This window comes from Pseudomonas sp. efr-133-TYG-5 (assembly GCF_030209175.1).
GTDB lineage: Bacteria > Pseudomonadota > Gammaproteobacteria > Pseudomonadales > Pseudomonadaceae > Aquipseudomonas.
The window spans coordinates 1-115,343 of sequence record NZ_JARVSM010000003.1; the positions used below are offsets into that span (position 1 = coordinate 1).

At 63.7% G+C, this 115,343-nt stretch carries 87 protein-coding genes and 2 pseudogenes (1 of these 89 running past the window's edge); 36 read left to right on the forward strand and 53 right to left on the reverse strand.

Annotated features, from left to right (window positions below):
* Nucleotides 1-171 precede the first annotated feature (171 nt).
* From QRN70_RS13840 to leuC, 16 genes are all read right to left on the reverse strand, one after another.
* Nucleotides 172-948 carry an SDR family oxidoreductase gene (locus QRN70_RS13840; protein WP_285418564.1) on the reverse strand — a complete coding sequence of 259 codons (777 nt, stop codon included), beginning with the start codon at nt 946-948 and terminating at the stop codon, nt 172-174.
* Nucleotides 945-2,156: an O-succinylhomoserine sulfhydrylase gene (locus tag QRN70_RS13845; protein WP_285418565.1), complete on the reverse strand. Its 1,212-nt coding sequence runs from the start codon at nt 2,154-2,156 to the stop codon at nt 945-947. The genes QRN70_RS13840 and QRN70_RS13845 overlap by 4 nt, the downstream gene beginning before the upstream one ends.
* Nucleotides 2,157-2,236: 80 nt before the next feature.
* Nucleotides 2,237-3,742, reverse strand: coding sequence for an amidophosphoribosyltransferase (gene purF, locus QRN70_RS13850; RefSeq protein WP_016773943.1), 1,506 nt, complete (start codon nt 3,740-3,742; stop codon nt 2,237-2,239).
* Nucleotides 3,743-3,783: 41 nt separating this feature from the next.
* Nucleotides 3,784-4,344 (reverse strand): CvpA family protein, encoded by a 561-nt coding sequence (locus tag QRN70_RS13855; RefSeq protein WP_285418566.1) that lies wholly within the window; start codon nt 4,342-4,344, stop codon nt 3,784-3,786.
* A gap of 98 nt (nt 4,345-4,442) precedes the next feature.
* Nucleotides 4,443-5,117 (reverse strand): SPOR domain-containing protein, encoded by a 675-nt coding sequence (locus QRN70_RS13860; protein ID WP_285418567.1) that lies wholly within the window; start codon nt 5,115-5,117, stop codon nt 4,443-4,445.
* Nucleotides 5,101-6,408 carry a bifunctional tetrahydrofolate synthase/dihydrofolate synthase gene (gene folC / locus QRN70_RS13865; RefSeq protein ID WP_285418568.1) on the reverse strand — a complete coding sequence of 436 codons (1,308 nt, stop codon included), beginning with the start codon at nt 6,406-6,408 and terminating at the stop codon, nt 5,101-5,103. Before folC ends, QRN70_RS13860 begins: the two co-directional genes overlap by 17 nt.
* The gene (accD, locus tag QRN70_RS13870) at nt 6,405-7,325 is read right to left on the reverse strand and encodes an acetyl-CoA carboxylase, carboxyltransferase subunit beta (RefSeq protein WP_285418569.1); all 921 of its coding nucleotides are present in this window, start codon (nt 7,323-7,325) and stop codon (nt 6,405-6,407) included. The genes folC and accD overlap by 4 nt, the downstream gene beginning before the upstream one ends.
* A gap of 199 nt (nt 7,326-7,524) precedes the next feature.
* Nucleotides 7,525-8,169 carry a phosphoribosylanthranilate isomerase gene (locus QRN70_RS13875; RefSeq protein ID WP_285418570.1) on the reverse strand — a complete coding sequence of 215 codons (645 nt, stop codon included), beginning with the start codon at nt 8,167-8,169 and terminating at the stop codon, nt 7,525-7,527.
* A gap of 64 nt (nt 8,170-8,233) precedes the next feature.
* Nucleotides 8,234-9,058 (reverse strand): tRNA pseudouridine(38-40) synthase TruA, encoded by an 825-nt coding sequence (gene truA / locus QRN70_RS13880; protein WP_285418734.1) that lies wholly within the window; start codon nt 9,056-9,058, stop codon nt 8,234-8,236.
* A gap of 243 nt (nt 9,059-9,301) precedes the next feature.
* Complete coding sequence (locus QRN70_RS13885; protein ID WP_285418571.1) at nt 9,302-11,926, reverse strand: motility hub landmark protein FimV; 2,625 nt, start codon at nt 11,924-11,926, stop codon at nt 9,302-9,304.
* 209 nt (nt 11,927-12,135) lie between these two features.
* Nucleotides 12,136-13,146: an aspartate-semialdehyde dehydrogenase gene (locus QRN70_RS13890; RefSeq protein ID WP_285418572.1), complete on the reverse strand. Its 1,011-nt coding sequence runs from the start codon at nt 13,144-13,146 to the stop codon at nt 12,136-12,138.
* 247 nt (nt 13,147-13,393) lie between these two features.
* Nucleotides 13,394-14,506 (reverse strand): aspartate-semialdehyde dehydrogenase, encoded by a 1,113-nt coding sequence (asd, locus tag QRN70_RS13895; RefSeq protein ID WP_003226428.1) that lies wholly within the window; start codon nt 14,504-14,506, stop codon nt 13,394-13,396.
* Nucleotides 14,507-14,572: 66 nt separating this feature from the next.
* The gene (gene leuB, locus QRN70_RS13900; RefSeq protein WP_285418573.1) at nt 14,573-15,655 is read right to left on the reverse strand and encodes a 3-isopropylmalate dehydrogenase; all 1,083 of its coding nucleotides are present in this window, start codon (nt 15,653-15,655) and stop codon (nt 14,573-14,575) included.
* 54 nt (nt 15,656-15,709) lie between these two features.
* Nucleotides 15,710-16,477: a class I SAM-dependent methyltransferase gene (locus QRN70_RS13905; protein WP_285418574.1), complete on the reverse strand. Its 768-nt coding sequence runs from the start codon at nt 16,475-16,477 to the stop codon at nt 15,710-15,712.
* 144 nt (nt 16,478-16,621) lie between these two features.
* On the reverse strand, nt 16,622-17,266 hold the full coding sequence (gene leuD / locus QRN70_RS13910; RefSeq protein ID WP_285418575.1) for a 3-isopropylmalate dehydratase small subunit: 645 nt from the start codon (nt 17,264-17,266) through the stop codon (nt 16,622-16,624).
* Between the two features lie 11 nt (nt 17,267-17,277).
* Nucleotides 17,278-18,696, reverse strand: a complete 1,419-nt coding sequence (gene leuC / locus QRN70_RS13915; RefSeq protein WP_285418576.1) for a 3-isopropylmalate dehydratase large subunit — start codon at nt 18,694-18,696, stop codon at nt 17,278-17,280.
* 148 nt (nt 18,697-18,844) lie between these two features.
* Between leuC and QRN70_RS13920 the strand changes: the two genes are divergently transcribed.
* From QRN70_RS13920 to QRN70_RS13930, 3 genes are all read left to right on the forward strand, one after another.
* Nucleotides 18,845-19,735, forward strand: a complete 891-nt coding sequence (locus QRN70_RS13920) for a LysR family transcriptional regulator (protein ID WP_285418577.1) — start codon at nt 18,845-18,847, stop codon at nt 19,733-19,735.
* A gap of 68 nt (nt 19,736-19,803) precedes the next feature.
* Nucleotides 19,804-23,082, forward strand: a complete 3,279-nt coding sequence (locus QRN70_RS13925; protein ID WP_285418578.1) for a PAS domain S-box protein — start codon at nt 19,804-19,806, stop codon at nt 23,080-23,082.
* A 108-nt stretch (nt 23,083-23,190) separates the two neighbouring features.
* Nucleotides 23,191-24,882, forward strand: coding sequence for a molecular chaperone HscC (locus QRN70_RS13930; RefSeq protein WP_285418579.1), 1,692 nt, complete (start codon nt 23,191-23,193; stop codon nt 24,880-24,882).
* Here QRN70_RS13930 and QRN70_RS13935 read toward each other — a convergent pair.
* From QRN70_RS13935 to QRN70_RS13955, 5 genes are all read right to left on the reverse strand, one after another.
* Nucleotides 24,879-27,566, reverse strand: coding sequence for a DUF805 domain-containing protein (locus QRN70_RS13935; protein WP_285418580.1), 2,688 nt, complete (start codon nt 27,564-27,566; stop codon nt 24,879-24,881). The genes QRN70_RS13930 and QRN70_RS13935 overlap by 4 nt on opposite strands.
* Nucleotides 27,563-28,261 (reverse strand): DUF1266 domain-containing protein, encoded by a 699-nt coding sequence (locus tag QRN70_RS13940; protein WP_285418581.1) that lies wholly within the window; start codon nt 28,259-28,261, stop codon nt 27,563-27,565. The genes QRN70_RS13935 and QRN70_RS13940 overlap by 4 nt, the downstream gene beginning before the upstream one ends.
* A gap of 169 nt (nt 28,262-28,430) precedes the next feature.
* Nucleotides 28,431-28,661, reverse strand: a complete 231-nt coding sequence (locus tag QRN70_RS13945) for a hypothetical protein (protein WP_285418582.1) — start codon at nt 28,659-28,661, stop codon at nt 28,431-28,433.
* A 111-nt stretch (nt 28,662-28,772) separates the two neighbouring features.
* Nucleotides 28,773-29,441, reverse strand: a complete 669-nt coding sequence (locus QRN70_RS13950; RefSeq protein WP_285418583.1) for a hypothetical protein — start codon at nt 29,439-29,441, stop codon at nt 28,773-28,775.
* Nucleotides 29,441-30,157, reverse strand: coding sequence for a FadR/GntR family transcriptional regulator (locus tag QRN70_RS13955; RefSeq protein WP_285418584.1), 717 nt, complete (start codon nt 30,155-30,157; stop codon nt 29,441-29,443). The genes QRN70_RS13950 and QRN70_RS13955 overlap by 1 nt, the downstream gene beginning before the upstream one ends.
* 355 nt (nt 30,158-30,512) lie before the next feature.
* On the opposite strand from QRN70_RS13955, the gene QRN70_RS13960 reads away from it, so the two are divergent.
* Both QRN70_RS13960 and gudD read left to right on the forward strand, forming a co-directional pair.
* On the forward strand, nt 30,513-31,859 hold the full coding sequence (locus QRN70_RS13960; RefSeq protein ID WP_285418585.1) for an MFS transporter: 1,347 nt from the start codon (nt 30,513-30,515) through the stop codon (nt 31,857-31,859).
* Between the two features lie 24 nt (nt 31,860-31,883).
* Nucleotides 31,884-33,227, forward strand: a complete 1,344-nt coding sequence (gene gudD, locus QRN70_RS13965) for a glucarate dehydratase (RefSeq protein ID WP_285418586.1) — start codon at nt 31,884-31,886, stop codon at nt 33,225-33,227.
* A gap of 34 nt (nt 33,228-33,261) precedes the next feature.
* On the opposite strand, the pseudogene QRN70_RS13970 reads toward gudD, so the two are convergent.
* A pseudogene (locus QRN70_RS13970) lies at nt 33,262-34,151 on the reverse strand (LysR family transcriptional regulator); the annotation flags it as partial.
* 160 nt (nt 34,152-34,311) lie between these two features.
* On the opposite strand from QRN70_RS13970, the gene ampC reads away from it, so the two are divergent.
* Complete coding sequence (gene ampC, locus QRN70_RS13975; RefSeq protein ID WP_285418588.1) at nt 34,312-35,478, forward strand: class C beta-lactamase; 1,167 nt, start codon at nt 34,312-34,314, stop codon at nt 35,476-35,478.
* Between the two features lie 100 nt (nt 35,479-35,578).
* Here ampC and QRN70_RS13980 read toward each other — a convergent pair whose 3' ends face one another.
* Nucleotides 35,579-36,142: a DUF4174 domain-containing protein gene (locus tag QRN70_RS13980; protein ID WP_285418589.1), complete on the reverse strand. Its 564-nt coding sequence runs from the start codon at nt 36,140-36,142 to the stop codon at nt 35,579-35,581.
* A 207-nt stretch (nt 36,143-36,349) separates the two neighbouring features.
* Between QRN70_RS13980 and QRN70_RS13985 the strand changes: the two genes are divergently transcribed.
* The gene (locus QRN70_RS13985; RefSeq protein ID WP_285418590.1) at nt 36,350-36,814 is read left to right on the forward strand and encodes a GNAT family N-acetyltransferase; all 465 of its coding nucleotides are present in this window, start codon (nt 36,350-36,352) and stop codon (nt 36,812-36,814) included.
* A 7-nt stretch (nt 36,815-36,821) separates the two neighbouring features.
* On the opposite strand, the gene QRN70_RS13990 is transcribed toward QRN70_RS13985, so the two are convergent.
* The 4 genes from QRN70_RS13990 to QRN70_RS14005 form a co-directional block, all read right to left on the reverse strand.
* A complete protein-coding gene (locus QRN70_RS13990) occupies nt 36,822-37,148 on the reverse strand; it encodes a hypothetical protein (protein ID WP_285418591.1) in 327 nt (108 codons plus the stop codon).
* A 9-nt stretch (nt 37,149-37,157) separates the two neighbouring features.
* Nucleotides 37,158-37,943 (reverse strand): sulfite exporter TauE/SafE family protein, encoded by a 786-nt coding sequence (locus tag QRN70_RS13995; RefSeq protein WP_285418592.1) that lies wholly within the window; start codon nt 37,941-37,943, stop codon nt 37,158-37,160.
* 127 nt (nt 37,944-38,070) lie between these two features.
* On the reverse strand, nt 38,071-39,285 hold the full coding sequence (locus tag QRN70_RS14000; protein WP_285418593.1) for an MFS transporter: 1,215 nt from the start codon (nt 39,283-39,285) through the stop codon (nt 38,071-38,073).
* An 81-nt stretch (nt 39,286-39,366) separates the two neighbouring features.
* Entirely contained in the window at nt 39,367-40,116 is a 750-nt protein-coding gene (locus QRN70_RS14005; RefSeq protein ID WP_285418594.1) for a hypothetical protein, read from the reverse strand.
* Between the two features lie 249 nt (nt 40,117-40,365).
* Here QRN70_RS14005 and QRN70_RS14010 point away from each other — a divergent pair, with 249 nt between their 5' ends.
* The 3 genes from QRN70_RS14010 to QRN70_RS14020 all read left to right on the forward strand — a co-directional run bounded on the left by QRN70_RS14010 (nt 40,366) and on the right by QRN70_RS14020 (nt 42,989).
* Nucleotides 40,366-41,514 carry an aldose epimerase family protein gene (locus QRN70_RS14010; RefSeq protein WP_285418595.1) on the forward strand — a complete coding sequence of 383 codons (1,149 nt, stop codon included), beginning with the start codon at nt 40,366-40,368 and terminating at the stop codon, nt 41,512-41,514.
* A 159-nt stretch (nt 41,515-41,673) separates the two neighbouring features.
* A complete protein-coding gene (locus QRN70_RS14015) occupies nt 41,674-42,492 on the forward strand; it encodes an aldo/keto reductase (RefSeq protein ID WP_285418596.1) in 819 nt (272 codons plus the stop codon).
* A gap of 26 nt (nt 42,493-42,518) precedes the next feature.
* Nucleotides 42,519-42,989: a DUF1810 domain-containing protein gene (locus QRN70_RS14020; protein WP_285418597.1), complete on the forward strand. Its 471-nt coding sequence runs from the start codon at nt 42,519-42,521 to the stop codon at nt 42,987-42,989.
* Here QRN70_RS14020 and QRN70_RS14025 read toward each other — a convergent pair.
* Nucleotides 42,954-45,314 (reverse strand): DNA polymerase II, encoded by a 2,361-nt coding sequence (locus tag QRN70_RS14025; RefSeq protein ID WP_285418598.1) that lies wholly within the window; start codon nt 45,312-45,314, stop codon nt 42,954-42,956. The genes QRN70_RS14020 and QRN70_RS14025 overlap by 36 nt on opposite strands.
* Before the next feature lie 188 nt (nt 45,315-45,502).
* Here QRN70_RS14025 and QRN70_RS14030 point away from each other — a divergent pair, with 188 nt between their 5' ends.
* Entirely contained in the window at nt 45,503-45,943 is a 441-nt protein-coding gene (locus QRN70_RS14030; RefSeq protein WP_285418599.1) for a CBS domain-containing protein, read from the forward strand.
* Between the two features lie 99 nt (nt 45,944-46,042).
* Here the strand turns inward: QRN70_RS14030 and QRN70_RS14035 are convergent, their stop codons facing one another.
* On the reverse strand, nt 46,043-46,666 hold the full coding sequence (locus QRN70_RS14035; RefSeq protein WP_285418600.1) for a glutathione S-transferase N-terminal domain-containing protein: 624 nt from the start codon (nt 46,664-46,666) through the stop codon (nt 46,043-46,045).
* Between the two features lie 328 nt (nt 46,667-46,994).
* Between QRN70_RS14035 and QRN70_RS14040 the strand changes: the two genes are divergently transcribed.
* The 4 genes from QRN70_RS14040 to QRN70_RS14055 all read left to right on the forward strand — a co-directional run bounded on the left by QRN70_RS14040 (nt 46,995) and on the right by QRN70_RS14055 (nt 49,621).
* A complete protein-coding gene (locus QRN70_RS14040) occupies nt 46,995-47,516 on the forward strand; it encodes a DUF3455 domain-containing protein (RefSeq protein ID WP_285418601.1) in 522 nt (173 codons plus the stop codon).
* 78 nt (nt 47,517-47,594) lie between these two features.
* A complete protein-coding gene (locus tag QRN70_RS14045) occupies nt 47,595-48,134 on the forward strand; it encodes a sigma-70 family RNA polymerase sigma factor (protein WP_285418602.1) in 540 nt (179 codons plus the stop codon).
* The gene (locus QRN70_RS14050; RefSeq protein WP_285418603.1) at nt 48,131-48,832 is read left to right on the forward strand and encodes an anti-sigma factor; all 702 of its coding nucleotides are present in this window, start codon (nt 48,131-48,133) and stop codon (nt 48,830-48,832) included. Before QRN70_RS14045 ends, QRN70_RS14050 begins: the two co-directional genes overlap by 4 nt.
* Before the next feature lie 192 nt (nt 48,833-49,024).
* Complete coding sequence (locus QRN70_RS14055) at nt 49,025-49,621, forward strand: hypothetical protein (protein ID WP_285418604.1); 597 nt, start codon at nt 49,025-49,027, stop codon at nt 49,619-49,621.
* Nucleotides 49,622-49,695: 74 nt separating this feature from the next.
* Here the strand turns inward: QRN70_RS14055 and QRN70_RS14060 are convergent, their stop codons facing one another.
* Nucleotides 49,696-50,784, reverse strand: a complete 1,089-nt coding sequence (locus tag QRN70_RS14060; RefSeq protein WP_285418605.1) for a DUF1615 domain-containing protein — start codon at nt 50,782-50,784, stop codon at nt 49,696-49,698.
* 274 nt (nt 50,785-51,058) lie between these two features.
* Here QRN70_RS14060 and QRN70_RS14065 point away from each other — a divergent pair, with 274 nt between their 5' ends.
* Nucleotides 51,059-53,263, forward strand: coding sequence for a TonB-dependent receptor (locus tag QRN70_RS14065; RefSeq protein WP_285418606.1), 2,205 nt, complete (start codon nt 51,059-51,061; stop codon nt 53,261-53,263).
* 207 nt (nt 53,264-53,470) lie between these two features.
* Nucleotides 53,471-55,006: an FAD-dependent oxidoreductase gene (locus tag QRN70_RS14070; protein WP_285418607.1), complete on the forward strand. Its 1,536-nt coding sequence runs from the start codon at nt 53,471-53,473 to the stop codon at nt 55,004-55,006.
* 124 nt (nt 55,007-55,130) lie between these two features.
* Here the strand turns inward: QRN70_RS14070 and hemB are convergent, their stop codons facing one another.
* Nucleotides 55,131-56,105, reverse strand: a complete 975-nt coding sequence (gene hemB / locus QRN70_RS14075; protein WP_285418608.1) for a porphobilinogen synthase — start codon at nt 56,103-56,105, stop codon at nt 55,131-55,133.
* A gap of 241 nt (nt 56,106-56,346) precedes the next feature.
* Nucleotides 56,347-57,045 (reverse strand): glutathione S-transferase family protein, encoded by a 699-nt coding sequence (locus QRN70_RS14080; RefSeq protein ID WP_285418609.1) that lies wholly within the window; start codon nt 57,043-57,045, stop codon nt 56,347-56,349.
* Nucleotides 57,046-57,292: 247 nt separating this feature from the next.
* Between QRN70_RS14080 and QRN70_RS14085 the strand changes: the two genes are divergently transcribed.
* Nucleotides 57,293-57,967 carry a histidine phosphatase family protein gene (locus tag QRN70_RS14085; protein WP_285418610.1) on the forward strand — a complete coding sequence of 225 codons (675 nt, stop codon included), beginning with the start codon at nt 57,293-57,295 and terminating at the stop codon, nt 57,965-57,967.
* A 24-nt stretch (nt 57,968-57,991) separates the two neighbouring features.
* Here QRN70_RS14085 and mnmH read toward each other — a convergent pair whose 3' ends face one another.
* From mnmH to QRN70_RS14100, 3 genes are all read right to left on the reverse strand, one after another.
* The gene (mnmH, locus tag QRN70_RS14090) at nt 57,992-59,095 is read right to left on the reverse strand and encodes a tRNA 2-selenouridine(34) synthase MnmH (protein WP_285418611.1); all 1,104 of its coding nucleotides are present in this window, start codon (nt 59,093-59,095) and stop codon (nt 57,992-57,994) included.
* The gene (gene selD / locus QRN70_RS14095; protein WP_285418612.1) at nt 59,095-60,129 is read right to left on the reverse strand and encodes a selenide, water dikinase SelD; all 1,035 of its coding nucleotides are present in this window, start codon (nt 60,127-60,129) and stop codon (nt 59,095-59,097) included. The genes mnmH and selD overlap by 1 nt, the downstream gene beginning before the upstream one ends.
* A gap of 111 nt (nt 60,130-60,240) precedes the next feature.
* Nucleotides 60,241-60,615: a nuclear transport factor 2 family protein gene (locus QRN70_RS14100; RefSeq protein WP_285418613.1), complete on the reverse strand. Its 375-nt coding sequence runs from the start codon at nt 60,613-60,615 to the stop codon at nt 60,241-60,243.
* A 200-nt stretch (nt 60,616-60,815) separates the two neighbouring features.
* On the opposite strand from QRN70_RS14100, the gene QRN70_RS14105 reads away from it, so the two are divergent.
* Nucleotides 60,816-61,049: a DUF6124 family protein gene (locus QRN70_RS14105; RefSeq protein WP_285418614.1), complete on the forward strand. Its 234-nt coding sequence runs from the start codon at nt 60,816-60,818 to the stop codon at nt 61,047-61,049.
* Between the two features lie 65 nt (nt 61,050-61,114).
* On the opposite strand, the gene QRN70_RS14110 is transcribed toward QRN70_RS14105, so the two are convergent.
* Nucleotides 61,115-71,632 carry an autotransporter-associated beta strand repeat-containing protein gene (locus tag QRN70_RS14110; protein ID WP_285418615.1) on the reverse strand — a complete coding sequence of 3,506 codons (10,518 nt, stop codon included), beginning with the start codon at nt 71,630-71,632 and terminating at the stop codon, nt 61,115-61,117.
* Nucleotides 71,633-72,120: 488 nt separating this feature from the next.
* Between QRN70_RS14110 and QRN70_RS14115 the strand changes: the two genes are divergently transcribed.
* Together QRN70_RS14115 and QRN70_RS14120 are read left to right on the forward strand one after the other, a co-directional pair.
* Entirely contained in the window at nt 72,121-73,080 is a 960-nt protein-coding gene (locus tag QRN70_RS14115; RefSeq protein WP_285418616.1) for a nucleoside-specific channel-forming protein Tsx, read from the forward strand.
* A gap of 16 nt (nt 73,081-73,096) precedes the next feature.
* The gene (locus QRN70_RS14120) at nt 73,097-74,119 is read left to right on the forward strand and encodes a purine-nucleoside phosphorylase (protein ID WP_285418617.1); all 1,023 of its coding nucleotides are present in this window, start codon (nt 73,097-73,099) and stop codon (nt 74,117-74,119) included.
* A 127-nt stretch (nt 74,120-74,246) separates the two neighbouring features.
* On the opposite strand, the gene QRN70_RS14125 is transcribed toward QRN70_RS14120, so the two are convergent.
* From QRN70_RS14125 to QRN70_RS14135, 3 genes are all read right to left on the reverse strand, one after another.
* Nucleotides 74,247-75,203: a quinone oxidoreductase family protein gene (locus QRN70_RS14125; protein WP_285418618.1), complete on the reverse strand. Its 957-nt coding sequence runs from the start codon at nt 75,201-75,203 to the stop codon at nt 74,247-74,249.
* A 31-nt stretch (nt 75,204-75,234) separates the two neighbouring features.
* Nucleotides 75,235-75,408 (reverse strand): DUF1427 family protein, encoded by a 174-nt coding sequence (locus tag QRN70_RS14130; protein WP_007969534.1) that lies wholly within the window; start codon nt 75,406-75,408, stop codon nt 75,235-75,237.
* A 210-nt stretch (nt 75,409-75,618) separates the two neighbouring features.
* Nucleotides 75,619-76,386: an AraC family transcriptional regulator gene (locus QRN70_RS14135; RefSeq protein ID WP_285418619.1), complete on the reverse strand. Its 768-nt coding sequence runs from the start codon at nt 76,384-76,386 to the stop codon at nt 75,619-75,621.
* 145 nt (nt 76,387-76,531) lie between these two features.
* Between QRN70_RS14135 and QRN70_RS14140 the strand changes: the two genes are divergently transcribed.
* Complete coding sequence (locus tag QRN70_RS14140) at nt 76,532-76,759, forward strand: DUF6555 family protein (protein ID WP_285418620.1); 228 nt, start codon at nt 76,532-76,534, stop codon at nt 76,757-76,759.
* A gap of 40 nt (nt 76,760-76,799) precedes the next feature.
* A complete protein-coding gene (locus tag QRN70_RS14145) occupies nt 76,800-77,072 on the forward strand; it encodes a hypothetical protein (protein WP_285418621.1) in 273 nt (90 codons plus the stop codon).
* Nucleotides 77,073-77,096: 24 nt separating this feature from the next.
* On the opposite strand, the gene QRN70_RS14150 is transcribed toward QRN70_RS14145, so the two are convergent.
* From QRN70_RS14150 to QRN70_RS14160, 3 genes are all read right to left on the reverse strand, one after another.
* The gene (locus QRN70_RS14150; RefSeq protein WP_285418622.1) at nt 77,097-77,255 is read right to left on the reverse strand and encodes a metallothionein; all 159 of its coding nucleotides are present in this window, start codon (nt 77,253-77,255) and stop codon (nt 77,097-77,099) included.
* A 171-nt stretch (nt 77,256-77,426) separates the two neighbouring features.
* Nucleotides 77,427-77,882, reverse strand: a complete 456-nt coding sequence (locus QRN70_RS14155; protein WP_285418623.1) for a DMT family transporter — start codon at nt 77,880-77,882, stop codon at nt 77,427-77,429.
* Nucleotides 77,883-77,885: 3 nt separating this feature from the next.
* Nucleotides 77,886-78,371 (reverse strand): DMT family transporter, encoded by a 486-nt coding sequence (locus tag QRN70_RS14160; protein ID WP_285418624.1) that lies wholly within the window; start codon nt 78,369-78,371, stop codon nt 77,886-77,888.
* A gap of 110 nt (nt 78,372-78,481) precedes the next feature.
* On the opposite strand from QRN70_RS14160, the gene QRN70_RS14165 reads away from it, so the two are divergent.
* Nucleotides 78,482-79,417, forward strand: a complete 936-nt coding sequence (locus tag QRN70_RS14165) for a LysR family transcriptional regulator (protein ID WP_285418625.1) — start codon at nt 78,482-78,484, stop codon at nt 79,415-79,417.
* Between the two features lie 138 nt (nt 79,418-79,555).
* On the opposite strand, the gene ctpM is transcribed toward QRN70_RS14165, so the two are convergent.
* The gene (gene ctpM, locus QRN70_RS14170; RefSeq protein WP_285418626.1) at nt 79,556-81,238 is read right to left on the reverse strand and encodes a methyl-accepting chemotaxis protein CtpM; all 1,683 of its coding nucleotides are present in this window, start codon (nt 81,236-81,238) and stop codon (nt 79,556-79,558) included.
* Nucleotides 81,239-81,433: 195 nt separating this feature from the next.
* The gene (locus QRN70_RS14175; RefSeq protein WP_285418627.1) at nt 81,434-82,750 is read right to left on the reverse strand and encodes a Na+/H+ antiporter family protein; all 1,317 of its coding nucleotides are present in this window, start codon (nt 82,748-82,750) and stop codon (nt 81,434-81,436) included.
* 1,400 nt (nt 82,751-84,150) lie between these two features.
* On the opposite strand from QRN70_RS14175, the pseudogene QRN70_RS27790 reads away from it, so the two are divergent.
* Together QRN70_RS27790 and QRN70_RS27795 are read left to right on the forward strand one after the other, a co-directional pair.
* A pseudogene (locus QRN70_RS27790) lies at nt 84,151-84,297 on the forward strand (HAMP domain-containing protein); the annotation flags it as partial.
* 102 nt (nt 84,298-84,399) lie between these two features.
* Nucleotides 84,400-85,155: a methyl-accepting chemotaxis protein gene (locus QRN70_RS27795; protein WP_371807414.1), complete on the forward strand. Its 756-nt coding sequence runs from the start codon at nt 84,400-84,402 to the stop codon at nt 85,153-85,155.
* An 82-nt stretch (nt 85,156-85,237) separates the two neighbouring features.
* Here QRN70_RS27795 and QRN70_RS14185 read toward each other — a convergent pair whose 3' ends face one another.
* Genes QRN70_RS14185 through QRN70_RS14200 form a run of 4 tightly spaced genes read right to left on the reverse strand, consistent with a single transcriptional unit; the run spans nt 85,238 to nt 87,851 of the window.
* Nucleotides 85,238-86,551, reverse strand: a complete 1,314-nt coding sequence (locus tag QRN70_RS14185) for a sensor histidine kinase (protein WP_285418629.1) — start codon at nt 86,549-86,551, stop codon at nt 85,238-85,240.
* Nucleotides 86,548-87,216: a response regulator transcription factor gene (locus QRN70_RS14190; RefSeq protein ID WP_285418630.1), complete on the reverse strand. Its 669-nt coding sequence runs from the start codon at nt 87,214-87,216 to the stop codon at nt 86,548-86,550. The genes QRN70_RS14185 and QRN70_RS14190 overlap by 4 nt, the downstream gene beginning before the upstream one ends.
* A gap of 3 nt (nt 87,217-87,219) precedes the next feature.
* Entirely contained in the window at nt 87,220-87,531 is a 312-nt protein-coding gene (locus QRN70_RS14195) for a PepSY domain-containing protein (RefSeq protein ID WP_285418631.1), read from the reverse strand.
* Nucleotides 87,531-87,851, reverse strand: coding sequence for a PepSY domain-containing protein (locus QRN70_RS14200; protein WP_285418632.1), 321 nt, complete (start codon nt 87,849-87,851; stop codon nt 87,531-87,533). Before QRN70_RS14200 ends, QRN70_RS14195 begins: the two co-directional genes overlap by 1 nt.
* A gap of 258 nt (nt 87,852-88,109) precedes the next feature.
* Here QRN70_RS14200 and QRN70_RS14205 point away from each other — a divergent pair, with 258 nt between their 5' ends.
* The 5 genes from QRN70_RS14205 (at nt 88,110) to codA (ending at nt 93,441) form a co-directional block, all read left to right on the forward strand.
* Nucleotides 88,110-89,189, forward strand: a complete 1,080-nt coding sequence (locus QRN70_RS14205; protein ID WP_285418633.1) for a patatin-like phospholipase family protein — start codon at nt 88,110-88,112, stop codon at nt 89,187-89,189.
* Between the two features lie 95 nt (nt 89,190-89,284).
* The gene (gene queD / locus QRN70_RS14210) at nt 89,285-89,641 is read left to right on the forward strand and encodes a 6-carboxytetrahydropterin synthase QueD (protein ID WP_046042818.1); all 357 of its coding nucleotides are present in this window, start codon (nt 89,285-89,287) and stop codon (nt 89,639-89,641) included.
* A gap of 211 nt (nt 89,642-89,852) precedes the next feature.
* A complete protein-coding gene (locus QRN70_RS14215) occupies nt 89,853-90,665 on the forward strand; it encodes an alpha/beta fold hydrolase (protein WP_285418634.1) in 813 nt (270 codons plus the stop codon).
* 243 nt (nt 90,666-90,908) lie between these two features.
* A complete protein-coding gene (gene codB, locus QRN70_RS14220; protein ID WP_285418635.1) occupies nt 90,909-92,180 on the forward strand; it encodes a cytosine permease in 1,272 nt (423 codons plus the stop codon).
* Nucleotides 92,181-92,193: 13 nt separating this feature from the next.
* Nucleotides 92,194-93,441 carry a cytosine deaminase gene (gene codA / locus QRN70_RS14225; protein WP_285418636.1) on the forward strand — a complete coding sequence of 416 codons (1,248 nt, stop codon included), beginning with the start codon at nt 92,194-92,196 and terminating at the stop codon, nt 93,439-93,441.
* Between the two features lie 128 nt (nt 93,442-93,569).
* Here the strand turns inward: codA and QRN70_RS14230 are convergent, their stop codons facing one another.
* Nucleotides 93,570-94,559 (reverse strand): diaminopimelate epimerase, encoded by a 990-nt coding sequence (locus QRN70_RS14230; RefSeq protein ID WP_285418637.1) that lies wholly within the window; start codon nt 94,557-94,559, stop codon nt 93,570-93,572.
* A gap of 268 nt (nt 94,560-94,827) precedes the next feature.
* Here QRN70_RS14230 and QRN70_RS14235 point away from each other — a divergent pair, with 268 nt between their 5' ends.
* The 4 genes from QRN70_RS14235 (at nt 94,828) to QRN70_RS14250 (ending at nt 102,864) form a co-directional block, all read left to right on the forward strand.
* Nucleotides 94,828-97,245, forward strand: a complete 2,418-nt coding sequence (locus tag QRN70_RS14235) for a type VI secretion system Vgr family protein (protein WP_285418638.1) — start codon at nt 94,828-94,830, stop codon at nt 97,243-97,245.
* A gap of 2 nt (nt 97,246-97,247) precedes the next feature.
* Entirely contained in the window at nt 97,248-100,499 is a 3,252-nt protein-coding gene (locus QRN70_RS14240) for a phospholipase D-like domain-containing protein (RefSeq protein ID WP_285418639.1), read from the forward strand.
* The gene (locus tag QRN70_RS14245; RefSeq protein WP_285418640.1) at nt 100,496-101,602 is read left to right on the forward strand and encodes a hypothetical protein; all 1,107 of its coding nucleotides are present in this window, start codon (nt 100,496-100,498) and stop codon (nt 101,600-101,602) included. Before QRN70_RS14240 ends, QRN70_RS14245 begins: the two co-directional genes overlap by 4 nt.
* A 110-nt stretch (nt 101,603-101,712) precedes the next feature.
* On the forward strand, nt 101,713-102,864 hold the full coding sequence (locus tag QRN70_RS14250) for an MFS transporter (RefSeq protein WP_285418641.1): 1,152 nt from the start codon (nt 101,713-101,715) through the stop codon (nt 102,862-102,864).
* Nucleotides 102,865-102,908: 44 nt separating this feature from the next.
* Here the strand turns inward: QRN70_RS14250 and QRN70_RS14255 are convergent, their stop codons facing one another.
* From QRN70_RS14255 to QRN70_RS14265, 3 genes are all read right to left on the reverse strand, one after another.
* Nucleotides 102,909-105,332: a TonB-dependent siderophore receptor gene (locus QRN70_RS14255; RefSeq protein WP_285418642.1), complete on the reverse strand. Its 2,424-nt coding sequence runs from the start codon at nt 105,330-105,332 to the stop codon at nt 102,909-102,911.
* 96 nt (nt 105,333-105,428) lie between these two features.
* Nucleotides 105,429-106,412 (reverse strand): FecR family protein, encoded by a 984-nt coding sequence (locus tag QRN70_RS14260; RefSeq protein WP_285418643.1) that lies wholly within the window; start codon nt 106,410-106,412, stop codon nt 105,429-105,431.
* A 40-nt stretch (nt 106,413-106,452) separates the two neighbouring features.
* Nucleotides 106,453-106,953, reverse strand: a complete 501-nt coding sequence (locus tag QRN70_RS14265; RefSeq protein ID WP_285418644.1) for a sigma-70 family RNA polymerase sigma factor — start codon at nt 106,951-106,953, stop codon at nt 106,453-106,455.
* A 439-nt stretch (nt 106,954-107,392) separates the two neighbouring features.
* On the opposite strand from QRN70_RS14265, the gene QRN70_RS14270 reads away from it, so the two are divergent.
* Nucleotides 107,393-111,274: a non-ribosomal peptide synthetase gene (locus QRN70_RS14270; protein ID WP_285418645.1), complete on the forward strand. Its 3,882-nt coding sequence runs from the start codon at nt 107,393-107,395 to the stop codon at nt 111,272-111,274.
* An 89-nt stretch (nt 111,275-111,363) separates the two neighbouring features.
* Here the strand turns inward: QRN70_RS14270 and QRN70_RS14275 are convergent, their stop codons facing one another.
* Nucleotides 111,364-115,343 carry the 3' portion of a hemagglutinin repeat-containing protein gene (locus tag QRN70_RS14275; protein WP_285418646.1) on the reverse strand. Its footprint extends 490 nt past the window's final position, so the window shows 3,980 of its 4,470 coding nt (coding positions 491-4,470); its start codon lies off the right edge, out of view — the gene reads right to left on this strand; its stop codon occupies nt 111,364-111,366.

The following is a 115,343-nucleotide window of genomic DNA, read 5'->3' on the forward strand; positions in this document are numbered from 1 at the left end:
AACCGCCGACATTCTGCTTGTAAGGCAGACGCTCTCCCAGCTGAGCTAATCACCCGTTTGCATCTCCGAGGCCGCGAAATTTACGCAGGTAGCGAACCTAAGTCAATAGCAGGATTGAAGTTTTTCTGAAAAAGACAAAATCGTGTCATTCCCCGCGCGAGCGCCAGCCTGTCACTGGCTGTAGATCATCCTCTTGGTCATGCCGCCATCGACCACGAACTCCTGCCCGGTGACGAACCCGGCGTTCCTCGACAGCAGCCAGGCCACCATCGCCGCCACGTCCTCGACCGTCCCCACCCTGCCCGCCGGATGCTGGGCATGATCGACATCGGTCAACGGTTCGGCACGGCGCGCCGAAGGATCACGTGCATCGATCCAGCCCGGACTGACAGCATTGACGCGAATCTCCGGCCCGAGGCTGATTGCCAACGCGTGAGTCAGCGCCAGCAGACCGCCCTTGCTCGCCGCATAAGCCTCGGTGTCCGGCTCGGACTGCGCCGCCCGGGTCGACGCCAGATTGACGATCGCCCCGCTGTGCGCACGCAGATACGGCGCACAGTGCTTGGCCAGCAGCATCGGCCCGGTGAGGTTCACCGCCAGTACCCGGTTCCAGTAAGCCACGTCGAGGCTTTCCAGGGTGGTGTTGTGCGGATCAGCCACGGCGGCGTTGCACACCAACGCGTCGAGACGCCCGAACTGCCCAAGCACCTCGGCAACGCCCAACGCCACCTGACTTTCGTCCGCCACATCCATGGCGATGAACCAGGCGTTTTCACCCAGCACCTTCGCCACTTTCGAGCCACGCACGCGATCCAGGTCGCTCAACACCACCTGCCAGCCTTCACTGATCAGCCAGGCAGCAATGCCCAGGCCGATGCCACGGGCGGCACCGGTGACCAGGGCAACGCGGCCATGGCTGCCTGCGTTCGGAGTAGACAACTCGATCACAACGCCGCCAGACCGCGCGACAGATCGGCTTGCAGGTCAGCAACGTCTTCCAGGCCGACCGCGATACGGATCAGGCTGTCGCGAATCCCCGCCGCCTCACGCTCCTGCGGCGCCAGACGGCCGTGGGAGGTGGTGCTCGGGTGAGTGATGGTGGTCTTGCTGTCGCCCAGGTTGGCGGTGATCGAAATCAGCCGAGTCGCATCGATGAAGCGCCAGGCGCCCTCTTTGCCGCCCTTGACCTCGAAGCTCACCACGGCACCAAAGCCCTTCTGCTGGCGCTGAGCCAGCTCATGCTGCGGATGGCTCTTGAGGCCGGCGTAATGCACCTTCTCGATGCCGTCCTGCTGCTCCAGCCATTCGGCCAGTTGCTGAGCGTTGGCGCAGTGCGCCTTCATGCGCAGGTTGAGCGTCTCCAGCCCCTTGAGGAAGATCCACGCGTTGAACGGGCTCAGGGTCGGGCCGGCGGTACGCAGGAAACCGACGATCTCTTTCATCTGCTCGCTGCGACCGGCGACAACGCCGCCCATGCAACGGCCCTGGCCGTCGATGAACTTGGTCGCCGAGTGCACGACGATGTCCGCGCCAAGCTTGAGCGGTTGCTGCAAGGCCGGCGTGCAGAAGCAGTTGTCGACCACCAGCATCGCGCCTTTGGCGTGGGCAATTTCCGCCAGCGCGGCGATGTCGACCAGCTCGGCCAGCGGATTGGACGGCGACTCGACGAACAGCAGCTTGGTATTGGGCTTGATCGCCGCATCCCAACCCGACAGGTCGGCCAGCGGCACGTAGTCGACTTGCACGCCGAAACGCTTGAAGTACTTCTCGAACAGGCTGATGGTCGAACCGAACACACTGCGCGACACCAGGACGTGGTCGCCGGCGCTGCACAGACTCATCACCACCGCCATGATCGCCGCCATGCCGGTAGCGGTTGCCACGGCTTGCTCGGCGCTTTCCAGCGCGGCAATGCGCTCTTCGAACGCGCGCACGGTGGGGTTGGTGTAGCGCGAGTAAACGTTGCCCGGCACTTCCCCGGCAAACCGCGCAGCCGCGTCGGCGGCGGTACGGAATACATAGCTGGAGGTGAAGAACATCGGATCACCGTGCTCGCCTTCCGGCGTACGGTGCTGACCGGCACGTACGGCCAGGGTATCGAACGCTACGCCTTCGAGGTCGCTGTCCAGCCGACCGGCATCCCATTCCTGACTCATGCTGTCACTCCTTGCCCTGTTCTCGATAAATAAAAGTCTTTTGCCAGATACAGAACCGGCCCCTCAGGGCCGGTGGAAACTCAGTTGTTGTACAAGTCGATGATCGCGCTGACCGCCTGGGTCTTGACCTTCGAGGCATCGTTGCGTGCCTGTTCGATCTTGTTCAGGTAAGCCTCGTCGACGTCGCCGGTGACGTACTTGCCGTCGAACACCGCGCAATCGAAATGCTCGATCTTGATCTTGCCGCCGCCAACCGCCTCGATCAAGTCCGGCAGGTCCTGATAGATCAGCCAGTCGGCGCCGATCAGGTCGGCCACATCCTGGGTCGAGCGATTGTGTGCGATCAGCTCATGGGCGCTCGGCATGTCGATGCCGTACACGTTGGGGAAACGCACGGCCGGCGCGGCCGAGCAGAAGTAGACGTTTTTCGCCCCGGCTTCGCGGGCCATCTGGATGATCTGCTTGCAGGTGGTGCCGCGCACGATCGAGTCGTCGACCAGCATCACGTTCTTGCCGCGGAATTCCAGCTCGATGGCGTTGAGCTTCTGGCGCACCGATTTCTTGCGCGCGGCCTGGCCGGGCATGATGAAGGTACGACCGATGTAACGGTTCTTGACGAAGCCTTCGCGGAATTTCACGCCCAGGTGGTTGGCCAGCTCCAGTGCCGCGGTACGGCTGGTGTCCGGAATCGGGATGACCACGTCGATGTCGTGCTCGGGACGCTCGCGCAGGATCTTCTCGGCGAGCTTCTCACCCATGCGCAGACGCGCCTTGTACACCGACACGCCGTCGATGATCGAATCCGGACGCGCCAGGTAGACGTGTTCGAAGATGCACGGCGTCAGCGACGGGTTGGTCGCGCACTGACGGGTGTGCAGCTTGCCGTCTTCGGTGATGTAGACCGCTTCGCCCGGCGCCAGATCGCGAATCAGGGTGAAACCGAGCACGTCCAGCGAAACGCTTTCGGAGGCGATCATGTATTCCACGCCTTCGTCGGTGTGACGCTGGCCGAACACGATCGGACGGATGCCATGCGGGTCACGGAAACCGACGATACCGTATCCGGTGACCATCGCCACGACTGCGTAACCGCCGACACAACGGTTGTGCACGTCGGTCACGGCGGCAAACACGTCTTCTTCGGTCGGTTGCAGCTTGCCGCGCTGGGCCAGTTCGTGGGCGAACACGTTGAGCAACACTTCCGAGTCGGAACTGGTGTTGACGTGACGCAGATCGGATTCGTAGATCTCCTTGGCCAACTGTTCAACGTTGGTCAGGTTGCCGTTGTGCGCCAGGGTGATGCCGTACGGCGAGTTGACGTAGAACGGCTGCGCTTCGGCCGAAGTCGAGCTGCCGGCAGTCGGATAGCGGACATGGCCGATACCCATGTGGCCGACCAGGCGCTGCATGTGACGCTGCTGGAACACGTCACGCACCAGGCCATTGTCCTTGCGCAGGAACAACCGGCCATCATGGCTGGTCACGATACCGGCAGCGTCCTGGCCGCGGTGCTGGAGCACGGTTAGCGCGTCATACAGCGCCTGATTGACGTTCGACTTACCGACGATACCGACGATGCCACACATGCGACGCAACCCCTACTTAATGGATCTGAACTGAACAACACTCACTGAGGCGTTTTCGCCGACGGCAAGAGCTGCTCCTTGAACGGAATATCAGCGGGTACGCTGATTCCGCTGGCAAGCCACTGACTGCTCCACCCCAGGATCAGGTTTTTGGACCAGTCTGCGACCAATAGAAACTTTGGCACGAGCTGTGATTCTTTCCACCACCCGTCCTGCTGTACCGGCCCCAGGCTCAACAGCCCGACCGCCACGACCACCAGCAATGCGCCACGCGCGGCGCCGAAGGCCATGCCGAGGAATCGATCGGTCCCGGACAACCCGGTGACGCGAACCAATTCGCCGATAAGATAATTGATCATTGCGCCCACGATCAGTGTGGCGACAAACATGATGGCACAGCCCGCGATGACGCGAGCCGACGGCGTTTCGATGTATCCGGCGAGGTATTCGGACAGTGAGCCACCGAACATCCAGGCGACGACTCCTGCGATGATCCAGGTCACCAGCGATAATGCTTCCTTGACGAAGCCGCGGCTCAAACTGATCAAAGCGGAGATGGCGATGATTGCAACGATCGCCCAGTCAACCCAGGTAAATGGCACAGTGCAGCCTACAGACGGATAAGGCGGCGCATTTTAGCAGAGCGCATGCCTCTCGGTAAGCTGCGATTGTCAGTGCATTTCAATCGACGCGATAGTTTTTAGCCGCGCTCAGGCTGGAAACGCACGACAAAACCCTTGAGGTTCTGTTGACGGCTGAGCAGATCACGCAGACGGTCGGCCTCGGCGCGCTCGATCAGCGGACCGACAAACACCCGATTCTTGCCATCGGCAGAACGGATGTAGGCGTTGTAGCCTTGGCTGCGCAGGTTTTTCTGCAGGCTTTCGGCGCTGGCGCGACTCGACAGACTGGCCAGTTGCACCGACCAGCTGACCGACAGGCCGTTGGCATCGACGCGGCTCTGACTGGTATCCGGCTTGGCGGGGGCCGCCGCGATCGGCTGGGCCGGCGCTGGAGTTGGCTTGGCCGCAGGCGCTGGAGCAGGTGCCGGCGCGGCCGGTTTGGCTGCGGGGGCTGGCGCCGGTGCCGCAACCGGTGGCGCGGCCGCGATCGGCATTGACGGCGCGGTCTGTTCGGCCACTTCGTCATCGCTCGGCACCGGTTCCTGCGGCAATTGCTGCGGCTCGGGCACCGCCACCGGCTCCATCTGCACTTGCGCTACGGCAGGCGCTTGCGGAGCTGCCGGCGCCTCGACGGTCACCTGACGCTGCTCGTCCTGACGGGAAAACAGCATCGGCAGGAAGATCACCGCCAGCGCCACCAGTACCAGGGCGCCGACCATGCGCTGCTTGTACGCTTTATCCAGCAAAGCCATTTGCCGCTTCCTCCGTGGAGCGCCGGGCCAGCCATTCAAGGGCCTCGGCGACACAATAAAATGATCCGAACAACAGAATCTCGTCGTCGCTGCTGGCCACTGCACACTGCCCTTCCAGGGCTGCCGCCACGCTGTGGTATGACGTCACCGCGGCGCCAAGGTTCTGCAAGGCCGCGTGCAATTCGGCGACCGGCCGCGCGCGTGGCGAATCCAGCGGTGCCACGGCCCAGTGCTGGACACTGCCGTTCAGCTCGCTGACCACACCTGGCAGATCCTTGTCCGCCAGCAGACCGAACACGGCCAGCCGCTTGCCCAGCGGCGGGCTCGCCGCCAGGCGGCGAGCCAGATACTCCGCCGCATGCGGGTTATGCCCGACGTCCAGGAGCAGGTTCAGGCGCTTGCCGTTCCAGACAAACGAACGCCTATCGAGGCGGCCGACCACCCGCGTCGCCTGCAACGCCGCCGCAATCTGCTCGGGCTGCCACGGCAATCCCAGCAACAGATAGGCCTGCAACGCCAGCGCAGCGTTTTCCATCGGTAGATCGAGCAACGGCAGATCGCGCAGCTCGACCACCTGGCCAGCCACATCCGTGCCGCGCCATTGCCAGTGCTGGTCAGTGAGCGCGAGATCGAAGTCACGCCCGCGCAGGAAAAATGGACAGGCCAGCTCACGCGCCTTGTCGAGCAGGGGCTGCGGGGGATTGAGGTCGCCACACAGCGCAGGCTTGCCCGGACGGAAAATCCCGGCCTTCTCGAAGGCCACGGATTCGCGGGTGTCACCCAGGTAATCGGCGTGATCGACGCCAATGCTGGTGACCAGGGCGATGTCGGCATCCACCACGTTGACCGTGTCCAGACGCCCGCCCAGGCCGACTTCCAGCACCACGGCATCGAGCCCGGCCCGTTGAAACAGCCAGAATGCTGCCAGGGTGCCCATCTCGAAGTACGTCAGGGAGGTGTCGCCGCGCCCCGCCTCGACCGCCGCGAACGCTTCGCACAACTGCGCATCCGTGGCTTCGACGCCATTGAGCTGCACCCGCTCGTTGTAACGCAGCAGGTGCGGAGAATTGTAGACACCGACGTTCAGGCCCTGCGCCCGCAGCAATGAAGCCACGAACGCACAGGTCGACCCTTTGCCGTTGGTGCCGGTGACCGTGATCACCCGAGGCGCCGGCTGGCCCAGCCCCATGCGGGACGCTACCTGCTGCGACCGCTCCAGCCCCATATCGATGGCCGAAGGGTGCAACTGCTCGAGGTAGGCGAGCCATTCGCCAAGGGTGCGCTCGGTCATACGTTGGCTGGAACCGGTGGCACCACGATCGGCTCGACAGGTGCAGCGACGAACTTCGGCGTCGGCTGACCGGTCAGTTGGGCCAGCAGGTTACCCACGCGCGGACGCAGCTCGCGGCGGTCGATGATCAGGTCGATGGCACCGTGCTCCAGGAGGAACTCGCTGCGCTGGAAGCCTTCTGGCAGTTTTTCGCGCACGGTCTGTTCGATCACGCGAGGACCGGCGAAACCGATCAGTGCCTTCGGTTCACCGATGATCACGTCGCCAAGCATCGCCAGACTGGCGGAAACGCCGCCGTAGACCGGGTCGGTCAGCACCGAGATGAACGGAATGCCTTCTTCGCGCAGACGCGCCAGCACCGCCGAGGTCTTGGCCATCTGCATCAGCGAGATCAGCGCTTCCTGCATGCGCGCACCACCGGAGGCGGCGAAGCAGATCATCGGGCAACGGTTTTCCAGCGCGTAGTTGGCGGCGCGCACGAAGCGCTCGCCGACGATGGCGCCCATGGAACCGCCCATGAAGCTGAATTCGAACGCCGAAACCACCACCGGCATGCCCAGCAGGGTGCCGCTCATGGAGATCAGTGCGTCTTTTTCGCCGGTCTGCTTCTGCGCAGCGGTCAGGCGATCCTTGTACTTCTTGCCGTCGCGGAATTTCAGACGGTCAACCGGCTCCAGGTCGGCGCCCAGTTCGCTGCGGCCTTCCGCGTCGAGGAAGATGTCGATGCGTGCACGTGCGCCGATGCGCATGTGGTGGTTGCACTTGGGGCAAACGTCCAGGGTCTTTTCCAGCTCCGGACGATACAGCACGGCCTCGCAGGACGGGCACTTGTGCCACAGACCTTCAGGCACCGAGCTCTTCTTGACCTCCGAACGCATGATCGAAGGGATCAGTTTGTCTACCAACCAGTTGCTCATGCTTTCTTTCTCCAGTACCGGCGGCCCGAACGCTCTGGTTCGCGGCCCCGCGTATGCCCTTCAGCTAAATTCATGTGTGCGGCGATGATTGGCGGGCCGCCACGGTCAGTGCTGGACATGACCTGCGTGCGACCCAAAAACCCTCAGCCACGCCTGCTTTGTGCAAGTGCATTGATGGACGGCGGCAGTCTGCCAGCCGTCACATCAAAGTAGGAGCTTCCTGTGAGCTTCTACGTACGGCGTTGATGAACGCGCGAATCTTTGCGTGATCCTTGATGCCCTTGCTCGCCTCTACCCCGCCACTGACGTCCACGGCGTACGGCCGCACCCGGGCGACCGCCTCGGCGACGTTGTCCGGGGTCAGGCCACCGGCGAGGATCAACGGCTTGCTCAGGCCGTGCGGAATCAATGACCAGTCGAATGCCTCGCCGGTTCCGCCGGGCACGCCCTCGACATATGTGTCCAGCAGTACGCCGCTGGCACTGGGATAGGCATCGCAGGCGGCGGCGATGTCATCGCCAGCCTTGACCCGCAGGGCCTTGATGTACGGTCGATGCCAGTCTTCACAATCGGCGGCGCTTTCGTCGCCATGGAATTGCAGCAGGTCGAGCGGCACGGCATCGAGGATTTCCCCCAGCTCACAGCGGCTGGCGTTGACGAACAGGCCCACCGTGGTGACGAACGGCGGCAACGCCTGGATGATCGCCCGCGCCTGCTGCACGGTGACGGCCCGCGGGCTCCTGGCATAGAACACGAACCCGATGGCATCCGCCCCGGCCTCGACGGCGGCCAACGCATCTTCTATGCGGGTAATCCCGCAAATCTTGCTGCGAACGGCTGACATGTCGATAAAAACCCCAAGGCAAATCCGAGAAAGTCCCGGATGGTAACAAATGCATTCGAGGGCGTCAGCCGTCAAGTTCCGAGAAACCGGTAAGGAAATGTGGCCCGATGAAACGCTCGGGCAACGGGAACTCGTCGTGGTACTCGACCTGCACCAGATACAGGCCGAACGGATGCGCAGTCACCCCGCCGGCACGGCGCTCGCGGCTCTCCAGCACTTCCTTCATCCATTCCACCGGGCGCTCGCCGGCACCGATGGTCATCAGTACGCCGGCAATGTTGCGCACCATGTGATGAAGGAAGGCGTTGGCACGGATGTCGAGCACGATCATCTTGCCGTGCCGGGTCACGCGCAGATGATGCAACTGCTTGATCGGTGACTTGGCCTGGCACTGGCCGGCACGGAAGGCGCTGAAATCGTGGGTACCCACCAGATACTGCGCCGCCTGCGCCATGCGCTCGGCATCCAGCGGACGGTGATTCCAGGTGATTTCTTCGTTCAGGTGCGCCGGGCGGATCTGATCGTTGTAGATCACGTAACGATAGCGCCGGGCGATCGCCTTGAAGCGCGCATGGAAGTGCGCCGGCATGATCCTGGCCCAACTGACGCTGATGTCGTGGGGCAGATTGATATTGGCGCCCATCACCCAGGCTTTCAGCGAACGCTCGACCTGGGTGTCGAAATGCACCACTTGCCCGCAGGCATGCACTCCGGCGTCGGTACGCCCGGCGCACTGGATCGACACCGGGGAATTGGCCACCTTCGACAAGGCCTTTTCCAGGGTTTCCTGGACCGTCAGCACCCCGGTGGACTGGCGCTGCCAGCCGCTGTAGCGCGAGCCCTTGTACTCCACGCCCAACGCGACGCGGAAAAAGCCTTCGGGCGCCATTTCGGCGGCGGGGTTATCTATGTTTGCCAAAGTGGGACAGCCTGCTGATCTACAAAGGCGGGCATTATAAGGCTGTGAGGCGGGGACGCCAGTTTCAACAGAAAAGATCGCAGCCGTCGGCAGTGTCTACTGGAGATCGAACTCCCCTGTTGAGTTGCCGACGACCGCGCCCTGACTGGAAAAAGGCAAACAAAAACGGCAGCCACAATGGGCTGCCGTTGTCGTTGACTGCTGCGCGCCGACTCAAGCCAGGTGCGACAGCATTTCCTTGGCTTCGCCGCGTTGCTTGTCGTCACCTTCGGTGAGCACTTCGTTGAGAATGTCGCGCGCGCCGTCATTGTCGCCCATGTCGATGTAGGCCTGGGCCAGATCGAGCTTGGTCGCGGCTTCGTCGGTGCCGGACAGGAAGTCGAAGTCCTCGTCGTTGAGATCGCCACCCAGCGCCGCATCGGCCTCGGTGAAGGTCGGCTCGGCGATGCTGCCGGACAGACGATCCAGTTCGGCGTTGACGTCGTCCAGTTCAGCGGCGAAGGCGTCCGGCTCGGCCGGGCTGGCATCCATTTCGTCGGCCAGGGACAGGTCGAAATCGGCCGGCAGCTCGAGGTCATCCAGTGGCGCTTCGGCCACCGCTGGCGCTTCGACCGGCGGCAGATCCTTCACGCCCTCGTCCAGATCCAGCAGGAAGTCGTCATCAGCCAGGTTGGCTGGCGACGGCTCGGCGCCGAGGTCCAGATCGAGGTCGAAATCCGACAGGTCGTCGAGGTTGTCCTTGATCTCGGTCTGCTGTTGCAGCACCGATTCGAAGCTCAGGTCGTCATCGGCCGGGAATTCGTCGAGTTCGACCGGCGCTTGCGGCTCGACCGCTGCTGGCGCAGGGGTGACCGGCGTGATGTTGTCGAGGTCGTCGAGGCTCAGGTCGAAAGCGCTGTCCAGATCGTTATCGGCCGCCGCCGGGGCCTGCGGCTCGTCGAGCAGCAGTTCCTTGACGTACTCGGCATCCAGTTCGGCGGCGATGGCCGCAGCGGCCAGACCGCTCGCCGCAACGACTGCCATGGCCGGGAAGCGGCTTTTCAGCTCTTCGACCTTGGCGAAGTTGTCGCCATTGGCCACCAGCTGGCGCTCCTGGCCGACGAACGCATCACGATCACCCTGGCGACCGTAGACTTCCATCAGTTTCAGACGCAGATCGCTGCGCTGCGGCTCGAGGCTGACGCCCTCCTCCAGCAACGCGGCAGCCTGATTCAGGCGCCCGCCGTCAATGTGCGACTGCGCCTTGCTCAGCACGTCGTCGGAGCGCTCGGCGGCCGGGGCCACCAACGGCGCGGCGATCGGCTCGGCCATCACCACCGGAGCCACCACTGGCGCCGGAGCAGGTGCAGGTGCAGGTGCAAGCTTGACGCTGGCCGCCGGCACTTCCAGACCTTCGAAGCTGCTTTCCGGCAGATCGAGTTCCGGGGAGAAGGATTGCTCCTCCAGGGCACGCGCCATGCGCAGATGCTTCTCGGCTTCCTGCTGCGCCTTGCGGCGGCGCGCCAGCAGCAACAGCAAGAGCAGCAACACCACCGCGCCACCGCCGATCAGCCCCAGCAGGATCGGGTTGGTCAACAGCTCGTTGAAGGTTTTGTCGTCATCCGCGACCGGTTTCGGCTCGACCACCGGCTCGACCGGGGCCGGCGCAGCGGCTTCTGGCGCGGGTGCCGCAGGCGCGGCTTCTGCCGGAGTGGCTGGCGGCGTCGTCGCCAGTTCAGCGGTGATGGCCGGCACAGGCGCGACCGGTGCAACCGGGGCCGCCGCGGCCGGCGCCGCGCCCGAACCTTCGGCCTGCATTTTCGCCAGTTGGTTGTTCTTCAGCTCGATCAGGCGTTGCAGCTTGTCGAGCTGGCTCTGCAGATCGGCCATGCGGCTTTTCAGTTCCTCGTTGTCACGCCGGGTCGTGTCGAGGCTTTCCTGGGTCACCGCAAGTTTGTTGCTCAAGGCCGTGGCATCGCCGGCCGGGCCTTTGCCACGGGCCTTGGCGTCGGCGGAGACCAGGCTCAGATTGTCCTTGGTGTTCTGCGCCGCAGTGTTATTGGCGCGACCGCGGTTGGTCGCATCGAGCTGCTGCTGACCGCTGCCCGGCTTGGCCACATAGCGACGGCCCTGACGCCAGGCTTCGTTCTGCGCTGCGACTTCGGCAATGGCCTTGGCCTGCGGCAGCGACGTGCTCTGCACTTCGTCCGGCAGACGCAGCACCTGACCGGTCTTCAGGCGGTTGATGTTGCCGCCGATGAATGCATCCGGGTTCAACGCCTGGATGGCCAGCATGGTCTGCTGCACCGAACCGCCGGTGCGCGCCTTCGCCGCGATCTCCCAGAGGGTATCGCGCGGCGTGGTGGTGTATTGGCCTGGATGGGTGGCGCCGGTGGTCGGCGCAGTAATGGTCTGCGCCGGCGCAGGCTGGGCCGCGGCATCGGCGGTCTGCGGCGAGAACTTCGACGGATCCAGCAGAACGCTGTAGTCACGCAGCAGACGACCGTTGGGCCACATCACCTGCACCAGGAACTTCACCATCGGCTCCGACAGCGGCTTGCTCGAAGTCACGCGCAGCACGCTCTTGCCGCTGGCGTTGAGTACCGGGGTGAAGGTCAGGTCATTGAGGAAGGCCTGGCGGTCGACGCCGGCCTTGGCGAAGTCTTCCGGCGAGGCCAGGCTCGGCACCACTTCGGCGGCGGTGAGATCCTTGACGTCGAGCAACTCGATTTCCGCCACCAGCGGCTGGTTCAGGGTCGACTTCAGGGTCAGCTCCCCGAGCCCGAGGGCATGCGCCATACCGGAGGACAGCGCCGAGGCGGCCGCTATTGCTAACACCAGTTTGCGAACTTGAACCATAGCCTCATCCTTTGTTTGAACGTTCCTCGGCCAGCGAGAAGATATTGATTGCCGCTGCCGTAAGGCATTGCGCGCGACGACGACAGCAGGTCGCGCGCGATCATTTCTTTGATGCCCCGGAAAGTCCCGGAGGGTGACACATTGCCGACCGCTCCGGCCAAGCATAGCGCCCGGCTAGAATCAGTCGACAAATTGTTGCCAAGTATCTTTTACAGCAGGTCTTTTATCAACAACTCGGCCACTTGCACGGCGTTGAGCGCCGCGCCCTTGCGTACGTTATCTGACGTCAGCCACAGATTTAGTTCCGCCGGCTCATCGACCCCGCCCCGCACCCGCCCGACATAGACTACGTCCTGCCCCACCGCGTCACCGACCGCCGTCGGATAATCGCCGGCTTCGACCAGCTCGATGCCCGGCGCGTCTTCAAGGGCGGCGTTGACCTTGGCCAGGTCGATCGCGTGCGCTGACTGCAGGGTCACGCTAAAGCTATCGCCAAAAAACACCGGGGCTTGAACGCAAGTTGCGGAAATCTTTAATAAAGGCCGGTTCAGCACCTGGCGCAACTCGCGTATCAGGCGTTTTTCCAGCAGCGTGTGCCCCTGGGCATCCGGGGTGCCGACCTGGGCCAGCAGGTTGAAGGCCATCTGCCGGTCGAAAAAGGTCGGCTCCAGCGGCCGCATGTTCAGCAGCTCGGCGGTCTGCCGGGCCAGCTCGGTGACCGCCTCGCGGCCCTGGGCGGATACGGCCAGATTAGCGGTGACATGCACGTATTGCAGATCGATCAGCTCGAGCAACGGCGCCAGCACCACGGCCAGCGTGGTCGCCGACGGGCTCGGACTGCTGACCTGGAACGGCGCTTTCAGGCCTGCCAGCAGCGGCGCGTTGGCTTCCGGCACCACCTGCGGTGCCTGGTCTGCCGGCAAGGCGCCAGACAGATCGATCAGCGAGCAACCGGCGGCAGTGGCCCGAGCGGCATAGCTCAGGGTGACGGCTGCGCCGGCGGCAAAGAACACCAGTTTGACCTGGCTGAAATCGAACTGATCGACTTCGCGCACACGCACGTTTTTGTTGCGAAACAACACCGAACTGCCGGCGGACTCACTGCTCGCCAACAGGTGCAGGTGGCCGATCGGGAAATCGCGTTCTTCAAGAATCTGCACGAGGGTTTCGCCGACAGTACCGGTGGCGCCGATCACGGCAATATCAAGGGGCTGGCTCATGGTGCGACCTCTGGTGGAACGGGGGAGCGGCACTTTACCGGGTGAGTCGCACCCAGGCAATTTCTGCCGGGATTTGTAGCGCCTGTACCGGCTCCTTCGCGAGCAAGCTCGCCCGCACAGGGGAATGCATTTCCAATGTGGGAGCGAGCTTGCTCGCGAAGGGGCCAGACCCGGCAACCGAGAACCATCAGGTATAAAAAAACCCGCACCTCTCTCAAGGCGCGGGTTCTTTCATTGCATCAAACGATCAACGCTCGAGCAGGATCCGCAGCATACGGCGCAGCGGTTCGGCCGCGCCCCACAGCAGCTGGTCGCCGACGGTGAAGGCGCCGACGAACTGCGAGCCCATGTTCAGCTTGCGCAGACGACCGACCGGAACATTCAGGGTGCCGGTGACCTTGGTCGGGCTCAGCTCCTGCATGCTGATGTCGCGGTTGTTCGGCACCAGCTTGACCCACGGGTTGTGCTGGCTGATCAGCCCTTCGATGTCGGCGATCGGCACGTCTTTGTTGAGCTTGATGGTCAGCGCCTGGCTGTGGCAACGCATGGCGCCGATGCGCACGCAGATGCCGTCGACCGGGATCGGGCTCTTGAAGCGGCCGAGGATCTTGTTGGTCTCGGCCTGAGCTTTCCACTCTTCGCGGCTCTGGCCGTTCGGCAATTCCTTGTCGATCCACGGGATCAGGCTGCCGGCCAGCGGCACGCCGAAGTTCTCGGTCGGGTAGGCGTCGCTGCGCATGGCTTCGGCCACGCGACGGTCGATGTCGAGGATTGCGCTGGCCGGATCGGCCAGTTGATCGGCGACCGCGGCGTGGGTCGCGCCCATCTGCTTGATCAGTTCACGCATGTTCTGCGCACCGGCACCGGACGCCGCCTGATAGGTCATGGCGCTCATCCACTCGACCAGACCGGCCTCGAACAGACCGCCCAGGCCCATCAGCATCAGGCTGACGGTGCAGTTGCCGCCGATGTAGTTCTTGGTGCCCGCGTCCAGTTGCTGGTCGATGACCTTGCGGTTGACCGGGTCGAGAATGATCACCGCGTCATCGTTCATGCGCAGGCTGGAAGCCGCGTCGATCCAGTAACCCTGCCAGCCGGCTTCGCGCAGCTTGGGGAACACTTCGCTGGTGTAGTCGCCGCCCTGGCAGGTCAGGATCACGTCGAGGGTCTTCAGCTCTTCAATGCTGTAAGCGTCCTTGAGCGGAGCAATGTCCTTGCCCACGGACGGGCCTTGGCCACCGACATTGGAAGTGGTGAAAAACACCGGCTCGATAAGATCGAAATCCTGCTCTTCCAGCATCCGCTGCATGAGCACGGAACCGACCATGCCGCGCCAACCGATCAGACCTACACGTTTCATCGCAACTACACCTTCTTGAAAAGTGGGCCGCTGCTTTGTCTTGAATTTCGCAGCGGGCCCGAGAGATTACAGATTCCGCAGCGCGGCGACTACTGCATCGCCCATTTCCTGCGTACCGACTTTAGTGCAACCGGCCGAATAGATGTCACCGGTGCGCAGGCCCTGATCCAGAACCACGCTGACGGCTTTCTCGATGGCATCGGCGGCGTCCTGCAGATTGAAGCTGTAACGCAGCATCATCGACACCGACAGAATGGTCGCCAGCGGGTTGGCGATGCCTTTGCCGGCGATGTCCGGCGCCGAACCGTGGCAAGGCTCGTACATGCCCTTGTTGTTGGCGTCCAGCGAGGCCGACGGCAGCATGCCGATGGAACCGGTGAGCATCGACGCTTCGTCGGACAGGATGTCGCCGAACATGTTGTCGGTGACGATCACGTCGAACTGCTTCGGTGCACGCACCAGCTGCATGGCGGCGTTGTCGACGTACATATGGCTCAGCTCGACGTCCGGGTAGTCCTTGGCGACCTGCTCGACCACTTCACGCCACAACTGGCTGGAAGCCAGCACGTTGGCCTTGTCCACCGAGCACAGCTTCTTGCCACGCACGCGGGCCATGTCGAAACCGACACGGGCGATGCGCCGGATTTCGCTTTCGCTGTACGGCAGGGTGTCGTAGGACTGCCGCTCGCCGTTTTCCAGGGTGCGGGTGCCGCGTGGCGCGCCGAAGTAGATGCCGCCGGTCAGCTCACGGACGATGAGGATGTCCAGGCCGGCGACGATTTCCGGTTTCAGGCTGGAGGCGTCGGCCAGTTGCGGGTAGAGGATCGCCGGCCGCAGGTTACCGAACAGGCCCAGTTGTGCACGGATCTTCAACAGACCGCGCTCAGGGCGGATATCGCGCTCGATGGTGTCCCATTTCGGCCCGCCCACGGCGCCCAGCAGCACCGCGTCGGCGGCACGGGCGCGGTCGAGGGTTTCGTCGGCCAGCGGCACGCCGTGCTTGTCGATGGCGGCGCCACCGATCACGTCATGGCTCAGCTCGAAGCCCAGGCTGTACTTGTCGTTGGCCAGCTCCAGGACCTTGACCGCTTCGGCCATGATTTCCGGACCAATACCGTCGCCTGGGAGAATCAGAATCTGCTTGCTCATGCTTTCCTCGTGTCTTCAATCGGTGCGTCACTCAGGGCGCGCCCGGAAAAATTCTTATCGCTCAGCCATCAATACGATTACATCTGTACTGAACGAACCATCGGCCTCAATCTGAAAATATTCGCGCACTTCGTTGCCCATCGATTGCTGCAACTGGCGGATCGCGGCGCGCATCACCTCGGGTGTGCGCATGCGCTCGACCCAGCTGCTGTACTCCAGACGCAGGCGCTGACGCGCGGTGCTGCGGGTGTGCAGACCGGCCTCGCTGATCTGGCGCAGCCACTCACTGGCCGAATAATCGCGCACATGACTGGTGTCGCGCAGCACTTCGACGCTTTGCAGGTACGTATCGAACAGCGGACTGCCCGGCGACATCACGTCGATGAACGCCGCCACGCCGCCCGGTTTCAGCACCCGACGTACTTCGCGCAGGGCCACACCGAGGTCGCTCCAATGGTGCGCCGAATAGCGGCTGAAGACGAAGTCGAATTCGCCATCGGCAAACGGCAGGCGCTCGGCGGCGCCGTTGACCGTCGTGATATTGGCAAAACCGCGATCGACGGCAGCGGCGGCGACCACGTCGAGCATCTGCTGCGACAGGTCGTAGGCCACCACTTCTTTCACCAACTGGGCAACGTGAAAACTCACGTGTCCGGCGCCGCAACCCAGATCCAGCACCCGCGCCTCGCCCTGCCCGGCCAGCTCGGCTTGCAGCAGCGCGAATTCGGTACCCTGCGCGTGAACGGCGCTGCTCAGGTAGGCAGCGGCCTGTTCACCGAACTGCTTCTGGACAACCTGAGTGTGCTGGGCGGTGCTGGTCATGGGTACGTCCTTTTCTGGGTCAAGTCTTACGTTGCCTTTGCCGGCCTCATCGCTGGCAAGCCAGCTCCCACAGTCATTGCAGCGTGCACAAGACTTGTGGGAGCGGGCTTGCCCGCGATGGGGCCAGCCCTGACTACAGCAATCTCACGCGTCGCGGAACAACCACGGCTGGCTCGCGCGATGGCTGGCCTCGAACGCGGCAATCGCGTCGCCGTCCTGCAAGGTCAGGCCGATATCGTCCAGGCCATTCAACAGGCAATGCTTGCGGAACGCGTCGATTTCGAAGTGGTACACCTTGCCGTTCGGGCTGGTGACGGTCTGCTCGTGCAGATCGATCTGCAACTGGTAGCCCGGCTCGGCCTCGACCTGCTTGAACAGCTCGTCGACTTCGGCATCGCTCAAGATGATCGGCAGCAAGCCGTTCTTGAAGCTGTTGTTGAAGAAGATGTCGGCGTAGCTCGGCGCGATAATGCTGCGGAAACCGTATTCTTCCAGGGCCCACGGCGCGTGCTCACGGCTGGAGCCGCAACCGAAGTTCTCGCGGGCGAGCAGAACGCTGGCGCCCTGATAACGCTCGGCGTTGAGCACGAAGTCCTTGTTCAGCGGACGCTTGGAGTTGTCCTGATACGGCTGCCCCACGTCGAGGTAGCGCCATTCGTCGAACAGGTTCGGGCCGAAGCCGGTGCGCTTGATCGACTTGAGAAATTGTTTCGGGATGATCTGGTCGGTGTCGACGTTGGCACGATCCAAAGGCGCGACAAGTCCAGTGTGCTGGGTAAAAGCTTTCATGCTGCGCTCCTTTAAATCAATTCACGGACGTCGATGAAACGACCGTTCACCGCCGCTGCAGCGGCCATGGCCGGGCTCACCAGGTGGGTACGGCCACCGGCACCCTGACGGCCTTCGAAGTTACGGTTGGACGTCGAGGCGCAATGCTCGCCGGACTCCAGACGGTCCGGGTTCATCGCCAGGCACATCGAGCAGCCCGGCTCACGCCATTCGAAACCGGCTTCGAGGAAAATCTTGTCCAGCCCTTCGGCTTCGGCTTGCGCCTTGACCAGCCCGGAACCCGGCACCACGATCGCCTGCTTGATGGTCGACGCAACCTTGCGGCCCTTGGCAATCTCGGCCGCTGCGCGCAGGTCTTCGATCCGCGAGTTGGTGCAGGAACCGATGAACACGCGGTCGAGCTGGATGTCGGTGATCGCCTGGTTGGCGGTCAAACCCATGTATTTCAAGGCACGGACGATCGAGTCGCGCTTGACCAGGTCCATTTCCTTGGCCGGATCCGGCACGTTCTGGTCAACCGCCAGGACCATTTCCGGGGAAGTGCCCCAGCTGACCTGCGGCTTGATCTGCGCGGCGTCGAGTTCGACCACGGTGTCGAATTCGGCGTCGGCGTCGGACACCAGGTCTTTCCAGGATTGCACCGCCAGGTCCCACTGCGCGGCGGTCGGGGCGAACGGGCGCCCCTTGACGTAATCGACGGTCTTCTGGTCAGCGGCCACCAGGCCCACACGGGCGCCGGCTTCGATGGACATGTTGCAGATGGTCATGCGGCCTTCGATGGACAGGTCGCGAATGGCGCTGCCGGCGAATTCGATGGCATGGCCGTTGCCGCCGGCGGTGCCGATCTTGCCGATCACCGCGAGGACGATGTCCTTGGCGGTCACGCCGACCGGCAACTGGCCTTCGACGCGCACCAGCATGTTTTTCATTTTCTTGGCGACCAGGCACTGAGTGGCGAGCACGTGCTCGACCTCGGAAGTGCCGATGCCGTGGGCCAATGCGCCAAAGGCGCCGTGGGTCGAGGTGTGCGAGTCGCCGCAGACCACGGTCATGCCCGGCAGGGTCGCGCCCTGCTCCGGGCTGATGACGTGGACGATGCCCTGACGCACGTCGTTCATCTTGAATTCGACAATGCCGTATTCGTCGCAGTTGTCATCGAGGGTCTGTACCTGCAGACGCGAGACCTGGTCGGCAATCGCTGCGATGCCGCCCTTGCGCTCCGGGGTGGTCGGCACGTTGTGGTCCGGGGTGGCGATGTTGGCATCGATGCGCCAAGGCTTGCGCCCGGCCAGACGCAGGCCTTCGAAGGCTTGCGGCGAGGTCACTTCGTGGATGATGTGACGATCGATGTAGATCAGCGCCGAGCCATCGTCGCGCTGCTTGACCAAATGCGAATCCCAGAGCTTGTCGTAGAGCGTTTTGCCGGCCATCAGACGGTTCCTCATCAGCTTGTTTCTATGCCCTGGGTTTTTGAGACATTCAATAACCCTTTGGCTTGTGAGGTCGATCCTATGGGGTTAGATTAAATAACTCAAATTCATATTTTTTATGCTTTGGATAACCAACTGGAATACAAACATGGACCTGGCCAACCTCAACGCTTTTATCGCGATTGCCGAGACCGGCAGCTTCTCCGGCGCCGGTGAACGCCTGCACTTGACGCAACCGGCCATCAGCAAGCGCATTGCCGGCCTGGAGCAGCAATTGAAGGTGCGCCTGTTTGATCGGCTGGGCCGCGAAGTGGGCCTGACCGAGGCCGGCCGCGCCCTGCTGCCGCGGGCCTACCAGATTCTCAACGTGCTGGACGACACCCGGCGCGCCCTGACCAACCTCACCGGCGAAGTCAGCGGGCGCCTGACCCTGGCCACCAGCCACCACATCGGCCTGCACCGCTTGCCGCCCTTGTTAAGGGAGTTCACCCGCCGCTATCCACAGGTTGCGCTGGATATTCAGTTCCTCGATTCGGAAGTGGCCTACGAGGAAATACTCCACGGCCGCGCCGAGCTGGCGGTCATCACCCTGGCGCCGGAGCCCCACACGCTGGTCAAGGCCACGCCGGTGTGGGACGACCCGCTGGATTTCGTTGTCGCCCCCGAGCATTCGTTGCTCACCAACGGCGCGGTCAACCTGGCGGACATTGCCGGTCATCCGGCGGTTTTCCCCGGCGGAAACACCTTCACCCACCATATTGTCCAACGTCTGTTCGAAGCCCAGGGCCTGACGCCGAACATCGCGATGAGCACCAACTACCTGGAAACCATCAAGATGATGGTGTCCATCGGCCTGGCGTGGAGCGTGCTGCCGCGCACCATGCTCGATGAACAGGTGGCGCGCATCCCTTTGCCGGGCATACAGCTCAGTCGCCAGCTAGGCTATATCCTGCACACCGAACGGACGCTGTCGAACGCGGCACGGGCCTTCATGGCCCTGCTGGATGCACAAATCGATCTGCCAGGGACTCACGGCTAACTTGTGCTACTCCTATAGAGCTGCCATCCCTGTGCCTAACGCCAAATTCAGCTCAAGGCCCGTTATCCATGCCGAAATCTGTTGACCGTATTCCGCCGATGCCGCGTATTCAGGCCATTGATCCCCGGCGTTCCGAGCAGAGCTGGGAGAGTGCGCCGCAATTGCTCGCTGCGCTCAACGGCGCTCGGCTTGGCGCCTGGTACTGGGACATCGAGCGCGGGCAGATCAGCTGGTCACGGGGCACGCAGGCCTTGTTCGGCTTCGATCCGCGCCAGCCGCTGCCCGCCGATCTGGAATACCTCGACCTGCTGCCGCCCGAAGACCGGGCGAAAACCGTGCGCGCCTTCCACGCGGTGATTGCCGGTGCCCCGCTGGAACAGGCGATGCACCACCGCATCCGCTGGCCCGACGGCAGCCTGCACTGGCTGGAAATCAACGGCAGCCTGCTCCCGGACAAGAACGGCCGCCCCCGAATGATCGGGGTGATTCGCGAAATCACCCACCAGCGCCAGCGTGAACAGGCCCTCAGCAGCTCGGAGAAACGTTTCGCCACATTGTTTCATCTGTGCCCGAACATGGTCCTGCTGACCCGCCAGGAAGACGGCCTGATTACCGAGGCCAACCAGTATTTCGAAAGCCTGTTCGGCTGGCCGGTGCAAAACGCCATCGGTCGCACCACCCTCGAACTGGGCCTGTGGGTGCACCCCGAGCAACGCGCCGAACTGGTCAGGAAGACCAAGGCCAAGGGCGAACTGATCAGCATGGAAGTGCAGTTCCGCGCCAGCAACGGGCAGATCCACGATGGCATCCTCAGTGCGCAGAAGGTCGAACTCGAAGGCCAGCCATACCTGCTCAGCACGTTTCTCGACACCACCGAGCGCAAAGCCGCCGAACACGCCCTCAAGGACAGCCAGGAACGCCTCGACCTGGCGCTGGATTCGGCCCAGCTCGGCACCTGGGACTGGCACATTCCCAGCGGCATGCTCTACGGCTCGGCACGGGCCGCGCAACTGCACGGCCTGGAGCCGAAACCGTTCCATGAATCGTTCGACGAGTTTTTCGAAGGCGTGCCCGGCGAAGAGCGCGACAGCATGCGCGATGCCTACCGCAGCCTGCGCGAAGGCCCGGCGGGCAACTATCAACTGACCTACCGCGTGCAGCTGTCGGACGGCAGCTCGCGCTACCTGGAAAGCCGCGCCCGCCTCTATCGCGACGACAACGGCGCGCCGCTGCGCATGGCCGGCACGTTGCTCGACATCACCGACCAGGTCGAGCGCGAACAGCGCCTGGTCGCCTCGGAAGAGAAATTCGCCACGCTGTTCCAGGTCAGCCCCGATCCGATCTGCGTGACCCGCCAGGACAGCGGCGAATTCATCGAGATCAACTCCAGCTTCACCCAGACCTTCGGCTGGAGCGCCGCCGACGTGATCGGCCGCACGGCCGAGGAAATCGGCCTGTGGGACGCCTCGGCGAAAAGCCTGCAACGCATCGAACGGGTGATCCGCGAACAGGGCTTGAGCAACGTTGCCATCATCGTCCAGCACAAGGACGGCCAGTCGCTGACCTGCGTGATTTCCAGCCGCCAGATCAGCGTCGGCAATCAACCGTGCATCGTCACCACCCTGCGCGACATCACCCAGCAACAGCGGTCGGAGGCGGCGCTCAAGGCCAGTGAAGAAAAGTTCGCCAAGGCGTTTCACTCCAGTCCCGACGCGATCACCATCACCGAGCGCGATACCGGCCGCTACCTGGAGGTCAACGACGGTTTCTGTCGCCTGACCGGTTATCGCGCCGATGAAGTGGTGGGCAAGACCGTGTACCAGGTCGGGATCTGGGCCGAGGAGAAACAGCGCTCGGCGCTGCTTGCCGAACTGCAGATCAAGGGCCGCGTGCATCATCAGGAAATGCTCGGGCGCAGCAAGCGCGGCGAATTGCTCACGGTGGAAGTGTCGGTCGAGCCGATCACCCTCAACGAAACCGCCTGCCTGCTGCTCACCGCTCGCGACGTCAGCCTGCTGAAGAACGCCGAGGCGCAGATCCGCCACCTGGCCTATCACGACCCGCTGACCAACCTGCCCAACCGCGCCTTGCTGATGGATCGCCTGAGCCAGCAGATCGCCCTGCTCAAGCGCCACAACCTGCGCGGCGCGCTGCTGTTTCTCGACCTCGATCACTTCAAGCACATCAATGACTCGCTCGGCCACCCGGTCGGCGACACCGTGCTGAAAATCATCACCGCGCGCCTCGAGGCCAGCGTGCGCATGGAAGACACCGTTGCGCGCCTGGGGGGTGACGAGTTCGTGGTGTTGCTCAGTGGCCTGGAAGGCACGCGCAACGAAGTCAGCGTGCAGGTGCGCGAACTCGCCGACACCATCCGCGAATTGCTCTCGGAACCGATGTTCCTCGACGGCCAGCGCCTGCAAGTGACGCCGAGCATCGGCGTGGCGCTGATTCCCGACCACGGCTCGACCCCGACCGACCTGCTCAAGCGCGCCGACATCGCCCTGTACCGGGCCAAGGATTCCGGGCGCAACACCACGCAGATGTACCACAACACCATGCAGAAAGCGGCCAGCGAACGGCTGCGCATGGAGACCGACCTGCGCCTGGCGCTGTCGCGTGGCGAATTCGACGTGCATTACCAGCCGCAGGTGGACGCCCAGGACAACCGCATCATCGGCGCCGAAGCGCTGGTGCGCTGGAACCATCCGGAACTCGGCGCGCAATCGCCCAACGAGTTCATCAAGGTGCTGGAGGACAGCGGGCTGATCCTCGAGGTCGGCACGTGGATCCTCGACGAAGCCTGCAACGCGTTCAAGGAGCTGATCGCCCAGGGCCTGGTCGATCCGCTGAATTTCAGCCTGTGCGTCAACATCAGTCCGCGGCAGTTCCGCCAGAACGACTTTGTCGAGCGCATCGAACACAGCATGCGCAGTCACGGCCTGCCCTGCTCGCTGCTGAAACTGGAAATCACCGAAGGCATCGTCATCCAGAACCTGGAAGACACCATCAGCAAAATGCGCCGCCTGAAAAAACTCGGTGTGAGTTTCGCCATGGACGACTTCGGCACCGGTTATTCATCGCTGACCTACCTCAAGCGCCTGCCGGTGGACACCCTGAAGATCGACCAGTCGTTCATCCGCGACGCCACCAGCGACCCCAACGACGCGGAAATCATCCGCGCCATCGTCGCCATGGCGCGCAGCCTTGAACTGGAGGTGATCGCCGAAGGCGTGGAGACCCCGCAGCAACTGGAATTCCTGCAGGGCCTGGGCTGCCATTTGTATCAGGGCTATCTGCACAGCCGGCCGTTGCCGCTGGAGGGCCTCAAAGGCCTGCTAGGGTGAATGCGACCGCCAGCGGTGTTCCGGCGAACGGCCAGCGGGCCAGCGATTGCCAGGGTTTGCGGCAACCTGTAGGGTCGCGTTTTTTGTCGCGTTACCACGAGATCGATCATGCAGGATGCAACCCTTCCCCGCCCGGCCCTGCTGGGCATTGACCTTGGCACCACCAACAGCCTGATCGCCGTCTGGCAGGACGGCCAGGCCCGGCTGATTCCCAATGCCCTCGGCGAGGTCCTCACCCCCTCCGTCGTCAGCCTCGATGAAGACGACAGCATTCTGGTCGGCAAGGCCGCCCGCGCCCGCTTGACCACACACCCCGCGCGCACGGCGGCGGCCTTCAAGCGCTTCATGGGCAGCGACAAGCGCGTCGAACTGGGCAGCCGTTCATTCAGCCCCGAGGAACTCTCGGCACTGGTGATCGGCGCGCTGAAACAGGACGCCGAGGCCTATCTCGGCCACGCGGTGCAGGAAGCGGTGATTTCGGTGCCGGCCTACTTCAGCGATGAACAGCGCAAACGCACCTTGTTCGCCGCGGAACTGGCCGGCCTGAGCGTGACGCGCCTGATCAACGAACCCACCGCCGCCGCCATGGCCTACGGGCTGCACGAACAGAAGTTCGAACGCACGCTGATCTTCGACCTGGGCGGCGGCACGTTCGACGTCACGGTGCTCGAATACGCGCTGCCGCTGATCGAGGTCCACGCCTCGACCGGTGACAACTTCCTCGGCGGCGAAGACTTTACCCACGCGCTGCTGCAGGCCTGTCTCAAGGACTGGCAACTGACCGCGGCGCAGATCGACGTGCAGGGCCTGGCCAGCCTCGGCGATGCCCTGGAGCAGCTCAAGTGCAAACTCGCCGAAGGCACGCAGCAGTTGAGCTGGCGCCATGGCGATCAGGCCTATGAGTGGACGCTGGACGACGCCACCGCGTTGAAGATCTGGGAACCGCTGCTCGCGCGCCTGCGCGCGCCCATCGAACAAGCGCTGCGCGATGCCCGGCTCAAGCCCCGCGATCTCGACAGCCTGGTTCTGGTCGGCGGCGCCACACGGATGCCGGTGGTGCAGCAAATGGTCGCCACGCTGTTCGGGCGCCTGCCCTATCGCCACCTCGACCCCGACACGATTGTCGCCCTCGGCGCGGCCACGCAGGCCGCCTGCAAGGCACGCGACGGCGCCATCGAAGAATTGATCCTGACGGACGTCTGTCCTTACACCCTGGGGATTTCCAGCAAGCGCGGCGACAGCATCAGCGGCGCCTTCTCGCCGATCATCGAGCGCAACACCGTGATCCCGACCTCGCGGGCACAACAGTTCTACACCACGCACCCGCAGCAGAAGGAAATTCGCATTGAGGTGTACCAGGGCGAGCGCCCCTGGGTGCGCGACAACATTTTCATCGATGCCTTCAACGTGCCGTTGAAGCCCAGCGAAGACATCCAGGCCCTGGACGTGCGCTTCAGCTACGACATCAACGGCTTGCTGGAGGTCGATGTGACCCTGCTGGCCAGCGGCGAACGCCACAGCCACAGCATCGACCGCAGCCCCACCGGGCTGGATGCGCCAGCGCGGCAAGCCAGCCACGAGCGCCTGACCACCCTGAAAATCCACCCACGCGACGCCCTGCCCAATCGCACCCTGCTCGCGCGTCTGGAACGCGCGTGGATGCAAAGCCTGGGCGACGAGCGCGCGCTGATTGCCGAGTGGCTGGATACCTTCACCCGCGTACTCGGCGGCCAGCAACCTGCGGAGATTGCCAGCCATCGAACGCAGCTCAACCAGGCCCTGGACGAAATGCGCCTCTAGCCGTTGAGCTGGCGCAACGCCGCCTGCAGACCACCGGACAAGCGCGTTTCGGCGCTGTTGTCCGGCGGCACGCCATAACGATTGGGCAGCTTGTCACCGGCCAGGCCGAACAGTATCAGCGGCAGGAACGGCAAGGCCGGCGCCAGACCGATCATGATCAGCAAGGTCGGCAGGCCGCGCCCCATGTCATGCAGGCGGCGCAGAATCGCTCCGAGCAAGAACACCAAGGCCAGCAACAGCACGGCAAATCCCGCCAGCGGCGTGCCACTGAGGAACAACGCCGTCAGTGGCGCCACCAGCAACGTGCCCAGCACCTGTTTGATAAACGCGCCTCGCTCCAGCCGCGTACCCAGGCGCCAGAACGCCAGGGCCGGCGCCGGCTGACTGTCGCCCCGGGCCAGCAGCAGGCGCTCGGACCAGGACAGCAAGGCACTCAGGGCCATACGCAGGCCGACGCTGTTAGCGGTGTCATCCTTGCCCCGCTGCAACTGGCGCAGGACACGGGTTTTCGGCACGCCGCCAGCGCCGTATTTCGTCAGTGCCTTGAGCGCATCGAGGGTTTCGTAGATCAGCAGCTTGTCCACGCCGAAATCGCTCAGCACCTTGCGCGGCGGCCAGACGGTTTCGCCCTTGATCAGCCCGTCGCGGAATCGCTCGAACCAGTCATCTTCGCAACTGACCGCCGCAATCGACTGCAACAGCGTGCGATGCTGCTCGGCATCCAGGCTCGGGTCGTGATAGAGCACGCCCCAGAACAGCATCAGCCCGAGCAGATCGTCGCCCAAAGCCTCCGGATCGCTCTCGATGCAGGTGTAGAGCTGGGCATTGGCCGGCAGCCGCGTGCTGTCGAGCGCCTGCTGCACATTGAACAGACGTTGCACCAGCAGACCATGCACCGGGTCGCTGCCCTGCAGCCAGCCGAGCAGCCCGCGGCAGTCGCCTTGCTCACGCAGCAGCCGCCGCAGCAACGGCTGCAGGCGGCTGAGTGGGTGCGACGGGTTGAATGCCAGACGTTCCACACACTGCGCATCGATCATCGCCAGCCAGCGTTCCGGCTGCTCGAGCAGCGCCAGCAGGAACACCGTATGGGCGTGCCATTGCCATAGCGCCTCACCGAGACCGGGCGGCGGCAACTGCACACCGCGGCGACTCAACTGCAACAGCACATTGAGCTCTGCAAGGTCGCTGGCGTCTTCGCGGTCATCGAGTCGGAAGGCCTCGGCAATCCGCTCCAGCGCCGCTTCACCATAGGGGCGCCAGCGGCGCAGCCAGACCCGGCAGATCTTGTGCGGCTCGCCCTGGGCCAGCGCCTCGGGCAGACGCGGCCAACCCAGGCCATCGGCGCTGAAGGCTTTCATCGCCAGCGGAATGGGCGCCCTGCGCAGCCAGTGCAAATGCTGTTCGGCCTGATACTTGAAGCCGCTCAGCACCAGGCCTTCGAGGGCATCCGCTGTCAGCGGCTCGTCGAGCAGCTGCTGCAACAGCGCCGCGTCGCCACGGTGCAAGGCCCAGGCATGGCGGTACAGAACGAGCAAGCGAGTATCGCTGTTCTCGCCCAGCAGGTGCGCCAGCAGCGGCAGTTCATCGCCGTGCATGCGCCAGTCGACAAACGCCTGCGCCACCCCGTCGAGTCTGATCCGGCCCATGCCCAGCCAACGGATCAGGGTTTCCGGACGTTGCGACGGACTGCCGTATTCCTGGCTGACATGGCCGAGGTCGGCCGACCAGTCGTGGAAATTTTCCAGCCGATCGAACGCCTGGATCAGCAGAGGCAGGAAATCCGCCTGGCGTTCTGCGCACAGCGCCAGCAGATGACTTTCGGCCTTGGGATGCCGATGCTCCTGCCACAACCGCACCCAGTACGGCAGCGCCTGATCGTCGTGGCCAAGCAACGTGTACTGACACGCCAGCACGTACAGCCAGTCGACGTCATCCGGCGCCTGGCGCTGCTGCTCGGCGCACATCTGCAACAGTCCCGGGCCGGCGATACCGGCCTGGGTGAACTGCACCAGCAAGCGCTTGAGGAACGCCTCATCGGCCGGCAACGGCAGGCACGTGTGCTGACTGGCGAACCCTTCGAACTCGTGCAGCGGCCGCTGGGCGAAGATGAAGTCGAGGCTGCGCGCGTACCACAGGGTTTCAATCTGCGCCGGTTCCGGCCAGGCGTTCATCAGCGCGGTATCGAAGGGATCCGCGTCTTCGATGCGCTTGAGGTAGCTCTCGACATGCCGCGCCTGCTCGAAGTCCAGGTCGAGCAACTGCTGTTCCCAGCCCATGCGCGCCGCCAGCACCCGCGCGCAGCGATAGGACAGCGCCCCAGCGTTGGCCAGGCGCCAGAACAACGGCCAGCGCAGGTCATCGAGCACGCCGAGCGGCAATTGATCCAAATGGTTGACGAACACCTGCCAGGCCGCGGCATCGAAACGGCGCGCCGGGTTACTCAGCAGCGCATCGAATTCGAGGAACGTCTGCGCCGTTTCCGGCTCGTTCGGCGGCGCTTCTTCGGCGTCGTCCTCGTCGTTTTCACGGGCCAGGCGCAAGGCATTTTCGTAGGCCTGGCGCAGCGCCTGGAAGCCCTCGGGATCGCTCTCCGGGTGATGCTCCGGCAGACGCGCGCGGTAGGCATTGCGAATCAGGGTTTCATCGGTGGTGGGCTCGATGCCCAGACGTATCCAGCAACTCATGACCAGTCGAACTCCTCAAGCGACGCCGGACGTTGCGGCAGGTCGAGATCCATATGCCACGGCAGATCCGCGAGCACTTCCGGCAGGTGACGATCGAGCTCCCTGACCAGGCTCAGCGTGCCGGCGTTTTCGCCCTGGCGGTCCAGCTCGTAAGCCAGTTCGTCGTCGCTGTTGTTCTCGCAGCTCCAGAATGCGCGGCCGGCGAGAAAGCCGTTGAAATAGGCCATCCAGCTGCCGTAGTGGTACTGCGCCCTGACTGCCAGCCGACTGTGCAGCCAGTTGCTTTCGTCCTGGTTGATCCACTGGTTGCGTACAGCGCAGCGCAACAGAAAACCCATGCGCCCGTAATCCCACGACAGCACGCCACCCGGCCCGCAACCGCCATAGGTGCGACTGGCGAACTGATGGAGGATGCGTTCCCGGGGTTCGAGGGTATCGAGCAGCGCCTGCCACTCGCTCGGCAGGCAGCGCTGCCAGGCGCGATAGGCATCGTTGAGATGGATCGCATGCCCGTGGTCGGTCATGCGCTCGAGCATGCGCAGCAACTGCGGGCGGTCGTTGATCCCCCAGCTGCAATCGAGGTCGATGAACTGCGTCGAGGCATAGAACGCAGGCTCGGCGTAACCGGCCCGAGGGTTGAGCGCCACCATCGGCGCAGAAAGGCCGCACAGCCAGCGCTGTTGAATCTCGTCCATGAACAAAGGCTCCAGGCCGACCGGTGAGGAATGGGAGTCGGCAAATTGGAGCGGATTGTAGAGAAATCGCCCACAGGCGGCAAAGCGGCTGTGCAGCGTGGGTTGACCGAGACGGCGCCGGCGGCTTCAAGCACTGAAAAAAAGACCCGGCGCCATGGCCGGGTCTGATTCAGCGGCGGTCGTCCGACAGCGGCGTCGGCTCGTCGGCCGGCGGCACGTCATCGTCGGCGGCGGGATCCTTCCAGTCGTCCGGACGGTCGCCATCGCTGAGCGGATCGCGGCCCGGATGCATGCCCGGTGGCGCATCGTGATCGGTCAATGTCGGCTCATCCGTGCCGGGCATGGACCGGGTCGGGTCGGTGGGGGCGGTTCCGCCCTGGAACAGGGAATCGTTGGCCATGGCACACCTCGTTGCTGAGGGCCCGGTGAATCCGGGTCGTACAGCTTGGAAGCCGGTGCGCACGCCAGGTGCTATCGAACAGACCAACGGCCACCCGCCGCTTCCCGCGACCTAACGACGCCCGGACTGCGCCTGACTGACCACGAAGGGCACGGCGAGGAAGAACAGCGTGGTCATCAGCGATTCACCATACGACTTGGGGTAGAACAGCCAGATCGACGACGCGGCAATCGGGATGCAGAACAACAGAAACGCCGAGAGCGTGATTGCCGTCATGATCCGCTCGTTGACTTCCCGATAGGCGTCCACCAACGGCGCCACCAGCCCCGCGAGGACCTGCGCCACGAACAGCAGAGGAAAATACAGCAGCGCCGCCATCAGGAAAAAGGTCAGTTGCAGGTAGCTCTTGCCGATCGGCAGCGGCGGCAGGTACTGGCCGATCACGCGCGCATCGCTGAGCAGGATATCGCCCTGGGTAAACAGGGCCTTGAACAGCGGCGCAATGGTGATCGACAGGTACAGCACACCAAAGCTGCATAGATAAAAGATGAATTTGTAGGCGAACTGATCGGCCTTCTGCCGGTTGGCCAGCCGCCGATCCGCCGAGGCCGCTCGTACGCGCTGCGGCTGTTCGAGCCGAGACTCGTCGCCAGCGCCAGGCTCGACGCGGTGCGCGGAGGACGCCAGCCACCTGCCGCGATTGCCCCACAGCCACATGATTGCCGTGGAAATAAAGGTGGCGACGACGCCGAGGAAGATGTTCCACAGATCACTCGCCATCAGTGTCCTCCCGCCGAAAACCGGTCGCGACTGTTGGTCAGGTGCAGCCACATCGCAGCGCGGGCGGCGTCCGGGTCCTGGCGCTTGATGGCGTTGAGAATCGCCTCGTGCTCCAGATTGGCCAGTTGTCCGAGCTTGCTCAGGTCGGCAGCACCACGCTCGATGGCATTGACCCGCGTGCGCGGAATCATCGCACTGCCCAGGTGCTGCATGATTTCGCTGAAACAGACATTGCCGGTGGCCTCGGCGATCAGCAGATGAAAGCGCCGGTCGGCCTCCACGCAACTGTCGTTATTGGCCAGCAGGCTCTGATAGTCATCCAGCGCCTGGCGCATCTGCAGCAGTTGCTGCTCCGACCGCCGTTGCGCCGCCAGCGCCGCGGCCTGAGTCTCCAGGCCCATGCGCAACTCGAGAATGCTGCGCACGCCGAGCGCAGTGTCGACATTCAGCCGCAGTCCCTGCTCCGGCGCACGCTCGATGACAAACGTACCGATGCCGTGCCGCGTCTCGACCAGCCCGGAAGCCTGCAACTTGGAAATCGCCTCGCGCACCACGGTTCGGCTGACACCGTGTTCCTGCACGATGGTGTTTTCCGAAGGCAGTTTGTCACCGGGCAGCATCTGCCCGAGCAGAATGCTCTGGGTCAGCTTTTCCACCAGATCGTGGGCCAGGTTGTGCGCGCGTTTGCGTGCGGGAGCGTCGAGGTCTTCTTGCATGATCGGTTCCGGTTGGCGGTCCTGTCGATCGTAGCACTGCCGACGTGGAGCGTTGTGCTGAATGGGTCGCGCAAAACCCGTCAACTTGTATGACAACATTCAAATAAAACGCCAATTCGCCACATGCTCAAGGTGACTCATCGCCATTAGCGAAGAATACAACCAGATTATTCGCTCCTTCTCCTCCCACCTAAACCCTAGCAAATAAAGGCTTTAAAACCAAAAAGAGATAAAAAACCGTACCACTCGAACAATTTGATTGAGCCAACCGGCTTGTAGGACAAAAAATTGTAGTTGTATGATGTCTAGCAACAACGCAACAACCCGCATAAAAATAACGAGTGGGAGAAAACCAGTGAAACCATCCATCGCCGGGATGACCGAAGGCACCGATCCGGTGCTCGCTGCGGCCATCGCCAAAGTCAAACGCCACGTCCTGCCGCTGTTCGTGATCATGTTCATCGTCAATTACATTGACCGAGTGAACATCGGCTTCGTCCGTACCCATATGGAGCACGACCTCGGTATCGGTGCCGCCGCCTACGGGCTCGGCGCCGGCCTGTTCTTCATCGGTTACGCGCTGTTCGAAGTCCCCTCCAACATGTTGCTGCAGAAGGTCGGCGCGCGGATCTGGCTGACCCGCATCATGCTCACCTGGGGCCTGGTCGCGGCCGGCATGGCCTTCATCCAGAACGAAACCCACTTCTACATCCTGCGTTTCCTGCTCGGCGTCGCCGAGGCCGGGTTCTTTCCCGGGGTGATCTACTACTTCACCCGCTGGCTGCCCGGCGTCGAACGCGGCAAGGCGATCGCGATCTTCCTCAGCGGTTCGGCCGTGGCCTCGCTGATCTCCGGCCCGCTGTCGGGCCTGCTCCTGCAGATCAACGGCCTGGGCCTGCATGGCTGGCAGTGGATGTACTTCATCGAAGGGATGTTTTCGGTGGGTCTGTGCGTGTTCGTCTGGTTCTGGCTCGACGCCAAGCCCCACGACGCGAAATGGCTGAGCCGCGCCGAACAGGACGCGCTGGTCAGCGCCATCGATGACGAACAACGTGCGCGGGAAGCGGCGACGCCGATCAGGCCGTCGCTGGGCAAACTGCTCAAGGATCGGCAGATCATCCTGTTCTGCCTGATCTATTTCTTCATTCAACTGACGATCTACGCCGCGACGTTCTGGCTGCCGAGCATCATCAAGAAGATGGGTGAGATGAGCGACTTCCAGGTCGGGCTGTTCAACTCGATTCCGTGGCTGCTGTCGATTGTCGGCATGTACGCCTTCGCCTCCTTCTCGGCGAAGTGGAAGCACCAGCAGGCGTGGGTCGCCACGGCCTTGCTGATCGCTGCCGCCGGCATGTTCATGTCGACCACTGGCGGGCCGATCTTCGCCTTCGTGGCCATCTGCTTCGCCGCGCTGGGCTTCAAATCGGCGTCGTCGCTGTTCTGGCCGATTCCTCAGGCCTACCTCGATGCACGCATTGCCGCCGCCGTCATCGCCTTGATCAATTCGGTGGGCAACCTGGGCGGCTTCGTTGCGCCGACCACCTTCGGTCTGCTGGAAGAACACACCGGCTCGATCCAGGGCGGCCTGTATGGGCTGGCCGCGACCTCGATCATTGCCGCGATCATCGTCTTCGCCGCCCGTACCACGCCGAAATCCGCAGCCACCGCCAGCGTGGTCGACGCCACGCCGAAACACGCCTGAATTCCGTCAAACAGGACACTGACCATGACCGTACACGACATCGCCAAAGCCCCGCTCATCACTGACATGCAGGTCATCCCGGTAGCCGGGCACGACGGCATGCTGCTCAACCTGAGCGGCGCCCACGGGCCGTACTTCACCCGCAACATCGTTATTCTCAAGGACAACGCCGGCCACACCGGCGTCGGCGAAGTGCCCGGCGGCGAACGCATCCGCCAGACCCTGGAAGACGCACGCAGCCTGGTGGTCGGCAGCCCGATCGGCAGCTATCAGAAGATCCTCAATCAAGTGCGCCAGACCTTTGCCGACCGTGACGCCGGCGGTCGCGGCCTGCAGACGTTCGACCTGCGCATCACCATTCACGCGGTCACCGGCCTGGAAGCCGCCCTGCTCGACCTGCTCGGCCAACACCTCGACGTGCCGGTAGCGGCACTGCTCGGCGAAGGCCAGCAGCGCGACAAGGTAAAAATGCTCGGCTACCTGTTCTACGTCGGTGACCGCCGCGCCACCGACCTGGCCTACCGCAGCGAGCCGGATGCCGACAACGACTGGTTCCGCGTGCGTCACGAGCAGGCATTGAGCGCCGACGCCGTGGTCAAACTCGCCGAGGCCGCCCAGGCACGCTATGGCTTCCACGACTTCAAGCTCAAGGGCGGCGTGCTCAGCGGCGATGCGGAGATCGAAGCGGTGACGGCGCTGGCCGAACGCTTCCCCGAGGCGCGCATCACCCTCGACCCGAACGGTGCCTGGTCACTCAAGGAAGCCATCCGCCTGTGTCGCGACCAGCACCACGTGCTGGCTTACGCCGAGGACCCGTGCGGCGCGGAAAACGGCTATTCGGGCCGCGAGGTGATGGCTGAATTCCGCCGCGCCACGGGGCTCAAGACCGCCACCAACATGATCGCCACCGACTGGCGCGAAATGGGTCATGCGATCCAGTTGCAGTCCGTCGACATCCCGCTCGCCGACCCGCACTTCTGGACCATGCAGGGCTCGGTGCGTGTGGCGCAGATGTGCCACGAATGGGGGCTGACCTGGGGCTCGCATTCCAACAACCACTTCGATATTTCCCTGGCCATGTTCACCCATGTCGCCGCCGCGGCGCCGGGCGAAATCACCGCCATCGACACTCACTGGATCTGGCAGGACGGCCAGCGCCTGACCAAGGCGCCGCTGCAAATTGTCGACGGCTGCGTACAGGTGCCGGAAAAACCCGGGCTGGGCGTGGAGCTGGACATGGATCAGGTCGCCAAGGCACATGAGCTTTACAAGGGCATGGGCCTGGGCGCGCGCGATGACAGCGTGGCGATGCAGTACCTGCTGCCAGGGTGGAAATTCGATAACAAGAAGCCGTGCCTGCTGCGTTGACTCCCCGGCAGCGCCCTCTCGTGGCAGCACACGTGCTGCCACGGGTGTCTACTCCAGCGTCGCCTGTAACAACCACGCCTTGAACGCGCTCATGGCCGATGTCTGCGGGCGCGACTGCAGACGCGTCAACCAATAACTGCCCGTGGTGATTTCGATGGCGAACGGCTGGCGGATGCTGTCCGCCGCCAGTTGCCGGGCAAACATCAGCGGCGGTGCCAGCGCCACCCCGCCCCCCTGCAACGCCGCTTCCATCATCGCCAGCGACGAGTCGAAGACGATGCTCTGCGGGGGCGCAGCGTGGGTCGCCAAACCGGCGGCGTGAAACCACTCCGGCCACTCATCGGTGCGATAGGAGCGCAGCAGACGCTGTTGCAGCAGGTCTGCCGGGGTGTGCAATTGCCGGGCGATTTCCGGCACGCACAACACCGACAACGGCGCGTCGAGCAACCGCGTCGCTTCGATGCCGTGCCAGGCGCCAGCGCCAAATCGGATCGCGTAATCCAGGCCTTCGGCGGCGACGTCGACGCGATTGTTGTGGGTCGACAGTCGCAAATCTATGAGCGGATGTTTCGCCTGGAAGTCCGCCAGCCGCGGCAACAGCCAGCCCACGGCGAAGGTGCCGACCGCGCCGACCGTGAGCATTTCCCGATAGTGTCCGCCGGCAAGGCGCTCGAGCATCTGCGCGATATGATCGAACGAAGTGCTCAGCACCGGCAGCAGGGTTTCCCCTTCGCTGGTCAGCATCAGCCCGCGGGGCAGGCGTTTGAACAGGGTGACGTTGAGTTGCGCCTCGAGGCTTTTGACTTGATGGCTGACCGCCGCCTGAGTCACGCACAGTTCGACGGCGGCGCGCGTGAAGCTCAGATGCCGCGCGGAGGCTTCGAAGGCACGCAGGGCATTGAGGGGCAGTTGCGGTCGAATCATGGCCAGTCCCAAATTTTTCTAATGGCTCATCCGAGATATCGTCGTTTGTCGTTCGGCGTCGGACTGCCTAGATTTGGCGGCGCTCAACAGCAGCCCGACGGAAAAACGCTCGCAGTGTAGCGGGATAAAACCATCAACACTCATGGAGAGTGGTGCCTACATGTATTCAATCATTTCCACCAGACTCAAGTCCTACAGTGCTTTCGGACTTTTCTTCGGCGCCGCCGCCTGCCTGGCCGCGCCGCCTGCCGACGACCGCTTGCAAGCCCTGGTCGACGCGACAGTCACCCCGGTCATGCAACAACAGAAGATCCCCGGCCTTGCCGTGGCAATCACCGTCAACGGCCAGGCACATTACTTTAACTACGGCGTCGCCGCCCGGGAGAGCGGGCAGAAGGTCAGCGAAAACACCCTGTTCGAAATCGGTTCGGTGAGCAAAACCTACACCGCCACCCTCGCCGCCTATGCCCAGGCCAGCGGCAAACTGGATTTTGCCGACAAGGCCAGCCAACACTGGCCGGCGTTGCGCGGCAGTGCGTTCGACCGGATCAGCCTGTTGCAACTCGGTACCTACAGCGCCGGCGGCCTGCCCCTGCAATTCCCGACGGCCGCAGACGCTGCCGACAAGATGCTCGGCTATTACCAACACTGGCAACCGACCTATGCGCCAGGCAGTCATCGCCTGTATTCCAACCCGAGCATCGGCCTGTTTGGCTACCTGGCAGCGAAAAGCCTCGGCCAGCCATTCGACCAGGCCATGACCGCCACGCTGTTGCCGAAACTCGGGCTCCAACACACCTTCCTCGCGGTGCCCGCGTCCGAAGAGAAGCTGTATGCCCAGGGCTATGACAAACACGAGCGACCGATTCGCGTCAGCCCCGGCGCGCTGGATGCCGAAGCCTATGGGGTGAAAACCAGTGCCTCGGACCTGCTGCGGTATGTCGAAGCCAACCTCGATACAGGCAGCCTCGAAGCGCCACTGCAGAAAGCCATCGCCCTCACCCACACGGGCTACTACACCGTCGGCGACATGACCCAGGGCCTGGGTTGGGAACGCTACCCGTACCCGCTGCACGTCGAGCACTTGCTGGCCGGCAACTCGACGCCGATGGCCATGGAGCCACACAAGGTCAGCTGGCTCAACCCGCCGCAGCCGGAACCGGCGAACGTGCTGTTCAACAAGACCGGCTCCACCTCTGGCTTCGGCGCGTATGTGGCGTTCGTGCCATCCAAGAAGCTTGGCATCGTGATCCTTGCCAACCGCAATTATCCGAACGCGGAGCGAATCAGAATGGCGCACAGCATCCTCAGCAGTCTTGGCGAGTAACGGCGCACCACAATCAACCGCAAAAAAAGGGGCGACCTGGAAACAGGTCGCCCCTTGCGTAGGTCAACGTCGGGATGTGAAACCCGGCGACGCGCCTTGATCAGTCATCCGGCATTTCCGGCGGCTTGGCCGGCTTGCTCGGTTTACTGGCCTTGGCCCCCTTCGCAGGTTTTTCTGCTGCCGGTTCCGCGGCGGCCGGTGCAGCCGCTGCGGCAGCGGCTTCCTTCTCGGCCATGGGCATGGCGTCGATGGTGTCGAAGATTTTCTTCAGGTCGACCGACTTGGCCTCGTCGCCCGACGCCGAGAGTTTGGTTTCGCCGTCCTTGCCCACCAGGAACACTTTCGGGTACGCCCCGGCGCCGAGTTTCAGCGAACGCAGCAGGGCCATGGTGTCCTGCTGGCCGAGGTCTTTGCCATCGAGCTGGCCGGCCATGTTGAGGATGCTGTAGACCTTGATGTTGCGATCGGCGACGCCTTTCTTGTTGGCCGGATCGTCCAGCGATTTCTTCAGGCTCACCCATACAGGGTCAACGGTGCTGGACGCGATCACGATCACCGGGCGGGCCCGGCCAATGTCCGCTGCAAGCGGGGAATCGTTGTCGGCGGCAAACAGGGGGCCGGCAATCGCCAGCAAGGTTGTCAGGGTCAGAGACCTGATGAGCATGCGCATCTCCTTTTGATATCCACGCTCTAATGATTGCGCATCACGGCGATTGTTCCGGGACGCGCCCGGCAAATGTGTTTCGCCTTGTCCAAAGCTTAGGTCAGGCCCGACATTGCGCAACCGGGCGCACAAGCGCAAGGCGCATTTGATTACCTTTTATGAGCGCATTAGGGTGGCTGTTCGAATCACGAAAGGGAGTTCACCCGCATGCACATCGATTACTTGTGCGACCACCCCGAATTGATCGCCGAACTGGCCGCGCTCAACTTTCAGGAGTGGGGCCAGTTCCGCCCTGACGACACCCTGGAGGCGCGCACCGAACGCATGCGCGCAGCCTGCGGCAAAGGCGCGATTCCCAGCGTGGTGGTGGCGCTGGAGGACTCGCAATTGCTCGGCGGCGCCTTGCTGATCGACAGCGACATGCAACTGCGCCCGCAGCTGACACCGTGGCTGGCGGGGGTCTACGTGAAGGCCGAGCACCGCGGGCGCGGGATAGCCTCACAACTGGTCAATCGCATCGTCGCCGAAGCGGCGGCGCTGGGTGTGCAGGAGCTGTACCTGTACACCGACGCGGCCCAGTCGCTGTATGCGCGCTTGGGCTGGGAAGTGGTGGAAGAGCTGATATATGAGGACTTGCCAGTGACCGTGATGAAGCGCAGTACGCGACTCTGAGCGACTGTCAGCGCCACGCCGCGTCGAGCTCGACCCGCAGCTGTGCCGCCGCGACGGGGCGTCCGGCGAGGTTCAGCGTGCCAGCTTCGAGGTCGATGCGCAGGGTCACCGCGGGCCGATCGCCGGGGTATTGGCGCAGCACCAGGTCGATGCCGCCGGGTGTTTCCTCGGTGGTGCCCAGCAGGTCCCACAGGCTGTCGCGCAGATCCAGCAGCGTTTGCTGGTTCTGCCGGTCGACCACCTGCGGCGCATGCAGCCAGTGGCTCATGCGCATCTCGCGCGGTTCGACCGTGATCGCCAGGCGCCCATTGCAGTGCAGCGTGGTTTCGCTCATGGCCGCCGATCAGAACGCCAGTTTGTAGCCGATCAGCAACAGCATGGTTGCCAGGCACGGACGCAGCAGTTCATCGGAGATGCGCCCGGTCAGGTGGCTGCCCAGCCAGATACCCGGCAGCGAACCGAGCAGCAGGAAACCCAGCACGCCCCAGTCCATGTTGCCCATGCTCGCGTGGCCGAGGCCGGCGACCAGGGTCAGCGGCACGGCGTGGGCGATTTCGGTGCCGACCAGGCGCCGCGTCGGCAGCAACGGATAAAGAATGAACAGCGCCACGGTGCCGAGGGCGCCTGCGCCAATCGAGGTCAGGGCGACCATGGTGCCGAGGATCAGCCCGGTGATCACGGTCATCACATTCAGTCGCGCACCGCTGGGGTTGTAGTTGCCACCGGCGCGTTTGTGGGCGAATGCCAATAGACGTTTCTTGAACAGAATCGCCAGGGCCGTGGCGAACAGCACGAAGCCCAGGGCCTGCTTGATGATGGCGTTCATCGCTTCGGGCGCGGTGTGCAGGGTGCTGAGAAACCACAGGGTCATGGCCACCGCTGGCACGCTGCCGAGGGTCAGCCAGCCGGTGATGGCCCAGTCGATGTTGTTGTTCTTGCGGTGCACCAGCACGCCACTGGATTTGGTGATCGCCGCGTACAACAGGTCGGTACCCACCGCAGTGGCCGGGTTGATGCCGAACCACAACAGGATTGGCGTCATCAATGAACCACCGCCGACACCGGTCATGCCGACGATGAACCCTACCACCAGCCCGGCAACCATCAGGCCGAAATTTGCCAATTCCATTAAGACGTCCAGAAAAACGACAGGAAAAATCTGGCCCGCAGCATAGCGATTTTTCTTATAACTACCTATATCGATCCGATCTATCGTTATGCCCTGAAGCAATTACCGGCACCGGCGCCAGTACCGCTCAATGTTGCCGGCGACCCGGTTTGAAACTGTGCTGGCGATTGATCCACACCGTGGCCAACGCGATCAGCGACAGGATCAGCAACGCCCACGGAAACGCCAGTGCACCCGCCCGGTCCAGCAACAGGCCGCCGAACAGACCACCGCCGGCAATCGCCACGTTCCACGAAGTGGTGAGCATCGCCTGCACCACATCGACGTGGTCGCCGGCCGAATCGGCCGCCGCCGTCAGCAGCAGCGTGGCCGAGCCACCGAACGACAGGCCCCACACCGCCATGCAGGCGTAGATCAGCCACGCCGACGGTGCCGCCAGCGCCAGCACCAGCGCGGTCACGGCGAACACCGCGAGGCTGAGCAGGGTCAGCCAGCGCAACCAGCGATCCACCAGCAGGCCGATGATCCAGATGCCCAGCAGCGAACACAGGCCGAATACCAGCAGCACCAGATCGACGCGTTCGGCCAGGCCGGCCTGCATCAGGAACGGCGCGATATAGGTGTAGAGAATGTTGTGCCCGAGCATCCACGTCAGCACCACGAACAGCACCGGACGCACGCCGGGCAAGCGCAGCGATTGCATCAGTGGCAGACGCTCGTCGCCGGCCTGGCCGGGCCGATCCGGCACCGCAACGACAATCCACGCCGCCAGCACCAGCGCCAGCCCGGACATGATCGCGAACGACGCACGCCAGCCGATCATATGGCCCAGCCAGGTCCCGGCCGGCGTGCCCAGCGACAGCGCCACCGGGGTGCCGAGCATGGCAATTGCCAGCGCCCGTCCCTGTTGATGCACCGGCACTAGGCGCCGGGCGTAACCGGCCATGATGCCCCACGACAACCCCGCCGCCATCCCGGCGAGAAACCGTGACGCCAAAGTCAGACCGTAATGACTGGAAAGCGTGGTGATGGTGTTGAACAGCAGAAACCCGCCGACCGTCATCAGCAGCACCCGCCGCCGACGCCAGCCGCGCGTGGCCACCGTCAGCGGAATGGCCGCGACAATCGAGCCGAGTGCATACAGCGTCACCAGTTGCCCGGCGAGCACCTCGCTGACGTCAAGGCCGGCGCCGATCTGCGGCAGCAGGCCGGCCGGCAGTGTTTCGGTGAGGATGGCGATGAAACCGGTCATGGCGAACGCCAGCAACGCGGCGTAGGGCAGTTTTTCGCGCTCGGTGGCGCGCTCCAGACGGCTGTAGTCGGCGCTTGCGGGGTCGGTCATGACGGATGGCGCTCCTTTTGAGTCAATTCAGGCGAAGGATTGTATACAAATATCGCCACCTGCCACTCTACCCGACTGCGCTTACTGCACCGGCAGAAAATTCAGGAACAGCAGGCTCTGCGCGTAATTCAGGCCGATGCGCCGATAGCGCTCGTCGAGCATCTGGGTCAGCAGATCAAGGCGCGCCACGACCTTGCCGAATTCGGTGGCGAAACTGAGGTTGCTGCCCTCCTCCGAAATCTCATTGGAAAACAGCAGCGGCTGGCCTTCCTTGTTCTGCCGCTGGGCCAAAATCCAGGTGGCTTTCTCGATGTTGCGCGCAGCGTTGTTGACGAAGGTCGGGTTGATCGCATCGGTCATGTAGAACTCGAGGCGATTGCCGTGGGCGGTGACCAGCATGCTGCCGATGGCATAGATGAAGGCGCCGACGCGGTCACCGAGAAACTCCGGGCTCATGGAATAACTGAGCGCCGCCAGATCCTTCCTGCCGCCCAGCGTCGGCAACGGTTGCTGCTGCTCGATCGCCAGGCGCACCTGTTTCACCGCCGTGGGCACGTCGAGGAAGCCGGACTTGCGCAGTTCCTCGGGGTTGCGCAGGTACAACTTGCTCATCAGCAGATAGAGGCTGTCGAGGTTGTCGCGCATGGCCAGGGTCGCCATGCGGTCGACGCTGGTCTGGAGAAACTCCTGGGGTTTGGCCTGACGAAACTGGGTGACGAAATCGTTGCCGTCCTGGTGGCTGCAAGCGCCGAGCAACAGCGTCGACAGACACCCCAGCAGCAGGCACGAACGACGCAATAACGCAGTGATCGGGGGAAAAACTCGCAGCATGAATACTCTGACGGACACGTTCGCGTGCGGCGGAAGTCACCGCAACCTGGCCATGGATAGAGCCGGGGATTGCGAAAAAGTGCAGTGACGCGGCGGTTTCCCGACCTTTGGCGCAGCGTGTCACACTAATTTAGTCCGACTTTATTTTTGCAATCGGCGCCAGATCCGCTATAAATTTTCCCTCAATCACAAATTAGACTGACTATTTAAACCGCTTCGCCAAAACAACAACAAAAAGGAAGGTCAACCATGCTTCAATCCCGTCACCTGCTCTCCGGCCTCGGACTGTCCCTGATGATCGCCACTCTTTCCGCTCAGGCCGCCGGCCTGGCCAGCGAACAAAAAGCCTTCGGCAAAACCAATGACGGCACGCCCGTCGAGCAATTCATCCTGCGCAACAGCCATGGCATGCAAGCCACCGTCATCACTTACGGCGCCACCCTGCAAGCGCTGCAGGTGCCGGACAAGCACGGCAAGCTCGACGACGTGGTGCTCGGTTTCGACGATGTCCAGGGCTATCAGAAAGGCACCGCCTACTTCGGCGCGACCATCGGCCGCTTCGGCAATCGCCTCGCCGACGGTGCCTTTGAACTCGACGGCAAGCGCTATCAGGTGCCGCAGAACGACAAGACCAATGCGCTGCACGGCGGCACCCAGGGCTTCGACAAGAAAGTCTGGAAAGCCCGGGCCACCCAGGATCAGGATTCGGTCGGCGTGACCCTGACCTACCTGTCGGCGGACGGCGAAATGGGCTTTCCCGGCAACCTCACCACCGAGGTCAGCTACCGTCTGACCGAGAACAACGAACTGCGCATCGACTACGAGGCCAGCACCGACAAGCCGACCGTGCTCAACCTCACCAACCACAGTTATTTCAACCTGGCCGGCGCCGGCAATGGTGACGTGCTCAAGCAACTCGCCACCCTCTACGCCAGCCATTACACCCCGGTCACCGCCAAGCTGATTCCGACCGGCGAACTGGCGCCGGTGGCCGGCACGCCGATGGACTTCACCCGGCCCACCGCCATCGGCCAGCACATCAAGGCCGATCATCCGCAGCTGAAATTCGCCGAACCGAAACAGGGTGGCTTCGACTTCAACTGGGCACTCGATAGCCGAGGCGATATCGGCAAACTGGCCGCCGAGGTCAGCGATCCGCAGTCCGGCCGCCACTTGCAGTTGTTCACCAGTGAGCCGGGCGTGCAGTTCTACACCAGCAATTTCCTCGATGGCAGCGTCAAGGGCAAGGGAGGCAAGGTCTATCCGCACTGGGGCGCGTTCACCCTCGAGACCCAGCACTATCCGGACTCGCCGAACCAGCCGAACTTCCCCAGCACCCGACTGGATCCGGGGCAGACCTATACCCAGAGCGTGTTGTTGAAGTTTTCCGCGAAATAACCTCGCTGCCGAGCCAGGAGCGCCGCCTGCCTCAGCGCGACAACGGGAAAACGCTATCCCGATGCCGCGCTGAGGCAGGCGGCGATCTTTTTGCTTTTGAACCCCTGGTCTATTCTGCTGCCCACTCTAGGTATCGACCCAGCAGAAAAGGAGGTTTGAATGCGTACCCTCGAACTGGCAGGCGTGCAGGTCCCGGTGATCGGCCAGGGCACCTGGCGCATGGGCGAAGACCGCTCGGCGCACGCCCGTGAAGTGGCGGCCCTGCGCAGCGGCATCGAACTGGGCATGACCCTGATCGACAGCGCCGAAATGTATGCCGAAGGCGGTGCCGAAACCGTCGTCGGCGAAGCCATCTCCGGCCTGCGCGACCAGGTGTTCCTGGTCAGCAAGGTCTACCCGCACAATGCCAGCCGCCAGGGCATTCCACTGGCCTGCGAGCGCAGCCTGCGCCGGCTCGGCACCGACTACATCGACCTGTACCTGCTGCATTGGCGCGGCCAGTATCCGCTGGAAGAAACCGTCGAAGCCTTCGAGCGCCTGCGCGCGGACGGCAAGATCGGCCGCTGGGGCGTGTCGAACTTCGACGTCGATGATCTCGAACTCGCGGCGCCGGCCTGCGCCACCAATCAGGTGCTGTACAACCTGGAAGAACGCGGCATCGAATTCGACCTGTTGCCGTGGAGTCAGCAACGGCGTCTGCCGCTGATGGCCTACTGCCCGATCGGCCAGGGCGGCGCCATGCTGGCCGAACCGGTGCTCAACCGCATTGCCGCTCGTCATGGCGTGACTCCGGCGCAGGTTTCGCTGGCGTGGATTCTGCGTCAGGATGGGGTGATTGCGATTCCCAAGGCGGTGCGCGCGGAACACGTGCAACTCAATGCACAGGCGGCGCAGCTGCAACTCGATGGCGGGGATCTGGCGGCGCTGGACCAGGTGTTTCACGCGCCACAACGCAAGCAGCGGCTGGCCATGGTCTGAGCCGCCGACTGGCAGAGGGCTTCGTCATGAGAAGCACCGATCAGCACGACCCGTTCAACCTGCAACGCTTCGTCCAGGCCCAGGAACCGGTATTCGAGCGCGTGCAGCGCGAGCTCGACGACGGCCGCAAGCGCAGCCACTGGATGTGGTTTGTGTTTCCGCAATTCGCCGGGCTCGGTGGCAGCGAAATGTCTCGGCGCTTCGCCATCACCTGTGCCGAGGAAACCCGCGCCTACCTGGCCCACGATCTGCTCGGCGCACGGCTGCGCACCTGCACGCAACTGGTGCTGAACGTGCGCCAGCGCTCGGTGGCGGAGATCTTCGGCCATCCGGACGACCTGAAATTCCACTCCTCGATCACCCTCTTCGCCCAGTTCAGCGCCGCCGGCAGCCTGTTCCACCAGGCACTGGAGCGCTTCTTCCACGGCATCGAGGACGAGTGGACGCTGCAACTGCTGGACTCAAAACAGGCCCAGTTGCCCCCCGATCAGGGTTGAAAAATCGTCATCGACGAACGGCAGGATCGCATCCGCCACCGGTTGCAGCTGGCGGCTGATGTAGTGGTCGTAATCGATCGCAGCGCGCCGTGCCTCCAACGGCTCGGGGCCGGCCAGGGTAATCACGTAGCTGATCCAGCCGCCGTTCTGGTATTGCCGCGGGCGCCCGTGTTGCGCGTTGTAATCGTCGGCCAGACGCGCCGCACGGACGTGGGGCGGCACGTTGCGCTCGTAGTCGTCGAGGGTACGGCGCAGGCGCTTGCGGTAGACCAGGCGCTCGTCGAACTCGCCGGCGAGGGTCTTGCGCACATAGTCGCGCACGTAATCCTGATACGGCTTGCGCTGGAAGATCCGTTGATACAACTCCTGCTGGAACTGCCGCGCCAGCGGCGACCAGTCGGTGCGCACGGTTTCCAGGCCCTTGTAGACCATCTCCTCACTGCCGTCGGCACGCACCACCAGGCCGGCATAGCGTTTCTTGCTGCCCTCCTCCGCGCCACGAATGGTCGGCATCAGGAAGCGTTTGTAGTGGGTTTCGTATTGCAGCTCGAGGGCGCTCTCCAGGCCGTATTCCTCGCGCACATGTGCGCGCCACCAGTCGTTGACGTGCTGCACCAGCGCGCGGCCGATGTTCGCCGCTTCCTCCTGGCCGTGGGGGCGACGCAGCCAGACGAAGGTCGAGTCGGTGTCGCCGTAGATCACGGCGTGGCCCTGGGCTTCGATCAGTTGCCGGGTGCGCAGCATGATTTCGTGGCCGCGCAGGGTGATCGATGACGCCAGGCGCGTATCGAAAAAGCGACAGCCGCTGGAGCCGAGCACGCCGTAGAAGGCGTTCATGATGATTTTCAGCGCCTGGGACAGCGGCGCATTGTGCTCACGCTTGGCCGTCTCGCGACCCTCGGCGACCCGCGCGACAATGGACGGCAGGCAATGCCGGGTACGCGAGAAGCGCGCGCCGCGAAAGCCCGGTACCGAGTCGGCGTCGTCGGAGTGCTGCAGGCCTTCGATCAGCCCCACCGGATCGATCAGGAAGGTGCGGATGATCGATGGATACAGGCTCTTGTAGTCGAGCACCAGCACCGATTCGTAGAGCCCCGGTTGCGAGTCCATGACAAAACCGCCGGGGCTGGCCTGCGCCGGCTTGCTGCCGAGGTTCGGCGCGACGAAGCCCTGGCGGTGCATCAACGGCATGTACAGGTGCGTGAAGGCCGCCACCGAACCGCCGCTGCGATCCGCCGGCAGGCCGGTGACACTGGCGCGTTCGAGGAGGAATTTCAGCAGTTCGGTCTTGGCGAAAATCCGCGTGACCAGTTCGCAGTCCTTGAGGTTGTATTTGGCCAGCGCCGGTTTGTCCTCGGCGAACATGCGGTTGATCTCGTCCATGCGCTGGTACGGGTTGTCGATCGCCTTGCCCTCGCCGAGCAGCGTTTGCGCGACGTTTTCCAGACTGAACGAGGGAAAGCTCCAGGTCGCCGAGCGCAATGACTCGATGCCGTCGATAATCAGCCGGCCCGCCGCCGCGGCGAAATAGTGCGTGCGGCTGCCGTGTTCGCGCCACTGCATCTCTTCCCCGCCGCGGCCCAGCCGCAGCGGCACGCCGAGGCGCCGTGCGTGTTGATGGAGGATGCGCAGGTCGAACTGCACCAGGTTCCAGCCGATGATCGCGTCGGGGTCGTGGCGGGCGAACCAGTCGTTGAGTTTTTTCAGCAGCAGCGTGCGCGAGTCGCAGTATTCGAGATCGAAGTCGACGATGCTGGCATCGCCGTTCGGGGCGCCGAGCATGTACACCTGGCGCTCGCCACAGCCTTCGAGGGCGATCGAATACAAATCGCCCTGCTCGGTGGTTTCGATGTCCAGCGACACCAGGCGCAGCGCCGGACGATAGTCGGGCGCTGGCTTGAGTTGAGCGTCGAGCAGCGTGCCGTCAGCACCCGCCGTGCCGCTGAACGTGACCGGGGCGGTGATGAAGCGCTCCATCAGGTAGCGCTCCGGTGGGCGCACGTCGGCTTCGTAGACCTCGATCCCGGCGCGATTGAGCGTGCTTTCCAGACGCATCAACTGCCCGTGCTGCTGGCAATACAGGCCGAGCACCGGACGATGCTCGAAATCCTGCAGGGCCAACGGGCGCAGTTCGACGTTCTTCTCATCCGCCAGCAGCCGCTCGGCCGGCTCACGCTGTTCGGCCGGAATGAACGCCACCGACGGCTGGTGCGGCAGGCGCACGCGGCGCGGCCCGGCGTCGGTCGCCAGCCAGAACTCGACTTCGGTGCCGGCCGGGGTGTCGCGCCAATGCCGGGTCAGGACGAAGCCCTGCTGTAAATCCACCGCTGCAACCTCAGGAATTGAATCAGAGCGGCATTCTACGCGCTCGAGCAGGGGCTGAGGGAGCACGCGGCTGCGCGACAATTTCAGCGAATGACGTTTTTTGCGTGATTTCTGCCGCTTTGCGGCCTTGCCCTGCGCGGCGCCGTCTACGATGCTTGGATAACAACGACAACACCTGAGTAACCGCCATGAAAACCGTCGCCCAGCTGCTCAAGCTCAAAGATCAGAAAAATCAGGAAGTGCACCAGATCAAACCCGATCACATGGTGCTCGAAGCGCTGATGAAAATGGCCGAGAAGAACGTCGGCGCCCTGCTGGTGGTGGAGAACGATGAAGTGCTGGGGATCATCAGCGAGCGCGACTACGCGCGCAAACTGGTGCTGCATGGCCGCTCTTCGGTGGGTACGCCAGTGCGCGACATCATGGTGTCGCCGGTGATTACCGTCGACACCCATCAGACGGTCGATACCTGCCTGGGCATCATGTCGGACAAGCGCCTACGCCACTTGCCGGTGGTCGAGAACGGGCGCTTGATCGGTCTGCTGTCGATCGGCGACCTGGTCAAGGAAGCGATTGCCGAACAGGCCGAGCTGATCAAGCAGCTGGAGCAGTACATCCGCGGCGAATGAGCGCGATCTTGACGTTCCCCCTCTGCGTACAGGAATGCAGCCCGGGACGCTCTGCGTCCCCGGGCGCAATGCTGGCGTGCCGGGCGCCATCCGTGCAGATCAGGCCGGCCAGTGCCGGGCAAACACCGGCGCCAGCACCGGATGCCGGTCAATTCTCTGCAACCACGCATAAAACCCTGGCCGTGCCTGGCGCAAATGCTCGCGCGTCCCGGCCCAGCGGGTCACCACCGCCGCCAGCACATCCAGCGCCCCCGGCGTCTCATCATCCAGGTACAGCTCGGCGGAAAACTGGTCGGCGAATACGTCCCAGGCCCAGTGCAGGCGCTCGCGGGCGCCGGTCATCAGGTTCTGCCGCGACGCCTCGTCCGGCATCACCAGCCAGCGCTCGGGATAGTCGATGACGCCGACGGCGGCGTAGCAATTGCTGACGATGTAGACCATGCCGCGAATCGCCTGGTCGCGGTCGGCAGCCTCGGTCGGCAGCAGGCCGGATTGCGGAAAACTCAGGCCGAGGTGAATCAGGATCGCCGCGCTCTCGGTCAGGGCACTGCCGTCGGGCAGTTGCAGGGTCGGGATCTGTTTCAGTGGATTGAGCCGGGCCAGCGCCTCCGCCGCCTCGGCTGACGCCTCGATATCAATGAAGCGATAGGCGATCTGGCACAGTTCCAGCGCCGCTTCGATGGCGGCCGCGCCTGAGTTGCGATGTCCGTAGAGCTGGTACATATCTCCCCCCTTGATTGACTGCCTGGCCCGCGCGGCGCAGCGGGCGCCCGCCGGGCTGCACGCGCCGGTAAAACCGCCACTGCGCTGTATCAGTTGTAGTGCATTTACCGGAAGCGGAGCTGCCGCGCAGCCGGGCGGCCCCACCTGCCTCAGGCAAAAGACCACGGTTTTCACCGGTTTGCACCGCAGCAGCCGTCGATCTGCGCCGAAGGACGGGTGGAGGTTGAAGTTTATTTTTCCGCCGCTGCATCCAAACCGCTGTGCCGCGGGTAGTCCCTGTAACAGCCACACTCGGCTGTCAGCGGATCAGCCTTTTCGGAGAACAGCGATGAACACCAGCCAATTGATTTGCTTCAGTGGTTTGCTTGCAGTCAGCTCGACAGCCTTCGCGCAGACGGCTCTGCCCGACAGTATCAAGGTGCCTGACGGACACAAGATCGCCCTGGAAACCACCGGCGTCGGCGAGATCACCTATGAATGCCGCGACAAGGCCAACGCACCGGGTCAGACCGAGTGGACGTTCGTCGGCCCGAAAGCGCTGCTCAGTGATCGCAGCGGCAAGCAGGTCGGTACTTATTTCGGCCCGCCAGCCACCTGGCAGGCCAGCGACGGCTCGAAAATCACTGGCACGCAACTGGCCGTCGCCCCGTCGAGCCCCGGTAATCTGCCGTATCAACTGGTCAAGGCCAATCCCGCCGAGGGCAAAGGCGCAATGAGCGGCGTCAGCTACATCCAGCGTGTCGCGCTCAAGGGCGGCGTAGCGCCGGGCAGCGCCTGCACGGCGGCGAACAAAGGCCAGCAGGAAGTGGTGAAATATCAGGCCGATTACATCTTCTGGGCGGCGAACTGAAACGTTCGGTTGCACACAATGTCCTGCGGGACGTGGCGTTTTCTGGATGTTTCGCAGCGGTGAACTAGATTGCACGCCATGTCCCTGCCTGAGCCTGTGTTCGACTACGAAGCTCACCTCGCTGCCTGCGCCCGCGGCGAGCGTGCCGCCCTGCACCGTTTGTATGTGCAGGAAAGCCCGCGCCTGCTCGGCGTCGCCAGGCGGCTGGTGCGCGATACGGCGTTGGCCGAGGACATCGTGCATGACGCGTTCCTGAATATCTGGGGCGGCGCGGCCGGGTTTGATCCGGCACGCGGCTCGGCGCGTGGCTGGATGTTCAGCATCACCCGCCATCTGGCGTTGAATGCGCTGCGCAAGCACCAGCGGGACCTGCCGTTGCATGAAGAGACGCAACTGGCTGCACCGGACAACGAGGCCGCGTTCGCCGCACTGGCCCATTCGGCCCGCATCCACCGCTGCCTGGAGCAACTGGAACCGCAGCGCCGCCACTGCCTGCTGCACGCCTACGTCGACGGTTACTCGCACGCGCAGATTTCGGCGCGCCTGGGCACGCCACTGGGCACGGTCAAAGCCTGGATCAAGCGCAGCCTCAACCTGTTGCGGGAGTGCATGGGATGACCACTGAATCGGCGCAGGAACGCGACGAGCTGGCCGGCGAGTACGTGCTCGGTACGCTCTCGGCCGAACAGCGGCTTGCCGTGCAACGGCGCTTGCCCGACGAACCCGACCTGCGCGCCGCGGTGGACGCCTGGGAGCGGCGCCTGCTGGAGCTGACCGCCCTGTCCGCGCCGCAACAGCCGTCGAAGCAACTGTGGCCACGCATCGAGCGCAGCCTCGAGCGCCTCGCACCGACTGCACCGACGGCGCAAAAGACCGCGTGGTGGAACCTGCTAGCGCTGTGGCGCGGTCTGAGCGCCGTCGGGCTGGCGACGAGCCTGGTGCTGGGCGCGCTGCTGCTGACACAGACCACACCGAAACCCAGCTATCTGGTAGTGCTGGTCGCGCCGCAGGACAAGGCGCCGGGCTGGGTGATCCAGGCCAGCAATGCCCGGGAGATTCAGTTGATTCCGCTGGGGGTGGTCGAAGTACCTGCGGACAAGGCCCTGGAGTTCTGGACCAAGGCTGACGGCTGGCAAGGCCCGGTGTCGCTGGGGCTGGTCAAACCGGGACAAGCCTTGTCGGTGCCGCTGGACAAACTGCCGCCGCTGCAGCCCAACCAGTTGTTCGAATTGACCCTCGAAGGCGCCAGCGGCTCGCCGATCGGCAAACCGACGGGGCCGATCCAGGCGATCGGGCGGGCGGTGAAAGTGCTTTGAGGATCGCCACGCACGGCAGCTTCTGCAGCGGCATCGCAGTTTCCGGGTAGGCGTGGCCCAGGTCGCGATCCGTGCCGTCGACCAACCATCACTGCCGTCGATGTTCACAATCACGGCAATGAAGTTCTCATAAAAAATCGCCGGCGTAACATCTGCTCCATACCAACCCATAAAACCCCGGAGCACACCATCATGAAACGCCAGACTCTTCTCAGCATCGCTTTCTCGGTCTTCGCAGTGAACGCTTTCGCCGCGACTCCAGCTCACACCATGATCGCCGCCGACGGCTCGGATCATCTGTACCAGAACGCTGTCGCTGCCGATGGCTCCGATCGTCTGCAAGGCAACACCGTCGCCGCTGATGGCTCCGATCGTCTGCAAGGCAACACCGTCGCCGCCGATGGCTCTGATCGTCTGCAAGGCAACACCGTTGCCGCTGATGGCTCCGATCGTCTGCAAGGCAACACCGTTGCTGCTGATGGCTCCGATCGTCTGCAAGGCAACACCGTCGCCGCTGATGGCTCCGATCGCCTGCAAGGCAACACCGTCGCCGCCGATGGCTCCGATCGTCTGCAAGGTAACACCGTTGCTGCCGACGGCTCCGATCGTCTGCAAGGCAACACCGTTGCCGCCGATGGCTCTGATCGTCTGCAAGGCAACACCGTTGCTGCCGATGGCTCCGATCGTCTGCAAGGCAACACCGTTGCTGCTGATGGCTCCGATCGTCTGCAAGGCAACACCGTCGCCGAAGGTGGTTCGGATCGTCTGATCGAACGCCGCGTTGTCTGAATGAATGGCTGCACCGCAACAACGCAGAAAAAACCCGGCTCCCGTCAGCCGGGTTTTTTTATGGCTTTTTTCCGTCAGCCCTTGGCCATGCAGCGCCGATAGCGTTCGTCGACGCGTTTGGCAAACCAGGCCGTCGTCAATTTGCGGGTGATTTTCGGGCTCTGCAGCACGATGCCCGGCAGGACCGCACGCGGCAGCGCCTTGCCCTCGGCCTGCTCGGCCAGTTCGAACACCCGTTGATACAGCGGTGTTTCCTCGAACTCCAGGCTCTTGCCCTTTTCCAGTTGCTCGCGGAGGGTCGGGTTGCGCATGCCCAACGACTTGCCAAGGGTGCGCACGGCCAGTTCGGTGCTGCCGGGCATGATCGAGTCATAGCGAATCAAGTCGCCGTCCAGCGCCAGCGAAATGCCGGAGGCGCGGCTGACCGCATTCTGGAACGCCGCATTGCGACTGGCGTACCACCCGGCATTGAAATCGGCGAAGCGATACAGCGGCTCGCGGTAACTCACCGGGTAGCCGAGCAAATGCGCGATGCCGAAATACATGCCGCCACGGCGAGTGAACACTTCGTGGCGAATCGTGCCCTGTACCGGGTACGGATAATCCTTGGCGTGCTGTTCGGCGAACTCGATGCTGACCTGCATCGGCCCGCCGGTGTGCACTGGGTTGAAGCCACCGAACAGCGTACGGCCCATCGGCACCATGCCGATGAAGTCATCGAAAATGCCGCTCAACTCCTTCTCGCTGCGCGCGGCGTCGAGGCGTTCGCTGTAGCTCTTGCCGTTGGGCGAGCGCACCTGCAACGCGGCGCTGACCAGCAGGCCGGGGATGTGCACCTTGGCGGCGCGGCGGTCGATTTCGTCGCGGGCGATCTTGCCCAGGCCCGGCACCGGCGGATCGACCTGGAACGTCGACTCCTGCTCGGCCACCGCCAGCACGGCGCACAGGTTCTGGGTAGTCGGGCTGATGTTCTGCGCGGCGAACGCGGCATAGATATCGTTGGCCCAGCCCTGGCGGTCGCTGGCCTTGGCCGGCATCAGCCGGACGATTTGCGCCTTGACCTCGGCGGGTGGCCGCGGCGCCGGCTCGCCACTGCGCTGACCGGCGCAACCGGCCAGCACCAGCAGCGCGGCGAAACTGAGCAGTAATCGAGGGGTGTGCATAACGCTCCATCCAGTCCGTTGAGCCCGGTTCACCATACGTTCAATGGTGTGGCGCAGGCTAGGACTGCGCGGACCCGGCGCTGTTCCCCCGGCATTCCCATGCCGGCAAAGTCCGATCGAACAAGCCGCGACGCACGCGGCAACGGGTAATGACAAACTGATTGCAAAACGTTACTGAGAAAACCTATCATTTGCGCCTGGAGTCGCATTTGCGCAAGGAGTTCCCGCGCCGCCCTAACTTTTCTGACTGGCCGTGCGCCTCCAGGTACGAACCATGCTTGCTCCCGCTCGACTCGGCATCCCCTCTCGCCCGACGCTTATCGCCCTGCTCTGCTCCCTGAGCATCACCGCCCATGCCGCTGAAGAAGCCGGCAAGGAGCTGGTGCTGGACAACGTCAACATCAACGCCCAGGCCCCGACACCCAGCGCCTTGCCGCCGGTGTACAGCGGTGGCCAGGTCGCCCGTGGCGGACAACTGGGGGTGCTGGGCAATCAGGACATGATGGACGTGCCATTCAGCGTCGCGTCCTACACCGAGCAACTGATCCAGGACCAACAGGCCGAAGACGTCGCCGATGTGCTGCTCAACGATTCGTCGGTACGCCAGGCCTCGGGGTTTTCCAACCAGTCGCAGGTCTTCATGATCCGCGGCCTGCCGCTCAACGGTGACGACATTTCCTATAACGGCCTGTACGGGGTCCTGCCGCGGCAGATCATTTCCACCGACGCCCTCGAGCGCGTGGAAGTGTTCAAGGGGCCCAACGCCTTCGTCAACGGCGTGACCCCGACCGGTTCCGGCATCGGTGGCGGCGTCAACCTGCAGCCCAAGCGCGCCGGCGACGAGCCGCTGCGGCGCTTTACCAGCGACATCAACAGCGAAGGTCGCCTCGGCCAGCACCTCGACATCGGCCAGCGTTTCGGCGCGGACAACCGCTTCGGCGCGCGGATCAACCTGGCCCAGCGCGAAGGCGACACCGGCATCGACCACGAAAACCAGCGCTCGAAACTGTTCGCCATCGGCCTCGACTACCGTGGCGATGCGCTGCGCCTGTCCGGCGATTTCGCCTATCAGAAGGAACGCGTCAACGGTGGCCGCAATTCGGTCAACCTCGGCACCGCCACGCACATCCCGGATGCGCCATCGGCCGACACCAACTACGCGCCGAAGTGGGGCTACACCGACATCGAAGACACCTTCGGCATGCTCCGCGCCGAATACGACCTCAACGACAACTGGACCGCCTACGTCGCCGGCGGCGCCAAGCACACCCGCGAAGTCGGCCGTTACAACTCGACCACGCTGGTCGGCAACAACGGCGCGTCGTTCACCACCGGCTCGTTCATCCCCCACGATGAAGACAACACCAGCGTCATGGCCGGCCTCAACGGCAAATTCACCACCGGCGCAGTCAGCCACAAACTCAACTTCGGCCTGACCGGTATCTGGGCCGAACAACGCAGCGCCTATGATTTCGACCTGACCCGCTACGACAACAACATCTATCACCCGCTGCAGACGCCGGCGCCGGTGGGCAACTTTGCCGGCGGCGACCTGAACGACCCGGGAATCGTCGGCAAGACCTTCAATCGCAGTGTCGCGCTCTCCGACACCCTGGGTTTCTTCGACGATCGCCTGCTGGTCACGGCCGGCCTGCGTCGTCAGCAACTGGTGGTGCAGGGCTACAGCTACGCCAGCTACGGCAGCGGTCCGCGCTCGTCGAGCTACGACGAGTCGATCACCACGCCGGTGTACGGCATCGTGTTCAAGCCGTGGGAGCATGTGTCGTTCTACGCCAATCACATCGAAGGCCTGGCCCAGGGCCCGACCTCGCCGACCAGTTCCGGCGGCTTTCGCGTGACCAACGGCAACGAAGTCTACGCACCGGCACGTTCCAAGCAGACCGAAGCCGGGGTCAAAGTCGACATGGGCACTTACGGCGCGAGCCTGGGCGTCTATCGCATCGAGCAGCCGAGCGACGGTTACTGTGAAATCGACAGCGCCACCACCTGCACCTACGTGCGTGAAGGCGAGCAGATCAACAAAGGCGTGGAGCTGAACGTGTTCGGCGAGCCCATCCAGGGCCTGCGCCTGATCAGCGGCCTGACGCTGATGGACACCGAGCTGAAGAACACCCAGAACGGCGCCAACGACGGCAACCGCGCCATCGGCGTACCGAGCTTCCAGTTCAACGCCGGCGCCGACTGGGACGTACCCGGCCTGCAAGGCGTAGCACTCAACGCGCGGATGCTGCGCACCGGTGGCCAGTACGCCGACGCAGCCAACAACCTCAGCCTGCCGAGCTGGAACCGCTTCGACGCCGGCGCGCGTTACGCTTTCAAGGTCGCGGAAAAAGACGTCACCCTGCGTCTGGGCGTGGAGAACCTGGCCAACAAGAAATACTGGGAATCGGCCCAGGGCGGCTACCTGACCCAGGGCGAACCACGGGTGGCGAAGTTGTCGGGGACGATCGATTTCTAAGCGTCATCGCGTCGTACAAAGGCCCCGCAGCTTTACCGTTGCGGGGCCTTTTTTGCGGCGGGTTATAACCCCCCCCTTCGCGAGCAGGCTCGCTCCCACATTGCAGCGCGTTCGACGGTGGCAGCGAGCCTGCTCGCGAAGACAGCCGGGCTGGCCGCCCTGTTTATCTGATCCATACTTGCTGCACAGCCAACGGAGGACAGGCCCATGAACCGCAGCGACGTACTGATCATCGGCGCCGGCCCGACCGGTCTGGTGCTGGCTCTGTGGCTGAGCAAACTGGGCGTGCGCGTGCGCATCATCGACAAGACCTCCGCCCCGGGCACTACTTCGCGGGCACTGGCGGTGCAGGCACGAACGCTGGAGTTGTACCGCCAGTTGGACCTGGCCGACACCGTGGTGCGCAACGGGCACAAGGTCGCGGCGGCGAACTTCTGGGTCAAGGGCAAACCGCTCGCGCAACTGCCGCTGAACCGCATCGGTGAAGGTCTGACGCCCTACGCATTCGTGGAAATCTTCCCCCAGGATCAACACGAACGGCTGCTGATCGAACGCCTCGAAGACTACGACGTGGTGGTCGAGCGCAACACCGAGCTGGAGAGTTTCGAAGAAACCGGCGACGGCCTCAACGCGCATCTGCGCCTGCCCGATGGCCGGCAGGAAATCTGTCAGGCCTGCTACCTGGCCGGCTGCGACGGCGCCCGCTCGGTGGTGCGCAAAGCCCTCGACAGCGGCTTTCCCGGCGGCACCTATCAGCAGATTTTCTACGTCGCGGATGTGCACGCGAGCGGCCCGGCGCTCAATGGCGAACTGCACCTGGACCTGGACGAAGCGGATTTTCTCGCCGTGTTTCCGCTGGCCGGCGCAGGTCGGGCGCGCCTGATCGGCACCGTGCGCGATGAACGTGCGGCGCGCGCCGAAACCCTGCAGTTCGCCGATGTCAGCAGCCGCGCCATCGAGCACCTGAAAGTGCACATCGACGAGGTCAACTGGTTCTCCACCTACCGCGTGCATCATCGCCTGGCCGAGCATTTTCGCAGCGGCCGCGCCTTTCTGCTTGGCGATGCCGCGCACGTGCACAGCCCGGCCGGCGGCCAGGGCATGAACACCGGGATTGGCGATGCGATCAATCTGGCGTGGAAACTCGCCGCGGTGCTCGGCGGCGGTGCCACCGCCAACCTGCTCGACAGCTACGAAACCGAGCGCATGGCCTTCGCCCGGAGGCTGGTGTCGACCACCGACAAGGTATTCAGTTTCGTCACCGCCGAAGGGCGCATGGCCGATCTGCTGCGCACGCGGCTGGCACCGTTCCTGATCCCGAAAATGGCCGCGTTCGAGGCCAGCCGTGAATTCCTGTTTCGCACCGTCTCACAAGTCACCCTCAACTATCGCGGCATGTCGCTGAGCCAGGGCACCGCCGGCCACGTGCACGGCGGTGACCGCCTGCCGTGGGCCCATGATGGTGAGGGCGACAACTATGAGCCGTTGCGCCAGCCCTGCTGGCAGGTGCACGTGTACGGCGACACCAGCGACGAAATAATCTCCTGGTGCAATGAGCATCACCTGCCGCTGCACGTGTTCGACTGGCGCCCGGCATTCGAAACCGCGGGGCTGGGACGCAACGGCTTCTATCTGCTGCGCCCGGACACCTATGTGGCGATCGCCGACAACAGCGCCGATCCGAAGGTGATCGAACGCTATTTCCGCGATCACGGGATACGGCCGTTTTTCGCCTGCCCCTGACACAGCACCAATCGAATGTGGGAGCGAGCCTGCTCGCGAATGCGTCGTGTCAGTCAGCATGGATATCTGCTGAAAGACCGCTTTCGCGAGCAGGCCCGCTCCCACAGGGGCTGAATGTTGGAATTTAGATCCCGGCCAGGGCCAGGTCCATCGCAAAGTAGGTGAAGATCAGATCGGCACCCGCACGCTTGATCGCGCCGAGGCTCTCGCGCACCACGCGGTCTTCATCGATGGCCCCGGCCTGGGCGCCGAACTTGATCATCGCGTACTCGCCGCTGACCTGATACGCCGCCAGCGGCAGGTTCGAGGCCTGGCGAATGTCGCGGATGATATCCAGGTAGGCGCCCGCCGGTTTGACCATCAGCGCATCGGCGCCTTCCTGCTCGTCGAGCAGCGATTCGCGCAAGGCTTCGCGGCGGTTCATCGGGTTCATCTGGTAGCTCTTGCGGTCGCCCTTCAGGGCGCTGCCGCCGGCCTCGCGGAACGGCCCGTAGAGCGCCGAAGCGAACTTGGTCGAATAGGCCATGATCGGCACCTGGGTGAACCCGGCCGCATCGAGGGCCTGGCGAATCGCCCGCACCTGGCCATCCATCGCCGCTGACGGGGCGATCACGTCGGCACCGGCACGCGCGGCGGCCACGGCCTGGCGGCCGAGGTTGATCAGGGTCTGGTCGTTGTCGACTTCATGGTTGTGCATCACGCCGCAGTGACCGTGGTCGGTGTACTCACAGAAGCAAGTGTCGGACATCACGATCATCTCCGGCACGGCATCCTTGGCAATACGCGACATGCGCGACACCAGACCGTTTTCGCGCCAGGTGTCGCTGCCGTTGGCGTCCAGATGGTGGGACACGCCGAAGGTCATCACCGACTTGATCCCGGCACGGGCATAGCGCTCGATTTCACTGGCCAGTTTGCGCTCCGGAATGCGCATCACGCCGGGCATGCTCTTGATCGGCACGAAATCGTCGATCTCTTCCTCGACGAAAATCGGCAGCACCAGATCGTTGAGGCTGAACTCGGTTTCCTGGAACAGGCTGCGCAGGCTCGCATTGCGGCGCAGACGGCGTGGACGTGCTTCGGGGAACTGACTGGACATGGGGCCTTTCCTGAAAAACTGCGGATGAGACGAAAGTCGTAGGGGGCGAAGCTTATGCCCTGCGCGGGGCGGCGTACAAACCTGGATCAATCAAGAGTGCGTTACCCAGGACGCAATAATCATCGTCGCGGTTGAAGAGACTTGTGCAAGCGAGCCTGCTCGCGGAGGCGCCGTATCAGAAACAGAGGGGTTAGCTGACACCACGCAATCGCGAGCAGGCTCGCTCCCGCAGGAGGTAGCGTCAGGAAGGAATGGTCAAGCCGCGCACAACCGCCGGCCGCGCCAGGAAGCGCTCGAGCACCCGCGTGACATTGGGGAAATCCTTGATCCCGACCAGATCGCCGGCCTCGTAGAAACCGATCAGGTTGCGCACCCACGGGAAGGTCGCGATGTCGGCGATGGTATAGCGCTCGCCCATGATCCAGTCGCGACCTTCGAGGCGACCGTTGAGCACCTTGAGCAGGCGCTTGCTTTCATCGACGTAACGGTCGCGCGGACGCTTGTCTTCGTAATCCTTGCCGGCAAATTTGTTGAAGAAGCCGAGTTGGCCGAACATTGGTCCGATTCCGCCCATCTGGAACATCAGCCACTGGATCGTCTCGTAGCGCAGCGCGCCTTCCTGAGCGAGCAACTGGCCGCTCTTGTCGGCGAGGTAGATCAGGATCGCCCCGGACTCGAACAACGGCAGCGGTTGATCCTCCGGGCCATGCGGGTCGAGGATCGCCGGGATCTTGTTGTTCGGGTTCAGCGAGAGAAACTCCGGCGACACCTGGTCGTTGGTGTCGAAGCCCACACGGTGCGGCTCGTAGGGCAGGCCGATCTCCTCGAGCATGATCGAGACCTTGACGCCGTTGGGCGTCGGCAGGGAATAGAGCTGAATCCAGTCAGGGTACTGCGCCGGCCATTTCTGGGTGATCGGGAACGCGGACAGATCGGTCATGGGAAGCATCCAGTCACAAATTTGAACGCTGATCATAATGCAGCCGACGCCGGCGTCTACACGAAACGTAACATCCACGCCGTAACGTCACGCCTTGCCCGGATCGAACCAAACGGGCCTCAGAGGACTCTGAGCTATGCCATTTGCAAAGGAAGCCACATCACGACAGGGAATACACCCGGCGCTGGGAGCGCGCGGTGTCAAGGTTTGTCAGCCTTAACCGAACACGCTGAAGAACTTTTATTCCATGACGAACCTGTCTAGATTCGCCAAACGCTTCAAACATCGCGCTTACGTGGCCCTGCCCTCCCTGCTGGCGACCAGCGCGCTGTTCCTCTCACTCGAGTCCAGCGAAAGCCGCGCGCAACCGGTCGATGGCACGCAGACCCTGGTGTTTCTGCGTCACGCCGAGAAGCCCGAAGGCGGCCTCGGCCAGCTCAACTGCCAGGGCCTGAACCGCGCCATCGACCTGTCGACGCTGTTGCCGGAGAAATTCGGCAAGGCCGACTACGTCTTCGCTGCCAATCCGACGCGCAATGTCGAAGAAGGCGAACTGGACAACTCCTACAGCTATATTCGCCCGCTGATGACCATCAGCCCTGCCGCGATCAAGCTCGGTCTGCCGGTGAACATCGAGTTCTCCGCCAACGACACCAGCGACCTGGCCCGCGAGCTGACTGCCGACAAGTATCACAACTCGACCATCTATACCGCGTGGTCGCACGGCTACCTGCCGGAGCTGATCAACAAGGTCGCGGGCAAGGCCGTTGGCGAGAAACAGACCATCACCGATGACTGGGCGTCCGGCGACTACGACTCGCTGTATGTGCTGACCCTGACCTGGCACAACGGCAAGGCCAGCCTGCAGAGCCACAGCTACAAACAGGGACTGGACAACGGCAAGGCGACCTGCCCGACCTGATGGCCGGTGCGGCCTGAGGCAGCGTCAGCGCGGTTGCCCGGCGCGCTGGCGCAGGTATTCGAGCACCGCCCCCTGCTCCCCGGCGAACTCGATCCGCGCGCCCTTCTTCTCGCGCTGGAATGCATACATCGGATCGTAGTACTCGCGCAGCAGGCCTTCGATCCAGCCGCGGTGCAGGTCCACGGCGCCGCTGCGGCCCTGCTCGGCCAACGCCTGCTCCATCAGCGTCAACAGGCGTCGATGGCGCTCGCCGCCCAGGCGCTTCTGCACATTGTTCAGGCTCGCCAGCAGGCGTGCGCAGAACAGCGCAAAGCCTTGCTCGCCATGCACGGCGGTGAATTCGCCGGCCAGGTCCACCACGTAATCGCGCAGGATGCGCTGCACACGGTGGTCGAAGCTGTCCTCCAGCCAGACCATCGGGTACTGCTGCATGCCCTGATACAGCGGCAACGGCAACGCGCAACTGCCGACCACGCGGCTCTCGTCTTCCAGCACGAACTGCTGGATGCCGGCAGCGCGTTTTTTCAGCACGTCAATGGCCAGACGGTTCTCGAAGTCGATGTTCGACGGCTGGCCGGTGGCGCGTTTGCCGAAGCTGGAGCCCCGGTGATTGGCGTGCCCTTCCAGATCCAGACTGTTGCGCAACTGCACCAGCGCTTCGGTCTTGCCGGTGCCGGTCATGCCGCCGAGCAGCACGAAGTCGCACTGCTGCACCGCCTCGGCGAGGGTCTCGATCAGAAAATTGCGCATCGCCTTGTAGCCGCCGCCGATGCGTGGGTAGTCGATCCCGGCTTCGTCACGCAGCCACTGCTGCGTGATCTGCGAGCGCAGACCGCCACGAAAGCAATAGAGAAAACCGTCAGGATGGGCCCGGGCAAAATCGGCCCAGGCCTGAATGCGCTCGGCCTTGACCGCGCCGGACACCAGTTGATGCCCCAGTTCGATGGCAGCCTGCTGACCATGTTGCTTGTAGCAGGTGCCGATGCGCTGGCGCTCGATGTCGTTCATCAGCGGCAGGTTGACCACCCCGGGGAAGGCGCCCTTGTGAAACTCGACGGGCGCGCGGGCATCCATCAGCGGCCGGTCGTTGAGGAAAATGTCGCGGTAATCGGTGAAATCGGCGGACATCAAATCACCTCGACCGCGTTGCTCTGTCGCTCGACCAGTTCACCGATCGGCGCCAGTTCCAGGCCCAGTTCCGCCGCCACGGCGAGGAATTCGGCGTTGCCCTCGGGCGTCACGGCGATCAGCAGGCCGCCGCTGGTCTGTGGGTCGCACAGCACGCGCTTGTGCAGCTCCTGCAGGCGGCCGAGCTTGCTGGCATAGCTGTCGAAGTTGCGCAGGGTGCCGCCGGGCACGCAGCCTTGTTCGAGGTAATACTCGACGCTTGCCAGGCGCGGCACGCGGTCGTACTCGATGCGCGCGGTGAGGTGGCTGCCGTCTGCCATTTCCACCAGGTGGCCGAGCAGGCCGAAACCGGTGACGTCGGTCATCGCGGTGACGCCGGCGAGTTTGCCGAAGCGGCTGCCGGGCTTGTTCAGCGTGCACATCCAGTCGCGGGCCAGCCCGACATCGGCGGCGCGCAGCTTGCCCTTCTTCTCGGCGGTGGTGAGGATGCCGATGCCCAGCGGTTTGGTCAGGTACAGCAGGCAACCGGCCGTGGCGGTGTCGTTGCGCTTCATGTGGCGTTTTTCCACCAGGCCGGTGACAGCGAGGCCGAAGATCGGCTCCGGAGCATCGATCGAGTGCCCACCGGCCAGCGGGATCCCCGCCGCATCACATACCGCACGCCCGCCCCGAATCACTTCCCGCGCCACCTCCGGCGCCAGCACATTGACCGGCCAGCCAAGGATGGCGATGGCCATCAGCGGGTCGCCGCCCATGGCATAGATGTCGCTGATCGCGTTGGTGGCGGCGATCCGGCCGAAATCGAACGGGTCATCGACAATCGGCATGAAGAAGTCGGTGGTCGAGACCACGCCGCGCTCGGCATCGATCTCGTACACCGCCGCGTCATCGCGCGAGGCATTGCCGACCCACAGTTTCGGATCGAGGTTCTGCGCCCCGCTGCCGGCCAGGATCACTTCCAGTACCTGCGGGGAAATCTTGCAGCCGCAGCCGGCGCCGTGGCTGTATTGGGTCAGACGGATGGGCTCGCTCATGAAGGCAGTCTCTTGGCAGGGAATGGGGCGAATTCTAGCAGAGGGGTAACGCCCTGCGGTTTCAGCAATGACGCCCGTTGAACACACCTGACAGTGCCGGCGATCACTCCGTCAGTCGTCGCCGGCCCGCGCGCAGTAGGTGCCCTGATGAAACACCATGCGCCACTCGCCGTGCTCCAGGCGCCACAGCGAACTGCGCCAACTGTCTGCCGCCACTGGCCGGTCTGCGGCGACGTTGTGACAGTGGTACGTCACCAGCGCCGAATTTTCCGACGACCACTTGAGATTGAACTGACTCACGATGCGCTGTGTAAAAGGCGCTTTCGGCAACGCCTCGAGGATGTCGGACTTGTCCCACACACCACCGCTGGCACCAAACTCGAGAAAATCGTCGGCCAGCAGCCGCGCCAGCTCGGCCGGGGCCTGGCGCACGGCGCGGGACAACAGGCGCTGTTCCAGTTGCAGCAGGTGTTGCGACAGATCCATGGTGCGCTCCCGAGTGAAGCAAAGGCACGAAACCAGCCCCTGAAAACGGCTGCGACAGCGGTCGCCCAGGGCTACATCGCGCAGCGTGATTGCCTACAAAACCACCGGAATCCCCCGGCTTGTGGGCCCGGCGGCCCGTGCTTATGGTGGGGCCCGTCGCTTCCCCCGTTGGCCCCCTCTCCTGCACAAGGGTATCAATCATGTTCAAGCCAGGCCTCAATGCCCCCAGTACCATGTTCATCGTCGCCCCCGGCGTCGACACCGAATCCCTGCTGGCCAACGCCTGCGAATCGCTGGCCTCGGCCAAGGTGATGCTCAGCGACTTCGCCGCGCAACTGGAGGATCCCTACCGCAACACCCTGCTCGGTATCACGCAGATCGTCATGCTCGGCGAACTGGCGGTGCACCGCGCGCTGGACAATGTCGACCCCTGAGCCGGGGCTTTTGCTCCCGGCAAAAAAAACCGCCCTTGCGGGCGGCTAAAGCGCTTCGACCATGATCAGAAGCTCTGGCTGAAGCTGATGGTCATCGCGTGATCGTTGTTGTCGCTGGAGACCTGCCCCGAGTAGCCGATGCCGAACTTGCCGGTCGGGGTGACCTGGAAGTCCACACCGGCCTCGAGCAACGCGCTGTCCTTGGCAATCGGCACGCCCTGGGTACTGAACGAGGCGCCGCCGTCGATGAAGGTCAGGTCGGCGTCGGGTTTGGTATCGCCGTAGGCATGCCGCCAGCCGATGGCCGCGCGCGGCGTGAGCTGGCTGCCGTTGGCCAGGGTCATCAATTTGCCGACGCGCACCCCCAGCGTCGAGTAAGTGATCTCCTGATCGGCATCCGCCTTCAAGCGGCCCACGCCGCCTTTTTCCTTGGCGGTATCGCTGTCGTAGTTGACGTAGGCCAGACCGGCGAACGGTTCCACGGCCACCCCGGCGGCGTTGAAGGTGTAGCCGACTTCACCGAACACCTGCGCGCTGCGGGCGTCGTAATCGGCCTTCAGGCGATCGTTGTAGGCACCGACGCTGACGTCGCGCTTGGTCTCGATGCTGTGCCAGCTGTAGGCCGCGCCGAGGCGTACCGCCAGGGCGTCGAACTGCGAGTTCAGGTATCCGGCCAGATGGTAGCTGTCGACCTTGGCATCCGAGTTGCGGTCGTGCGCATTGAGATTGCTGCGGGTGTAACCGGCGGCCATGCCGACGCGCCATTGATTGTCGAGCTGCTTGTCGGTACCGAGCATGAAGCCACCGAGGCTGCGGTCGATCTTGGCGCTGTTGCTGTCGCCGTCCATGTCGCCCCATGCGCCGAGCGCGCGAGCCCAACCGACCATTTCGCCATGGCAGCCATTGCTGCTCAGCTGGGTGTCGCTCGGTGCCAGGGCCCGGCGCGGATCGTCCGCGGCGCTGCACGATGGCTGACGCATACGGTCGTTCACCGCCTCGCGCACGAAGCGCGAATCCTCGAGGATCGCACTGGCGGTGCTGGCGTGGATTTCCCCGGACAGGCTGTCGAAGGCATTGCGCGCACCGGCAACGCTGAGGTTGACGATTTCGTTCTGCAAAGCCGCCCCGGCCGGGCCGTTGCGGGTCAGGGCCGACGCGGTGCTGGCCTGGTTGCCCGTGGCCGCGACATCGGCGAACGAGTTGTCGTTGCGACTGACCACCAGGTTCACCGCGTTGGCGTCGTACACCAGCGTCGAGTCGAGGAACGCGTACTGCGGCAGATCGGCGGCGCTGAAGGTGCCGGTCACGCCGCCACCGGCGGTAATCAGCGAGTACACGGTGTTACCGGTGAACGGCGCCAGCGAGTTGACCTGCAAGCCGCCGCCCAGGGCCGCCGTGCCGCCGACCATCAGTGGCGTGGCGGTCGGCGAGCTGACTGTCAGGGCCAGGACACCGTCGGCGGCGTTGGTCAGGTTACCGGCGACACTCAGGTTGCCGGCCTCGGCCCCCGATTGCACCACACCATGGTTGACCACCGAGCCGACGCTGCCATTACCGCTCAGCCCGGCGCCGTTGGCCACGGTGACTTGCCCGCCGAGGGAGGCCCGGCCGGCGCGACTGCCGACTTGCAGCACGCCCTGATCGACCGACACGGTGCCGCTGAACGGTTGATCGCCGGTCAACAGCAGCGTCCCCGCGCCACGTTTGGCGGTTGCGCCAAGACCGCGCAGCACACCGTTGAACTGACCATTGACGTTCTGCTGGAACACCAGCGACGCGTTGTTGAGAATGTTGCCTTGCAGGCTGCTGGTGTCACCGATCAACGTGCCGCCGCTGACGGTGGTACCGCCGCTGTAAGTGTTGGCGCCGCTCAGGATCAGCGTGCCGGAATCGAGTTTCTCGATACCGCCGGTGCCCACCAGCGGCGCCGAGATTTCTGCGCTCGCTCCGGCATTGACCCGCACGGGCGCCAGACTGCCATCCGCGCCATTCACCGGGGTCAGCGTTCCGCCAGCCCCTGGAACCAGGCTGTAACCACTCACCAGGAATTGCAGGCCGGTGAAGCGTTGGTTGCCAAGCACGGTGACCGTCCCGCCCTGCCCACCGAATACCGCGAACTGCCCGTTGGCAGCCAGCGCCTGGGTGCCGGTCGGATCGGTCCAGTTGGTGCCTGGCCCCCATACGCCGCTGCCGCCGCCAATGCTGCCGTCCGGATTGGTGGTGCCGCCATTCCAGAACTGCACCTCACCGGGCGTGCCCTGCACCAGCAGGTTGATCTGGTTGGCGATGGCGGTTTGCAGCGTCAGGTTGGCCGCCGACACCGGCAGGCTGCCGTAGACCAGACCGTTGTCGGTCAACGCGCCGCCGTAGCTGAACAACTGGTAGACCCCGGTGCCGAAGCCGCCGGCGTTGCTGATGTTCAGCGTACCGTCGAGTGTCAGGTTGCCGGCGACGTTGACCACCGTAGTGGAGCTGGTCGCGGCGCCGAGGCTGAAGTCCAGGTTGGTTCCCGAGGACAATGCCAGTGCGCCGACCGACAGCGGTGTGGCACCGCTGCCGCCGAGCAGCGTCGCACCATCGGCCAGCTGCACGGCACCGCCGAACTGGCCGCTGCCCGCGATCTTCGCCCCGCTGGCGACCGCGACATTGGCGCTATTGAGCACGCCGTCGACGCGCAAGGTACCGGCCTGCACCGTGGTGTTGCCGGTGAAGCCGTTGTTGCCGGCCAGCAGCAATTGCCCGGTGCCGGTCTTGTCCAGGCTGCCGTTGCCGGTGAGGTTACCGGTGTAGCTGCCGTCGCTGTTCTGCTCGAAGGTCAGCGCCGCGTTGTTGACGATCGCCCCTTGCAGGCTGCTGGTGTCGCCCCGCGTGCTGCCGCCGTTGAGCGTGGTGCCGCCGCTGTAGGTGTTGGCACCGCTGAGCACGAGGTCGCCAGTGCCGTTTTTCACCAGGCTGCCGGTGCCCGTGACGGCGCCGATCAGCGTGGTGTCCTGAGTGCCGGCCAGGGTCAGTTGCGCGCCAAGATTGATCGCGTTGGCCAGTTGCAGCGCCGCGCTGCTGTCCAGGCTGGCGTTGCCGAGCACGCTCAGTGCACCGCTACCGATGGCGCTGTTGTTGCCGAGGACCAGCGCCCCGCCGCTGAGTTGAGTGCCGCCGCTGTAGGTGTTGCTGCCGTTGAGGGTCAGGCTCGCAGCGCCGGTCTTGAGCAGACTGCCGGTGCCGCTGACCACGCCATCGAGCGTCAGGGCTTGGCTGCCGGCAACGTTCAGCGCGCCGTTGAGCAGCACGTCGTTGCCCAGGCTGACGGCCGCGTTGCTGTCCAGCGCGGTGCCGTCGGCGGCGGTCAGTACCCCGGTGCCCAGCGCAGCGTCGTTGCCGACCACGATCTTGCCGCCATTGAGCGCGGTACCGCCGGTGTAACCGTTGGCCGCATTGAGCACCAGGGTGCCGGTGTCGTACTTGCCGAGGGTGCCGGCGCCGTTGAGCGCGACATCCAGCGTCGCGGTGGCGTTCGGATCGACCCGCACCGACGCATTGCCGAGGGCACCGTTGACCAGGTTCAGCGAACCCGCGCTGCCGTTCTGCAGGTTGTAGCCATCGGTGACGAACTGCAGGCCGGTGACCGTCTGCGCACCATTGACCGTGACCGTGCCGGCCGCGCCCTGGAACACCGCGAAGTTGTTGGTCCAGGCCTGATTGGTGGTGCCGTTGACGTCGGTCCAGTTGGTGCTGCCGGTGCCCCAGGTACCGCTGCCGCCCTCCACGGCACCGTTGGCCACCAATTGGTTGCCGTCCCAGAACTGCACGGTGACACCCGGTGCGGTAACCAGCAGATTGACCTGGTTGGCCAGCGCGGTCTGCAGTTGCAGATCGCCCGGGGTGACGCTGCCCGGCACCGCGCCGATCAGCATGCCGTTGTCGGTCAGGCCGCCGGTGTAGTTGATCAGGCGATACACGCCGCTGCCGAAGCCGCCGATGTCGCTGACGTTGAGGGTGCCGTCGAGGGTCAGGTTGCCGCCGACATTGACCAGCGCATTGCCGCCACCGGCGACCGGGGCGCCGAGGCCGACATCGAAGTTAGCGTTGCCGTCGAACACCAGCGAGTCCACAGACAGCGTGCTGCCGGTCACGCCCGCCAGGTGCCCGCCATCGGCCACGGTCACGGCACCGGTCAAGGTGCCGCTGCCACCCAGCGTGCCGCCGTTGTTGACCAGCACATTGGCGCTGGCCAGCGAGCCGTTGACCTGCAGGGTGCCGGCATTGACGTTGGTGTCACCGGTGAGGTCGCTGATGCCGCTGAGGGTCAGCGTGCCGCTGCCGATTTTGCTCAGCCCGCCGGCACCGCTGAGGACGCCGGCGAAGGTGCTGCTGAGGTTGTTGCCACCCAGGCTCAGGGTGTTGCCGGTGCCGATCAGCGCGGTGCCGCTGCCGGTGAGGCTGGCGAGGCTGCCCGAAGCGCCGAGGTTCAGCGCCGCGCCGCCACCGAGATTGACCGTGGCATTGTTGCCCAGCGCCGTGCCGCTGAGGGCGGTCAGGCTGCCCGCCAGCACGTCGAAAGTGCCGCTGAACGTGTTGTTGCCGGACAGCGTGACGTCGGCCAGACCGTTTTTGCTCAGAGTGCCCGCGCCGGCAATGACGCCGCCGAGGGTCAGGTTGTTGTTGCCGGCCAGACTGAGGTTGGCATTGACGTTGACGTCGTTGGCCAGCACCAGCGGCGCGCTGTTGTCGAGGCTGGAAGCGCCCGCCACGGTCAGTGCGCCGCTACCCAGGGCAGAACCGGTGCCGAGGGTCAGCGTACCGGCGTTCAGCGTGGTACCGCCGGTGTAGGTGTTGATGCCGTTGAGGGTCAGGTTCGACGCGCCGTTCTTGATCAGACCGCCGGCGCCGCTGACCACACCGCTGAGCGCGGCGTCACTGTTGCCGGTATTGGTCAGATTGGCGTTGAGCACCACGTTGTTACCCAGCGACACCGAGGTGTTGCTGTCCAGCGCCGAGGCACCGGCCACGGTCAGATTGCCCAGACCGAGTGCGCCGTTGCTGCCGGCGGTCAGGGTGCCGGCGTTGAGGGTGACGCCGCCGAGGAAGTTGTTGGCCCCGCTCAGGATCAGGTTGGCCGCGCCATTCTTGGTCAGGCTGCCGGCGCCATTGATCGCGCCGCTCAGTGTCAGATCGTTGCTGCCGACAACACCAAGGTTGCCCGCCAGATTGATCGCGTTACCCGCCGTGAAGGCGCCGCTGGCATCCAATGTGGTGCCGTTCGCCGCGTTCAGTGTGGCCGAGCCCAGCGCGCTGTTCGACGCCAGAATCAATCCGCCGGCATTCAGCGCCACCGGGCCGAGGAAGGCATTGTTGCCGCCGAGGGTCAGGTTCGCTGCGCCATTCTTGATCAGGCCCCCGGTGCCGCCAATTGTCCCGTTGAGGGTCAGCGCATTGCTGCCGACCACGGTCAGGTTACCGTTGAGCGTCGCGGCGTTGCCGAGAGTCACGGCGGTGTTGCTGTCCAGTTGCGTACCGGCATTGGCGATCAGCGCGCCGCTGCCCAGCGCGGTGTTGCTGCCGACGACGATGGTGCCGCCATCCAGTTGCGTGCCACCGCTGTAGCTGTTGTTGCCGTTGAGTACCAGGGTGCCGGCATCGAGTTTGTTGAGGATGCCGCTGCCGTTAATGTCCACGCCGACCGTGGCAGTCACGCCCGGATCGACCCGCATCGCCGTGGTGCCACCGCTGCCGTTGACGGCAGTCAGCAACCCTGACGAACCGTTGACCACGTTGTAGCCATCGGTGAGAAATTGCATTCCGGTAAACAGTTGCGTGCCGTTGACCGACACCGTGCCGGCCGTGCCCTGGAACACCGCAAAATCGCCGGCCCAAGTCTGGTTCAGCGTGCCGTTGGAATTGGTCCAGTTGGTGCCACCGGCATTCCAGGTGCCGCTGCCACCATCCACCGTGCCGTTCGGGATGGTCTGGCTGCCGTCCCAGAAACGCAGGTTGGTGTTCGGTGCCGACACCACCAGGTTGATCTGATTGCCAAGGCTCTGCACGAGGATGTCGCCGAGGCCGTAACCCACCGGCACGCCGGCCACGGTCAAGCCGTTGTCGGTCAGTGCGCCGGTGTAGTTGAACAAGCGATAGACACCCACGCCGAAGCCGCCGGCATCAGTGACATTGAGGTTGCCGTCGAGGGTCAGGTTGCCGCCGATGTTCATCAGCGAGGTGGTCGATGGCGTCGCGAGGTTCGCGTCGACATTGCTGTTGGCGGCCAGCACCAGTGACCCGGCAGACAGCGTGTTGCCCGACGACAGCGCCAGATGACCGCCGTTGTTGATGTTCACCGTGCCGAGCGCCGAGCCGGTCCCGGTCAGGGTACCGCCGGTGTTGACGTTGACCTGGGCACTGGCCAGCGAACCGCTGAGGTTCAGACTGCCGCCGTTGATCGCCGTGTTGCCGGTGATGCCGTTGATCCCGGTGAGATTCAGCGTCCCGGTGCCGACTTTGGTCAAGCCGCCGCTACCGCCGAGGTCGCCGTCGAAGGTGCTGGTACTGCTGACCCCGCCCACGGTCAATGTGTTGCCGCCGCCGATCTGCACGCTGCCGCTGCCGCTCAGGCCGTTGAGGCTGGCGTTGCTGCCGAGGTTGAGGCTGGCGCCGGCGCTGACATTGGCCCCGGAGGTATTGCCCAGCGCCCCGCTGCTCAGGGTAGTGACGCTGCCGGCGGCGATGTTCAGCGCACCGGTGAAGGTGTTGGTGCCGCTGAGCGCCAAGTCATCCAGACCGGTTTTGGTCAGGCTGCCTGCACCGTCGATCACGCCGCTGAGAGTCAGGCCGTTGTTGCCCGCCAGGGTCAGCCCGGCATCGAGAGTGATGTTGTTACCGAGGGTGAAGGCACTGCTGTTGTCCAACGTTGCGGCGCCACCGACGGTGAGCGTGCCGCTGCCCAAGGCGCCGGGTGCGCCGACGGTCAGGGTGCCGGCGTTGAGGGTGGTGCCGCCGCTGAAGGTGTTGGTGCCGTTGACGGTCAGGTTGGCGCTGCCGTTCTTGACCAGTTGGCCGGTGCCACTGAGCACGCCGCCGAGGGTCAGGTTCTGCGTACCGCCCACGCTCAGCGCTGCGTTCAGCACGACCGCGTTGGCCAGGCTGACCAGCGGCGAACTGCTGTCGAGGGTTGCCGCACCGCCAACGGTCAAGGCGCCGGTGCCGAGCGCCGAACTGTTGCCGACGGTCAGGGTGCCGGCATTCAGGGTGGTGCCGCCGACGTAGGTGTTGCTGCCGTTGAGGCTCAAGTTGGCCGCGCCGTTTTTCACCAGGCTGCCGGCACCGGCGGCGGTTCCGCTGAGGGTCAGATCCGCGCTGCCGCCGACATTGAGCGCCCCGGCGAGGTTAACCTGATTGCCCAGAGTGACGGCGGTATTGGTATCCAGCGTGGTGCCCGCCGCGGCGTTCAAGGCGCCGCTGCCGATCGCGGTATTGCTGCCGACAATCAGCTTGCCGGCGTTCAGCGCGGTGTTGCCGAAGTAGGTGTTGGCGCCGTTGAGGGTCAGGTCGGCGGCGCCGTTCTTGACCAGGCCACCGATGCCGGCGACCACGCCGCCGAGGGTCAGTGCGTTGCTGCCGCCCACAGTCAGAGCGCCGCCGAGGTTGACGTTGTTGGCCAGGCTGACGGCGCTGCTGGCATCCAGCGTGGTGCCGTTCGAAGCGTTCAGTGTGCCCGTGCCGAGGGCGGTGTTGGCGCCGACGATCAGCGAACCGGCGTTCAGTGCCGTAGTGCCGGTGTAGGTGTTATTGCCATTGAGGGTCAGGCTGGAGGCGCCGGTCTTGATCAATCCGTTGGCGCCGCTGATCACACCGCCCAGGGTCAGCGCGTTGGCGCCGCCAGTGGTGAGATTGGCGTTGAGAATCACGTCGTTGTTCAGGGTCACGGCCGAGCTGCTGTTGAGCGTGCTCGCGCCTTCCACCGACAAGGCACCGCTGCCCAACGCCGCGCCGTTGCCGACCGTCAGGCTACCGGCATTCAGCGTGGTGCCACCGCTGTAAGTGTTGCTGCCGTTGAGCGTGAGATTGGCAGCGCCGTTTTTCACCAGTTGGCTGGCGCCACTGATCACGCCGCCGAGGGTCAGTGCGTTGCTGCCGCCGATGCCCAGGCTGTTGTTGAGGATGAGGCTGTTGTTCAGCGTCACCGCCGCGTTGCTGTCGAGGGTCGCCACACCACCGACGGTGATGTTGCCGCTGCCGAGCGCCGCATTGGCGCCGGCGGTGATAGTGCCGGCGTTTAGCGCGACGGGGCCGAGAAAGGTATTGGCGCCGTTGAGAATCAGGTTGGCCGCGCCGTTCTTGGTCAGTCCGCCGCTGCCGCTGACGATGCCACCGAGGGTCAGGTTGGCGCTGCCGCCGATGTTCAGATTACCGCCGAGCGCGACCGCGTTGGTCAGCGCCACGGCGGTACTGGCATCGAGCGTGCTGCCCGCCGCCGTGGTCAACGCGCCAGTGCCCAGCGCGGTGTTGCTGCCGACAATCAGCGTGCCGGCATTGAGCGCGGTACCGCCGGAGAAGGTGTTGTTGCCGCTCAGGCTCAGGTTTGCGGTGCCGTTCTTGATCAGGCTGCCGGCGCCGCTGACCACACCGCTCAGGCCCAGTGCCTGGGTGCCGCCGATAGTCAGCCCGCCTGCCAGTGCGACGGCATTGGCCAGGGTCACCGCGGTGGTCGCATCCAGTGTGGTGCCGGCCGCTGCGTTCAACGCGCCAGTGCCCAGCGCAGTGTTGCTGCCGACGAACAGACTGCCGGCATTGAGCGCCGTGGTGCCGGAATTGGTGTTGTTGCCGGTCAGGGTCAGGCTGGCAGTGCCGGACTTGGTGATGCCGCCGGTGCCGGACAGCACGCCGCCCAGGGTCAGGGCATTGCTGCCGAGCACGTTCAACGCACCGGTGATGCCGACGTTGTTGGCCAGGGTCACGTTGCCAGTGCTGTCGAGGCTGGTGCCGTTGCCGGTGTTGAGTACACCTGTACCCAGTGCGTTGTTGTTGCCGACGCGCAAGGTGCCGGCGCTGAGACTGGTGATCCCGGTGTAGGTGTTGGTGCCGTTGAGGGTCAGGCTGCCGCTGCCGGTTTTGCTCAGGTTGGCGGCGCCGCTGATGACCCCGCCCAGGGTCAACGCCCCGGTGCCGGTTGCAGTCAGGGTGCTGTTGAGCGTGATCGCGTTAGCCAGCGAAATCGGCGTCGCCGCCGAGATGCTCGAAGAGCCGCCAACAGTGATGCCGCCGGAGCTGAACGCCTGGTTGTTGCCCACCTGCACCACACCGCCATTGAGCACGGTGTTGCCGGTGTAAGTGTTGATACCGTTGAGGTTGAGCTGACCGCTGCCGATCTTGGTCAGGCCGCCGCTGCCGGAGATCACGCCGTTCAGGGCCGTGCCGTTGATGCCCTGCAGGGTCAGGCCGCTGGCGCCCAGATTGATCTGGTTGGCCAGCGTCAAACCGGCATTGCTGGCCTGCAGAATCCCGCCGTTGGACGTCAGCACACCGCTGCCGAACGCCGCGTTGTCGTTGAACTGGGCAACACCGCCGTTGAGCGTGGTGGCGCCGCTGACCAATGGCCCCTGCAAGGTCCAGGTGCCGCTGTTGAGGGTCAGGTTGTTGAAGTTGACGTAGGTCGCGCTGGACGCCGTGCCGCTTCCGGAGGTGCCGCCGCCGAGGCCGATCGGGTTTTGCAGGATCAGCGTGTTGGTACCCGCCGCACCGCCATCGATCGTCCCGGTCGGGGCAAAGGTCAGGTTGATGCCGATCAGGCCACCGAGGCCGACGGAGACTTGCACACCGTCGCCGACGTTAACGCTGGAACCGGTGATCGCATAGAACGTGTTGGTGCTGCCCGCCCCCATCGACACACCGCCGGTGATGTTGCCGGCGTTGGTGAACGTGTTGCCCGCCACTGACGTCTCGAACGCAATCCGGCCGTTGATGGTGCCGCTGGCACTGTTGGTCATGTTGACTTGCGAACCGCCATATACCCCGACCACCGGGGTATCGGCCAGCGTGATGCCGCCTACCGACAGCCCGGTGGAGGTGATGATGCCGTCGTTGGTGATGGTCGTGGTGCCCGACACCGAGTTGTTCACCGCAATCCCCAGACCGTCGATGCTGGTCAGATTGAGACCGAGCAACATGCCGGTGCCGCGAATGATCCCGGTGGCGTTGTTGACGACGTTCACCGTGCTGGTCGCGCCGCTGCCGATGAACGCACCGCCACTGAGGATCGAGACCAGGCCCAGCAAGGCCGGGTCGAGGGTGCCGGAGTTGTTCAGGTTGATGTTGGCCCCGGTCAGGTTGAGCACTTTGCCACCCAGGGTCGCGTTCATCTGTGCACCGTTGGTGACGTTGACCGTCAATCCGCTGGTGGCACTGCTGTAGTCATTGAGAAACAGCGGCAGCGTCGGGACGCCCGAACAGGTAATCGTCGAACCGGCCGCCGAGCAGGTGGCGAGCGCCTGCTCGCTGAACCCACCGAACAGCAGTCCGGCAACGCTCAGGTGCACGGCAAGGGAAAGAGGGGAAAAACGCGAGACGAGGGCAATACCAGACCTTGCTTCCACGGGCTACTCCTTGTCGTGGCCAAATTCTTCCTTGAAGGCGTGCAACGCGGCGCGGGTTTCACACGCGGATCAAGACAGCGACGGTCATCACACAACCGTGTCATTGCTGAAACACGCTAGCCGACGCCCCGCGATGGAGCATTGGTCAAATGGCATTAATACTTTGGTGTTAGAGGTTTCTGGAATAAGCGCCGCAGCGGCGCCCGCCCCCGTATTTGCGGGCGCTGGCCGCAAGTGGGCGAGCCAGAGGGGTTCGCTCGCCCAGGACAAAAAAATGTCGGGTGCCATGTAAAGCCACCCTGATCCGCGGTTTTCCGGAGGACATGACCGATCCGTCAGTTAAATCGGCGAAACCGGCGAAATTTCAGTGCATTGCAGAAACTGGTACGGCTTGTGCAAACGTTTGCGTAGCGTCGTTACCGACGTTTTCGTAACAAAACCATACAGGGCCATGATTTGCCGGCCCTGATCCGCAAAAAGGACTTTGAATGCACATCGCTCTGCACCGCCGCGCCCGTGACGCGCGCACGTTTGCTGTTTCCCTGCTACTGGCCGGCGTTACCGGATTTCTCAGCCACAGTGCACTGGCACAAGCCGCGCCCGCCGATGAATCGGCCCAGGGCGAAAGCCTCAGTCCGGACGCCAGCCCGCCCAAAAAAGGCGCATACCTGTCGGACTGGTACAACCAGGACCTGACCCTGATCGGCAGCAAGGACATCAGTTTCGGCCCGCAACCGGCCGACGATATCTACCTGGAATACGAGTACTTCGGCCGCAAGGGGCCGTTCGAACTGTACGGCTACGTCGACATTCCGAAGATCTTCAACATCGGCAACAGCCATGACAAAGGCGTCTGGGATCACGGCTCGCCGGTGTTCATGGAGCACGAACCGCGCATCTCCATCGACTACCTGGCCGGGCGCAGCCTGGCCATCGGTCCGTTCAAGGAATGGTACGTGGCGTTCGACTGGATCTACGACCACGGCAGCCGCAAGGAAAACCGCGCCAACACCCTCTACAGCGGCTTCGGCACCGACATCGACACCCATTCGCGGGTCAACCTGTCGGCCAAACTGTACGGGCGTTACCAATGGGAAAACTATGGCGCCAGCAATGAATATTCCTGGGACGGCTACCGCGCGCAGCTCAAGTACATCGTGCCGATCAGCAGCTTCAGCAACGGCGCCTCGTTGACCTACATCGGCTTCACCAACTTCGACTTCGGCTCCGACATGCACAAGGACAACCCGGCGCGCACCGCCAACGCAACGGTGGCGACCAACGTCCTGCTGTACTCCTTTACCCACCTGCGCTTCACCCTGGTCGGGCGTTACTTCCACAACGGCGGTAACTGGGAGGACGGCAGCGAGCTGAACTTCGGCGACGGCGACTTCCGTGCGCGCTCCAACGGTTGGGGTTACTACGCCGGCATCGGCTACCAGTTCTGATATCAGGAGATTTTCCATGCAAGCAATGACGCGTCTGACCCTGGCCGCTGCGGCCCTGCTCTCTTCCACCACTTGGGCCGCGCAAGCGCCGATCCAGCCGAAAGTGGTGTTGATCACCATGTTCGCGCCCGAAGCGCAGAACTGGATCGAGCGCCTGGACCTCAAGCAGGAAATCCGCGTGCCGGGCCTGTCCGCCGAGTACCCGACGATCCGCTGCAACACGCAACAGGTGTGCCTGCTGACCACCGGCATGGGCCAGACCAACGCCGCCGCTTCGACTCTGGCACTGGCGTTGTCGCCGAAATTCGACCTGCGCAAAAGCTGGTTCCTGATCGCCGGGATCGCCGGCATCAGCCCGAAACACGGGACCATCGGCACCGCCGCGTGGGCGCATTACCTGGTGGAATTCGGTACCCAATGGGAGCTGGATTCGCGCGACGCTCCGGCGAGCTGGCCAACCGGATACCTGGGCATCAACACCAAGGGACCAAACGAAAAACCGCCGCTGGACTACAAGACCGAAGTCTTCGAACTCAACCCGAAACTGCAAGCCAAAGCCTTTGCCCTGAGCCACAAGGTCGAGCTGAGCGAAAGCAAGGAGTCGGCGGCCTGGCGCCGCAAATACCCGGCGGCGCCGGCCAATCAGCCGCCGGTGGTCACCCGCTGCGACACGCTGGCGGGCAACACCTGGTTCTCCGGTACACGCCTGAGCGAACGCGCCGAGGTCTGGACTAAATTGTTGACCGACAACCACGGCGAATACTGCACTACGCAACAGGAAGACAACTCCACTTACGAAGCCCTGTTGCGCGCCAGTCGTGAAGGTCTGGTGGATGTGCAGCGTCTGGCCGTGGTGCGCGCCGGCTCCGACTTCGACCGCCCTGCTCCGGGCGGCAGCGAAGTGGACAATTTGCTGAAATACGCCGATCAGGGCGGCTTCGTGCCGGCGCTGGAAAACCTCTATCGTGCGGGTAACCCGCTGGTGCAGGACATCCTGAAAAACTGGTCGGCGTGGGAAAACGGCGTCCCGCAATCCTGAGACCAACACGAAAAAATGTGGGCGCTGGCTTACCAGCGATGGCATCAGTTCAGTCAACTTCTTCATCGACTGTTCTACCGCTATCGCTGGCAGGCCAGCTGCCACAGGTCATGCGGTGTTTGAAAGATCAGGGAATCAGAATGACTTTGTCGCCACTGCCCTGATTCACCTGCGCGTAGCTGTCCAGCCCATCCGCCAACGGCACCTCCACCAGCCCTTGCGGCAACGGCAACAGATCCTCATCGAAGAACCGCCCGAACTGCTCGAGCATCGCCGCACAGGCCTGCACGCCGTACAGCAGCGAGTTGATTCCGACCACCGAACCGCCCTTGCGGTACAGCGCCAGCGCTGGCAATTGCACGTGACCATCCACCGGTGCGGCGATGATCGCGATGCGGCCGAACGCCGCCAGTGCCGCCACCGAGGCCGGCAGCCAGAAACCGGTGGTGTCAAAGATCACGTCGGCGCCGCCGTTGTACACCGCATTGACCTGCGCGCCGAGGTCTTCAGGTTTATCCAACTGAATGGTCTGGAAGCCCTGCGCCTGCAACGCCTTGACCTGTTCCGGCCGCCGCGCCGCTGCCAGAATCTGCGCCCCGCGCACTTTGGCCAGCGCCAATGCCGCTGTCGCCACCGCACCGCCGCCGATCACCAGCAAGCGGGTTTCAGCGTTCACCAGGCTGCGTTCCAACGCATCCCAAGCGGTGGTGTACGGCACGCCGAGGCTGGCGGCCTGGGCGAAACTCAAGTGCGACGGTTTGGGTGCGACGCCATTGGCCGCCAGTTTGAGGAACTGCGCATGGGCGCCATCGGCAAAGAAGCCCAGCTCGCGCCCGGTGCCCCAGACCTCCTGGCCGATCAATGCCTGCGGCCCCTCGACCACTACACCGGCAAAATCGCGCCCGGGAATTCGCGGCAACGTGGTGTAGGGGAAACGCCCGAGTACGTTCTTCACATCGCTGGGGTTGAGGCCGGCGGCCTTGATCTCGACCAGCACTTCATCAGCACCCGGTACGGGGTTGGCGACATCGACGAAGCGCAGGGAGGACAGGTCGCCGGTTTGATCGAATTGCAGTGCTTTCATGAGGACATCCACCGAAGGGAGAAAAGGAAATTCACGACAACCAGCCGGCCACCAGTTGCCGGCCCATCGGCCACAACTGCTCGCCCGCGAGCATGCCCAGCAGACCGACCAGGGCAATGGCCGGTGGCGCCGGGGAACGGAAATCCAGCGCACCGTAGAGCAGGCCGACGCCCAGACCGATGGCCAGCGAAATCAGGTAGTTCATGGGAAAACTCCGCCGCGTGAAAGGAATGGGCAGAGTCTAGGGAAGCAACACGCTCGGTACCGGCCAAGGACTTCTGAATTTCGGCCAAATCCTCGAGTTCACTGCACTCTCCTGTGGGAGCGAGCTTGCTCGCGAAGGCGGCGGGTCAGTCCCTTCGATCTACACAGACCTACCGCTTTCGCTGGCAAGCCAGCTCCCACAGGATCGGGTTCAGGTCGTGGGGAATTGCGAAGGCGCCACACCCAGCTCGCGGCGGAACATGTCACTGAAACTGCTCGGCGAATACCCCAGCTCCCGAGCGATGGCACTCACCGGCACGCCCTGGATCAACGCCGCCACCGCCGTCGCCAGTTGCACCTGCCGCCGCCATTCGGCAAAGCCCATGCCCAGGCTGTCCTTGAACAACCGCGCCAGCGTGCGCACGCTGGCCCCAGCGTTTTGCGCATGCTGCTCGAACGGAATGTCCAGCGACGGCGCAGCCATCACCGCCTGACACAGGTTCATCAAGCGCCGGTCGGAATCATCCGGCAGCGCAATCTTCAACGATGAACGCCGCGCGCGCCTGAGTTCCAGCAACGCCAGCCCGACCAGCGCCTCGTAGTAGGCCGGTTCGCCGCTGTCGCCCTGCGCCACCAACCCGACGATCAGCTCCCGCAGCAGGCCGCCGACCTCGATCACCTGCACGGTCTCATCGAGGGTCGCCGCGAGCGCCGGGCGCAGGTAGATATTGCGCATCTGCAGGTCCGACACGACACGAATCCCGTGCGGCACCCCCGGCGGCAACCACACCGCCCGTTGTGGCGGCACCACCAGTGCCTCGTGCGGCGTCTCGACCCACATCACGCCGCTCATCGCATAGAGCAACTGGCCCCAGACATGCTCGTGCGGTTCGATGAACAGGCCACGCGGATAGGTCCGTGCCAGCGGCTGCACCGGCACCGCGGTATCACTCAGATCAGGGGGAGCGGCTAGGGCCATGGCGAGCAATCATTGGGGCTGGCGGAGGCGCCATGGTAACCAGTCCCCTGCCCGCCCGCCAACGCCCACTACCGTCGGACAATCCAACTGAATTTTCCACGCGCGCCGCGATCCCTCTAATACCACAGGGAGGAATACGGGCTTTATGAACAACGCAAAACTGTTTGTCATCGAATACACCCTTCACGGCGCCGCCAAGTCGTTCATTATCCGCTCGGACAAAATGGACAATGCCGAGGCCTGGCACTGGGCAAGCTGCGACGCGGGGGTGGGCCGCATCCCGCGCTTCGGCCGGGAAAAGGTGCAAAAGACCAGCAAGCCGATGGCGGAAAAATTCGGCGTGGAAAATGTCACCTGGCGTCCGGCCAGCTAAGCTGTGGCAGCGGCAGGATCACTTCGGGGGGGGAACACACATGACGACCATCAGCAGCCCGGCGCACCTGGACTACGGCCTGGACACCCTGTTCGGCCGGATCACCAAGAGCACCGAATGCCGGGTCGGCCTGGAGCCCGTCGCCGACGACCCCTACCGCTTCGCCCTGCGCGTCCCGGCGCCACTGCCGGAAGACCTCGAACAGGCGAAAACCATCGTCGTTCGCGTCGATGGCCGACGCCTGCATGGCACCGTCCGCCACACCGAACGGCTGGACGACGACAGCCTCAAACTGGAAGTGGAGCCCGACTAGGCTCCACTGTTTTTTGCCCGTACGTCAGCCATGGGCACACTTGCAGCCCTTGGTCGCACACTCCGTACCATTCTCATGATGATGCGCACACGCCTCGCAGCAGAAATGCTTGCCGTGGCGCACGATCGGATGCTCGCCGAGCTTGCAGTTGCATTTCGGACAGTCACAGGTTTTATCAGGCATGGGACAGACTCCTTGGGTGGTGGTTGTCTGAGGCTTGCATGCAAGCCGTCCTCCCAGTGTAGGAGTTGTCGGTGAATGCCGACGGCGAATGGCTACCGCGCGTCGAGCAGACGGCCAAGGCGCGCAGCCCTGGCCAGTGCTACCGCCCGGTCGGCTCGCAGGCAGCCAGGCTCAAGCGCTTTCCCGCACGCTGCTGCGGTACATGAAGACCAGCGCCAATCCCAGGCAGCCCATCGCCAACACGCGCGACGCGGACAACTCGATCGCCGGGTTGCCCAGCCAGCCGAAGTTGTCGATCAGCATGCCCATGCCCAACTGCCCGACAATCACCGCCACCGTCGCCACCGCCGTGCCCACCACCGGCACCGCGCCGACCATGACCATCATGTAGACCACGCCGAACAACGCTCCGCAGAGCTGCCATTTGGGCACATCGAGCAAGCTCATGGCATGCGCCGGCTCGAAAAACACAATCAACAACCCGGTCGTCACCGCCCCGACGAAAAACGTCAGCAGACTGCTGCGCAACACCCCGACCGTTTCCCCCAGCCGCCCGTTAATCGCCGCCTGCACGCTCAGCACGGCCCCGGCCAGCACCACCACCGCCAACAAAATAACCAGACTCATGATTCAACCCCGCGCGATCAGAACAAGTGCTGCCACAATCAGAACCAGCGCCAGCCAGCGCTCGGCGTTGACCTTCTTGCGCCTCGCTCCGAACCAGCCGAAATGGTCGATTAGCACACTCTTGCCGACCTGCCCGGAGAGAATCGCGATCATGGTCATGGCGATGCCGATATGCGGCGTGGCCAGCGTCAGCACGACCACGTACATCGGCCCGAGAAACCCGCCGATCAGCTGCCAGCGCGGCAGGTCCGTCAGCGCCGGACCCTTCTGCGGGCCGGCGAACAGCAGCAGCAAAAACAGAATCGCCGAGCCCACGCCAAAAATGCTCAGGGTCGCCCACAGGTGCCCGACCTGCACACCCAGCGGCCCGAGCAAGCCGGCCTCCACCGACAGGCCCATGCCGGCGAGGATCACCAACGGCAGCAACAACAGGCGCAACCCCGGTTTCGTCACCGGCGCGCTCGCACTCACTTCTTCCAACGTCTGCATAACACCCACTCAAGCGATTAAACGATGGCGCGGATTATCGGCTGGCGCCGCTGTGCGATAAATGGCAGCATCCGGACAACACTTTTGCGCAACTCGCACAGCGGAGCATCATGCACGGGCTCAACGAACTGGGATTCAAGGCACTCAGGCTGTTTGTCGCCGTGCTCGACCACGGCAGTTTTTCCGAAGTTGCGCGCCGTGAGGGCGTGGCGCCGTCATCGATCTCGCGGCAGATCCAGTTGATGGAACAGGCGCTGAACCAGCAATTGCTCTATCGCCATACCCGCGCGGTGACGCCGACCGAGGCCGGGCGCATGCTCGGCCACCATGCGCGGTTGGTGCTGGTGCAACTGGAGGAGGCCGAACAGGCGCTGCAGGAGCAGCAAAGCGAACCGACCGGCCTGGTGCGGATCAACGCCCCGGTGGTGTTCGGCCAGCGCCACCTGACGCCATGGCTCGGCCAGTTGTGTATGCGTTACCCGAAGTTGCAGCTGGATATCCAGCAGACCGACCACTACATCGACCCGCTGCAGGAAGGCGCCGACCTGCTGGTGCGCATCGGCGCGCTGCACGATTCGAGCATGCAGGCGCGAATCCTCGCGCCGCACCGCTTCCAGGTCGCCGCCAGCCCGGCGTATCTCCAGCGCCACGGCGCGCCGCAAGCCCCCGAGGATCTGGCCCGGCACCAGTGCCTGGCGTACAAGGGTGCCGCCGGTCAGCAGCGCTGGTTTTTCCGACGCGACGGCGAGGATTGGACGCCCTACTCGGTCAGCGGCCCGATCACCGGCAACCACGCCGACACCCTGACCCAGGCCGCCGTGCAAGGGTTGGGGCTGGTGATGTTTCCGTCGTGGCTGATCGGCGAAGCGGTACGCGAGGGCACGCTGGTGCCGGTGCTGAGGGACTATCAGGTGTCGAACAGCCTCGAGCCGCAGCAGATTGCCGTGCTGTGGCCGGGGAGCCGGCGGCTGTCGGTGAAGGTGCGCACGGTGATTGATTTTTTCGTCGAGTGCTTCGGCGAAGTGCCGTATTGGGACCGGCCGTGATAGATCAAGCACCACAGTCCCTGTGGGAGCTGGCTTGCCAGCGATGAGGCCGGCACATCCGTCATGGATGTCGACTGACAGGACGCCATCGCTGGCAAGCCAGCTCCCACAGGGTTTTGAGTCGAACGCTCGATGACGTCAGATGCGGAACTGCCCCACCAGTTTGCCCAGCCGCTGGCCGAGGTCGGCCAGGCTGCGCGAGGTCTGTGCGCCCAACTGAGTTTCGTCGGCGACGTTATCCACCGCCACCGCAATCTGGTGCACGCTGCGGTTGATCTCTTCGGCCACGGCCGTCTGCTCCTCGGCAGCGCTGGCAATCTGTGCGTTCATCGAGTTGATGGTGGCGATCAGTTGCGCCATGGTGTCCAACGACGCACCGGCCTGGTTGGCCTGGGCCGAAGTGCCGTCACCGGCCTCGCTGGAACGGCGCATGGCCTCCACCGCCGACTGCGTGCCGGCCTGCAGGCGGTCGATCATGCCCTGGATTTCCTGCGTGCTGATCTGCGTACGACTGGCCAGCGCCCGCACCTCATCGGCGACCACGGCAAAACCGCGCCCGGCCTCCCCCGCCCGCGCCGCTTCAATGGCGGCGTTCAGCGCCAGCAGGTTGGTCTGCTCGGCAATCGAGCGGATCACCCCGAGCACACCGACAATCGATGACACGTCCTGCTGCAGGCTATCGAGCGATACGCCACTGCTGCGAATGTCATCGACCAAGGCATGAATCTGCTGAATGCTGCCGGCCACCACACGCTTGGCGGCCTGGCCTTCTTCGTCGGTCTGCTGGGCGGCGACCGCGGCGTTCTGGGCGCTCTTGGCCACTTCCTGCGCGGCGGCGGACATCTGGTTGATCGCCGTCGCCACCTGATCGGTCTCGTGGCGCTGACGCTCCATGGCCTGGTCGGAACGCTGAGCCTGATCCGACACCTGGGTCACCAGCCCGGTCAGTTGCGTGGTCATCTCGGTGATCTGCCGCACCAGGCCGTGGATCTTGTCGACGAAGCGGTTGAACGAGCCGGCCAGTTCACCGAGTTCATCCTGGCTGGTGAGGGTCAGCCGTCGGGTCAGGTCGCCCTCGCCTGCCGCGATGTCGTCGAGGTTGGCTTTCATCAGGGTCAGCGGCCGCAGGATGGTATTGGCCAGCAGCAGCCCCGCCACGGCAATCAGCAACAGCATCACCACCGCCACGCCGGCGATGCTCAGCACCACGCCTTCCATGCGTTCCTGGACCTGGGCCTGGACCAGCGCCACCTGCGCCTCGATGCCGTCGAGGTTGACCGACGTACCGACCGCCATGTCCCACTTGGGCAGGTATTCGGTGTAGCCGAGCTTCGGCACCAGCACTTGCGCATTGCCCGGCAGCGGCGAGCTGTATTGCAGGTAGTGGGTGCCGTCCTTCGCCACTTTCACCAGGTCGCGGTTGACGTAGACGCCGTTCGGATCGCGGTTGTCCTTGAAGCTCTTGCCCACGCCGTCGGGGTCGTTGGCCTTGAACAGGCGCACGGTCTCGGAGTCGTAGCCGAAGAAATAGCCGTCCTTGCCGTACTTGATGCCTGAGAGCAGCTTGATCGCCTGCGCCCGCGCGGCGGCATCGCCCGGCGCAGCGGCGTCGTAGAGTGGCTTGATCGTGGTCATCGCCACGGCAACGTAACTGGCCAGGGTCGCCTTGGCGTCGCCCAGCAGACGTTCGCGGGTCTGCTCGACTTCCTTGTGCGCCTGCTCCTGCAGGATCAACAGTGTGGTCAGGCTGATGACCAGCGCAAAGAGCAATACCGGGAGAACGGCAAGGGACAGGACTTTAGCCTTGAGACTCAAGCGCATGGGGGCTCACTCTTTTGGTTTTATTGGCGTGGTTAAAGGCTTTAACGGCACGCAAAAGCAAAAGTTGAGTCTGGGCGATGGCCTGCTGTCCCGGTGGCAGCGAGCCTGCTCGCGAAGGCATCGTGTCAGTCAGCGTGTGCCTGGCTGGCATAGCACTTTGGCGAGCGGGCTCGCTCCCACCGGGGACTTTCGGGGTCAGAGCACCATTGCGGCCACCCAGCCGAACGCCAGCAGCGGCAGGTTGTAGTGCAGGAACGTCGGCACCACGGTGTCCCAGATGTGGTGATGCTGACCGTCGATGTTGAGGCCGGAGGTCGGCCCGAGGGTCGAGTCCGAGGCCGGCGAACCGGCGTCGCCCAACGCACCGGCCGTACCGACGATGCACACGATGGCAATCGGGCTGAAGCCCAGCTGCACGCACAGCGGGACAAAAATCGCCGCGAGAATCGGCACCGTGGAAAACGACGAACCAATCCCCATGGTCACCAACAGCCCGACCAGCAGCATCAGCAAGGCACCGATGCCCTTGCTGTGATTGATCCACGCAGCGGACGACTCGACCAGGGTCTGCACCTCCCCGGTGGCCTTCATCACTTCGGCGAATCCGGACGCGGCGATCATGATGAAGCCGATCATCGCCATCATTTTCATGCCTTCGGTGAACAGGTCATCGGTTTCGCGCCACTTGACGATGCCGGACGCGGAAAAGATCAGGAAACCGGCCAGCGCACCGATAATCATCGAATCCAGCAGCAGCTGAATGATGAACGCCGCCGCGATGGCGACACCGGCGATCAGCAGGCTACGCGGGTTGTATTGCACCGCCACTTGCTCGACCTGCTCGATTTTCGCCAGGTCATAGACGCGCTTCCTGCGATAGCTGATGAAGGCGATACCCAGGCCCACCAGCATGCCCAGCGCCGGGATGCCCATGGCGTGGGTGACATTGATTCCGCTGATGTCGACGCCACTGCGGGCGACGTTGGCCAGCAGGATCTCATTGAGAAAGATGTTGCCGAAGCCTACCGGCAGAAACATGTACGGGGTAATCAGGCCGAAGGTCATGACGCAGGCGATCAGGCGGCGGTCGAGCTGCAGCTTGGTCAGGACGTAGAGCAGCGGCGGTACCAGCAGCGGAATGAACGCAATGTGGATCGGTAGGATGTTCTGCGAAGCAATCGCCACCACCCACAGCAGGCCGATCAGTAGCCATTTGACGCTGCCGCCACCGCTGGCGTGCTGGCGGTCGACCATCGCCAGTGCCTTGTCGGCCAACGCATGGGCCAGGCCGGACTTGGCAATCGCCACGGCGAAAGCGCCGAGCAACGCGTAGGACAACGCCACGGTCGCCCCGCCGCCCAGGCCGCTGTTGAACGCCTTGAGCGTGGCGTCGATACCCAGGCCGCCGGTCAGGCCACCGACCAGCGCACCGACGATCAACGCGATCACCACATGCACCCGGGACAGGCTGAGGATCAGCATGATGCCGACCGCAGCAATCACTGCATTCATTTCACTACCTCAAGAAACACTGCGATGCAAAACACACCGCCAGACAGGATGAGTCCGCCCACGGAGCACCGGCGGATTTGCAAAGAGGGTCTTATTAGAAGGGCGCGCACTGTGAATGAAGCAGCGCCAAGCTGCAAGTCACAAGCTGCAGGCTTTGGCGTTTTTTCACATGCAGCTTGCGGCTCGAAGCTCAAGAAAGCTGTTCCTGGGCCGTTACAGTGCAAAGTCTCAGATATTTATCGAATAAGGACGTTTCCATGTCGCTCAGACAACTTTCCATCCAATGGAAAATCACCCTGCTCGCCGGGCTGTGCCTGGCCGGTATCGTGACCTTGTTGGTGGGTCTTTCGCTGTACCGCATGGAGCACAGCACCGCGCTGGTGAAGGCCGCCAGCATGGAGATGCTCACCGAATCGGCCCAGGCGCGCATCGAATCCCAGGGCGAGGTCCAGGCCGCCGGCATTCGCCAGCAGTTCATGGACGCCTACCAGTACGGCCACGGCTTCTCGCGGCAGGTGCTGTTCCTGCGGGAACAGGCCGAGAAGCGTTTCCTCGACGCCTTCGACCTGCGCGAAGACATGACCCGTCAGGTCAAGTCGGCGCTGCAGGCCAACCCGGAACTGCTCGGCCTGTCGCTGGTGTTTGAAGCCAATGGCCTCGACGGCAAGGACGAACTGTTCGCCGGGCAAGCGGAACTGGGCAGCAACGACAAGGGCCGCTTCGCCCTCTACTGGTCGCAGCCGACGCCGGGCAAGGTCACGTCGATGGCGTTGCCGGAAAGCGACATGAGCGACACCAGTACCGGCCCCAGCGGCCAGGCTGCCAACGCCTGGTTCACCTGCCCGCGCACCACGCTCAAGCCGTGCGTGATCGAGCCGTACTTCTATGTGATCGACGGCCAGAAAGTGCTGATGACCAGCATCGTCTTCCCGCTGCAGGTCAACGGCAAAGTGATCGCCTCGCTGTCGGTGGACATCAACCTCAACAGCCTGCAGGCGGTGAGTCAGGGCGCCAGCCAGAAACTCTATGACGGCCAGACCGCCGTGAGCATCATCAGCCCGGCCGGCCTCCTCGCCGGCCACAGCCCGGACGCCGGCAAACTCAGCCAGCGCCTGGATGCCGTGGATCCCGCCAGCGGCGCCGAACTGCTGCGCCTGCTGGCGGCCAGCAGCAGCGTCAGCAGCCTGCACAGCAACGGCCAGTTGAAAGTCCTGTCGCCGTTCCAGCCGATCCCCGGCGGCCCGGCGTGGGGCGTGTTGCTCGATGTGCCGGAGAAGGTCCTGGTCAGCCGCGCCGAAGCGCTCAAGCAGCAACTGGATGCAAGCAACCGTTCCGGCACGCTGATCGAACTGAGCCTTGGCGTGCTGGCCGCGCTGGTCGGTTTGCTCCTGGTGTGGCTGATGGCGCGCAGCGTGACCCGACCGATCCTCGGCGTGGCGCACATGCTCGAAGACATCGCCAGCGGCGAAGGCGACCTGACCCGGCGTCTGGCCTATGACAAGCAGGATGAGCTCGGCCAGTTGGCCGGCTGGTTCAACCGCTTCCTCGACAAGTTGCAGCCGATCATTGCCGAGGTGAAACGCTCGGTGCAGGACGCGCGCAACACCGCCGACCAGTCCTCGGCCATCGCCACCCAGACCAGCGCCGGCATGGAGCAGCAGTATCGCCAGGTCGATCAGGTCGCCACCGCCTCGCATGAAATGAGCGCCACCGCCCAGGACGTCGCCCGCAGCGCCGCGCAAGCCGCCGAAGCGGCCAAGGACGCCGACCGCGCGACCCGCCAGGGCCTCACCGTGATCGATCGTACAACCGCCAGCATCGACACCCTCGCCGCCGACATGAGCGCGGCGATGGTGCAGGTCGAAGGTCTGGCCGCCAACAGCGAGAAGATCGGCACCGTGCTGGAAACCATTCGCGCCATCGCCGAACAGACCAACCTGCTGGCGCTCAACGCCGCCATCGAAGCGGCGCGTGCCGGTGAGGCCGGACGCGGATTTGCGGTGGTCGCCGATGAGGTGCGCAACCTCGCGCGGCGCACTCAGGAATCGGTGGAAGAAACCCGTCAGGTCATCGAACAATTGCAGAACGGCACCCAGGACGTGGTCGGCTCAATGGGCAACAGCCATCGTCAGGCCCAGGGCAGTGTCGAGCAGGTCGGCCAGGCGGTGACCGCGCTGCGCCAGATCGGTGATGCGGTGACGGTGATCAGCGACATGAACCTGCAGATCGCCAGCGCTGCCGAGGAACAGAGCGCGGTGGCCGAGGAAATCAACAACAACGTGGCGACCATTCGCGACGTCACCGAGTCGCTGTCCGGGCAGGCGAATGAGTCGGCGCGGGTGAGCCAGTCGCTCAACAGCCTGGCCAATCAGCAGCAGAGTCTGATGGATCAGTTTCGGGTTTGATTCAACGGTTGCGGGGTGCCGGTCGGCCCCCCCGCTCACGGTAGAGACCGGTACACCCTTTTCCGTGAGGGGCTGTTGGGGCTCAACGCCGGGGCAACTCGATCACCACCTGCAGCCCGCCCCACTCGCTTTCCCCCAGCACCAGCAACCCGCCCCACGTCTCGACGATATCCCGCACGATCCCCAGCCCCAGGCCATGCCCGTCAGTCTGCTCGTCGAGCCGCGTGCCGCGGCTGAACACCTGGGCGCGCTGCTCCTGGGGAATCCCCGGCCCGTCGTCTTCCACGCTGAAGGCAAAGCCATCGGTGCGCTCGATCACACTCAGGCGTACCTCGGCATCCGCCCACTTGCAGGCGTTGTCCAGCAAGTTGCCGAGCAGCTCCAGCAAGTCCTCGCGGTCCCACGGCAAGCGCAGCCCCGTCGGCGCAACGTAGCTCAGCGCCAGGTGCTCGCCGTGAATCATGTTCAGCGTCGCCAGCAGTCCCGGCAGTTCCGCATCGCAATCGAACAGGGCACCCGGCAACGCATCGCCGGACAACCGGGCGCGATTGAGTTCGCGATTGAGGCGCTGTTGCACCTGCTCCAATTGTTCCTTGAGGATCCGCCGCAGCTCTGGATGACCGTCGAGTTTTTCGCTGGAAGCCAGACTCAGCAGCACCGCCAACGGCGTTTTCAGCGCATGCCCGAGATTGCCCAGGGCATTGCGCGAACGCTTGAGGCTGTCTTCGGTGTGCGCCAGCAAATGGTTGATCTGCGCCACCAGCGGCTCCAGCTCTGCCGGCACTTGTTCATCGAGTTGCGAACGCTGACCCTGCTGCAACTGAGCGATTTGCTCGCGCGCCTTTTCCAGCGGTCGCAAGGCGCGGCGCACGGTCAGGCGTTGCAGCAGGAGGATCAGCAGCAGCCCCGCCAGGCCGAGCCCGACGCCGATCTGGCGCATGCGCTGGAAACTCTCACGCACCGGCGTGTAGTCCTGGGCCACGCTGATCGAAATCGACTGGCCGAGGCGCCGATAGTCCGAACGCAGCACCAGCAACTGCTGACCGTCCGGGCCCAGTTGCAGATTGCTGTGCAGGCCCGGATGGTCGAGGCGCGGCAGCTCCTGATCCCACAACGAGCGCGACCGCCAATGGCTGTCGGCAAAATCGATGCGGAAGTAATGCCCGGAAAACGGCCGCTGATAGGCCGGCGACAGGTGCCGCTCATCCAGCTGCAAACCTTGCGGGCCGCGCACCAGCGCCACCAGCAGGTTTTCGCTGTCGTTGCGCAGTCCGGCTTCGAGATAGCGCTGCAGGCCGACTTCGAACAGCCACAGGCTGGTTTGCGCCAGCACCAGGCCGACGATCACCATCACGCTGACCAGGCCCAGGCTCAAGCGGCGCTGGATCGACCTCACGAAGCCTGCCCGCCGAACAGGTAACCCTGGCCGCGACGGGTTTCGATGACGCTGCGCCCGAGCTTGCGGCGCAAGTGATTGACGTGCACTTCGAGCACGTTGGAGTCGCGCTCGGTTTCACCGTCGTAGAGGTGTTCGGCGAGGTGGCTTTTCGACAGGATCTGCTCCGGGTGCAGCATGAAATAGCGCAGCAGACGGAATTCGGCGGCGGTCAGCTGGATGTCGGTACCGTCGCGCACGACGCACTGACGGCCCTCGTCCAGGTGCAGGCCGGCGGCCTTGAGCGTCGGCTGGTTGGCCTGGCCCTTGGAGCGGCGCAGCAGCGACTGGATGCGCAGGTGCAGTTCTTCCGGGTGGAACGGCTTGCTCAGGTAATCGTCGGCGCCGGCCTTCAGGCCTTCGATGCGCTCGGCCCAGGAATCACGCGCGGTCAGGATCAGCACCGGCGTGGCCAGCCCGCCGGCGCGCCATTGCGCCAGCACCTCGAGCCCCGGCACGCCGGGCAGGCCGAGATCGAGGATAATCAGGTCATAGGGCTCGCTGCTGCCCTGATACACCGCGTCGCGCCCGTCCGCCAGCCAGTCCACCGCGTAGCCCTGGCGTTGCAGGCCGGCCAGCAGTTCGTCGGCCAGCGGTACGTGGTCTTCCACGAGAAGCAAACGCATCGATCAATCTTCCTTGTCTTTCACCAGTTCGCCGGTATCGGCCTTCAGATGGAGCTCGCGCGCCACCCCTTCGACAGTCAGCAACTCGACTTCATAAACATAGACGTCGTGCTTCTCTTCCAGCTCGACTTCCAGCAGTTTCGCGCCGGGGTAGCGGTCCAGCGCTGTTTGCAGCACGTGCTCGAGCGGCAGGATCACACCCTGCTGACGCAGGCGCAGGGCCTCGTCCTGGTCCAGGTCGCGGGCCAGCGCCGCCGAACAAAAAATCAGAAGCGCCAGGGCAGTCCGACTGCTGGCGCGAGCATTGAGCTTCATTACGTATCCTGATGATCCTTGAGCACTTGCCCGCTGACCGCGTCCAATTCCAGGTCCCACTCCAGCCCTTGCGGATCGCGCAGATCGACCTGGTAGAGGTACTTGCCGTACTTCTCTTCCAGCTCGGTGTCGGAGATCGTGGAACCCGGATGCCGGGCCAGCGCCGTGGCATTGAGCTGCTCGAAAGGCTGAATAGTACCAGCGTCGCGCAGTCGCTGGGCTTCATCGGGATGCACATCACGGGCATGGGCCAGGCCGGCGCCGAGGCCGAGGCCGAGGCCGATCAGCGAGGCAAGGGACAGGGCAGTCAGGGTTTTCATGGTGTCTCCGTATTTTTATGTGCTACGGGGCGCCACCTTAACGGGATGAACTTAACTGAAACTGAATTGCCATCATTGCTCCAGCTCAACGCCTGTCACCGCCGGGCGGCGATCTGTGCACCGTGAGCGCACCCCCGCTGCGCACACGCATGCAGCCCTGAATGCTGCGCCTGCGCCTGGCGCGCAAACCTCGGCAACGCCTGCAGTGTTGCGCAACATGTGCTTATAATTGTTCGCTTGCTATCGATCGAGACCGGTATGACCGCCATCCACATCAAGTTTCCCGCCCTTACCCTCAAGGCCGGCCCACGGGCCATGGCGCGCATCCGGGCCCAGGGCCTGCACGCCGCCGACGTCGGCACCCTGCCCGGCGCCGCTGGCGGGCCGAAGGCGCTGGGGATTCAGGGGCTGGACCTGGCGTTGTTCGGCGAATGGTTGCCAAGCGCGCCACGCGAGCGCTCGCTGATCGGTGCCTCGGTAGGTTCCTGGCGCTTCGCCAGCGCCTGTTTGCCGGATGCCGCCGAAGGCATTCGTCGCCTCGGTCATCTGTATACCGAGCAGAATTTCAACAAAGGCGTGACCATCAGCGACGTCAGTCGCAGCTCGCAGCGCATGCTCGATGACCTGCTCGACGGGCGCGATGCGGTACTGCTCGACAACGCCCATTACCGCTTGAACATCATGGTGGTCAAAAGCCACGGCGGGCTGGCGGATGACCATCGCGGACGGCTCGGGCTGGCGCTGGGCTCGGTCATCGCCGACAACCTGCGCGGTCGTGCACGGCTGGCGCGGCACTTCGAACGGCTGATCATCCACGATCCGCGCCTGGCGCCGCCGGTCAACGCTCTGCATGACTTTCCCTCGCGTTTCATCGCGCTCAATGCCGGCAATCTGCGTCAGGCGCTGCTGGCGTCCGGTTCGATTCCGATGGTCATGGAAGGCGTGCGCGACCTGCCGGGCGCCGGCGCCGGCACGTTCCGCGACGGCGGCCTGCTCGACTATCACCTCGACCTGCCCTACAGCGGCGACGGCATCGTGCTCTATCCGCACTTCACCGACCGGGTGATTCCCGGCTGGTTCGACAAGACCTTGCCTTGGCGCAAAGCCTCGGTGGAGCGTTTGCAGGACGTGCTGTTGCTGGCACCGTCGAAGGAATACCTGGCGCGCCTGCCCTACGGCAAGCTGCCCGACCGTAACGACTTCAAGCGCTTCATGGGTGATGCACCGAGCCGGCAGAAATACTGGCGGGCGGCGATGGACGAGAGCCGCCGGCTGGGCGACGAGTTTCTCGAACTGAGCGCCAGCGGTCGCCTCGCCGAGCGCTTGCTGACCCTTTAGTCAGTGTTTTCCCGCACCGCCGGAAACAAGCTGGTAAACTCGCCGCCTGCCCGAATCGCTGCGGCGAACGCCACCTGAACAGAGCCGAAAAAACTGTGGAAATCTTCAAGGAATTTACTTTCGAATCCGCCCACCGCCTGCCGCACGTACCGGACGGCCACAAGTGCGGACGCCTGCATGGCCACTCGTTCAAAGTGGCGATTCACCTGAGCGGCGACCTCGATCCGCACACTGGCTGGATTCGTGATTTCTCCGAGATCAAGGCGATCTTCAAGCCGCTGTACGAGCGCCTGGACCACAACTACCTGAACGACATCCCGGGTCTGGAAAACCCGACCAGCGAAGTCCTGGCCAAATTCATCTGGCAGGAATTGAAGCCACTGCTGCCGGAACTCAGCGCCATCCGCATTCACGAAACCTGCACCAGCGGTTGCATCTATCGCGGTGAGTGACCTTTTCGAGAGATCACCGAAAAATCCGTGGCAGCGGGCCGGCTCGCGAATGCGCTCTGCCAGTCACACAAATGTTGACTGAGACAATGTCTTCGCGAGCAGGCTCGCTCCCACAGGGATTGGCGCCGTGTCAGTAAATGAATAAACAGCCCTCGCGGCTGTTTTTTTAGGCCTATGCTTTTTGGCTCAAACCCGCCAAGAGGACAGGCCGATGACGGACTGGCTGCTGGATCAAGTCTTCGATTTCAACGGGCACCCCATACGTCATGCCGTGCGCGGTGACGGCCCGCCGCTGGTGTTCGTGCATGGCACGCCGTTTTCGTCGTATGTGTGGCACCGCATCGCGCCGTATTTCTTCGCCACGCATCGGGTTCACTACTTCGACCTGCTGGGTTACGGGCGCTCCGCGCAACCGAATGCCGACGTTTCCCTCGGCGTGCAGAATCAGCTGCTCTCGCAGTTGCTCGAACACTGGCACATCCAGCGCCCGGACGTGGTCGCCCACGACTTCGGCGGTGCCACCGCACTGCGCGCGCACTTGCTCGATGGCAAGGACTACCGCAGCCTGACCCTGATCGACCCGGTGGCATTGACGCCGTGGGGTTCGCCGTTCGTGCAGCATGTGCGCCAGCATGAAGCGGCGTTCAGCGGCCTGCCGGATTACATTCAGCGCGCGATCGTCCCGACGTACATTCGCGGGGCGATTCACCGCGACATCCCCGACGGCGAACTGGCGCCCTATGTGCAGCCGTGGCTCGGCGCTCAGGGGCAAGCGGCGTTCTATCGGCAGATCGCGCAGATGGACGAACGCTATACCCGCGAGGCCGAACCGCTGTACCCGAGCATCCGCTGCCCGGTGCAGATTCTCTGGGGTGAAGAGGATCAGTGGATTCCCATCGAGCGTGGTCTAGCGTTACACACGCTGATCCCCGGCGCGCAATTTCACCCAATCGCCAACGCCGGCCATCTGGTTCAGGAAGACGCGCCGGAAGCCATCGTCGCCGCCCTGCTGCGCTTTCTCTGACCCAACACCCATCCCTTGTAGGAGCGAGCCTGCTCGCGAAAGCGGAATATCAGCCACTGCAGATATCGCCTGATACGCCGCCTCCGCGAACAGGCTCGCTCCCACATTGGGCTCGGGTGCATTCAGTTGCACCGCTTTCGCGCCAATCCATGTGTCTCGTCTATACATAACCCGCGCCAATCAGCATTTGGCACGACCACTGCAACCCGCTTCGCGTCTCCCCTCTTCAGCAAGGAACGCCCCATGACGCAGAACGATCCCGGCAACGACTACCCGCTCAGCGAAGTCCCGATGCATGCACGCAAAGGCCTGGCCTCCACGGCGATGGTGCTCCTGGGCTTCACCTTCTTTACCGCCACCATGTTTGCCGGCGGCAAGCTCGGTGTGGCGTTCAGTTTTGGCGAGATGCTGGCGGTGATCATCGTCGGCAACCTGCTGCTCGGTCTGTATGCGGCAGGGCTGGGTTATATCGCCTTCAAGAGCGGTCTGAATTCCGTGCTCATGGGCCGATTCTGTTTTGGTGAAGTCGGCAGCAAGCTCAGCGACCTGATCCTCGGTTTCACCCAGATCGGCTGGTACGCCTGGGGCACCGCGACCGCTGCGGTGGTGCTGGGCAAATACTTCGCGCTGGAGCAAGGCACCGTGCTCGGCTTGATGGTGCTGTTCGGCCTGGTCTTCTGCGCCACAGCCTATGTCGGTTATCGCGGGCTGGAGATCCTGTCCTACATCGCGGTGCCGGCGATGATGTTGCTGCTGATGCTGTCGATGTGGGTGGCGACCGTGAAAGTCGGTGGCCTCGAGGGTTTGCTCAGCGTGGTGCCGACGGGTTCGCTGGATTGGTCGACCGCCATCACCCTGGTATTCGGCACCTTCGTCAGCGGCGCGACCCAGGCCACTAACTGGACACGCTTTTCGCGCTCGGCACGGGTCGCGGTGTTGGCCAGCCTGATCGGCTTCTTCGTCGGCAATGGCCTGATGGTGTTGATCGGCGCCTATGGTGCGATCGTCTATCAACAACCCGACGTGGTGGAAGTGTTACTGCTGCAAGGCTTCGCCATGGCCGCGATGGCCATGCTGTTGCTGAATATCTGGAGCACCCAGGACAACACCATCTACAACTTCGCCGTCGCCGGCTGCAACCTGCTGCGCACCGGGCGGCGCAAGACCGTGACCCTGGCCGGCGCGCTGATCGGCACCCTGCTCGCCCTGCTGGGCATGTACGACATGCTGGTGCCGTACCTGATTCTGCTCGGCACGGTGATCCCGCCCATCGGCGGCGTGATCATGGCGGACTTTTTCTTCCGCTGGCGCGGCCGCTACCCGCGCCTGGCCGACGCCCGGCTGCCGGCGTTCAACTGGCCGGGGCTGGGGGCTTACGCGGTCGGTACGCTCGCCGCGTTTCACTCACCGTGGGTCGCGCCGCTGGTGGGGATCGCCGCTGCCGCGTTAACGTATATCGCAGTGACCGGCCTGCTCGGCGCCCGCAACGCGGCCGCCCCTCTACAAGATCTATAAAAGGATTCGCCCGATGCACATCATCAACGCCCGACTGCGCAACCAGGAAGGTCTGCACGAACTGCACCTCGAAGACGGCCTGATCCGCAGCATCGCCCGGCAGACCGAAGCGCCGTCCCTCGGCCCCGACGACCTCGATGCCGGCGGCAATCTGGTGGTGCCGCCCTTCGTCGAGCCACACATCCACCTCGACGCCACGCTGACCGCCGGTGAGCCGCGCTGGAACATGAGTGGGACGCTGTTCGAAGGCATCGAGTGCTGGGGCGAGCGCAAGGTCACCATCACCGAAGAAGACACCAAGACCCGCGCCAAGAAAACCATCCAGGCCCTGGCGGCTCACGGCATTCAGCACGTGCGCACCCACGTCGACGTCACCGACCCGCAGCTCACCGCGCTCAAGGCCATGCTCGAAGTGCGCGAAGAATCCCGGCATCTGATCGACCTGCAAATCGTCGCGTTCCCCCAGGAAGGCATCGAGTCGTTCCGCAACGGTCGCGAGCTGATGGCAGAAGCGATCCGCATGGGCGCCGACGTGGTCGGTGGCATCCCGCATTTCGAATACACCCGCGACCAGGGCGTCAGTTCGGTGAAGTTCCTGATGGACCTGGCCGAACGCACCGGCTGCCTGGTGGACGTGCATTGCGACGAAACCGACGACCCGCACTCGCGCTTTCTCGAAGTGCTGGCCGAAGAGGCCCGCAGCCGTGACATGGGCGCGCTCGTGACGGCCAGCCACACCACGGCGATGGGCTCCTACGACAACGCCTACTGCGCCAAACTGTTCCGCCTGCTCGGCCATTCCGGGATCAGTTTTGTCTCCTGCCCGACCGAGAGCATTCACTTGCAGGGACGCTTCGACAACTTCCCCAAACGCCGTGGCGTGACCCGCGTCAACGAGCTGCTCGAAGCCGGCATGAACGTCTGCTTCGGCCAGGACTCGATCGTCGACCCGTGGTATCCCCTGGGCAACGGCAACATCCTGCGCGTGCTTGAGGCCGGTCTGCACATCTGCCACATGCTCGGCTATCGCAACCTGCAAAGTGCTCTGGACCTGGTCACCGACAACAGCGCCAGGGCCATGCACCTCGGTGAGCGCTACGGCTTGGAACAGGGCCGCCCGGCCAACCTGCTGATCCTGTCGGCCGACAGCGACTACGAAGTGATCCGCAGCCAGGGTTTGCCGCTGTATTCGATTCGCGGCGGCAAGGTGCTGATGAAGCGGCAGATGCCGGTGGTGGAGTTCAACAGCGAACATATCTGAAAGGGTTGTCAGGCTGATGGCCTCTTCGCTGGCAAGCCAGCTCCCACAGTATTCAGCAGAGGACGCGTGATTTGTGTTCACCACACAACCCTGTGGGAGCTGGCTTGCCAGCGAAGGCGATTGCCGGTTCAGTCGATCAATCGAGCCGTACCAAACAGCCTGACCCGCACCAATTCGCCCTGCTCTTCTTCGAGCAACACCGGCGCGGTCCCGCCGGGCATCACCACCTGCACTTCTCCCGCCGAAACCCAGCCCACCCGCCACGCCGCACTCGCCACGGCACTGGCGCTGGTGCCGGAGGACGCCGTTGGCCCTTCACCGCGCTCGAACACCCGCGCAACGATGCGTTGATCGCCGACGCGCGTCGCCCATTGCAGGTTGACGCCGGCCGGACATGGCTGGCCGGCGCCGGTGGGCATGGCGTAGGCGATGGCGGTCAGACTGTCCGCCAGCGGTGATTCAAGCATCTGTTCATTGCTGGGCAATGCCGCCTCATCCTCCAGCAGCGTCACGCAGTGCGGATTGCCGATTCGCACGAACTGGCTGTGTGCCCAGGCGGGGTCGAGTTGCACCAACGGTCTGACACGGCTGATTTGCACACCGTTGAACGGCACAGGTTCAACGCCGAGAGCACTGACGGCTGCCGGACCGAATCCGGGTTGCCCGAGATCCAGCCAGAAGCCCTGCACGCCCGCCACCTCAGCCGGTTTGATCGAGATCGGTACGGGCGACTGCGCATCCTGCTTGTCGTGATGCACCTGCAGTGGCGCGCCCTCCTGCGGCAGCAAACCTTGTTCAAGCAGCGCCTGGGAGAAAATCGTCAAACCGTTGCCACTGCGCTCGGCCAGCGTGCCGTCGGTGTTTACGATCAGCAGATCGAAGGGTGGCGACGATTGAAACGGGCCGATCAGCAAGCCATCGCTGCGATGGTGTTTGGCGCCGGCGGGATGAATACCGTCCGGCCATTGGCAAAATGTTTCTATGACCCGCTCGCTCCACGCTGCTCTGGATGAAGCAGCATCCTCGGCGCTGGCCGGCAGGTTGATGCCCGCCTCGCATACTTGCCGGGGTGAAACCACGCCGTAGATATTGCCCCGTGCATCGTAGAACTTCGCCATCTGTTTTCCTGCGCTCAGGTTCCTGTCAGCGCTCCACTCTACTGCCTGACGGCATCGACAATCACGTGGAAACATCAGCAAAGTGATATCACTTTGCCAAGAAACATTTCGTAGCAACTTCAAAGACACCATATAAACCGTGGCCTTCAGGGTATGTGCGCAACTTTTTGCGCAACTTTAAGCCTTTATGATCCGTTTCGGTTCTGGATCAGGCTTCCACCGGCTGTAGAACTTTCAGGAGATTCAGTTTCATTTCAAGGAGCGCCAAATGTTCAGTCCAGCCAACGAAACCCACTTCAGCCTCAAGGTCGAAGACTACGTCGGCGACCTGCAAGTCCTGTCGTTCACCGGCACCGAAGGCATCAGCCAGGCGTTTCGTTTCGACCTCGAACTGGTCAGCGAAAACCCCGATCTGGATCTGGAAAAACTCCTGCACAAGCAGGCCTTTCTCGCGTTCGATCCGCAGGGCTCGGGCATCCACGGGCAGATCTACCGCGTCGCCCAGGGCGATGCCGGCAAGCGCCTGACCCGCTACAAGGTGTCGCTGGTGCCGCAGCTGCAATACCTGCAGCACCGCACCAACCAGCGCATCTACCAGCAGATGTCGGCGCCGAAGATCATCGCGCTGATCCTCGACGAACATGGCATCCAGGCCAACAGCTACCGTTTCCAGCTGAGCCAGCCGTGCCCGGATCGCGACTACTGCGTGCAGTACGACGAAACCGACCTGCACTTCGTCCAGCGCCTGTGCGAAGAAGAAGGCATCCACTATCACTTCGAGCACAGCGAGAACGCGCACCTGCTGGTGTTCGGCGATGACCAGACCGTTTTCCCCAACCTCGGCCAGCCGACCGCGTATGTGCAAGGCAGCGGCATGGTTGCCGAAGAGCCGGTGATCAAAGGCTTCAAGCTGCGCCTGGAAACCCGCACCAGCCGCACCACGCGGCGCGACTACGACTTCGAAAAGCCGCGCCTGCAACTCGAAGCCGAGTACAGACCCGACGGTGAAAGCACGGAGCCGGACCTCGAAGACTATGACTACCCGGGCCGCTTCATCGACCGTGCGCGCGGCAAGTTCCTCAGCCAGCGCGCCCTCGAACGCCACCGCGCCGATTATCGTCAGGCCGAGGGTCGCGGCGACCAGACCCGCCTCGTCAGCGGTCACTTCATGGAAATGTCCGACCACCCGCGCAGCGAGTGGAACGACCTGTGGCTGCTCACCGAAATCTTCCACGAAGGCAAACAGCCGCAAGTCCTCGAAGAGTCGGTCACCAGCGACACCACCGACAACAAGGATGACTTCCACCAGGGCTACCGCAACCGCTTCCTCGCCACCCCCTGGGACGTGTTCTACCGGCCGGCACTGCTGCACCCGAAACCGCGCGTGCTCGGCAGCCAGACCGCCATGGTCACCGGCCCCAAGGGCGAAGAAATCCACTGCGATCAATACGGCCGGATCAAGGTGCAATTCCACTGGGACCGCGAAGGCCAGGCCGATGACAAGACCAGCTGCTGGCTGCGCGTCTCCAGCAGTTGGGCCGGCGACCGCTACGGCGCGATCAGCATCCCGCGCATCGGCATGGAAGTCCTCGTCACCTTCCTCGAAGGCGACCCCGACCAGCCACTGGTCACCGGTTGCCTCTACCACAAGGAAAACCCGGTGCCCTACGCCCTGCCGGCGAACAAGACCCGCAGCGTGTTCAAAACCCTCAGCTCCCCGGGCGGCGGTGGGTATAACGAACTGCGCATCGAAGACAAAAAAGGCGCCGAGCAGATCTACATCCACGCCCAGCGCGACTGGGACGAAAACATCGAGCACGACCAGAAGATTCGCGTCGGCAACGAACGCCACGACACGGTCGAGAAGAACAGCTACACCGAGCTGAAGGCTGAAGAACACCGCACCACGATTTCCGATCGCAAGGTGGAAACGAAGCTGGACGACCACCTCACGGTTGGGCAGAACCAGCATGTGAAGCTGGGCACGGCGCAACTGACCAGCGCGGGCAAGGAAATCCATCTCAAGGCCGGTGACAAAATGGTCATCGAGGCCGGCAGCGAACTGACCGTCCAGGCCGGCGGCAGCTTCATCAAACTCGAGGGCGGCGGGATTACCGTGATCGGCCCGGTGGTGAAAATCAACGCCGGAGGATCGGCCGGATCAGGCTCCGGGATTGCGATCCTGATGCCGCTGTTGCCGATTCCCGCAGCGTCGGCCAAGGCCGGCAACCTCATGGCACCCGCGCAGCCCGGCGTATTGCCGACCAAGCCCGAGCCACGAGAATATTTCTTCGACATTACCCTGACCGATGTGCCTGGCGATGAAGGCTTCCCGCTGGCCCACACCCTCTGGCAGATCGTCCAGGACGGCGTGGATGAGCCATTGCTCGAAGGTCAGACCGACGAGAACGGACGCGTCAACATTGACGAACCGCAACGCCTGAAACTCTCCAAAGCCTATGCCGAAGCCGGCCCGTTATGGCTGTGCTATCCGGGGCAACGGGTGCCCGTGGCCCTGCATGACGAACCGGCGGACGCGGACAAGGAGCGCTTCGCCCTAGCCGCCCTCGACTTTCATGACAGCACCCGCCACCGCACCATCAACATCGCCAGCAACGAACGCAGCAAGCAGGACTTGCTCACCGACGGCGACTTGTACAGCCGCCTGCACAGCACGGACGAATGACCATGACGGATTCCGCTACCCCCTACAACGGCGTTCGCCACAAGGAAGTCAGCCAGATCAATACGGCCGCCGGCAAAGCCCTGCCCGCCGTGAATGCGCCGGACTTTTTCATTCAGGACAAGTCCGCCTTCGCGCCCAAGCGCAGTGGCAACCAGGTGCGTTTTTTCACCACTGGCGAGGATTACTACAAGGATCTGGCCAAGGAAATCGCCAAGGCCGAAACCTCGATTTTCATCACTGGCTGGCAGGTCAACTACGATGTGACCCTGGACGGCAAACAGACTTTGTGGGAGTGCTTGTACAACGCCCTCAAGGCGCACCCGACACTGAAAGTGTTTGTCATGCCGTGGCTGAGCCCGGCAGCAAGCGTCGGCACCCATGACTTCGAAACCATGCTGGCGGTATTTCAGCTCAACGCCGGGCTGAAGGTGCCGCGTGCCTTCTGCACACCGGCCATCCAACAAAGCGACATGAAGGGCCTGGGCTCGACTTTTTCCCATCACCAGAAGTGCGTGGTGATCGACAACAAGATCGGTTATGTCGGCGGTATCGACCTGGCGTACGGACGTCGCGACGACAACAACTTCAGCCTGGATGCCAGCGACCGCAAGGGTAACGACGCGTATAACCCGGGGATTCCGCACCTGGGCTGGATGGACATGAACAAGCACGTCAGTCGAGCCGGCCTGCTGTTGGGCACGCTGTTCGACCTGTCCAAACCGCTGGCCGAAACGACCATCGGCACAGAAAACACCAACGTCAAACTGGCGTTGCCCCGTCGCGCCAGCGTGATCAACGCCGTCGCGGCGATTCAGAACTTCTTCGCCAGCCCGCCTCTGCCCGTTCTGGATCGGGCAATGAAGGCCGGTAAAAGTCTGAAGGAATCCGTGTCCTCCATCGATCCTTTGGCCAGGCCCAGGGAGTATCTGACCGACGCGGCCATCCGCAATATCACCGCGCTGATCAAACACAACTGGACGCGCCTGCCGCTTGCCGAACCGCTCAAAGGCCAGGCTCAAGTGTGGATTCGCGAAGTCGAAACCAGCGCCGGCAATTTGCAGGCTTCGCTGCGTCTGAAGAGTTACGAGCTGATCAACAACTGGACGAACTCGACCGATCTCGGCCGCCTTGTCGCGATGTTCTGCGACAAGGGTTACGACGCCATGCCCGCAGAGAAAATGGGCTGGCTGAACAATATTGGCCAATTGACCACTTCATTGCTCGGACACTTTTACGCGTTGCTGCAAGACCGCGTGGCCAATCACCGAGAGCCTTTTGAATATCTCAAACACCAACCGCAGCCGCTGGCTTCGGCAGATTACAGCCGGTTGGACAAGGACCAGCCGCGCATGCCGTGGCAAGACGTTCACAGCCGCATCGAGGGGCCGTCGGTGTACGACCTGTCGCGCAACTTCATCGACCGCTGGAACGGACAACAGGCTTACATCGCCGAGATCAAGAGCCTGGAAAAGACCACCGTCATCGTCGCCCTGATGGAGTGGGTCAATACGCTGGTCAGGGACGCCGGCCTGCCCCATCACCTGGACCTCAACAATCAGATCAACCTGAAGCTGCCCATGCCCAAACCGGTCTGGATCGATCAGGCCCCGACCCTGCCGACACCACCGCAGACCGCGCAAGGCGGCGCCAGTGTTCAAGTGTTACGCAGCGCTTCAGCCGCCATGACCACTCAAGAGGCCAAGGGGCGAAACCTGGCCAAGGTCAATCTGCCGCTGCCCGAGGGTTTCAACGTTGGCGGCGTCCAGGACAATTGCCTGCGCGCCATGCTGCAGACAATCTCCAGCGCCCAGCACTTCATCTACATCGAAAACCAGTTCTTCCAGACCGACTTCGGAGACGAGGGCGAACTGGCAGAAGGTCGGCCGCTGTCCGGCCCAATGGCCAGCCTGCGCGACCCGTCAACCTTGAACGAGAATTTCGTCGCCCGGATCAAATTGCGTGAAGCGATGGAAGACCAGGACTTCACCCAGATCGACTGGAAAGAAGTCAACGCCATCAGCAAGGAACCCGGCGAAGAGGCCCGCACCTTTCTCAAAAGTTTCCTCGCGATCTGGCAGACCAACGCACAGGGCTGGCTGACGCAGAAACTGGGGAAAGAACAGAAGCTCACCAACAGCATCGGCAAGGCGCTGGCCGACCGCATCGGCCGGGCGATTGCCGAAAACCGCCCTTTCCACGTGTACCTGATTTTGCCGGTGCACCCGGAAGGCGCGCTGAATGTGCTGAACCTCATGCACCAGGTTCACCTGACCATGCAAAGTCTGGTGTTTGGCGAACAGAGTCTGGTCAAACGTATTCAACGGCACATGGCGATGAAGGACATGATGGATCGCGGAGCGAGCAAGGAAGAGGCCGGGAAAATCATTGAGCGGGTGGATACCAACAGAAAGCCTGTCTACGCACAACAGGACTGGTCAAAATATTTGACCCTGCTCAACCTGCGCACTTGGGATACGCTTGGCGATCGCGTGGTCACTGAACAGATCTACGTGCACAGCAAGTTATTAATTGCGGATGATCGGGTGGCGATTCTCGGCAGCGCCAATATCAATGACCGCAGTCAGTGCGGGACACGTGACTCAGAGCTGGCAGTCATTGTGCGCGATAGCGAATCGACTGAAGCGAAGCTGGACGGCAAACACAACCAGAAGGTAGGGAAGACAATCAATAAGTTGCGCAAGGATTTGTGGAAGAAGCACTTCGGAATGAGTCAGGCGAAGAAAGACGGCCCCGTGGCTCACTTCACTGTTTCGGACGAAGTTCTCGATCAGCCTGCTGCAGAAAAAACCTGGCGAGATATTCAGAAGCGCGCCAAGGATAATTCGGAGGCTTACGAGCAGTCCTTCAACTTCATTCCTCAGAGTATCAGTCAGGTGCAAATACTTGTTGATCCAACGACAGCGTCTGAGCCCTCCGGGGATATGCCAGCATCAATCTGGCCAACGTGGACATATCGCTCCCCAGATGATCATAAACGTGGTGGAAAACTGGCAGACTGTTTGCCACATGAAGAGGGATTTTGGGAGAGCAAGACATTGGCTGGGGTGAAAGCCTACTCCGCTCCCATGGGCATCAAGGGCTTCATTACTGCCCTACCAATAGGCTGGACCAAAGGTGAGAACAATGACTCAGGATTGAACCTGACGATCATCGCTCACAACGAAGACAGAAAGAGCGACGTACACATCGCAAGTGTGAGTGAAACGCCCAATCGAAATGAGCACAGTTCATGACACGAATTATCGCCACCTTAGCCGGCTTGTTGCTGGGTACCCAGTCAGCCCTTGCTGAGCCTGCCCTGCACGAATGTCTGGGCCGTACCAGATTCGAGTCACCGGAAGCATTCGAGTGGGCAACCTTTGCTGTCGAACGTAGCAATATGAAAGGTGCAGGAGGACACGTATTTTCCAAGAATGTGCATGCGGTAGGCGACTACGTTAGTTATGACTTTGACGAACTGACCATCAGAGTCAGCGATGCCACGACACGGGAAAACTTTGAAAAACAACGCAACGCCATTGTCCACGAAACCGAACTCTACAAAAAACGCCTAGAGGACAAGCTCGAAACCAACAAGGACCTTTTGGTATCGATCAAGGAGATGAACTATTCCCCTGACATGGTGAAAAGGCAGGAGGAACAAATAAAAAAACTGGAAGAGCAAATACCCAAAGTAAAAAAATACGAACACGATCTAGGTATCCCCGACTCCCACGTCCTCGGTAGCAAAGAAACGCCCTACGAATTCCTGCTCTGGCGCAACAACCGGGTGTTCTACTTCAACATGAACAAACCCGCCGAAAACTCCGCACAACGGATCAAGGACCTTGCCGCGCGCTTCGAAGCCCGCGACCTCTATCAAGTGCCCGAAGGCCCCGGCGTCTGTATGCCCTACGGCTTTATCCATGACGACGGCAAAATCGGTTTCAACGTCAAGAACAGCCTGCGCTTCACCAGCACGCCCAACGTCATCATGAGCCTGATCAATGCCTCACTCGGCAACCATGCCAAAGCCACCGACGGCACCTACGACACCGACTACCGCCCCGGCTACGACGCCGAAATCTGGAAAAAGTCGAAGATCATGGAGAAGTTCTACATCGGCGACCGCATGACCACCCTCGAAGGCTGGCGTCTGGATCCGCGCCCGGAAACCACCGAGCAGGATCGCGCCTGGTTCGCCATCGCTCATGTCGGCGGTCTGGCGAGCCCGCTGATCGCGGCGCAGATGTTCACTTTCCAGAAAGGCACCGATGGCCTGAAAGATCTGGTGCCACCGCCCGAGGCTGTAGTACCGCGCTTTTTGAAGTTGACGCAAAGCATCCGTGAGCAGTGAGCCGTTCTCGCCGATCAGCCTGATCGGGAACTCAAGGTCGCGGCCCATGGACTGATATGCAACGATGTTGCCCTGCATCACGCCATTGACCGCAAGACCAAGGACGTTTCATGACCGCCATCAACACCCCGCCTCCCCTCGCCCCCGGACGCCTGCAACAGATGTCCACGCGCATCGCCTTCTTCATCGCCGGGCTCGGCATCGCCGCGTGGGCGCCGCTGGTGCCGTACGCCAAGGCCCGCGCCGGGCTCGACGAAGGCACGCTGGGCCTGTTGCTGTTGTGTCTGGGAGTGGGTTCGATTCTGGCAATGCCGCTGGCGGGGATTCTGGCCACGCGGTTCGGCTGTCGGCGCGTGGCCACCGGTGGCACTTTGTTGATCTGCGCGGCATTGCCGTTACTGGCGACGGTTTCGTCGATTCCGGCGTTGATCGCCACATTGTTCATGTTCGGTGCCGGGCTCGGCACGGTGGATTCGACGGTGAACCTGCAAGCGGTGATCGTCGAGAGGGCCAGCGGCAAGAACATGATGTCGGGGTTTCACGGGCTGTTCAGCCTCGGCGGGATCGTAGGCGCGGCGGGTGTTAGCGCCCTGCTCGGCCTCGGCTTGTCGCCATTGGCGGCGATGCTGGTGGTGGTCGTGGTGCTGATCGCGGCACTGTTCAAGGCGGTGCCGCATATGTTGCCTTACGGCAGTGAAAGCTCGGGGCCGGCGTTCGCGGTGCCCCACGGGATCGTGCTGTTCATCGGCGGAATGTGCTTCATCGTGTTCCTCACCGAGGGCGCGGCATTGGACTGGAGTGCGGTGTTTCTGGCGCAGGAACGCGGGATCGATACGGCGTATGCGGGGCTGGGTTACGCCGCGTTCGCATTGACGATGACAGTGGGCCGTTTGACCGGTGACCGGATCGTTCGAGCATTGGGTGCAACCCGGATCATTCTGTTTGGCGGTCTGCTGGCAGCGGCGGGACTGTTTCTGGCGACGTTCGCCCCGAGCTGGGAGGCCGCGCTGTTGGGTTATGCACTGGTCGGCGCCGGGTGTTCCAATATCGTGCCCGTGCTGTATACGGCGGTGGGCAAGCAGACGGTGATGCCGGAAAGCATCGCGGTGCCGGCAATCACCACGCTGGGCTATGCAGGAATTCTGGCGGGGCCGGCGGTGATCGGCTTTGTCGCCCATGCCAGCAGTTTGAGTTTTGCCTTCGGGTTGATGGCGGCGCTGCTGGTGGCGGTGGCGATTGGCGGGAAAGCGCTCAAAGTCTGAGCCGGATCGCTCCCTCGCATTGCGTGGGAGCGATCCGGGCAAGGTCAGAATCCGACGCTGGCCTGCACGAAGAACGTGCGTGGCGCGCCCACATACATCCCCGAGTTGTTGTCGCTGGAGCGGGTGAAGTACTGCTTGTCGAAGATGTTTTTCACCCCGGCGCCGAGCTTCAGGTTCGACACCTGCGGGCCGAAGTCGTAGCCACCGCGCACGTTCCAGGTCATGTAGCCGGGGATGTCACCGTACTGCCCGTCCGCCGAGCCTTCGGTGATGTAGTTGCCGTTGAAGCTGCCGTCGGCATTCACCCCGGTGCCCGGCGAGCGCTGCTTGGACTGGGCGAACCCGTCGATGTTGTAAGTCCAGCGGTTGATGTCGTAGCGCAGGCCGACCGTGGCCACCTGCCGCGAATAGAACGGCAGGTCGCGGCCCTTGAAGCCCGGGATCTCGCCTTCATAGGTGGCGCGGGTGTAAGTGAAACCGGCGTTGGCGGTCAGGCCGTCGAGACGCGGATCGAGCGCCGCCAGGTCGTAGTGCACCGACGCCTCGATGCCCTGGTGCTTGGTCGCACCGAGGTTGGTCCAGCCGACGTCGTTGCTGATGTATTGCAGTTCGTCATCGAAATCGATGTAGAACAGCGTCACTTCCCCGCCCCACACGTCATCGTTGTAGCGCGTGCCGATTTCGTAGGTCTTGGCCTTTTCCGGCTCCAGGCCATTGGCGGTCTGGTCACCCGAGCCGCCCTGGCCGAGCTGGAAATACTGCAGGCTGCCGAACGATGTTTCGTAGTTGGCGAACAGCTTCCACGCGTCCGACAGGTGATACATCACGCTCAGTGCCGGCAGCGGTTCGTTGCTCTCGATGCTGCGGTTCTTCTCCGGTACGCGCTTGCCGGCGGTGTCGAGCACCGCACGGTCGTGCCAGTCGGTGTTGATGTGTTCGAACCGGATGCCCGGGGTGATGGTCCAGCGGCCGACGTCGATTTTGTTGTCGACATACACCGAATTGGCCTCGGTGCCGCCCGTGCGATCCTGGAACACATGGCCGTCGGACGTCGGCGTCACCACGGGCTGATTGTTGACCAGCGCCAGGCGGCTCGATTGCTCGTGCATCGCCTCTTTCAGGTAGCGATAACCGACGCTGACTTCCTGGGTGGTCGGGCCGACGTCGAAGACCCGCGACACGCGCGGCTCGATCCCCAGGGTGTAGTAGGAGCGCGGGTACGAGCTGAGGGTTTTCTGGTCGCGGGCGGCAATGGTGCTGCCGCGGAAGCTGTCGGTGTAATAGGTCAACACCTCGGCCTGGGTGCGTTCGTCGATCTGGCGGATCCACTTGAACGACACGTCCTTGCGCCGGCCGCTGAAGTTGTCGTAGTCGCGCACCGAGTCGTACGGCTTGTCGTCGTACTGCTTCTGCGTCAGGCCGCCGGGCATGTCGGCGCTGGCGTCGTAGTAGTGGAAGTTGAGGCTGAAATCGTCCTGGTCGGTCGGCGCCCAGTGGGTTTTGAGCAGCACGTCGTCGATGTCGTTGCCGTTGTTGCGCTCCCGGTAGCCGTTGCCGTTGACGCCGGAGTACAGCAATGCCATGCCGAGGCCGTTGTCGGCGGTGCCGCCGAGGAATGCCGTGTCGATGTGTTTCCAACCGCCATAACGCGAGGTTTCCAGGGTGGTGCCGATTTCCCCGGTGGTTTTTTCCGGGATCGCGCGGGTGACGAAGTTGATCACCCCGCCGACATTCTGCGGCCCGTAGCGCACCGAGCCGGCGCCGCGCACCACGTCGATGCTGTCGAGGTTGCCGGAGGAAATCGGGGCCATCGACAACTGTGGCTGGCCATACGGCGCGAACGCCGCCGGCACGCCGTCGATCAGCACAGTGGAGCGCGGCGACAGCCGTGAAGTCAGGCCACGCACGCCGACGTTCAGGGCGATATCGCTGCCGCCGGTGCCGTTGGAATCCTGCACCTGCACACCCGGCACGCGCTTGAGCACGTCGCTGACGTTCATCGCGCCCTGCTCGACCATCGCTTCGCGGCGGATCACCGTCCGCGCCCCCGGGTGGTTCTGCACCACGGCGGCGTCGGCATCGCCGAGCCAGTCGCCGACGACCTTGATGTCGGTCACGCCCAGTTCCAGCGGGCCGTTGCTGGCCGCCGTCGCGGCGGGCGCCAGCGTCACCGAGCCGTCATTGATCTGGTAATCCAGACCGCTGCCTTGCAGCAACTGGCGCAGGGCCTCTTCCGCAGAAAGGTTGCCGTCGACCGCCGGGGCCTGTTTGCCGGCCACCAGCTCGGGGCTGAAAAACACCTGCAGCGCGGTTTGCTGGCCCAGCTCACTCAGGGCCTGGCCCAAGGGCTGGGCGCGGATATGAATAGCGTCGGCGGCGCAGGCCAGCGGCACCGCCGCGTTGACCGCCAGCGCAAGCGCCAACGGCAGCCAAGGGAATTTATTGTTGTTGGCAGTGGTGTTTTTCACGTCGAACGTAGTCCTGTGGATCGCAAAAGTGTGCGGCTGTTAATGCAAACCAGTTGCAGTTGACAGGAAGACGATGAACTCGAAAAAAACCTGAATTTATTTTGAAATTATTTCCTGGCTGCCGTCGGCGAGGGTACGCACGGCCACCGGGAGGATATTCGGCAGGGCCTTGAGCAAGGCATCGGTGTCGTCGGACTTGAACACGCTGGTCAGGCGCAGGTTGGCCACGCTCGGGTTGGCCACCGTCAGCGGCTTGTCGCGATAGCGCGATACTTCGGCGGCGACTGCGCCGAGGCTGGCGTTGTTGAACACCAGTTTGCCGCTGCGCCACGCCGTCAGCTCGGCCGGATTGACCGCGTACGCCGCAGCCACCCTGCCCTGCGCGTCGACATGGGTCCCGAGCCCGGCGGTGAGGCTGATGAACTCATGCTCGGCGGCATCGCGCCCCTGGACCTTGACCGTGCCCTGCTCCACCGCGACGCGGGTCTGGTTAACGTCGCGGCGCACATCGAAACGGGTGCCGGTGACGGTGACCCGGCCATTGCCGGTGTCGACCACGAACGGTCGCGAGGTATCGTGCTCGACGCTGAACAGGGCTTCGCCGCCGCTCAATTCGATGAGCCGACGATCCGCCTCGTAACGCACCTGCAGGCGACTGCGGCTGTTGAGGTCGATCACCGAGCCATCCGGCAGCGCCACATGTTTGCGCTCGCCCGCGGCTGTGGCGAATTCAGCGCGGTAGCCCGCCGGATGATTGAGCCCGCTGAACAGGCCGAGCCCGAGCGCGGCCGCCAGCACACTGGCAGCCAGCGCATATCGCAGCAGCGGACGGCGCGCGCGGCGGGCCGGCGGGGCTTGCGTCAGCGCCTGCAGGCGCGCGGCCGGCAGCCGATCAGCCGCCGACCACAGGCCCTGGAGCAACTGGAATTCCTCGCGGTGCTGCGGATGCTCGTCGAGCCAGGCGTCAAAGCGCTGCTGCTCCGCAATGCTGACAGGCGGCTCCTGCAACCGCACGAACCAGCGAGCCGCGTCGTCGCGCACCGTGGTTGGCCCGCACGCGCAATCACGAGTCTCCATCATGGAATGTCCTGTCTGGCTGGGGGTGAAAAGGCGCGCCGGCTCATGACTGCAAGCCGTCCAGGCGGTCACGCAGATGCCGCAGGGTGCGGATCATATACTTTTCGACCATGTTCTTGGACAGACCCAGGCGTTCGGCGATTTCCGCCTGGGTCAGGCCCTCGATCTTCTGCCAGACGAAGATCCGCCGACAGTTGAGCGGCAGCTCGCTGAGCGCCCGTTCGATGGAGTCGGCCAGCTGGATCGCATGCATGTAATGCTCCGGGTCGCCGGATGACGACTCACTGTGATCGATCGCCTCCGACTCCATGGCACCCCGCCGGTCCTCGCGCCGAAAACCGTCCACGGCGATATTGCGTGCCGTCTGGTGCAGATACGCCCGTGGCTGCTGCACCGCCGACGCATCGGTTTCGAGCACCCGCACGAAGGTATCGTGCGCCAGATCCTCGGCCTGCGCGCGATTGCGCAGACGCCGGGTCCAGGTGCCGATCAACTCTTCGTAATGCTCGAGAAAGCCGGGTCTGCGGGGCAGCATGGGGATCATTGCGGCGCGCTGTGGAAAAGGGGCGTGAATAGTAATGCTTCCTATTAAACCGAAGCAATGCATTCCTCGGCGCGCCGATGAAGTACGCCACAATGACAGTTCGATGACGCTAAAACCCGCGAACTTGACGGCAAATAACGTTTTTCCCGAATTCATTGGGCTGCAACAAAACTCACAAATCAGTTAGTTGACAGCCCTCGGTTATGCACCTAGGTTAAGCCGCGAAGTGTTACCAAATGCTTCCACACCAGAACAAGAAACACCGCCACGGATTGGCGTCATGCAAAGGTTCCAGCCCCGCCTGACTCACCTGGCGCACCCCTGAAAAAACTGAAACGGCGCTTGCCGTCGATTCCGGATCTGTCGCGTTCGCGCCAACCGGAATGGGCACGGTATTGCCTGCCGAAAACCCGACGCAACGGAAGAAAGGATGACTCTTATGCGTGACGTACACTCGTGCCCGCTTTCCACGGCGCAACAGGAAGTCTGCCTGGCGATCAGCCAGAGCCAGAGCAACCTCAACTACCATTTGTGCGATGTCATCGAACTGCGCGGCGATTTGCAGCTGGCGTGGCTCGAAGCGGCGATCCGCGCGCAATTCCTACAGACCGACACCCTGCGCGCGACGTTCGAGCATGACCCGCAAAGCGGCACGTTCGCCCAGTACATCCAGGCCGCCGACACCTTGCCGGCCAAGGCGTTCGAAAGCCTCGACGTCAGCGCCAGCGCGGATCCCGAGCAGGCCTACGGGCAATTGCTCGAACACCTCTTGCAGCAGGACATGGACCTGCAACACGGGCCGCTGATCCGCTACGTGCTGATCCGCCTCGCGCCGCAGCACTACCGCATGATCGAACTGGCCTCGCACCTGGTGGTGGACGGCTTCGGCCACGGCATTCTGTTCGGCAACATCACCGCGCACTACAACGCGCTGAGTCGCGGCGAGGCGATCGAGCCGCTGCTACTGGCACCGCTGGCGAGTGTGGCCGCCGCGCAGGAGCAATACCGCCACAGCGACATGTACAGCAAGGATCGCAGCTACTGGCGCCAGTACTGCCTGAAGATGCCGGAGCCGACGCAACTGGTGCCCGGCGATGCCCCGCTGATCCGCCTCAACCGCCTGCGCAAAGTGTTCAGCGGCGAAACGCTGGGGCAATTGCGCGCGGCCGCCGGTGCGCATCAACTGCGCCTGTCGAGCATCCTGCTGGCGCTGTGCGCGACCTACCTCAGTCGCATGACCGGGCAGACCGAACTGGCCCTCGGCATGCCGGTCGCGGCGCGCCAGCTCAAGGCCCTGCGCGACGTGCCGTCGATGGTGGCGAATATCCTGCCGTTGCACCTGTCGTTCAGCGCCGACAGCACGGTGCTGACGGTCGCGGCGAACCTGCAGCGCCAGCTGCGCCATCACCTGCTGCACCAGAGCTATCGCAGCGAAAGCATGATCCGCGACCTGCACGCCGAACGTGGCAACAAACCGTTGTTCAACACCCTGCTGAACATCGTCGCCTACGATCAGGGCCCCGGGTTCGCCGGTTGTGACACCACGATCCAGAACGTCGCCAACGGCCCGGCGGATCACTTGGGCATCGACATTTTCGACCGGCACGCCGACGGCCGCCTGGAGATCGGCTTCAACGCCAACGCCGACCTGTATGACCCGCAGGCGCTGGAACTGCACTACCAGCGCCTGACCGCGCTGTTCGCCCGTTTCGCCGCCGCCCCGCAAACCCTCGCCGCCGACTACGACCTGTTCCTGGCGCACGAACAGCAACGCGTGTACGCGCTGCCGCCGGCCAGACAGACGCTACCGCTGTTTGCCGAGGCCTTCGCCGAAGCCGTGCGCGAACACGCCGCGCGCCCGGCGCTGAGCGAAGGGGCGCGGCAAGTGAATTATGCGCAACTGGACGCCGACGCCACGCGCCTGGCCGCGCACCTGCGCCAACGCGGCGTGCGACCCGGCGATTGCGTGGTGGTGATGTTCTCGCGCAGCCTCGAATGGGCGATTGCGGCGGTGGCGCTGTTCAAACTCGGTGCGTGTTATGTGCCGCTGGATCCGGACCTGCCCGAGGCGCGCATCGAACACATTTTCAGCGATGCCGATCCAGCCGTGGTGATCGTCGCCCCGGGCAGTCAGCTCAAGGTCGACGTCAGCGCCGACAAAGTGCTGTGGCTGAACGCCGACACCCTCGCGCAACTGCCGCCGGCCAGCACGCCGTTGTTGCCGTTCGACGCCGGCCTGCCGGCTTATCTGATCTACACCTCCGGCTCGACCGGCAAACCCAAGGGCGTGGAAGTCACCCAGCGCAATCTGGTGCCTATCGCCCGCACCGCCATCGACGCCGCGCAGTTGCAACCTGGCGCACGGGTCCTGCAATTCATCGCCGCCGGGTTCGACATGTCGGTGCTGGAAATCATGATGACCCTGCTCGCCGGTGCCGAACTGGTCATCACTGACAAGGTCAGCAGCGCCCCGGGCAGGGCCCTGGCGAAACTGGTCAAGGCGCAGGCCATCGACCTGCTGGTGATGACGCCGAGCCTGCTGGCCTGCCATCAGACCGAGGATTTCCCCCAGGACACCGTGCTGATGCTCGGCGGCGAACCGTGCACCCCGGCCCTGCTCGCGCGCTTCGCCCATTGCCGTCTGCTCAACGTCTACGGGCCGACGGAAACCTCGTTCGCCACGTCGATCAATGCCCGCTACGGTGCCGGCGATCTGTCGATCGGCCCGGCCACCGCCAACACCCGGCTGTACGTGGTCGATGCCCGGCAACGCCTGCTGCCACCGGGCGCCTGGGGCGATCTGTTCATCGGCGGGCCGGGCGTGGCGCGCGGCTACCGCAATCGCCCCGACCTCACCGCCAAGGGGTTTGTCGCGGATCTGCTCGACGCTGAGGGCACCATGTACCGCGCCGGCGACCGGGTGTTCTTCGATCATGCCGGGCGGATTCACTACCTCGGCCGCCAGGACAACCAGATCAAGCTGCGCGGCCTGCGCATCGAACTCGACGAGATCAAGAACGTGCTGCTCGGCTGCCACGGCGTCGACGACGCCACGGTCATGCTGCGCGAGCTGACGCACGGCCCGGCCATCGTCGGCTACGTGGCGAGCAAGGACAGCAGCCTCGACAGCCAGCAGTTGAAGCAATCGCTGGGCCGGCACCTGCCGCAGCACATGGTGCCGAGCGTGATCATCCGCGTCGACGAATTCCCGCTGACGCCCAACGGCAAACTGGCGGTGGATCGCCTGCCCGCACCGGCCATGCAGGACGCCGCCGCGCTGTCGCCGGCCGCAACGGCGGAAGAAGCGCAAATGTGTCGTTTGTTCGCCGAAACCCTCGACTGCGGCGAGGTGTTCGCCAACCAGAGTTTCTTCGACCTCGGCGGCCATTCGCTGCTCGGCCTGCAACTGGTCGCGCGCATCAAGGAGCAGTTCGGCATCGCCCTGGGCATCGCCGATTTCCTCGCGGCGCCGACACCCCGGCAACTGGCCCGACGCCTGCAGCACAACAGCGGCTACAGCGATCCGTTCGACGCGGTGCTGACACTGCGCAGCGAGGGCACGCGCCCACCGCTGTTCTGCATTCACCCCGGTGGCGGGATTGCCTGGCCGTACGCCGGTCTGCTGCCGTTCCTGCCGCAGGACCAGCCGTTGTACGCGCTGCAATCGCCGATCCTGCGCGATCCGACGCGGGTCATCGAATCGCTGGATGAACTGGCCGAGGAATACCTGCAACGCATCATCGCCCTGCAACCCGACGGCCCGTATCAACTGGCCGGCTGGTCGGTGGGCGGCAACCTGGCGCTGCGCATGGCGGCGATGCTGCAGGCGCGCGGGCACGAGGTGAGCTTCCTGTGCATGTTCGACAGCTACCCGCTGCAAGGCGGGCGGGCATCGCTGAAACTCGACGATGCGATGATCATCAGCCGCATGACCCGCGCCATCGTCGGCACGCCACGGGCCGGCCTCAAGGGCCTGAAAAGTGCGATGGAGGAAGTGCTCGGCAGCCGGCAGATCGGCGATGAGTTCCTGACCCGCCTGGTGGACGATTCCAAGCGCATGCTCGATTTGCTCGGACGCACGCAGTACCAGCTGTATCGCGGCGACTTGCTGTTCATCCGCGCCACCACCGACATCCTGCGCCAGGACGAACAACAGCCGACGCTGTGGGCGCCGTACGTCAGTGGCGAGCTGATCCAGCATGATGTCGAGGCACCGCACGAATGCCTGCTGCAACGGCAGTACCTGCAGCAGTTCGGCGAGCGCTTCGTGGCGGAACTGCTCAAGCGTCAGGTGCGGCAAACGCACGTCATCGACGCCTGAAGCAAAAATCCCCGCCGGGCGCAGAAGTGCCCGGCGGGGATCGGATGGCGGGAGTGAGCCTGCTCGCTCCCGTCGTTCGTGACGCCGACTCAGCCTTTTTTGTCGATCCCGGCCTGTAGCGTCTGGCTGTCGCTATGACCGCTGACGGTCACCGGGCCGATGCTCAGATTGCCGTTGGCAAACGAGACGGGCGGCACACCGCCCTCGCTCTTGTGCGGCAGATCCACACCGGCCTTGAAGCCGTCGCTGCGACTGTTCAGGTCGCTGCTGCTGACCTTGGAATCCCCTAGATCCACCGGCCCGCCGCTCGCGGAAATCCGCGCGCCGGTGAGTCGGGTGACACCATCGACCTCAAGCTTCACGCCGTTGCTGCCGGCGATGGTCGACGCTTGCCCGACGCCGTCCTTGCGGCTGTATTCGCCCTGCGCCTTGAGCGTCGGCTTGTAGTCGGTGCCGGCGAGCTTGTCCTGGTCGGCCGGGGTTTTCTTGGCGGTCAGGCTCAGGTCGACATCGACCTTGGCCGCGGTCCGCGTGTCCTGCCGACTGTCCACCCGCAGGTCACCGGCCACCTTGCCGCTGACCGACTCGGCCTCGATCCGCGCGCCGCTCAGTTGCGCATCGGCGGCACTGTTCAGCGCCACGCTGTCAGCCTTGAGCAGGCTGTTCTGCTGCGTGGTGCCTTGCAGGTAATCCACACCGACTTTGGCCCCGGCGTTGAAGCCGTGGTCGCTGCTGGCGGGTTCGGCGGTGTCGGTCGGGGTGCTGCTGCTCAGATTGCCGCCGGCGTTGAGGGCCACGTTCCAGTTGTTGCGCTGCTCGCTGGACTGCGCCGACTCGGCGACCAGACCACCCTGCTGCGCATCGACGTTGATCTGCGGTGCTGTCACCTGGGTGCCTTGCAGGTGTACCGAAGCGCCGCTCAGGGCCACCCCGGTCTGGCTGTGCAACTGGCCACCGCTGCCGGTCTGCGCCTTGTCGTCGACCCGGCCGATGCTGAAGTTGCCGCCAAGATTGCCGGCCTTGTCCAGGCTCTTCTCGCCACGGGTGCGGCTGCCGCCGGCCTTCAGGCCACCGCCGAGCTGACGGCCGGTTTCGAGGTGGCTGTCGCTGGCCGCTTGCAGATCGAGACCACCCGCGGCCTGCAGATCGATGACGCCGGCACTGTCGATTTTCGTGCCTTGCTGGATCTGCTGGCCACCGCTGCTCAACTGCACCGGGCCGTTGCCGCTGATGCTCACCACGCGGGCCTGACTGTCCTCGGTGTGCTTGACGCTGTGGTCGAGTTGCACCCCGGCGCCGAGATCGAGGTTGCTGCCATCGGTGCCCGGCAAGGTGCCGACCTTCAGCGACGCGTCGCCGCGCAGGCTGCTGCTGTCGCTGCTCTGGCGGTCATTGGCCTGATTCAGCGCCAGCTCGCCGCCCGCCTTGAGGCTGACGCCGCCCTGCCCGCCGTCGAAACGGCTGCCTTCGAACTGCGCGTCGCCACCAACGTTGATGTGCACGCCCTGACTGCCGGCATAGCTGCCGAGCACTGCCGTGGCGCTGTCCTGGCGCGTCTGGCTGCTGCCGCCCGCACCGCTGCCGGCGATGTTGAGGTCTTCACCGGTCTTGGTGTAAACGCGCACATCGACGTTGGCATCCAGGGCTTTTTCGCTGCTGCCGTGGCTGTTGCTGGCCGCGTCGGCGACAAGTCTGTCAGCGCTGATATGGACCTGGCCGGCGCTGGCGTTGTACTGGCTGCCCTGGTCGTGCAGGGTGCCGGCGACATTGACGTCGACGCTGCCAGCGTCGAATCGGCTGACCACGGCGTTGCTGCTCTGCTCGCTGCGCGCGCTGCCGGCGTGACCGACCGCGACGTCGACGCCGAGGGTCGGCTGGCCCATTTTGCCCAGCGCTTCCTTGTCCGGCAGCTTGCCGGCAAGCGCCTCTTTCACCACCGCGACCACCGGCCGCGCGACGTCCTTGTACTCGGCATTGACGCCGACGTCCGCCGTCCAGTTGCTGCTGGCCTGGCTGCTGCTTTCTGTATTGCTGGCAGCGCGGTTGGCCACGGCATTGGCGGCGATGTCCAGCGCCGTGCCCGCCTTGAGTTGCGCGCCTTCGGTGGTCAGCGTGTCGGCCTTGATGGTCAGGCCGGCACTGCTGTGCACCGCGCTGGTTTGCGCGTTGGTTTTGCCGTTGCTGTCCTGCGTCGTGGCGTGGGCAAAATCGACGCCGGCGCCGGCCCGGTCGAGGCCGCCGGTGACGTACAGGCTGCCGCCCGAGGTGCGTTGCTCGGTCGCGGTATGGTGGCTGTCCTGTTCAGCCAGCAGCGCCACGTTCCGGCCACCGAGGCTGGTGTCGCCGGCGCTGGATTGCACCTCGCCGCCCTTGATCGTCAGGTCGCCGCCCGCCTGCACCTGCACGGTGCCGCCGCTGAGGCTGGCGCCTTGCTGAGTGACATCGCTGGTGGTGACCGTTTTGCTCTTGTCCTCGAAATGCAGCCCGGCCCGGTACTGCTCGCTGGCCGAAGCATTCTCCCGGGCATACAGATCGAAGCCGCGATTCTGCTCGGTGCGACTGCTGTCGTGACGGTTCTGCGTCGAGTGCACGTTGACGTCGCCCGCCGCGTCGACCGTCAGCGCACCACCGGCCTTGACCGAGGCGCCGGCGACTGCAATGTCCGTGGCGCTCTTGAGTTTGAGGTTGCTGTCCGAAACCAGCTCGCTACGCACCGTGGTGCTGTCCGTGCTGTTGTGCCGCGACTCGTCCTTGGCGATGCCGAAGAACTTGCTGTCCGTGGCGTGGCTGTTGCTGTGCGACGAATCCTGCACGCCATCGATCAGCAGCGAGCCGTGGTCGCTGATCACGCTGGCGTCCTGGCCACCCCGCACCTGACTGGCGCTGATGCGCACGTCGTCGGCCTTGACCACCAGTGCACCGGCCGCATTGATCTTGCTGCCCTGGTGCTGGGTCTGGCCCTTGTCGGTGTCACCGTTCTTGCCGAAGAAACCGCCGCCGACCAGATCGCCGGAATAGCGGGTGTCGCTGCTGCGGCTGGTACGGCTGGCCGTGCCGATGTCGACGTGTTGGCCGGCCAGGTGCAGGTCGCCAGCACTGCTGAGTTCGGCGCCTTCGGAACGCAACAGCGCGGCGGTTTGCAGGGCGATGTTGCCGCCCTTCAATTGGCTGCCGACGCTGCGCTGCTCTTCGCTGCTGTTGTCCCAGTTGGCTTTCCACAGGTGCTTGCGCTGATCGCCCTGGTCGGTCCGGGTGTGGCTTTCTGTGGCGGCCGTCAGCCGCAGATCGCCGGCGCTGTGCACGTTGAGGGTGTTCGCCGCTTCGACCTTGGCGGCTTTGAGTTCGGCGTCCTTGCCGGCCGACAATTGCGCATCGCGACGAGCGACGATCTGGCTGCCGTGCTGGCGCGTATCGCGCTCGGTCTGGGTGCGATCGTAGGTTTCCCAGGTAATGCCGAGGGTGCTGTTGCTCCAGTTTTCACGTTTTTCCTGGAGCTTGCGGCTTTCCACGGTGCTCAGGGTCAGGTTGCGCCGGGCGTCGAGATTGACGTCACGGGCGTTGACATCCGTGGCGGCCAGGCTCAGGTCCTGGCCACTGTGCAGGCCGACATCGCCGTGGCTGCTCAGGATCGCGGCACGGTTGGCATCGAGGCTGTCGGCGACGGCTTTGCCGCTGACGCTCAAGTCCCCGGCCGAACGGATCTGCACGCCATCGCGCCCCGCCACTTGCACCGCGCCGACCTTGACCCCGGCGCCCTCGGCAGTGCTGACGATGTTGATGCGCCCGGCCTGCATCGCGCCGAACAGGCTGGCGTCGATACGTTGCTCGGCGCTATGGCCAGCCGGGTCCACGGCGCTCACCTGGCCGCTGGCGTAGTCGAGTTGGTTGCGGCCGGCGGTCAGGTTCAGTTGATCGCGTGCGGTGAGGCTGCCCTGGCTGTCGATACGCGGCGCGATCAGGTTGATCGAGCCCTCGCCGTTGCTCAGGCCACCGCCCTGGATCTGCAACTGCCCGCTGGCGTCGCGCGTGCTCAGGCCTTGCAGTTTGCCGTCCTGCAATTCGGGCCGGC

What these genes read in the sequence shown, in the direction of transcription:
- QRN70_RS13845 (WP_285418565.1), bottom strand. Translation starts at nt 2,156, where the DNA reads ATGAGTCAGGAATGGGATGCCGGTCGGCTGGACAGCGACCTCGAAGGC.
- purF (WP_016773943.1), bottom strand. Translation starts at nt 3,742, where the DNA reads ATGTGTGGCATCGTCGGTATCGTCGGTAAGTCGAACGTCAATCAGGCG.
- QRN70_RS13860 (WP_285418567.1), bottom strand. Translation starts at nt 5,117, where the DNA reads ATGGCTTTGCTGGATAAAGCGTACAAGCAGCGCATGGTCGGCGCCCTG.
- folC (WP_285418568.1), bottom strand. Translation starts at nt 6,408, where the DNA reads ATGACCGAGCGCACCCTTGGCGAATGGCTCGCCTACCTCGAGCAGTTG.
- accD (WP_285418569.1), bottom strand. Translation starts at nt 7,325, where the DNA reads ATGAGCAACTGGTTGGTAGACAAACTGATCCCTTCGATCATGCGTTCG.
- QRN70_RS13875 (WP_285418570.1), bottom strand. Translation starts at nt 8,169, where the DNA reads ATGTCAGCCGTTCGCAGCAAGATTTGCGGGATTACCCGCATAGAAGAT.
- truA (WP_285418734.1), bottom strand. Translation starts at nt 9,058, where the DNA reads ATGGCGCCCGAAGGCTTTTTCCGCGTCGCGTTGGGCGTGGAGTACAAG.
- QRN70_RS13885 (WP_285418571.1), bottom strand. Translation starts at nt 11,926, where the DNA reads ATGGTTCAAGTTCGCAAACTGGTGTTAGCAATAGCGGCCGCCTCGGCG.
- QRN70_RS13890 (WP_285418572.1), bottom strand. Translation starts at nt 13,146, where the DNA reads ATGAGCCAGCCCCTTGATATTGCCGTGATCGGCGCCACCGGTACTGTC.
- asd (WP_003226428.1), bottom strand. Translation starts at nt 14,506, where the DNA reads ATGAAACGTGTAGGTCTGATCGGTTGGCGCGGCATGGTCGGTTCCGTG.
- leuB (WP_285418573.1), bottom strand. Translation starts at nt 15,655, where the DNA reads ATGAGCAAGCAGATTCTGATTCTCCCAGGCGACGGTATTGGTCCGGAA.
- QRN70_RS13905 (WP_285418574.1), bottom strand. Translation starts at nt 16,477, where the DNA reads ATGACCAGCACCGCCCAGCACACTCAGGTTGTCCAGAAGCAGTTCGGT.
- leuD (WP_285418575.1), bottom strand. Translation starts at nt 17,266, where the DNA reads ATGAAAGCTTTTACCCAGCACACTGGACTTGTCGCGCCTTTGGATCGT.
- leuC (WP_285418576.1), bottom strand. Translation starts at nt 18,696, where the DNA reads ATGGCCGGCAAAACGCTCTACGACAAGCTCTGGGATTCGCATTTGGTC.
- QRN70_RS13920 (WP_285418577.1), top strand. Translation starts at nt 18,845, where the DNA reads ATGGACCTGGCCAACCTCAACGCTTTTATCGCGATTGCCGAGACCGGC.
- QRN70_RS13925 (WP_285418578.1), top strand. Translation starts at nt 19,804, where the DNA reads ATGCCGAAATCTGTTGACCGTATTCCGCCGATGCCGCGTATTCAGGCC.
- QRN70_RS13930 (WP_285418579.1), top strand. Translation starts at nt 23,191, where the DNA reads ATGCAGGATGCAACCCTTCCCCGCCCGGCCCTGCTGGGCATTGACCTT.
- QRN70_RS13935 (WP_285418580.1), bottom strand. Translation starts at nt 27,566, where the DNA reads ATGAGTTGCTGGATACGTCTGGGCATCGAGCCCACCACCGATGAAACC.
- QRN70_RS13940 (WP_285418581.1), bottom strand. Translation starts at nt 28,261, where the DNA reads ATGGACGAGATTCAACAGCGCTGGCTGTGCGGCCTTTCTGCGCCGATG.
- QRN70_RS13945 (WP_285418582.1), bottom strand. Translation starts at nt 28,661, where the DNA reads ATGGCCAACGATTCCCTGTTCCAGGGCGGAACCGCCCCCACCGACCCG.
- QRN70_RS13950 (WP_285418583.1), bottom strand. Translation starts at nt 29,441, where the DNA reads ATGGCGAGTGATCTGTGGAACATCTTCCTCGGCGTCGTCGCCACCTTT.
- QRN70_RS13955 (WP_285418584.1), bottom strand. Translation starts at nt 30,157, where the DNA reads ATGCAAGAAGACCTCGACGCTCCCGCACGCAAACGCGCGCACAACCTG.
- gudD (WP_285418586.1), top strand. Translation starts at nt 31,884, where the DNA reads ATGACCGTACACGACATCGCCAAAGCCCCGCTCATCACTGACATGCAG.
- ampC (WP_285418588.1), top strand. Translation starts at nt 34,312, where the DNA reads ATGTATTCAATCATTTCCACCAGACTCAAGTCCTACAGTGCTTTCGGA.
- QRN70_RS13980 (WP_285418589.1), bottom strand. Translation starts at nt 36,142, where the DNA reads ATGCTCATCAGGTCTCTGACCCTGACAACCTTGCTGGCGATTGCCGGC.
- QRN70_RS13985 (WP_285418590.1), top strand. Translation starts at nt 36,350, where the DNA reads ATGCACATCGATTACTTGTGCGACCACCCCGAATTGATCGCCGAACTG.
- QRN70_RS13990 (WP_285418591.1), bottom strand. Translation starts at nt 37,148, where the DNA reads ATGAGCGAAACCACGCTGCACTGCAATGGGCGCCTGGCGATCACGGTC.
- QRN70_RS13995 (WP_285418592.1), bottom strand. Translation starts at nt 37,943, where the DNA reads ATGGAATTGGCAAATTTCGGCCTGATGGTTGCCGGGCTGGTGGTAGGG.
- QRN70_RS14000 (WP_285418593.1), bottom strand. Translation starts at nt 39,285, where the DNA reads ATGACCGACCCCGCAAGCGCCGACTACAGCCGTCTGGAGCGCGCCACC.
- QRN70_RS14005 (WP_285418594.1), bottom strand. Translation starts at nt 40,116, where the DNA reads ATGCTGCGAGTTTTTCCCCCGATCACTGCGTTATTGCGTCGTTCGTGC.
- QRN70_RS14010 (WP_285418595.1), top strand. Translation starts at nt 40,366, where the DNA reads ATGCTTCAATCCCGTCACCTGCTCTCCGGCCTCGGACTGTCCCTGATG.
- QRN70_RS14015 (WP_285418596.1), top strand. Translation starts at nt 41,674, where the DNA reads ATGCGTACCCTCGAACTGGCAGGCGTGCAGGTCCCGGTGATCGGCCAG.
- QRN70_RS14020 (WP_285418597.1), top strand. Translation starts at nt 42,519, where the DNA reads ATGAGAAGCACCGATCAGCACGACCCGTTCAACCTGCAACGCTTCGTC.
- QRN70_RS14030 (WP_285418599.1), top strand. Translation starts at nt 45,503, where the DNA reads ATGAAAACCGTCGCCCAGCTGCTCAAGCTCAAAGATCAGAAAAATCAG.
- QRN70_RS14035 (WP_285418600.1), bottom strand. Translation starts at nt 46,666, where the DNA reads ATGTACCAGCTCTACGGACATCGCAACTCAGGCGCGGCCGCCATCGAA.
- QRN70_RS14040 (WP_285418601.1), top strand. Translation starts at nt 46,995, where the DNA reads ATGAACACCAGCCAATTGATTTGCTTCAGTGGTTTGCTTGCAGTCAGC.
- QRN70_RS14045 (WP_285418602.1), top strand. Translation starts at nt 47,595, where the DNA reads ATGTCCCTGCCTGAGCCTGTGTTCGACTACGAAGCTCACCTCGCTGCC.
- QRN70_RS14050 (WP_285418603.1), top strand. Translation starts at nt 48,131, where the DNA reads ATGACCACTGAATCGGCGCAGGAACGCGACGAGCTGGCCGGCGAGTAC.
- QRN70_RS14055 (WP_285418604.1), top strand. Translation starts at nt 49,025, where the DNA reads ATGAAACGCCAGACTCTTCTCAGCATCGCTTTCTCGGTCTTCGCAGTG.
- QRN70_RS14060 (WP_285418605.1), bottom strand. Translation starts at nt 50,784, where the DNA reads ATGCACACCCCTCGATTACTGCTCAGTTTCGCCGCGCTGCTGGTGCTG.
- QRN70_RS14065 (WP_285418606.1), top strand. Translation starts at nt 51,059, where the DNA reads ATGCTTGCTCCCGCTCGACTCGGCATCCCCTCTCGCCCGACGCTTATC.
- QRN70_RS14070 (WP_285418607.1), top strand. Translation starts at nt 53,471, where the DNA reads ATGAACCGCAGCGACGTACTGATCATCGGCGCCGGCCCGACCGGTCTG.
- hemB (WP_285418608.1), bottom strand. Translation starts at nt 56,105, where the DNA reads ATGTCCAGTCAGTTCCCCGAAGCACGTCCACGCCGTCTGCGCCGCAAT.
- QRN70_RS14080 (WP_285418609.1), bottom strand. Translation starts at nt 57,045, where the DNA reads ATGACCGATCTGTCCGCGTTCCCGATCACCCAGAAATGGCCGGCGCAG.
- QRN70_RS14085 (WP_285418610.1), top strand. Translation starts at nt 57,293, where the DNA reads ATGACGAACCTGTCTAGATTCGCCAAACGCTTCAAACATCGCGCTTAC.
- mnmH (WP_285418611.1), bottom strand. Translation starts at nt 59,095, where the DNA reads ATGTCCGCCGATTTCACCGATTACCGCGACATTTTCCTCAACGACCGG.
- selD (WP_285418612.1), bottom strand. Translation starts at nt 60,129, where the DNA reads ATGAGCGAGCCCATCCGTCTGACCCAATACAGCCACGGCGCCGGCTGC.
- QRN70_RS14100 (WP_285418613.1), bottom strand. Translation starts at nt 60,615, where the DNA reads ATGGATCTGTCGCAACACCTGCTGCAACTGGAACAGCGCCTGTTGTCC.
- QRN70_RS14105 (WP_285418614.1), top strand. Translation starts at nt 60,816, where the DNA reads ATGTTCAAGCCAGGCCTCAATGCCCCCAGTACCATGTTCATCGTCGCC.
- QRN70_RS14115 (WP_285418616.1), top strand. Translation starts at nt 72,121, where the DNA reads ATGCACATCGCTCTGCACCGCCGCGCCCGTGACGCGCGCACGTTTGCT.
- QRN70_RS14120 (WP_285418617.1), top strand. Translation starts at nt 73,097, where the DNA reads ATGCAAGCAATGACGCGTCTGACCCTGGCCGCTGCGGCCCTGCTCTCT.
- QRN70_RS14125 (WP_285418618.1), bottom strand. Translation starts at nt 75,203, where the DNA reads ATGAAAGCACTGCAATTCGATCAAACCGGCGACCTGTCCTCCCTGCGC.
- QRN70_RS14130 (WP_007969534.1), bottom strand. Translation starts at nt 75,408, where the DNA reads ATGAACTACCTGATTTCGCTGGCCATCGGTCTGGGCGTCGGCCTGCTC.
- QRN70_RS14135 (WP_285418619.1), bottom strand. Translation starts at nt 76,386, where the DNA reads ATGGCCCTAGCCGCTCCCCCTGATCTGAGTGATACCGCGGTGCCGGTG.
- QRN70_RS14140 (WP_285418620.1), top strand. Translation starts at nt 76,532, where the DNA reads ATGAACAACGCAAAACTGTTTGTCATCGAATACACCCTTCACGGCGCC.
- QRN70_RS14145 (WP_285418621.1), top strand. Translation starts at nt 76,800, where the DNA reads ATGACGACCATCAGCAGCCCGGCGCACCTGGACTACGGCCTGGACACC.
- QRN70_RS14150 (WP_285418622.1), bottom strand. Translation starts at nt 77,255, where the DNA reads ATGCCTGATAAAACCTGTGACTGTCCGAAATGCAACTGCAAGCTCGGC.
- QRN70_RS14155 (WP_285418623.1), bottom strand. Translation starts at nt 77,882, where the DNA reads ATGAGTCTGGTTATTTTGTTGGCGGTGGTGGTGCTGGCCGGGGCCGTG.
- QRN70_RS14160 (WP_285418624.1), bottom strand. Translation starts at nt 78,371, where the DNA reads ATGCAGACGTTGGAAGAAGTGAGTGCGAGCGCGCCGGTGACGAAACCG.
- QRN70_RS14165 (WP_285418625.1), top strand. Translation starts at nt 78,482, where the DNA reads ATGCACGGGCTCAACGAACTGGGATTCAAGGCACTCAGGCTGTTTGTC.
- ctpM (WP_285418626.1), bottom strand. Translation starts at nt 81,238, where the DNA reads ATGCGCTTGAGTCTCAAGGCTAAAGTCCTGTCCCTTGCCGTTCTCCCG.
- QRN70_RS14175 (WP_285418627.1), bottom strand. Translation starts at nt 82,750, where the DNA reads ATGAATGCAGTGATTGCTGCGGTCGGCATCATGCTGATCCTCAGCCTG.
- QRN70_RS27795 (WP_371807414.1), top strand. Translation starts at nt 84,400, where the DNA reads ATGGAGCAGCAGTATCGCCAGGTCGATCAGGTCGCCACCGCCTCGCAT.
- QRN70_RS14190 (WP_285418630.1), bottom strand. Translation starts at nt 87,216, where the DNA reads ATGCGTTTGCTTCTCGTGGAAGACCACGTACCGCTGGCCGACGAACTG.
- QRN70_RS14195 (WP_285418631.1), bottom strand. Translation starts at nt 87,531, where the DNA reads ATGAAGCTCAATGCTCGCGCCAGCAGTCGGACTGCCCTGGCGCTTCTG.
- QRN70_RS14200 (WP_285418632.1), bottom strand. Translation starts at nt 87,851, where the DNA reads ATGAAAACCCTGACTGCCCTGTCCCTTGCCTCGCTGATCGGCCTCGGC.
- QRN70_RS14205 (WP_285418633.1), top strand. Translation starts at nt 88,110, where the DNA reads ATGACCGCCATCCACATCAAGTTTCCCGCCCTTACCCTCAAGGCCGGC.
- QRN70_RS14215 (WP_285418634.1), top strand. Translation starts at nt 89,853, where the DNA reads ATGACGGACTGGCTGCTGGATCAAGTCTTCGATTTCAACGGGCACCCC.
- codB (WP_285418635.1), top strand. Translation starts at nt 90,909, where the DNA reads ATGACGCAGAACGATCCCGGCAACGACTACCCGCTCAGCGAAGTCCCG.
- codA (WP_285418636.1), top strand. Translation starts at nt 92,194, where the DNA reads ATGCACATCATCAACGCCCGACTGCGCAACCAGGAAGGTCTGCACGAA.
- QRN70_RS14230 (WP_285418637.1), bottom strand. Translation starts at nt 94,559, where the DNA reads ATGGCGAAGTTCTACGATGCACGGGGCAATATCTACGGCGTGGTTTCA.
- QRN70_RS14235 (WP_285418638.1), top strand. Translation starts at nt 94,828, where the DNA reads ATGTTCAGTCCAGCCAACGAAACCCACTTCAGCCTCAAGGTCGAAGAC.
- QRN70_RS14240 (WP_285418639.1), top strand. Translation starts at nt 97,248, where the DNA reads ATGACGGATTCCGCTACCCCCTACAACGGCGTTCGCCACAAGGAAGTC.
- QRN70_RS14245 (WP_285418640.1), top strand. Translation starts at nt 100,496, where the DNA reads ATGACACGAATTATCGCCACCTTAGCCGGCTTGTTGCTGGGTACCCAG.
- QRN70_RS14250 (WP_285418641.1), top strand. Translation starts at nt 101,713, where the DNA reads ATGACCGCCATCAACACCCCGCCTCCCCTCGCCCCCGGACGCCTGCAA.
- QRN70_RS14260 (WP_285418643.1), bottom strand. Translation starts at nt 106,412, where the DNA reads ATGATGGAGACTCGTGATTGCGCGTGCGGGCCAACCACGGTGCGCGAC.
- QRN70_RS14265 (WP_285418644.1), bottom strand. Translation starts at nt 106,953, where the DNA reads ATGATCCCCATGCTGCCCCGCAGACCCGGCTTTCTCGAGCATTACGAA.
- QRN70_RS14270 (WP_285418645.1), top strand. Translation starts at nt 107,393, where the DNA reads ATGCGTGACGTACACTCGTGCCCGCTTTCCACGGCGCAACAGGAAGTC.